Source organism: Gilliamella sp. B14384G10 (assembly GCF_016101685.1).
GTDB lineage: Bacteria > Pseudomonadota > Gammaproteobacteria > Enterobacterales > Orbaceae > Gilliamella > Gilliamella apis_A.
Genome location: NZ_JACFQA010000002.1, coordinates 576,714 through 692,056, shown reverse-complemented (window position 1 = coordinate 692,056; position 115,343 = coordinate 576,714). Strand labels below are relative to the sequence as shown.

At 33.3% G+C, this 115,343-nt stretch carries 102 protein-coding genes, 1 pseudogene and 2 riboswitches (2 of these 105 cut by a window edge); of the genes and pseudogenes, 65 read left to right on the top strand and 38 right to left on the bottom strand.

Going from position 1 to position 115,343, the window contains the following annotated elements; genetic code table 11:
• Positions 1-2,042 carry the 3' portion of an ATP-dependent DNA helicase RecG gene (gene recG, locus H3T54_RS07430; protein ID WP_198221787.1) on the top strand. Its footprint begins 52 nt before the window's first position, so the window shows 2,042 of its 2,094 coding nt (coding positions 53-2,094); its start codon lies off the left edge, out of view; its stop codon occupies positions 2,040-2,042.
• A gap of 156 nt (positions 2,043-2,198) precedes the next feature.
• Here the strand turns inward: recG and ulaG are convergent, their stop codons facing one another.
• Entirely contained in the window at positions 2,199-3,266 is a 1,068-nt protein-coding gene (ulaG, locus tag H3T54_RS07425) for an L-ascorbate 6-phosphate lactonase (RefSeq protein WP_198221785.1), read from the bottom strand.
• A gap of 26 nt (positions 3,267-3,292) precedes the next feature.
• Positions 3,293-4,054, bottom strand: a complete 762-nt coding sequence (gene ulaR / locus H3T54_RS07420) for an HTH-type transcriptional regulator UlaR (protein ID WP_086363484.1) — start codon at positions 4,052-4,054, stop codon at positions 3,293-3,295.
• 424 nt (positions 4,055-4,478) lie between these two features.
• Between ulaR and H3T54_RS07415 the strand changes: the two genes are divergently transcribed.
• The 12 genes from H3T54_RS07415 (at position 4,479) to uvrD (ending at position 16,646) form a co-directional block, all read left to right on the top strand.
• Positions 4,479-6,245 (top strand): PTS ascorbate-specific subunit IIBC, encoded by a 1,767-nt coding sequence (locus H3T54_RS07415; protein ID WP_198221783.1) that lies wholly within the window; start codon positions 4,479-4,481, stop codon positions 6,243-6,245.
• A gap of 27 nt (positions 6,246-6,272) precedes the next feature.
• Positions 6,273-6,746 carry a PTS sugar transporter subunit IIA gene (locus H3T54_RS07410; protein WP_110448241.1) on the top strand — a complete coding sequence of 158 codons (474 nt, stop codon included), beginning with the start codon at positions 6,273-6,275 and terminating at the stop codon, positions 6,744-6,746.
• Between the two features lie 2 nt (positions 6,747-6,748).
• Complete coding sequence (locus tag H3T54_RS07405; RefSeq protein WP_110448240.1) at positions 6,749-7,450, top strand: L-ribulose-5-phosphate 4-epimerase; 702 nt, start codon at positions 6,749-6,751, stop codon at positions 7,448-7,450.
• Between the two features lie 9 nt (positions 7,451-7,459).
• Positions 7,460-8,104 (top strand): 3-keto-L-gulonate-6-phosphate decarboxylase UlaD, encoded by a 645-nt coding sequence (locus H3T54_RS07400; protein ID WP_086363488.1) that lies wholly within the window; start codon positions 7,460-7,462, stop codon positions 8,102-8,104.
• Between the two features lie 67 nt (positions 8,105-8,171).
• On the top strand, positions 8,172-9,062 hold the full coding sequence (locus H3T54_RS07395) for an L-ribulose-5-phosphate 3-epimerase (RefSeq protein ID WP_110448239.1): 891 nt from the start codon (positions 8,172-8,174) through the stop codon (positions 9,060-9,062).
• Positions 9,063-9,452: 390 nt separating this feature from the next.
• Positions 9,453-9,593, top strand: a complete 141-nt coding sequence (locus H3T54_RS07390) for a lipoprotein (RefSeq protein WP_110448238.1) — start codon at positions 9,453-9,455, stop codon at positions 9,591-9,593.
• Between the two features lie 12 nt (positions 9,594-9,605).
• Entirely contained in the window at positions 9,606-10,859 is a 1,254-nt protein-coding gene (gene lysA / locus H3T54_RS07385) for a diaminopimelate decarboxylase (RefSeq protein ID WP_198222026.1), read from the top strand.
• Positions 10,860-10,975: 116 nt separating this feature from the next.
• Entirely contained in the window at positions 10,976-11,800 is an 825-nt protein-coding gene (dapF, locus tag H3T54_RS07380) for a diaminopimelate epimerase (protein WP_065650897.1), read from the top strand.
• An 81-nt stretch (positions 11,801-11,881) separates the two neighbouring features.
• Positions 11,882-12,592 carry a DUF484 family protein gene (locus tag H3T54_RS07375; RefSeq protein ID WP_370527365.1) on the top strand — a complete coding sequence of 237 codons (711 nt, stop codon included), beginning with the start codon at positions 11,882-11,884 and terminating at the stop codon, positions 12,590-12,592.
• A gap of 18 nt (positions 12,593-12,610) precedes the next feature.
• Positions 12,611-13,525 carry a tyrosine recombinase XerC gene (xerC, locus tag H3T54_RS07370; protein WP_110448389.1) on the top strand — a complete coding sequence of 305 codons (915 nt, stop codon included), beginning with the start codon at positions 12,611-12,613 and terminating at the stop codon, positions 13,523-13,525.
• The gene (gene yigB / locus H3T54_RS07365) at positions 13,525-14,238 is read left to right on the top strand and encodes a 5-amino-6-(5-phospho-D-ribitylamino)uracil phosphatase YigB (protein ID WP_110448235.1); all 714 of its coding nucleotides are present in this window, start codon (positions 13,525-13,527) and stop codon (positions 14,236-14,238) included. Before xerC ends, yigB begins: the two co-directional genes overlap by 1 nt.
• A gap of 176 nt (positions 14,239-14,414) precedes the next feature.
• Positions 14,415-16,646, top strand: coding sequence for a DNA helicase II (gene uvrD / locus H3T54_RS07360; protein WP_110448234.1), 2,232 nt, complete (start codon positions 14,415-14,417; stop codon positions 16,644-16,646).
• Positions 16,647-16,713: 67 nt separating this feature from the next.
• Here the strand turns inward: uvrD and cyaY are convergent, their stop codons facing one another.
• From cyaY to H3T54_RS07330, 6 genes are all read right to left on the bottom strand, one after another.
• Positions 16,714-17,025, bottom strand: coding sequence for an iron donor protein CyaY (gene cyaY, locus H3T54_RS07355; protein ID WP_198199271.1), 312 nt, complete (start codon positions 17,023-17,025; stop codon positions 16,714-16,716).
• 102 nt (positions 17,026-17,127) lie between these two features.
• Positions 17,128-17,643: a surface-adhesin E family protein gene (locus tag H3T54_RS07350; protein ID WP_110448233.1), complete on the bottom strand. Its 516-nt coding sequence runs from the start codon at positions 17,641-17,643 to the stop codon at positions 17,128-17,130.
• Positions 17,644-18,441, bottom strand: coding sequence for a hypothetical protein (locus H3T54_RS07345; protein WP_198221781.1), 798 nt, complete (start codon positions 18,439-18,441; stop codon positions 17,644-17,646).
• Between the two features lie 76 nt (positions 18,442-18,517).
• On the bottom strand, positions 18,518-19,147 hold the full coding sequence (locus H3T54_RS07340) for a thiamine diphosphokinase (RefSeq protein WP_198221779.1): 630 nt from the start codon (positions 19,145-19,147) through the stop codon (positions 18,518-18,520).
• Positions 19,148-19,168: 21 nt separating this feature from the next.
• The gene (gene rimI / locus H3T54_RS07335; RefSeq protein ID WP_110448230.1) at positions 19,169-19,630 is read right to left on the bottom strand and encodes a ribosomal protein S18-alanine N-acetyltransferase; all 462 of its coding nucleotides are present in this window, start codon (positions 19,628-19,630) and stop codon (positions 19,169-19,171) included.
• A complete protein-coding gene (locus H3T54_RS07330; protein ID WP_110448229.1) occupies positions 19,605-20,006 on the bottom strand; it encodes a DNA polymerase III subunit psi in 402 nt (133 codons plus the stop codon). Before H3T54_RS07330 ends, rimI begins: the two co-directional genes overlap by 26 nt.
• 86 nt (positions 20,007-20,092) lie before the next feature.
• Here H3T54_RS07330 and rsmC point away from each other — a divergent pair, with 86 nt between their 5' ends.
• Positions 20,093-21,133 carry a 16S rRNA (guanine(1207)-N(2))-methyltransferase RsmC gene (gene rsmC, locus H3T54_RS07325; RefSeq protein ID WP_110448228.1) on the top strand — a complete coding sequence of 347 codons (1,041 nt, stop codon included), beginning with the start codon at positions 20,093-20,095 and terminating at the stop codon, positions 21,131-21,133.
• Positions 21,134-21,178: 45 nt separating this feature from the next.
• Here rsmC and hemN read toward each other — a convergent pair whose 3' ends face one another.
• Both hemN and yihI read right to left on the bottom strand, forming a co-directional pair.
• Entirely contained in the window at positions 21,179-22,576 is a 1,398-nt protein-coding gene (gene hemN / locus H3T54_RS07320) for an oxygen-independent coproporphyrinogen III oxidase (protein WP_110448227.1), read from the bottom strand.
• A 219-nt stretch (positions 22,577-22,795) separates the two neighbouring features.
• Positions 22,796-23,296 (bottom strand): Der GTPase-activating protein YihI, encoded by a 501-nt coding sequence (gene yihI, locus H3T54_RS07315; protein WP_198221777.1) that lies wholly within the window; start codon positions 23,294-23,296, stop codon positions 22,796-22,798.
• A gap of 166 nt (positions 23,297-23,462) precedes the next feature.
• Between yihI and coaA the strand changes: the two genes are divergently transcribed.
• The 8 genes from coaA (at position 23,463) to ndk (ending at position 35,168) form a co-directional block, all read left to right on the top strand.
• On the top strand, positions 23,463-24,398 hold the full coding sequence (gene coaA, locus H3T54_RS07310; RefSeq protein WP_086357041.1) for a type I pantothenate kinase: 936 nt from the start codon (positions 23,463-23,465) through the stop codon (positions 24,396-24,398).
• Between the two features lie 17 nt (positions 24,399-24,415).
• Entirely contained in the window at positions 24,416-24,871 is a 456-nt protein-coding gene (locus H3T54_RS07305) for a DUF1090 domain-containing protein (protein WP_110448225.1), read from the top strand.
• 156 nt (positions 24,872-25,027) lie between these two features.
• Positions 25,028-25,072: riboswitch (PreQ1 riboswitch) on the top strand.
• Positions 25,073-25,074: 2 nt separating this feature from the next.
• Complete coding sequence (gene queF / locus H3T54_RS07300) at positions 25,075-25,548, top strand: preQ(1) synthase (RefSeq protein ID WP_086363504.1); 474 nt, start codon at positions 25,075-25,077, stop codon at positions 25,546-25,548.
• 23 nt (positions 25,549-25,571) lie between these two features.
• Complete coding sequence (queC, locus tag H3T54_RS07295) at positions 25,572-26,228, top strand: 7-cyano-7-deazaguanine synthase QueC (protein ID WP_198221775.1); 657 nt, start codon at positions 25,572-25,574, stop codon at positions 26,226-26,228.
• Between the two features lie 44 nt (positions 26,229-26,272).
• Complete coding sequence (locus tag H3T54_RS07290) at positions 26,273-26,944, top strand: 7-cyano-7-deazaguanine/7-aminomethyl-7-deazaguanine transporter (RefSeq protein ID WP_110448223.1); 672 nt, start codon at positions 26,273-26,275, stop codon at positions 26,942-26,944.
• Positions 26,945-27,201: 257 nt separating this feature from the next.
• Positions 27,202-32,334, top strand: a complete 5,133-nt coding sequence (locus H3T54_RS07285) for an alpha-2-macroglobulin (RefSeq protein WP_198221773.1) — start codon at positions 27,202-27,204, stop codon at positions 32,332-32,334.
• Between the two features lie 98 nt (positions 32,335-32,432).
• A complete protein-coding gene (gene pbpC, locus H3T54_RS07280) occupies positions 32,433-34,730 on the top strand; it encodes a penicillin-binding protein 1C (protein WP_198221771.1) in 2,298 nt (765 codons plus the stop codon).
• Between the two features lie 15 nt (positions 34,731-34,745).
• On the top strand, positions 34,746-35,168 hold the full coding sequence (gene ndk, locus H3T54_RS07275) for a nucleoside-diphosphate kinase (RefSeq protein WP_110448220.1): 423 nt from the start codon (positions 34,746-34,748) through the stop codon (positions 35,166-35,168).
• Positions 35,169-35,236: 68 nt separating this feature from the next.
• Here ndk and H3T54_RS07270 read toward each other — a convergent pair whose 3' ends face one another.
• The 3 genes from H3T54_RS07270 to H3T54_RS07260 are packed head-to-tail and all read right to left on the bottom strand — an operon-like array spanning position 35,237 to position 38,299.
• The gene (locus H3T54_RS07270; protein WP_110448219.1) at positions 35,237-35,998 is read right to left on the bottom strand and encodes a DeoR/GlpR family DNA-binding transcription regulator; all 762 of its coding nucleotides are present in this window, start codon (positions 35,996-35,998) and stop codon (positions 35,237-35,239) included.
• Positions 35,999-36,043: 45 nt separating this feature from the next.
• Positions 36,044-37,024, bottom strand: coding sequence for a 4-hydroxythreonine-4-phosphate dehydrogenase PdxA (gene pdxA / locus H3T54_RS07265; RefSeq protein ID WP_198221769.1), 981 nt, complete (start codon positions 37,022-37,024; stop codon positions 36,044-36,046).
• Positions 37,025-37,036: 12 nt separating this feature from the next.
• Positions 37,037-38,299, bottom strand: a complete 1,263-nt coding sequence (locus H3T54_RS07260; RefSeq protein WP_198221767.1) for a four-carbon acid sugar kinase family protein — start codon at positions 38,297-38,299, stop codon at positions 37,037-37,039.
• 227 nt (positions 38,300-38,526) lie between these two features.
• On the opposite strand from H3T54_RS07260, the gene H3T54_RS07255 reads away from it, so the two are divergent.
• The 11 genes from H3T54_RS07255 (at position 38,527) to pmrB (ending at position 48,797) form a co-directional block, all read left to right on the top strand.
• Positions 38,527-39,663, top strand: a complete 1,137-nt coding sequence (locus H3T54_RS07255) for an iron-containing alcohol dehydrogenase (protein ID WP_198221765.1) — start codon at positions 38,527-38,529, stop codon at positions 39,661-39,663.
• Between the two features lie 26 nt (positions 39,664-39,689).
• Positions 39,690-40,568 carry a dihydrodipicolinate synthase family protein gene (locus H3T54_RS07250; RefSeq protein ID WP_198221763.1) on the top strand — a complete coding sequence of 293 codons (879 nt, stop codon included), beginning with the start codon at positions 39,690-39,692 and terminating at the stop codon, positions 40,566-40,568.
• A 40-nt stretch (positions 40,569-40,608) separates the two neighbouring features.
• Positions 40,609-42,012 (top strand): sodium:solute symporter family protein, encoded by a 1,404-nt coding sequence (locus H3T54_RS07245; protein WP_198199318.1) that lies wholly within the window; start codon positions 40,609-40,611, stop codon positions 42,010-42,012.
• 12 nt (positions 42,013-42,024) lie between these two features.
• Positions 42,025-43,209, top strand: coding sequence for an exo-alpha-sialidase (locus H3T54_RS07240; RefSeq protein WP_198221761.1), 1,185 nt, complete (start codon positions 42,025-42,027; stop codon positions 43,207-43,209).
• 75 nt (positions 43,210-43,284) lie between these two features.
• Positions 43,285-43,749 carry a YhcH/YjgK/YiaL family protein gene (locus H3T54_RS07235; protein ID WP_110448212.1) on the top strand — a complete coding sequence of 155 codons (465 nt, stop codon included), beginning with the start codon at positions 43,285-43,287 and terminating at the stop codon, positions 43,747-43,749.
• Positions 43,750-44,004: 255 nt separating this feature from the next.
• Complete coding sequence (locus H3T54_RS07230; protein ID WP_198221759.1) at positions 44,005-44,832, top strand: ABC transporter substrate-binding protein; 828 nt, start codon at positions 44,005-44,007, stop codon at positions 44,830-44,832.
• A 5-nt stretch (positions 44,833-44,837) separates the two neighbouring features.
• Positions 44,838-45,563, top strand: coding sequence for an amino acid ABC transporter permease (locus tag H3T54_RS07225; protein WP_110448210.1), 726 nt, complete (start codon positions 44,838-44,840; stop codon positions 45,561-45,563).
• 6 nt (positions 45,564-45,569) lie between these two features.
• Complete coding sequence (locus H3T54_RS07220; RefSeq protein ID WP_086364485.1) at positions 45,570-46,256, top strand: amino acid ABC transporter permease; 687 nt, start codon at positions 45,570-45,572, stop codon at positions 46,254-46,256.
• 122 nt (positions 46,257-46,378) lie between these two features.
• Positions 46,379-46,915 carry a phosphatase PAP2 family protein gene (locus tag H3T54_RS12085; RefSeq protein WP_370527353.1) on the top strand — a complete coding sequence of 179 codons (537 nt, stop codon included), beginning with the start codon at positions 46,379-46,381 and terminating at the stop codon, positions 46,913-46,915.
• Between the two features lie 89 nt (positions 46,916-47,004).
• The gene (gene pmrA / locus H3T54_RS07210; RefSeq protein ID WP_110448208.1) at positions 47,005-47,667 is read left to right on the top strand and encodes a two-component system response regulator PmrA; all 663 of its coding nucleotides are present in this window, start codon (positions 47,005-47,007) and stop codon (positions 47,665-47,667) included.
• A gap of 32 nt (positions 47,668-47,699) precedes the next feature.
• Positions 47,700-48,797: a two-component system sensor histidine kinase PmrB gene (pmrB, locus tag H3T54_RS07205; protein ID WP_198221755.1), complete on the top strand. Its 1,098-nt coding sequence runs from the start codon at positions 47,700-47,702 to the stop codon at positions 48,795-48,797.
• On the opposite strand, the gene H3T54_RS07200 is transcribed toward pmrB, so the two are convergent.
• Positions 48,769-49,389: a YrbL family protein gene (locus H3T54_RS07200; protein ID WP_198221753.1), complete on the bottom strand. Its 621-nt coding sequence runs from the start codon at positions 49,387-49,389 to the stop codon at positions 48,769-48,771. The two genes, pmrB and H3T54_RS07200, sit on opposite strands and share 29 nt — an antisense overlap.
• A gap of 275 nt (positions 49,390-49,664) precedes the next feature.
• Between H3T54_RS07200 and rplM the strand changes: the two genes are divergently transcribed.
• From rplM to H3T54_RS07145, 11 genes are all read left to right on the top strand, one after another.
• A complete protein-coding gene (rplM, locus tag H3T54_RS07195; protein WP_034901369.1) occupies positions 49,665-50,093 on the top strand; it encodes a 50S ribosomal protein L13 in 429 nt (142 codons plus the stop codon).
• Positions 50,094-50,104: 11 nt separating this feature from the next.
• Positions 50,105-50,497, top strand: a complete 393-nt coding sequence (gene rpsI / locus H3T54_RS07190) for a 30S ribosomal protein S9 (RefSeq protein ID WP_034901366.1) — start codon at positions 50,105-50,107, stop codon at positions 50,495-50,497.
• Positions 50,498-50,802: 305 nt separating this feature from the next.
• Positions 50,803-51,435: a stringent starvation protein SspA gene (gene sspA, locus H3T54_RS07185; protein WP_086359756.1), complete on the top strand. Its 633-nt coding sequence runs from the start codon at positions 50,803-50,805 to the stop codon at positions 51,433-51,435.
• 51 nt (positions 51,436-51,486) lie between these two features.
• The gene (locus tag H3T54_RS07180; protein WP_198221750.1) at positions 51,487-51,897 is read left to right on the top strand and encodes a ClpXP protease specificity-enhancing factor; all 411 of its coding nucleotides are present in this window, start codon (positions 51,487-51,489) and stop codon (positions 51,895-51,897) included.
• Between the two features lie 195 nt (positions 51,898-52,092).
• Positions 52,093-53,958 carry an ABC transporter ATP-binding protein gene (locus H3T54_RS07175; protein ID WP_198221748.1) on the top strand — a complete coding sequence of 622 codons (1,866 nt, stop codon included), beginning with the start codon at positions 52,093-52,095 and terminating at the stop codon, positions 53,956-53,958.
• Positions 53,951-55,681: an ABC transporter ATP-binding protein gene (locus H3T54_RS07170; protein WP_198221746.1), complete on the top strand. Its 1,731-nt coding sequence runs from the start codon at positions 53,951-53,953 to the stop codon at positions 55,679-55,681. The genes H3T54_RS07175 and H3T54_RS07170 overlap by 8 nt, the downstream gene beginning before the upstream one ends.
• Before the next feature lie 67 nt (positions 55,682-55,748).
• Positions 55,749-56,699: an inorganic triphosphatase gene (locus H3T54_RS07165; RefSeq protein WP_198221744.1), complete on the top strand. Its 951-nt coding sequence runs from the start codon at positions 55,749-55,751 to the stop codon at positions 56,697-56,699.
• A gap of 8 nt (positions 56,700-56,707) precedes the next feature.
• Positions 56,708-57,685 carry a hypothetical protein gene (locus H3T54_RS07160; protein WP_198221742.1) on the top strand — a complete coding sequence of 326 codons (978 nt, stop codon included), beginning with the start codon at positions 56,708-56,710 and terminating at the stop codon, positions 57,683-57,685.
• Between the two features lie 299 nt (positions 57,686-57,984).
• Positions 57,985-60,471: an autotransporter outer membrane beta-barrel domain-containing protein gene (locus tag H3T54_RS12080; protein WP_198221740.1), complete on the top strand. Its 2,487-nt coding sequence runs from the start codon at positions 57,985-57,987 to the stop codon at positions 60,469-60,471.
• Positions 60,472-60,780: 309 nt separating this feature from the next.
• Positions 60,781-63,624, top strand: a complete 2,844-nt coding sequence (glnE, locus tag H3T54_RS07150; RefSeq protein WP_198221738.1) for a bifunctional [glutamate--ammonia ligase]-adenylyl-L-tyrosine phosphorylase/[glutamate--ammonia-ligase] adenylyltransferase — start codon at positions 60,781-60,783, stop codon at positions 63,622-63,624.
• An 86-nt stretch (positions 63,625-63,710) separates the two neighbouring features.
• Positions 63,711-65,879 carry an extracellular solute-binding protein gene (locus tag H3T54_RS07145; RefSeq protein ID WP_198221736.1) on the top strand — a complete coding sequence of 723 codons (2,169 nt, stop codon included), beginning with the start codon at positions 63,711-63,713 and terminating at the stop codon, positions 65,877-65,879.
• Positions 65,880-65,926: 47 nt separating this feature from the next.
• Here the strand turns inward: H3T54_RS07145 and H3T54_RS07140 are convergent, their stop codons facing one another.
• The 4 genes from H3T54_RS07140 to yeiP all read right to left on the bottom strand — a co-directional run bounded on the left by H3T54_RS07140 (position 65,927) and on the right by yeiP (position 69,721).
• Positions 65,927-67,153 (bottom strand): MFS transporter, encoded by a 1,227-nt coding sequence (locus H3T54_RS07140; RefSeq protein ID WP_086359763.1) that lies wholly within the window; start codon positions 67,151-67,153, stop codon positions 65,927-65,929.
• 13 nt (positions 67,154-67,166) lie between these two features.
• Entirely contained in the window at positions 67,167-67,994 is an 828-nt protein-coding gene (locus tag H3T54_RS07135) for an MBL fold metallo-hydrolase (RefSeq protein WP_198199358.1), read from the bottom strand.
• A 243-nt stretch (positions 67,995-68,237) separates the two neighbouring features.
• A complete protein-coding gene (gene ttcA, locus H3T54_RS07130) occupies positions 68,238-69,134 on the bottom strand; it encodes a tRNA 2-thiocytidine(32) synthetase TtcA (RefSeq protein WP_086359765.1) in 897 nt (298 codons plus the stop codon).
• Positions 69,135-69,148: 14 nt separating this feature from the next.
• Positions 69,149-69,721: an elongation factor P-like protein YeiP gene (gene yeiP, locus H3T54_RS07125; RefSeq protein ID WP_086359766.1), complete on the bottom strand. Its 573-nt coding sequence runs from the start codon at positions 69,719-69,721 to the stop codon at positions 69,149-69,151.
• A gap of 110 nt (positions 69,722-69,831) precedes the next feature.
• Between yeiP and H3T54_RS07120 the strand changes: the two genes are divergently transcribed.
• Positions 69,832-70,098: a YkgJ family cysteine cluster protein gene (locus tag H3T54_RS07120; RefSeq protein ID WP_198199366.1), complete on the top strand. Its 267-nt coding sequence runs from the start codon at positions 69,832-69,834 to the stop codon at positions 70,096-70,098.
• A gap of 177 nt (positions 70,099-70,275) precedes the next feature.
• On the top strand, positions 70,276-71,742 hold the full coding sequence (locus tag H3T54_RS07115) for an amino acid permease (RefSeq protein ID WP_255520635.1): 1,467 nt from the start codon (positions 70,276-70,278) through the stop codon (positions 71,740-71,742).
• A 127-nt stretch (positions 71,743-71,869) separates the two neighbouring features.
• Here H3T54_RS07115 and infA read toward each other — a convergent pair whose 3' ends face one another.
• The 6 genes and pseudogenes from infA to bamD form a co-directional block, all read right to left on the bottom strand.
• Positions 71,870-72,088: a translation initiation factor IF-1 gene (gene infA, locus H3T54_RS07110; protein WP_025315083.1), complete on the bottom strand. Its 219-nt coding sequence runs from the start codon at positions 72,086-72,088 to the stop codon at positions 71,870-71,872.
• A 235-nt stretch (positions 72,089-72,323) separates the two neighbouring features.
• A complete protein-coding gene (gene nadD / locus H3T54_RS07105) occupies positions 72,324-72,980 on the bottom strand; it encodes a nicotinate-nucleotide adenylyltransferase (protein ID WP_198199370.1) in 657 nt (218 codons plus the stop codon).
• Positions 72,974-73,978 carry a DNA polymerase III subunit delta gene (gene holA / locus H3T54_RS07100; protein WP_198221734.1) on the bottom strand — a complete coding sequence of 335 codons (1,005 nt, stop codon included), beginning with the start codon at positions 73,976-73,978 and terminating at the stop codon, positions 72,974-72,976. Before holA ends, nadD begins: the two co-directional genes overlap by 7 nt.
• 9 nt (positions 73,979-73,987) lie before the next feature.
• Positions 73,988-74,479 carry an LPS assembly lipoprotein LptE gene (gene lptE / locus H3T54_RS07095; protein WP_198199379.1) on the bottom strand — a complete coding sequence of 164 codons (492 nt, stop codon included), beginning with the start codon at positions 74,477-74,479 and terminating at the stop codon, positions 73,988-73,990.
• 36 nt (positions 74,480-74,515) lie between these two features.
• On the bottom strand, positions 74,516-77,098 hold the full coding sequence (gene leuS, locus H3T54_RS07090; protein WP_198221732.1) for a leucine--tRNA ligase: 2,583 nt from the start codon (positions 77,096-77,098) through the stop codon (positions 74,516-74,518).
• 258 nt (positions 77,099-77,356) lie between these two features.
• Positions 77,357-78,079, bottom strand: a pseudogene (gene bamD / locus H3T54_RS07085) (outer membrane protein assembly factor BamD); the annotation flags it as partial.
• Positions 78,080-78,172: 93 nt separating this feature from the next.
• Between bamD and rluD the strand changes: the two are divergent.
• On the top strand, positions 78,173-79,147 hold the full coding sequence (rluD, locus tag H3T54_RS07080; RefSeq protein ID WP_198221728.1) for a 23S rRNA pseudouridine(1911/1915/1917) synthase RluD: 975 nt from the start codon (positions 78,173-78,175) through the stop codon (positions 79,145-79,147).
• Positions 79,148-79,155: 8 nt separating this feature from the next.
• On the top strand, positions 79,156-79,929 hold the full coding sequence (gene pgeF, locus H3T54_RS07075) for a peptidoglycan editing factor PgeF (RefSeq protein WP_181414691.1): 774 nt from the start codon (positions 79,156-79,158) through the stop codon (positions 79,927-79,929).
• Positions 79,930-80,249: 320 nt separating this feature from the next.
• On the opposite strand, the gene H3T54_RS07070 is transcribed toward pgeF, so the two are convergent.
• Both H3T54_RS07070 and queD read right to left on the bottom strand, forming a co-directional pair.
• Positions 80,250-80,864 (bottom strand): 7-carboxy-7-deazaguanine synthase QueE, encoded by a 615-nt coding sequence (locus tag H3T54_RS07070; RefSeq protein ID WP_110448185.1) that lies wholly within the window; start codon positions 80,862-80,864, stop codon positions 80,250-80,252.
• Entirely contained in the window at positions 80,861-81,289 is a 429-nt protein-coding gene (gene queD, locus H3T54_RS07065; protein ID WP_110448184.1) for a 6-carboxytetrahydropterin synthase QueD, read from the bottom strand. The genes H3T54_RS07070 and queD overlap by 4 nt, the downstream gene beginning before the upstream one ends.
• Positions 81,290-81,292: 3 nt before the next feature.
• Positions 81,293-81,338: riboswitch (PreQ1 riboswitch) on the bottom strand.
• A gap of 274 nt (positions 81,339-81,612) precedes the next feature.
• Between queD and clpB the strand changes: the two genes are divergently transcribed.
• Together clpB and H3T54_RS07055 are read left to right on the top strand one after the other, a co-directional pair.
• Positions 81,613-84,183, top strand: a complete 2,571-nt coding sequence (gene clpB, locus H3T54_RS07060; RefSeq protein WP_086363919.1) for an ATP-dependent chaperone ClpB — start codon at positions 81,613-81,615, stop codon at positions 84,181-84,183.
• Positions 84,184-84,505: 322 nt separating this feature from the next.
• On the top strand, positions 84,506-85,309 hold the full coding sequence (locus H3T54_RS07055) for a Cof-type HAD-IIB family hydrolase (protein WP_198221726.1): 804 nt from the start codon (positions 84,506-84,508) through the stop codon (positions 85,307-85,309).
• A 152-nt stretch (positions 85,310-85,461) separates the two neighbouring features.
• Here the strand turns inward: H3T54_RS07055 and H3T54_RS07050 are convergent, their stop codons facing one another.
• Complete coding sequence (locus tag H3T54_RS07050) at positions 85,462-86,544, bottom strand: hypothetical protein (protein ID WP_198221724.1); 1,083 nt, start codon at positions 86,542-86,544, stop codon at positions 85,462-85,464.
• A gap of 386 nt (positions 86,545-86,930) precedes the next feature.
• Here H3T54_RS07050 and H3T54_RS07045 point away from each other — a divergent pair, with 386 nt between their 5' ends.
• On the top strand, positions 86,931-88,718 hold the full coding sequence (locus H3T54_RS07045) for a hypothetical protein (protein ID WP_198221722.1): 1,788 nt from the start codon (positions 86,931-86,933) through the stop codon (positions 88,716-88,718).
• 1,276 nt (positions 88,719-89,994) lie between these two features.
• Complete coding sequence (locus H3T54_RS07040; RefSeq protein WP_198221720.1) at positions 89,995-91,629, top strand: hypothetical protein; 1,635 nt, start codon at positions 89,995-89,997, stop codon at positions 91,627-91,629.
• Between the two features lie 478 nt (positions 91,630-92,107).
• Here the strand turns inward: H3T54_RS07040 and H3T54_RS07035 are convergent, their stop codons facing one another.
• The 5 genes from H3T54_RS07035 to H3T54_RS07015 are packed head-to-tail and all read right to left on the bottom strand — an operon-like array spanning position 92,108 to position 97,151.
• The gene (locus H3T54_RS07035) at positions 92,108-93,466 is read right to left on the bottom strand and encodes an FAD-binding oxidoreductase (RefSeq protein WP_110448181.1); all 1,359 of its coding nucleotides are present in this window, start codon (positions 93,464-93,466) and stop codon (positions 92,108-92,110) included.
• Positions 93,467-93,479: 13 nt separating this feature from the next.
• Entirely contained in the window at positions 93,480-94,151 is a 672-nt protein-coding gene (locus tag H3T54_RS07030) for a methionine ABC transporter permease (protein ID WP_370527352.1), read from the bottom strand.
• Positions 94,151-95,170 (bottom strand): methionine ABC transporter ATP-binding protein, encoded by a 1,020-nt coding sequence (locus H3T54_RS07025; protein WP_198221718.1) that lies wholly within the window; start codon positions 95,168-95,170, stop codon positions 94,151-94,153. The genes H3T54_RS07030 and H3T54_RS07025 overlap by 1 nt, the downstream gene beginning before the upstream one ends.
• 2 nt (positions 95,171-95,172) lie before the next feature.
• Positions 95,173-95,991: a MetQ/NlpA family ABC transporter substrate-binding protein gene (locus H3T54_RS07020; protein ID WP_198221716.1), complete on the bottom strand. Its 819-nt coding sequence runs from the start codon at positions 95,989-95,991 to the stop codon at positions 95,173-95,175.
• Positions 95,976-97,151, bottom strand: coding sequence for a pyridoxal phosphate-dependent aminotransferase (locus tag H3T54_RS07015; RefSeq protein ID WP_198221714.1), 1,176 nt, complete (start codon positions 97,149-97,151; stop codon positions 95,976-95,978). The genes H3T54_RS07020 and H3T54_RS07015 overlap by 16 nt, the downstream gene beginning before the upstream one ends.
• A gap of 553 nt (positions 97,152-97,704) precedes the next feature.
• On the opposite strand from H3T54_RS07015, the gene H3T54_RS07010 reads away from it, so the two are divergent.
• Both H3T54_RS07010 and H3T54_RS07005 read left to right on the top strand, forming a co-directional pair.
• Complete coding sequence (locus tag H3T54_RS07010; protein ID WP_198221712.1) at positions 97,705-99,381, top strand: hypothetical protein; 1,677 nt, start codon at positions 97,705-97,707, stop codon at positions 99,379-99,381.
• 428 nt (positions 99,382-99,809) lie between these two features.
• Positions 99,810-100,148, top strand: coding sequence for a Grx4 family monothiol glutaredoxin (locus tag H3T54_RS07005; protein WP_198221710.1), 339 nt, complete (start codon positions 99,810-99,812; stop codon positions 100,146-100,148).
• An 82-nt stretch (positions 100,149-100,230) separates the two neighbouring features.
• On the opposite strand, the gene rnt is transcribed toward H3T54_RS07005, so the two are convergent.
• Together rnt and fbp are read right to left on the bottom strand one after the other, a co-directional pair.
• Positions 100,231-100,896 (bottom strand): ribonuclease T, encoded by a 666-nt coding sequence (gene rnt / locus H3T54_RS07000; protein WP_294912969.1) that lies wholly within the window; start codon positions 100,894-100,896, stop codon positions 100,231-100,233.
• Between the two features lie 510 nt (positions 100,897-101,406).
• Complete coding sequence (gene fbp / locus H3T54_RS06995; RefSeq protein ID WP_198199446.1) at positions 101,407-102,408, bottom strand: class 1 fructose-bisphosphatase; 1,002 nt, start codon at positions 102,406-102,408, stop codon at positions 101,407-101,409.
• 224 nt (positions 102,409-102,632) lie between these two features.
• Here fbp and H3T54_RS06990 point away from each other — a divergent pair, with 224 nt between their 5' ends.
• The 7 genes from H3T54_RS06990 to cysZ all read left to right on the top strand — a co-directional run bounded on the left by H3T54_RS06990 (position 102,633) and on the right by cysZ (position 109,399).
• A complete protein-coding gene (locus tag H3T54_RS06990) occupies positions 102,633-103,391 on the top strand; it encodes a Nif3-like dinuclear metal center hexameric protein (RefSeq protein ID WP_198221708.1) in 759 nt (252 codons plus the stop codon).
• A 97-nt stretch (positions 103,392-103,488) separates the two neighbouring features.
• Positions 103,489-104,367: a 4-hydroxy-tetrahydrodipicolinate synthase gene (gene dapA / locus H3T54_RS06985; protein ID WP_110448175.1), complete on the top strand. Its 879-nt coding sequence runs from the start codon at positions 103,489-103,491 to the stop codon at positions 104,365-104,367.
• A 36-nt stretch (positions 104,368-104,403) separates the two neighbouring features.
• Positions 104,404-105,174 (top strand): outer membrane protein assembly factor BamC, encoded by a 771-nt coding sequence (gene bamC, locus H3T54_RS06980; RefSeq protein WP_198221700.1) that lies wholly within the window; start codon positions 104,404-104,406, stop codon positions 105,172-105,174.
• A 200-nt stretch (positions 105,175-105,374) separates the two neighbouring features.
• The gene (purC, locus tag H3T54_RS06975) at positions 105,375-106,085 is read left to right on the top strand and encodes a phosphoribosylaminoimidazolesuccinocarboxamide synthase (RefSeq protein ID WP_110448173.1); all 711 of its coding nucleotides are present in this window, start codon (positions 105,375-105,377) and stop codon (positions 106,083-106,085) included.
• Complete coding sequence (locus H3T54_RS06970) at positions 106,085-106,540, top strand: DUF441 domain-containing protein (RefSeq protein WP_110448172.1); 456 nt, start codon at positions 106,085-106,087, stop codon at positions 106,538-106,540. The genes purC and H3T54_RS06970 overlap by 1 nt, the downstream gene beginning before the upstream one ends.
• A gap of 3 nt (positions 106,541-106,543) precedes the next feature.
• Positions 106,544-108,478 (top strand): tRNA(Met) cytidine acetyltransferase TmcA, encoded by a 1,935-nt coding sequence (locus H3T54_RS06965; protein WP_198221698.1) that lies wholly within the window; start codon positions 106,544-106,546, stop codon positions 108,476-108,478.
• A gap of 108 nt (positions 108,479-108,586) precedes the next feature.
• A complete protein-coding gene (gene cysZ / locus H3T54_RS06960) occupies positions 108,587-109,399 on the top strand; it encodes a sulfate transporter CysZ (RefSeq protein WP_198222022.1) in 813 nt (270 codons plus the stop codon).
• A 5-nt stretch (positions 109,400-109,404) separates the two neighbouring features.
• On the opposite strand, the gene H3T54_RS06955 is transcribed toward cysZ, so the two are convergent.
• The 4 genes from H3T54_RS06955 to H3T54_RS11975 form a co-directional block, all read right to left on the bottom strand.
• Positions 109,405-109,590, bottom strand: a complete 186-nt coding sequence (locus tag H3T54_RS06955) for a YpfN family protein (protein WP_110448170.1) — start codon at positions 109,588-109,590, stop codon at positions 109,405-109,407.
• A 103-nt stretch (positions 109,591-109,693) separates the two neighbouring features.
• On the bottom strand, positions 109,694-110,833 hold the full coding sequence (dapE, locus tag H3T54_RS06950; protein WP_198221696.1) for a succinyl-diaminopimelate desuccinylase: 1,140 nt from the start codon (positions 110,831-110,833) through the stop codon (positions 109,694-109,696).
• Between the two features lie 13 nt (positions 110,834-110,846).
• Positions 110,847-111,203 carry an ArsC family reductase gene (locus H3T54_RS06945; protein ID WP_110448168.1) on the bottom strand — a complete coding sequence of 119 codons (357 nt, stop codon included), beginning with the start codon at positions 111,201-111,203 and terminating at the stop codon, positions 110,847-110,849.
• Positions 111,204-111,523: 320 nt separating this feature from the next.
• Positions 111,524-111,652 (bottom strand): hypothetical protein, encoded by a 129-nt coding sequence (locus H3T54_RS11975; RefSeq protein WP_255520629.1) that lies wholly within the window; start codon positions 111,650-111,652, stop codon positions 111,524-111,526.
• A gap of 180 nt (positions 111,653-111,832) precedes the next feature.
• On the opposite strand from H3T54_RS11975, the gene H3T54_RS06940 reads away from it, so the two are divergent.
• The 4 genes from H3T54_RS06940 to mltG all read left to right on the top strand — a co-directional run.
• Positions 111,833-113,104 (top strand): hypothetical protein, encoded by a 1,272-nt coding sequence (locus tag H3T54_RS06940; protein ID WP_198221694.1) that lies wholly within the window; start codon positions 111,833-111,835, stop codon positions 113,102-113,104.
• 364 nt (positions 113,105-113,468) lie between these two features.
• Complete coding sequence (locus tag H3T54_RS06935; RefSeq protein WP_198221692.1) at positions 113,469-114,038, top strand: hypothetical protein; 570 nt, start codon at positions 113,469-113,471, stop codon at positions 114,036-114,038.
• 214 nt (positions 114,039-114,252) lie between these two features.
• Entirely contained in the window at positions 114,253-115,338 is a 1,086-nt protein-coding gene (gene alr, locus H3T54_RS06930; RefSeq protein ID WP_198221690.1) for an alanine racemase, read from the top strand.
• A 3-nt stretch (positions 115,339-115,341) separates the two neighbouring features.
• A protein-coding gene (gene mltG / locus H3T54_RS06925; protein WP_198221688.1) for an endolytic transglycosylase MltG crosses the window boundary here: on the top strand, positions 115,342-115,343 show a 2-nt sliver of it. Its footprint extends 1,018 nt past the window's final position; only 2 of the gene's 1,020 nt are visible here; the start codon is cut by the window's right edge — 2 of its three bases fall inside, at positions 115,342-115,343; its stop codon lies off the right edge, out of view.

The window sequence follows — 115,343 nt, the reverse complement described above, 5'->3', positions numbered from 1 at the left end:
GTGCTAGTTTAGAAAGTAAATTCCATGCACTAGGCATTAAAACCATTCAAGATCTGCTATTACATTTTCCTCTCCGTTATGAAGATCGAAGTTCTTCTTGCGCTATCGGTGATGCTACAGTTGGCGAATATACCACTATTGAAGGTTGCATAATTAAAACAGAGATTATTTTTAAGCGTCGTCAAATGCTGTTATGTTATATTCAAGATGATTCTGGAATCGCTATTTTACGTTTTATGCATTTTAATGCAGGTATGAAAGCGTCGATGATAGTAGGAAAATGGATAAGTGCATATGGTGAAATAAAAAGCGGTAAAACTAATTTAGAAATTATTCATCCGCAATTTAAGATCAAAGCGAATAAAGCTGAACAAGCTTCGCTAAGCGATTTAAATGAAGAGCGATTTACACCTATTTATCCTTCTACATATGGATTGACACAAAATGTGATCCGTAAAATGATAAAATCGGCATTAATTTTACTGAAAAACAATTTACCAAATGAAATATTACCTGATTCATTAAGTCAAAATTATTTACCTATTTTAGATGCATTGAATATCATTCATAATCCTTCTATTACGACTGATATTGATCAGTTATTAGTCGGTGAGCACCCAGCTATAAAACGTTTTGTATTTGAAGAGTTACTTGCCTATCATTTAAGCATGTTAATGATTAAAAGAGATAATCAAAAGCAACATGCTTATTCAATGCACAGTAATCAGCAATTGATTTTGCCTTTTCTAGCTTCATTACCATTTAATCCAACTCACGCTCAACAAAGAGTTGTACAAGATATCTATCAAGATATGACAAAGCATATTCCAATGATGCGACTAGTGCAAGGAGATGTCGGCTCAGGTAAAACTTTAGTTGCAGCTATGGCAGCCTTGAATGCGATAGAGAATGATCATCAAGTTGTTTTAATGGCACCAACCGAAATATTGGCAGAGCAACATTTTAATAATTTTAAACAATGGTTTGAACCATTAGGTATTACTGTAGATTGGTTATCTGGTCGATTAACAGCTAAAAATAAGCAGCAGCGATATGAGGCTTTAAAGCAAGGTGAAATCACGATGTTAGTTGGTACCCATGCGGTGTTTGTTGATAAAGTTGAATTTTTCAATTTGGGGCTGGTTATTATTGATGAACAACATCGATTTGGCGTGAATCAACGGTTAAGTTTGTGGGAAAAGGGTATTAAAAATGCCATACATCCACATCAATTAATCATGACAGCAACACCAATACCAAGAACGTTGGCAATGACAGTTTATGCAGATTTGGATGTCTCAATAATTGATGAATTACCTCCGGGACGAACCCCTGTTACCACTGTTGTTATTCCTAATTCCCGTCGAGAAGAAATTATCGATAAGGTTAATCAAGCTTGTTTAAGTCATCGTCAGGTTTATTGGGTTTGTACTTTAGTAGAAGAATCAGAAACTCTGGATGCTCAAGCGGCTGAAATGTTAGTTGAGGAATTGAAAGAAAGGTTACCACACTTAAATATAGCACTTGTCCATGGCAAAATGAAATCTGATGAAAAGCAATCTGTTATGCAGGCTTTCAAAGCGGGAGAGGTTCAACTTTTAGTTGCGACAACGGTTATTGAAGTTGGGGTCGATGTGCCCAATGCGAGCTTAATGATCATTGAAAATGCTGAACGTTTAGGACTTGCTCAACTACATCAATTACGAGGTAGAGTAGGACGAGGCAGTGCAATTTCACATTGTGTGTTAATGTATCAAGCTCCATTAAGTAGAATTGCTCAGGCTCGCATGAAAGTAATGCGTGAAAGCAATGATGGTTTTGTGATTGCCCAAAAAGATCTTGAAATTAGAGGTAGTGGTGAAATTTTAGGGACTAGGCAAATGGGGGAAGCGAATTTTAAGATCGTTGATTTAATCCGTGATCAGCATTTAATTAGCGAGGTGCAAAAAGCATCATATCTTATCTTAAGCGAGTCTCCGGAGTGCGCTAAACAACTTGTTAATTGTTGGCTTCCGGAACGGCAAAAATATATCAATGCTTAATCTTGTTCTTATTGATAAATTGCTTATAGTTTAGAATATTAGTAATTATTGTTTTTGTTGAAATCTCTTTTCTTACTAGGATATAACAAAATAGAAAAAAACAATAAAAAAGTGGACATAGAAAGTTGTTCTAGTCCACATTAGTTAGCTTTTTAATTATAAAAATGAACGGTATGGCAGCTCAGGTTCATCTGTAAAAATATCTCTGAATCCGCGATAATGTTGATAGTTCATTTTATGCTTATCAGTTGGATATGTATATTTCCCACCAACTTGCCAAAAGAATGGTGTAAATTCATATTCAAGACGATCTTTTTTCATTCGCCAAAGTACTTCTATTTCACGAGGGTCACTTTGGAAATTTGCCCAAATATCATGATGGAAAGGTATCACGATTTCCGTTTTTAATGATTCTGCTGCTCGTAAAATGTCAGAAGATGTCATTTTATCCGTCACCCCCCTAGGGTTTTCTCCATAAGATAGCAGTGCAACATCAATTTTGTGATCATTACCATGTTTCGCATAATAATTAGAATAGTGTGAATCCCCAGAATGATAAAGTGAACCACCAGAAGTCTCGAATAGGTAATTTACAGCGCGATCATCCATACTATCTAATATTGATTTGTCAGTAGATGATACACCTTTAGGTAAGGTTACTAATGAAGTTCTATCAAAAGAGTCTAATACGCGAATTGTGATATCACCAACTTCAATTGTTTCTCCTACCTTAGCAACAATACAACGATCCTCAGGAACTCCCCAGCTTTTCCATAGGTCAACACAGGCTTTAGGGCCAATAAATTTTACTTTCGGTGAACAATTTTGAATGACTGCCGCGGCAACATTAACATCAATATGATCGGCATGGTCATGGGTTGCCATAACTGCATCAATCTCTTTTATTGCAAAAGGATCGAGGACAAATGGGCTAGTCCTTAAATTAGGTTGTAATTCTCTTACTCCTCCCATTCGCATCATTTGATGTTGTTTATTCATGAATGGATTTGCGTGAGTTTTTTTACCTGTACCACACCAAAAATCGACAGAAATATTTGTATTACCTGCAGATTTTAACCAAATTCCAGTACAAGCAAGCCACCACATGGTAAATGTATTTGGTTTAACCTCGGTCGTTTCTATTTCTTCATTAAGCCATGTTCCCCATTCAGGAAATGTATTTAAAATCCATGATTCTCTGGTAATTTCGTTCACTTTACTCATACTTTATTCCTTCTATATTTGCGTTTTTAAACTAAAATCACTTCAGTACCTTGTTCCTTTATCTTTTCAATTACTTCCTTATTTGCTTGTTTACCAGTAATTAAAATATCAATTTTAGTTACTGGGCAAAAAAGCATACCAGAATTAGCTTTAGTATTTATTTTAGAACTATCAACAACTACTACTAATTTTTCAATTTTTTCAAGTATTTGTTGTTCAGCCACCGCTCCTAGTATTTCATTCTTATACAGCCCATTGGGTGTTAATGTTTTACCACTTGTAAACATCCATTTTCCTGCATAAGAATCAGTTATATTTGCTATAGGATTTAGAATAATGTTTTGTGTTTTGTTATATAATCCTCCCATAATGATGACGTTTTCGTGATCATGTTCAATCAAGTAACAAGCTAAAGGAAAGTAGTTGGTAATGATCGAAACATTTTTACCACATAATTCACGACCTAATAAAAATGCCGTTGAACCACAATTAATAACTATATTTTCATCACTTCCACACAACTTTGCCGCTCTTATGGCAATACGTGCTTTTTCATGATAATGATCGGTATTATTATTTCCTATCGGTGCCCAAATTGGTTTTTGTACTTCTATTCGCATAATGCCATTACGAACTTTTTTTACTTTTCCGTCCTGATCGAGTTTTGTAATATCCCGACGGGCTGTTGCTGGTGATATTGCAAAATAAGAAACCAATTCAGTAACTCTTACCATCCCTTTTTCATTAACCATTGCCACTATTTCGTTGTGGCGTGATATTTCGTTCATTGTTCCCTCTTATTAATTTAATATGATTAAATTTGATTGAAAATGATGTTAGTTATCATTTTGTATTTTGTCAATTATTTAAATATCAATATTAATAATCATAAGTTCAATATATTGATAATAATAGTTATATTTTTAGGTTTTGCTTCTGTTTTTTGGAGATAATGTGATGAATGTCACAATTGCTAAGTCAATAAGTTTAGAAAAGTGATCAATATCAAAATAATCATAAACAATCATTGAATGATTATTTTTGATTGTGGAATATAATAAGTGTTATTCAGCGAACTGAATAATATTAAATAGGTTGAAGTTCCATCTATGAGTTTTGCGATAGGTAATTATATAAAAGACATTTGAAGGTTATAGATACCTAAACAATAACATTAACGTTAGAAATGTCGATAACCAATGAGAGGGACATATGGAAGTAATTTATAACATATTTTATATTTTTTATAGTCAGGTTATGACAAAGGCACCTTTATTATTAGGGTTGGTCACCATGTTAGGTTATTGCCTTTTACGTAAAGATATCACGACTATTTTAAAAGGTACTATTAAAACCATTGTTGGTTTTATGTTATTACAAGTTGGTTCAGGTGTTTTAGTTTCAACTTTTAAACCTGTTATTGCCAAACTTTCAGAATATCATGGTATTACCGGATCAATCATTGATACATATGCTTCTATGGTTGCGGTGGAAAATGGCATGGGTGAACACTATTCATGGGTTGGCTATGCTGTTTTACTGGCATTAGCTATTAATATCCTACTTGTTATTTTTCGTCGTTTAACTGGTATTAGAACGATTATGTTAACTGGCCATATTATGTTTCAACAAGTTGGTTTAATTACACTGTTTTATTTCTTATTTGGCTATAGCATGTGGGAAACCATTATCTATTCATCAATTATCACTGCGTTATATTGGGGGATATTCTCGAATATGATGTTTAAACCTACCGAAGCAGTCACTGGAGGAGCAGGTTTTTCAATAGGCCATCAACAACAGTTTGGTTCATGGATAGCGGTTAAGTTAGCGCCAAAATTAGGGGATAAAAATGATTCTGTTGATAATTTAAAACTACCTAAATGGTTACATATTTTTCACGATAGTATTGCTGCAACTACAATAGTTATGACGATATTTTTCGGAATTATTTTACTTTCATTTGGCTTAGATAACTTACAAACAATGGCTGGATCAACCCATTGGACTATTTATATTTTTGAAACAGGACTTAAATTTGCTGTCGCAATTCAGGTTATTGTTGGTGGTGTAAGAATGTTTGTAGCAGAGTTATCCGAAGCATTTAAAGGCATTTCTGAAAAATTAATTCCGAATGCGGTTCTTGCTATCGATTGTGCTGCTATTTATGCATTTTCTCCTAATGCAATGGTATTCGGTTTTATATGGGGCGCATTAGGTCAATTTTTAGCTATTGCACTATTACTGATTTTTAAATCTCCAATCATGATTATTCCTGGATTTATCCCGATGTTTTTTTCAAATGCAACAATAGGGGTATTCGCTAACCATTTTGGTGGATGGAAAGCAGTAATGAAAATCTGTTTTGTGATGGGAATGGTAGAAGTATTGGGTTCGGCGTGGGTAATTAATATTTTTGCTCAACATGGCACACCAATTGATTCATGGATGGGAATGGCTGATTGGGCAATTTTATTTCCTCCAATTTTACAAGGCTTATCTTTCTCTCATTTATTCATTTATTTACTAATCGGACTAGCACTGGTGTATATGTTTTTTGCTGCAAAAAGATTACGAGCAGAAGAAGCATTACAAAAAAATCGACTAGAAGACAACGATGTTAGCCAAGATATTAATGAAGCTGTTGTTGAAAAAATGGATGAAGTAGCAATCAGTGAAGGTCAACCGATACGTATTCTTGCTGTCTGTGGTAGTGGTCAAGGCTCGTCAATGATGATGAAAATGAAAATAGCTAACTATTTAGATAAAAAAGGTATTCCAAATATTATGGATTCATGTGCAGTTACGGATTACAAATCACGATTGCCTAACGTTGACATTATTGTTGCTTCAAAGCATTTAATTCATGAAATTGAAGTTAATGAAGGACAACATGCATTAGGTGTACAAAATATGTTAAATCCACAAACATTTGGCGATGAACTCATCGAGATTATCAATAAAGTTAATGCTAAATAGACAAAATATACTAAAAAGGAGGCTAACATGGCTTTCAAAGAATCATTAATTGAAAATAACTCTATTTTACTAAAAGCAGACGCTAATAATTGGCAAGAGGCGGTGAAGTTAGGTACTGATATGCTTATTGCTTCTAATGCAATTGAATCATCTTACCATGAAGCAATCATTCATTGTGTTAACACAATGGGACCTTACATTATTATTGCTCCAAATCTCGCTATGCCACATGCCAGACCTGAAGATGGTGTAAATCGCACTGCTTTTGCGTTAGTTACCTTGAAAAATCCAATATATTTTGACGGTGAAGTTGCACCTGTTGATGTACTTGTCACGCTTGCTGGCAGTACATCTGATCAGCATATGGAAGGTTTGATGGAAGTGATAAAAATCGTAGAGGATGAAAATAGTGAAACAGGTATTGATTTAGATAAATTAAGATGCTGTAACACGAAAGAAGATGTCTATGCTGTCATCGATCAGGCATTGAATGGAGGTTAAATATGTTTCTAGCTTTAAAAGACCGAGTATTACAAGCTAACTTATTATTACCCAAATATCATCTTGTCACTTTTACCTGGGGTAATGTTTCAGAAATTGATCGTAAAAATGGGGTGATAGCTATTAAACCCTCTGGTGTTGAGTATAGTGATATGGCTATTGATGATATTGTCATTGTGTCATTAACGGGGGAAATAATAGAGGGTCATTTAAACCCTTCTAGTGATACAGCTACACATATTGAACTTTATAAAGCATTCCCAAATATTGGTGGGATTGTCCATACTCATTCGCGATATGCAACCGTTTGGGCGCAAGCTGAATTGGATATACCAGCACTAGGCACTACACATGCTGATTATTTTTATGGTGATGTACCTTGTACTCGTCGACTAACTGATAGTGAAATTGCTACAGATTATGAAAAAAATACCGGTTTAGTCATTATTGAAGAATTTAGGCGTAAAGCTATTGATCCTAGTGCTATGCCTGGTGTGATTGTTTCAGGTCATGCACCTTTTTGTTGGGGTAAAAATGCTTCGAATGCTGTTCATAACGCGGTAGTTCTTGAAGAAGTGGCAATGATGGCCATTTCAACTCGACAACTTAACCAAACAGTTAAAATTCAACAAACATTATCCGATAAGCACTATTTCCGTAAACACGGTGCTAATGCTTATTATGGCCAAAATAAAATAAATTAAGGAAATAAAATGACTTTACCAAAATTACAAATTGCTTTAGATCAAACAGACTTAAAATCAGCTCTTGATGTTGCTAAAAACGTATCAGGATTTGTAGATATCATAGAAGTAGGAACTATTCTTGCTTTTGGTGGTGGAATGGAAAGTGTTAGATGTTTAAGGCAACTGTATCCTAATCATATCTTAGTGTGTGATTTGAAAACCACTGATGGCGGAGCTATTTTAGCAAAAATGGCTTTTAATGCAGGTGCTAATTGGTTAACTGTATCAGCAGCAGCACATATTGCCACTATTGAAGCATGTAAAAAAGTGGCAGATGATTTCAAAGGTGAAATTCAAATTGAACTATATGGACATTGGACTTTTGATGATGCCAAAGCGTGGCGAAAATTAGGTATTAAACAGGCTATTTATCACCGTTCTCGTGATGCTGAATTAGCTGGTATTGGCTGGGGAAAGGATGATTTGGTTAAAATGCGACAATTGTCAGATTTAGGTCTTGAACTTTCCATAACGGGCGGAATTATTCCTGAAGATATTCACCTATTTGCAGGAATTAAAACCAAAGCCTTTATTGCTGGTCGAGCTCTTGCTAGTGAAAATGGTAAGCAAACTGCTCAAGCTTTAAGAGAGCAAATTGCTAAATATTGGTAATAGATGCGATGCAGTCAGTAAAATGACTGCATATTTGATGTTCAAATAAATATTATTAGGTTTTATTATGGCAAAATATGCAATCAATCCGACCAATCAATCTAATTATATTGGTATTTATGAAAAGGCATTACCTAATGAACTTACTTGGCAAGAAAAACTGCACGAAGCGAAAACATTAGGATTTAATTTTATCGAGATATCAATTGATGAATCAGAACAGCGAAGAGCAAGACTTGATTGGTCAGATGATGAAATTTATCGATTAAAGCGATTATGTGAACAATATGGACTACCATTGCATTCTATGTGTTTAAGTGCTCATCGTAAATTTCCATTTGGATCTGCCGATAAAAGCGTACGTCAGCAAGCCAAAGTTATTATGAATAAAGCACTGATGCTCGCCTATAAACTAGGAATAAGGGTAATTCAATTAGCTGGATATGATGTTTATTATGAACCAGCCAATTTACAGACTCACCAGCGATTTATTGCGGGAATGCAGTGGTCAGCGAAACAGGCTGAAAAAATGGGGATAATGCTTGCCGTTGAAATCATGGATACTAGTTATCTCAATTCACTCTGTAAGTTTGAAATTCTAAAAAAAGAAGTCAATTCTCCTTATTTTATGGCTTACCCAGATGTAGGGAACATTTCTGGTTGGAATTATGATGTCTGTACAGAGCTTATGTTAAGTCGAGAGCACATTGTTCAAATACATCTAAAAGATACTTATAAGGTTAAAGCTAATTATTCTGGTCAGTTTAGAGATTTAACTATTGGTGAGGGGGAGGTTGATTTTCTTGCTATATTTAAAATACTAAAACAGATAAATTATACTGCTCCGCTTGTTATTGAAATGTGGGCAAAAGATCATAAATGGAGAGAAAACATTATAACAGCTCAAAAACGGCTCAAAACCATAGCTGAAAATGCCGAATTTGTCCTGTTTAGTTAATTTTTATCTAATCATAAATTATCAATGTTCTATGTTTCATGAATTTTAGAAATGGAGCATTGATATTCTTTATATATCATTTGAAGATATATAGTTAATCCAATTATGGCAGCTTTAGATTTATTAATTGCAATTATAATTTTATTTTTAGACTCTCTGATTATCAATAATAAAATAATTATGATTAATTGAACTAAATTTTAGCGATACTATGATGTAAGTGTTGTAATTTATATTAAATTTTTATATAACTTTTCATTATCAATAGCATAAAATTATGCAAATTTTTTTGTATCATGCTTAGAAAACTTAAAGATTTGATCTTTGCACGAATATGGCTATCGTGTAATATAGTCTGCATTATAAATCTGATTAAATTGCGAATATTTTATGAAATCCGCTCTAAAACTCTTTTCTCTTTTTTTAGTTATTTTCACCTTATTAGGTTGTGGTTTAAAAGGACCTCTTTATCATCCAGCAGATCAGTCAAATGCAATTATTGAATCTAATGATACAAATAAATTAGCTTAAAGGAATAATATGATGGATTTTTTACATTACCAAAATGGCTATTTATTGGCGGATAACGTTTCTATTTGCGATTTAGCTAATCAATATGGTACTCCTTTATATGTTTATTCTGCTGATCACATAACTAAGCAATTTCTTTCTTATCAAGATTCTTTAAAAAATAAGAAGCATTTGATTTGTTATGCAGCAAAAGCGAATAGCAATTTATCTGTTTTAAACTTATTAGCTAAACTTGGTGCTGGTTTTGATATTGTTTCACAAGGTGAATTAGAGAGAGCATTAAAAGCTGGTGCTGATCCTAAAAAAATTGTATTTTCAGGAGTTGCAAAATCTGTTGTTGAGATTAGACGTGCACTTGAAGTAGGAATTAAATGTTTTAATGTTGAATCAGAACCTGAATTATATCGTATCAATGATATTGCTCATCAATTAGGGAAAACAGCGAACATTTCTTTACGGATTAATCCGGATGTAGATGCAAAAACACATCCGTATATTTCAACAGGATTACGTGAAAACAAATTTGGTATAAGTTATCAATTAGCTTTAGATACTTATCGTAAAGCAGCATCATTAAATAATATTAAAATAGTCGGTATTGATTGTCATATTGGCTCTCAATTAACTGAGCTGTCGCCTTTTCTTGATGCAGCTGATCGTGTATTGGCATTAGTTGACCAACTAGCAGCAGAAAATATTCATCTTAAGCATATTGATTTAGGCGGAGGTTTAGGTGTTTGTTATGATGATGAACAGCCACCATCAGCGACATTACTGGTATCAAAACTAATTGAAAAGTTAAAAAATTATCCTGAACTTGAAATTGTTTTCGAACCAGGTAGATCAATCGTTGCCAATGCTGGATTATTAATTACTAAAGTTGAATATACTAAGCATCAAGATGGCAATCATTTTGCGATTGTTGATGCCGGAATGAATGATCTGATTCGACCAGCGCTTTATCAAGCGTGGATGCAAGTCCTACCTGTTAAAGAATCAACAGATTCAAATACCAAAAAGATTTATAATGTTGTAGGGCCAATTTGCGAATCTAGTGATGTATTAGCTTATCAACGTGAACTTTCAGTTGAACAAGATGATCTGTTAGTTATTTGTAGTGCAGGTGCTTATGGCTTTAGTATGGCGTCTAATTATAATAGTCATCCTCGACCGGCCGAAGTCATGCTTGAAGATAGTAATCAGCATAAATTGATTCGAGAGCGTGAAACTTTTGATGATTTATGGCGTGGTGAATTAGTATTATAATTCATTATGAAGTTGATAAATATGTTTTCTAATTTTTGCTTGATTAATACATCTAATCAAACAATATGATGAAAAAGTAATAAATACTGACGATTTACAATAAAAGGTAACTAGAGATGAACTTTTCAAAAATGCATGGACTGGGTAATGATTTTATGGTTATTGATGCAGTAACGCAAAATGTTCATCTTTCAAGTGAAATGATCAAACGTATGTCAGATCGATATACAGGAATTGGGTTTGATCAGTTACTTATTGTTGAGCCACCTTATTCTCCTGAAAGTGATTTTCATTACCGTATATTTAATGCTGATGGTTCAGAGGTTGAGCAATGTGGTAACGGTGCTCGTTGCTTTGCTCGTTTTGTACGATTGAAAGGATTGACTAAAAAAAGAGTATTAAAAGTCAGTACTATGAAAGGTAATATTGTTTTGACGGTAAATGATGATGAAACCGTTCGGGTTAATATGGGAACACCAATTTTTGAGCCTAATAAAATTCCTTTCAAAGCCATTAAAGAAGAAAAAACTTATATTATTCGAGCACAAGAACAAACAGTTTTATGTGGTGTCGCTTCTATGGGGAACCCGCATTGTGTAATTCAAGTTGAAGATGTGTTAACCGCTCAAGTATTAACTTTAGGTCCGTTATTAGAGCAACATGAACGCTTTCCTGAAAAAGCGAATATTGGTTTTATGCATATTATTGATAGAGATAATATTAATTTACGTGTTTATGAGAGAGGCGTTGGTGAAACTCAAGCTTGTGGAACAGGAGCTTGTGCGGCTGTTGCTGTTGGCATTAATCAAGGATTATTAAACCAGCGGGTGAATGTTAATCTACCCGGAGGAAAATTAATAATAGATTGGAAAGGTAATCAGTCGCCGCTTTATATGACAGGACCAGCTACGCATGTGTATGATGGTTATATTGCAATTTAATTACGCTAGACTTTATGAATTTTATTAATAGATTACATAAAGACAATGAAATAAATTATGGTCGTAAAAAAAACACAAACATTGAAGTCAAAACCGTCGCAACGAAAAAAATCATTTGTTAAATTAAATGATGAAATGGTTAGCCAATATATTATTGATAACCCAGATTTTTTTATTCGAAATGCGACTCATATTGAGCGTATGCGCGTACCACACCCAGTGAGAGGTATGATATCACTACCTGAATGGCATATGGCAAGGCAACGTAATAAAATCAGTCAACTTGAGTCAGAAATCACGATGCTGATGGAGCACGCAAGTGCTAATGAATTGCTTTTTAATCAGCTAATAAAATTGCAGTTTCAATTAATTAAAGCAAAAGATATAAACGAATTATTAGATTCTTTAAAAGTTTGGGCTAAAGATTTAGGACTTAATGGTGCCTATTTATATTTATTTGATGACAAATGGTTACTTAGTGCACCATCCAACTATCATTACTTAGCTTTAAATTCATCGCAGTTTGATTTTATTCGTGTAAGACATTTACAGTATAGCCAATTTTATTTAGGTTCATTAAATACAACTGAATTAGATTTTCTATTACCTAAACATGGTTACGTTGGCTCTGTGGCTTTATCATTGTTAGGGCAATTTGGCGATCTTGGTTTGTTAATGTTTACGAGTGCAGATCCACAGCATTATCAGACAGGACAAGGTACCTTATTGTTAGAAAAAATCGGTGAAATATTGCCAATTCTTGTTGAAAAATGGATCATGCGCAAAAAGTAAGGAAATATGATGGTTAAAATGAATTCTAATCTTTCTTCTTTTTTAACCGAGCCTGTAGATCATTTTTTAAATTATTTAAAATCTGAAAAACAACTTAGTCTTAATACTCAAATTAACTATCGTCGTCAACTTTATGCGCTTATTGATTTAACTGACGGCTTAGATATTACTAAATGGCAGGACATTGATTCATCTGCTGTGAGGTTACTTATTAGTCGCAGTCGACAAACCGGCTTACAAGCTCGTAGTTTATCATTAAGATTATCTGCATTACGCAGTTTTTTTGATTGGATGGTTAAAAACGATCTGATCTCAGCCAATCCAGCCCGTGGTGTATTAAACCCTAAATTGGGTCAACATCTTCCAAAAAATATTGATATCGATGAGATCAATCAGCTGCTTGATATTGAGTATAGTGATCCGCTTTCTGTACGTGATAGGGCAATGTTGGAGGTGATGTATGGTTCAGGATTACGCCTTTCTGAATTAGTAAGTCTCAATTGTCGGGAATTAAATTTAACTGAAGGTGAAGTCCGGGTAACAGGAAAGGGTAATAAAGAGCGGAAATTGCCTTTAGGCCGAGAGTCAATTAGATGGATTGAGCAATGGTTAACTATGCGAAATGATTTAAAACCGCAAGATGATGCTGTTTTTATCTCTAAACTGGGTAAGCGAATTTCACCACGAAATGTTGAAAAACGCTTTGCACAATGGGGAATAAAACAAGGATTAAGTTCACATATTCATCCGCATAAACTGCGTCATTCATTTGCTACTCATATGCTTGAATCGAGCGGTGATTTACGGGCAGTACAAGAATTATTAGGTCATGCCGATTTATCTACTACTCAAGTTTATACCCATTTGGATTTTTCACATTTATCAGAAGTTTATGATTCGGCTCATCCGAGAGCTAAAAGAGGAAGAAAATAATGCATTTTTATCGTTCAATTAACTGCATTAAAGCAATCACATTCGATCTCGACGACACTTTATATGACAATAGTATGATTGTAGATAAAGCTGAAGAGGAAGTGATAAAAAATTTACAACAATATGAGCCATTACATTATTTGACATTGGATTTGTACTATCAAGAAAAAAAATTGGTGCTCGCTATAAATCCAGAAATATATCATGATGTTATTGATTGGCGAGTTGAGACAATTAAATCGTTATTAAATAAAACCAATATCCCTTCATCTCAATATAGCAAGATTATTGATGAAGCTATTGATTGTTTTAATTTTTGGCGTCATAAAATGGTTGTTCCTAAATCAACGCATATGTTATTAACTAAATTAGCCAATAAGTATCCATTAGGGGTAATTACTAATGGTAATGTTGATATAAATAGAATAGGTTTAGGCGATTATTTTCAATTTTCGCTAAGAGGTGGTCCTGACGGTCGTTCAAAACCATTTCCCGAAATTTTTGCTTTAGCCGCGCAAAAATTGGCTATTCCTAATAATTATATTCTGCACGTTGGTGATAATTTGGAGACAGATGTCAATGGTGCGATTAATAATGGTTTTTTAGCTTGTTGGATTAATATTTTTGGACAGGATATTTATCATCTCTCCGATGCTAGATGTTTACCGCATATTGAAATAACGCAATTGCCAGAATTAGATAATCTGTTATAATTCAGTTCATATATGTATAAAAAGACAGTGAAGTTAAATGTATTTTGCATTTAATACCTGTCTTTATTCTTTTATACCCCTACTTATAATAATTATAAATATAATGAAAAATTTAAAAACATTTACAACATTAATACTAATTAATGGTTGCTATAATTGCGATGGGTTAACACATAATGGAAAATAAACAGTCGTTATTAACCGACTTAAACACAGAACAAAAAAATGCTGTTACAACTGATAGTCAATATACTATTGTTCTTGCTGGTGCGGGAAGTGGTAAAACACGTGTATTAGTTCATAGAATTGCTTGGTTGTGTGTTGAAAAAAATTATTCTCCTAACTCTATTTTTGCAGTCACCTTTACCAATAAAGCAGCTGCTGAAATGCAAGAGCGAATACAAGCTTTAGTCGGTGAAGGATACCTAAATGGTATGTGGGTAGGAACTTTTCATGGTTTAACCCACCGTTTATTGCGTATGTTTTCTCAACAAGCTAAATTACCCGAAAATTTTCAACTTATTGATAGTGAAGATCAGATTCGTCTTATTAAACGAATTTTTCGTGAACTGAAAATTGATGAAAAGCAATGGTCACCAAAAGAGTGTGCTAATTTTATTTCCACACAAAAAGAAAAAGGTCTTAGGGCAGATAATCTAAAACCAGAAGATCCGAAACAAGTAATGTGGCAAACAATTTATCGTGATTATCAAGCAATTTGCGACAGAGTTGGGTATGTTGATTTCTCAGAATTAATTTTGAGAGCATATGAGTTGCTTTGTCGTAATGAAAATGTTTTAAATTATTGTCGCCATCGTTTTTCAAATATATTAATAGATGAATTTCAAGATACTAATAAAATCCAATATTGGCTGGTGAAAAAATTAGCTGGAGACACCGCGAATGTAATGATTGTTGGTGATGATGATCAGTCAATTTATAGTTGGCGTGGAGCTAATGCTGATAATTTACAAATGTTTATCAATGATTATCCAGAAACTGAAATTATTCGCCTAGAGCAAAACTATCGATCGACAGGCATTATTTTAGATACTGCAAATAAATTGATTGCTAACAACCAAAATCGGTTAGGTAAAAATTTATGGACCGACAGTGGTGACGGAGAAAAAATTTCACTATATGTCGGTTTCAACGATATTGATGAAGCAAGGTTTGTTGTAGGACAAATAAAAAAATATCATGACGATGGTCATAATTATGCTAGCTGTGCCATTTTATATCGTAATAATGTGCAATCACGTATTTTTGAAGATACTTTATTACAAGCTGGCGTACCTTACCAAATTTATGGTTCGATAAGATTCTATGAAAGGCAAGAGGTTAAATTAGCTTTAGCCTATCTCCGATTATTGCATGACCATGATAATGATATGGCATTTGAAACTACGGTAAATACTCCAACTCGTGGAATAGGTAATGTCACTTTAGACAAAGTTAGATTATGTGCTAAGCAAAATAATATTTCGTTATGGAATGCATGTTTAATGCTGATCCAAAAAAATGCTTTAACTGAAAGGCAACGTTCAGGTATTAGTCGTTTTTTAGAATTAATGGAATCTATTCATGTCGAAGTTAATGAATTACCATTTTATAAACAACTAGATGCAATTATTAAATTATCTGGCGTATTGCAAATGTATGAACAAGAACCAGGCATCAAAGGACAAGCACGATTGGATAATCTAGAGGAGCTTGTTTCATCTGCAGAGCAATTTTTTAGAGTTAACCAAGATAATGTAATTCAGGACAATGAAACAGGCAAAACCTTAACTGTTTTAGAATCATTTTTAGCATTTACCTCTCTTGAAAGCCGTGACGTAGTAAATCAACAAGATTCGGTGCAATTAATGACTTTACATTCAGCAAAAGGATTAGAATTTGACAATGTTTTTATTGTTGGATTGGAAGAGGGTATTTTTCCGGCACAACGTTCCTCTCAAGAACGAGACAAAATGGAAGAAGAAAGACGCTTAGCTTATGTCGGTATTACCCGAGCACGTAAGTTTTTAACGCTCTCTTTGTCTGAACTAAGGCGGCTTTATGGGCGTGAAGAGCGTAATTTGCCATCACGTTTTTTAGCAGAATTACCAGTTGATAATTTACAAGAAATCAGTTACCGAGCTAATTTAACATCATTTAATAATAATGATGATGATACTTTCACTAAAGATGAGCAATTCTATCAAGATCGTAAAAAGTCATATATTAAGAAGAAAAAAGAAAGTGATGGATACACATTAGGTAGGAAAGTTAAGCATAATCGTTTTGGTGAAGGTACCATTGTTAATTTAGATGGTGAAGGAGAACATAGACGAGTGCAAATTGCTTTTGTTAACGAAGGGGTTAAATGGCTAGTTGTGAAACTGGCAAATCTTACCTTAATGTAAATAATAAAATACTAAACAATCAAAGGATACTAACTTTTAACTTAGTATCCTTTTTTGATCATTATAATTATTGCTCAGATTGCTCTTGCACTGACGAAGCAAATATCTCTTCAAATGGTTGATCAGTTCGATTACATATCCATTGTTCATTAATTAAATCAAAATGATAACCTTGTTTTTGTGTTGCTAACCAAACTTGAAAAAGTGGTTCTTGAGTATTAACAATAATTTTACTATTGTTTGGAAAACTAATGGTAATAACGTTGCCATTAGTTTCATAATCTAAGTCTATATCGTGTTCGTCAGCGTATTTATCTAGATATAATTCGATTTGGTAAAAAAGTTGATCGGTTAAGGCATGGAATTGCGTGATATTCATATTGATGTAATTGAAATTATACAGTTAATAAATTGATATTAACATAAAAAAAAATACTCCGCCACCGCTAGGTGGCAAGAGTAAAAACGAATGAAAATCGAATTAATTGTTTAATGGTAATGAACAGGCAATAACGAGTAATTTATGCTTTTCATCGCCTTTATCTGCTCTCGTCCAACGATTTGGAATATCAATAGTATTTACTAGTTTACCTTCGGCAAAATAGTTCTCGATAAGTTCAATTTTACCTTTAGCAATTTCTTTTTTATCACAATTAGCATAATGATTAACAACTACTGTATGATATGGTGTTTTTACATTATCAATATCTTGAACTAATGCTGGAATGTAATTGGTAACTTCCTTAAAAATTCGAATTTTATCGTTATAAGGATGTAATTTTATGGATTTTTTATCAAGATAGGCATAACCAATGGTGTTATCCTCATCAGTTTTAGATAGAGGCGTAAATTGTTCACCTATTTTAGGATTACTTAGCATTACTTCTACTTCTTTAGCTTGAGCTGCTAATTCATCTTGAGTAAGTGGTTTCTTTTCTTCTGCATGAGTGATAGCTGTAAAAGAAAAGAGCATTAAAAATAAACATAATTTTTTCATTTAAATTTTATCTCCCTCTTTTGAGCTATTTTCAATTGGTTTATCTTGTTGGGGTTGAGATTGCTTTTCTTGAGCTTCTTTTTGTTCTTTTTCTTGTTGTTTTTTCAATTTATAAGCTTTGATCTTTTCTTGGCGCTCTTTATCCATTTTGTCGTCAAGTGGTTTCATATCTGGACGATCTTTATAAAGAATGTCTTTCTTTATATCACCTTGGATGGAACAAAGCACACGGTTTTGATTATCAGTAAAGGCTTCTAGATAAAGTGATTTTTCAATGGTACCAAGTTTTGGTACAACACCATCAATTGAGTAGGGATTATCTTGCCATACCGGTGATTTTGCATTGCGATCATAGATTTTGGCATTGGCAATATAAACAGCGTTATTATATTTTAACCATTTTAAATTATTAAGTGTATTAGTAATTTCTTCTTGGCTATTATCAAAAATAAAGCCCCAATAGTAATATTGTCCAGATAAATTGGTTGGAATATAGATGTTTTGATACCCAGTTATTGTTAATCCGTGGTATTTAAGAGGTTTTTTGAAATTAACTTTATCTTTGTTTTGTTGATAAATTGATTCTACAGGAATATAAGTAACATTATCTGTTGTTGTTAAATCAACATATTCGCTGAATAATTTTTTATTTTCAGCCAATTGTTTAAAAAATTGGTTATCACAAGCGAGAAAACTATCTACTATCTTATCTGTAATGCTTACACTATCGTTCTGCGCAAAAGCCATGCAAGAAACGAGAGAAGAACAAGCAAGCACAGTAAGTTTTTTTATTATCATAGAGCGGTTCCTTTCACCAAAATCACGCTAATTGTTTGTAATAGTATTGTAAAGTAATGTAAATATTTATGTCAATCTAATTGAAATCATTTTGGATCAAAATTAGTAAATCACCGTTTTTAAAAGAGATTTGTACTTTATCATCGATAGCTTTGTTACGCAAACTAATGTAGCCGCCAAGAACTAATGTTTGGTCAGTTAAAGGATATTCAAAGCCTGTTATAGTCAAATTAGTTACTGTAGACAATGGCATTAACGAAACAATATGATTTTTCACGTGGTGGATAATCTGATGATGATCAGAGAAGAAAAAATGGCAATAATTGTCATAAAACATCATTTTGAACTGATGATAGTATTGCATTGCTATAGATAAGTTACCTAAGAAATGATCACTGGCTCCTCCTGATGCACCATATATTGTAAATGATGTAACACCTTTACTATTCAAAAATAATAATGCTTTTTCAAAATCAGGTTTAGATTGATCTGGCGTATGAATAATTTGTGTTTTTGACGGAATTGCCCTAGTTGAGTCTATGCTATCTAAATCACCGATAATAAAATCAGGTTCAATGGCTGATGTAAATAAATAGCTATGATAGGCTCCATCAGTACAGGCAATATAAGTATAATCTTTTATATTACTGGGAATATCTTTTGGTGGTTCACCATTGACAAATAGTAGTGCTGTTTTTTTTTGCATGATTATTCCCATTAAATTAATTTATAGCGTTAATGTGTAAGCCATAATAATTGCATCTTCTTGATGACCATTAACTGTTGGATAATAATTTTTTCTCACTGTTATTTGGTTAAAGCCAATTGAATGATATAACTCAATTGCTGGCGTGTTAGATTTTCTAACTTCCAACCATAAAGTTGAAATAGCCTGCGGTGAGCTAATGGCTATTAAGTTATCAATTAAATGATTTAATAATGCTTTAGCTAATCCCTGTTGTCTGTATGCAGGATGTATAGCAATATTAAATAAAGTTGCTTCGTCGGCAACTTGTTGGCAAATACAAAAGCCGACTAGCTTATTACCAACAGTTATTTTAAGATTGATATAACGTTCCCCTTGATTTGAAAAAAAAGTTTCTTTGGACCAAGGGATAGGGTGGCATATGAGTTCTAACTCATATGCTTCCGTTAAATCATGTTCATTCAGGATGGAAATTGTTTTCATATTCACATAACTGCTGCCAAAGTTTACGTTTTTGGTGTGGATCTTTAGCTAGCGAATCTAAATCACAGGTATTAATGGTTAAACTATTTTGCCATGGTTCATTGCTAAGCACATCTATAAACCATGTCACTATTTTTACTTCATCCGCCGAAATAATTAATTGCGAAGGGGTAAGAAATAACACTTGTTCTTCTGTTAAACGGATGGCTTTTAAAATATCGTAATATATTTTTTGTGTTGGTTTTTGTTTAGCAACAACAATTAAACGAATTTTATCGTCTATATGAGTCGCAAGTTCACCCTGAAAAACGGTTGAATTGCGTAAAACATATTGAGTAATATTACACTGTTTAAGATACCAATCAGTTTGTGTCATTATCAGATTACGGTTTTACTAGGGATTAAAGGAAGTTAATTGTATAATCTTCGCTTCAATTTATAAAGGTTTTTCATTGAGGCATTATGGCAACATCTGTTTTTACTCCAGCTAGCCAAGTACTTGAACGTCATCAGTCATTTTTTGATGATAAAAATATCCTTATTGCTGGTGATATTCAAGATAATTATCCTGCGGTTATTTCAGCCAATATAGTTAAGATTCATTGTTCCCAATATCATACTTTTTTAAGCTTTAAAAATAGTAAACGAGCCAATAGTACTATATTTTCGCTCTATCCTGATACATCTTTTTATACTGATATAAATACACTCATTTATTATTGGCCTAAAACCAAGAGTGAAGCACAATTTCAGTTATCCTATTTATTGAACAATATGCCTAAAGATAGTGATATTTTTATCATTGGTGAAAATCGTTCAGGGGTAAAAAGTGTGGAAGGGCTGTTAAGTGACTTTGGTTCTATCCAAAAAATAGATAGTGCAAGACGATGTGGTTTATATCATTTTCGAGCTGATAGTCGTTTGGCTTTTGAAGTAAAAGACTGGTGGTTGAGTTATCACTTAACGATTGAAAAACAGGATATCGAAATTAAAAGCTTACCAGGCGTCTTCAGCCAAAAAGCCTTAGATGCAGGAAGTGAGCTGTTATTAAATGCACTTATGGATCATAGTGATATTATCAAAGGAAATATTCTTGATGTTGGTTGTGGCTCGGGCATATTATCAACAGTCATAAGTAAACTAAATCAAGATATAAGCTTAACATTAACTGATGTAAGTAGTGCTGCATTAGAATCAAGTAAAGCGACTTTAGCTGCTAATAACATTGTGGCAAGTGTTATTGCTAGTGATGTGTTTTCAGATATAAGCGATAAATATCATTTAATCATCTCTAATCCACCTTTTCACGATGGCAAAGAAACAAGTTATACCGCAGTTAACAAGTTGATTAAGGAAGCAAAAAAACACTTAAAACTAAATGGCTATCTTTGTATTGTGGCAAATTCATTTTTACCATATCAATCGATCTTGGATGAAACATTTAAAAGTGTTGAAATTATTGCTCAAACGACTAAATTTAAGGTTTATTTAGCCAGTCATTAACACTTAAATCAGTATCATTAAATGGTCATGCGTGAATTTATTCAATTAAATCACGCGTGAAAACTGTTGTTGTCGTACCAATCGACGCATATAAATATCAAAGCACATGCAAATATTGCGAATTAGAAGCTGGCCTTTAGGTCGAACATTAATGCTATCTTGATTAACGACAACCAATCCATCTTGTTCTAGTGGTGCAAGCAGTTTTAAATCTTCAGCAAAATAGTCATCAAATTGGATATGGTAATATTGTTCAATCTGCTTTTTATCAAGCTGGAAATGGCAAATAAGTTGTTTAATAACATCTCGACGTATTTTATCATCACGATTTAAGGTAAATCCTTTCCATAAACCATGTCCTTTTTGTTCAACTTGATTTTGATAACTTTTTAAGTCTTTTTGGTTTTGGGCATAGCTGTCTCCCAACATACTTATTGCTGATACACCGAGACCAAGTAAGTCAGCATCCCCTTTAGTGGTATAACCTTGAAAGTTGCGATGTAACTTGTTCTGTTGTTGTGCGATAGCTAACTCATCAGTTGGTTTTGCAAAATGATCCATACCTATAAATTGGTAACCAGCAAGAGTCAATTTTTCAATACTGGTTTGTAAGATTTTCAATTTTTGACTTGCATTAGGTAAATCATTATCTTTGATCTTACGCTGTGCAGCAAATCGGCTAGGTAAATGTGCGTAATTAAAAACACTTAATCTATCTGGCGAAATATCAATCACTTTATTTAATGTTTCCGTGAAACTTTCAACAGTTTGCTTAGGTAATCCATAAATTAAATCTAGACTAATAGAACGAAAGTTATTTTTTCTTGCTTGGATAATTAGTGAACGGATCAAGTTTTCATCTTGCTCACGATTAATTAAATTTTGAATTTCATGATTGAAATCTTGGATCCCCATACTTAACCGATTAAAGCCAACATTAGCTAGATGATCAATCGTTTGTGGACTTATTTCTCTTGGATCTATTTCAATGGATAGTTCGGCATTTTGAGCAAAGTTAAAGTGTTTTTTTATTGAAGAGAGCAAGCGGCTAATTTCAGCATCAGTTAAAAAAGTAGGAGTTCCTCCTCCCCAATGCATTTGTGTCACAGTCCGGTTTTTAAATAATTCGGACTGTTTAGCAATCTCGATATCTAATACATCAAGATATTTAGTGACTTTATGGGTTTGTCGTGTAATCAGTTTGTTACAACCACAAAAATAACAAAGTTTATGGCAAAACGGAATATGTATATAAAGCGATAATGGTCGTTCAGGATAAAGGTTGGTCGCTAAAATGAAATCTTGTTCAGTAAACTGTTCGTTAAATTCAAGTGCTGTTGGATAAGAGGTATATCTTGGACCTGAATAATTATATTTTTCAATTAACGCTTGATCCCATAATAGGGGTTGAATCACATTTTTATTTAGTCCTGCGTTTGACATTGTCATTTCCATAACGTTTTGCTGTATTACGTTGTTTTGCTCTTATTTGTGTTTTTAATTTAATGTAATTTGTTTTTTTTAAATATAATAAAGTGCAAATAAATAATCCTAAATATAAACATAGCATAATCAATAGTGGCATGGTATACGACTCTTTATCGTGATTATTTTGTATATAAGATTATTGATGTTTTTAACACATATTTAATTAAAACTAAATTAATTACGTTTCAGTAGACTGACGATATCTTCTTTTATTTCTTCTTGTTCATCCTCGAAATCTTCATCTTCATAACCTAATAGTTGCATAAGTTTGTCTATACGATTTAGTTTATTATCAAGATAAGTCTGTTGTTCGTCAGTTAAGGTTTTACCTTGTTCAACCAAATCTAGTAATTGATCCAATTTAGTATCATTTTCAAGTTGTTCTAATTCTTGTTGTGGTGTTAATTTAGCTTTAGTTATTTTGGACTGATTAATTTTATCTACCTTTCTAATAGATGAATTATCATCTACTACCAATGAAATTGGTTTTTTACTGCCAATACGAGGATCTTTTATTGCTTTAGTTGTTTTGTTACTTTGATTGTTATCTTGACCATTGAAACGTGAACCACTAGGTAAACCTTTATGCTTACGTTTGCGCTTTAACTCACGAGATTCTTCATTAATCTCTTGGCGGGTTTTTTTAGGTTTTTGTTTTGATTTATTTTTTAACATACAATCTCAATTTAATATCTGATTATTAACTGACTAAATGTATTTTACCAGTAAGTCATCAATATAGCTATGAGCATGAGATAATACCAATTTATGATTGTAAAAAAATAGATTTAGTATAATCTGAGCCAAATTATTTATATCAGCTAGCAATAGAGAATAAAATATGACAAATCATTTGAGCCCTTACATGCAATTTACCCGACAAGAATGGGCGAGCTTGCGTAATGCGGTACCAATGACTTTAACGCCAGAAGAATTGACTTCATTACAAGGTATTAATGAAGATTTATCCATGGATGAGGTAAGTGAAATTTACTTGCCTTTATCTCGATTACTCAATTATTATATAAGCAACAGTTTTAGCCGTCAGGCAGTGTTATCAAAATTTTTAGGAAAAAGTCAAAAAATACCTTATATTATTGGTATTGCAGGTAGTGTAGCTGTTGGTAAAAGCACTACCGCCCGTGTCCTACAGGCATTGTTGACTCGTTGGCCAGAGCATCGGAAAGTTGCATTGGTGACAACTGATGGTTTTTTATATCCTAATCGTTATCTTGAAGAACGTGGTATCATGAATAAAAAGGGGTTTCCACAATCCTATGATATCAAGAAATTACTTAATTTTGTTGCTGATGTAAAGTCAGGACAAGCAGAAGTTAAGGCGCCCGTTTATTCTCATTTAGTCTACGATATTGTTGAAGATGAACATATTATTGTTGATAGTCCTGATATTTTAATTCTTGAAGGATTAAATGTTTTACAAGGCAGCATAAACTATACTCAAGCTAATAATCGTGTATTTGTTTCTGATTATGTCGATTTTTCGATCTATGTCGACGCACAATTACCGCTATTACACGATTGGTATGTTAATCGTTTTTTAAAATTTAGAGCTGGGGCATTTAGCGATCCTAACTCTTACTTTAACCATTATTCAAAGCTTCCAGAGGAAGAGGCCGTGAATATTGCTAACCGCCTTTGGCGAGATATCAATGAATTAAATTTGATTGAAAATATCCTACCAACACGGGAACGAGCAAGTTTAATTTTAACCAAAGGTAAAGATCATAAAGTAGATTGTGTTCAATTAAGAAAATAAACTTAAGGGGAGTCAATATGAAATCAGCAATAAGGTTATTAAGTAAGTTAAGCATTATCACTTTAGTTACTGCATTTTCGGTAAATAGTTATGCATCAAGTAATGACGAAAACCAAGGATTAAATTGCGATGCTAAAAAGCAAGCAATTGAAACAAAAATTGAACAAGCTAAAAAAGCAAATAATAGTAATGAAGTGACTGGTCTTGAAAAAGCGTTGCAAGAAGTTAATACCAATTGTACTGATGAAACTTTAGAACAAAAATATAAAAGATTAATAGTTGAAAAAACTAAAGATGTTACAGATAAAACCAAAGAATTAGCTGAAAAAACTAAAGAGTATGCAAAAGACAAGGTTAATGCCCATCAAGATACAATCGATGCATTAAAAGCGAAATTAAATGATGCCGAAAAAGAATTAGCTGATGCTAAAGAGAAGCTTGCTGATTATTACAAACAATTGACCAGCAAATAAATTATATTCGGCTTAAAAAGTGCTTTCCTCACATTTTTTTACTAAGTTATAACTAAATAAAGCACCATTGATCTAGTATTAATGGTGCTTTTTATTAATACACTCAACTTTGCTTAAACTGGACTTTTTTATTTAAAAAGAGTATGGTGTGCGCCTGATTACGTGGTTCGTGAACCTCCCACGCTAAAAAACTAAGGGAAAAAATGAGTAATATAACACTACTAGGCGATCAATCCGTTCGCTATCCTACTGACTATTGTCCAGAAATCTTAGAAACATTCGATAATAAACATCCAGGCAACGATTATTTTGTAAAATTTAATTGTCCCGAATTTACCAGTCTTTGTCCAATAACTGGGCAACCTGATTTTGCTACTATTTATATTTCGTACGTGCCAAATATTAAAATGGTAGAAAGTAAATCACTCAAGCTTTACTTATTCAGCTTCCGCAATCATGGTGATTATCATGAAGATTGTATTAATATCATCATGAAAGATCTGATTAAATTGATGGATCCAAAATATATAGAAGTGTGGGGAAAATTTACCCCCCGAGGTGGAATATCTATTGATCCTTATGCTAATTATGGTAAAGCAGGTACTGATTGGCAACAAATAGCCGTGAATCGCTTAGCTAATCATGACCTTTATCCTGAAAAAATCGATAATCGTTAATCTTTTTACAGGAATAGTTAAAAATGCAAAATCGTAAAGCACTTGTTATCTTTTCTGGTGGCCAAGATTCTACCACATGTTTATTGCAAGCTATTGCTAATTATGGTCGTGAAAATGTCGAAACCATTAGTTTTCAATATGGCCAACGTCATGCAATTGAACTGGAAAAAGCTAAATGGATTGCTGAAGATCTTGGTGTCAAACAAACCGTTATTGATACGTCGGTGATTAAACAGACAACCAATAATGCTTTAATTGATGACTCTCAAGAAATTACTGCCACTAAGGAAACTGATTATCCTAATACATTTGTTGATGGTCGTAATATGCTGTTTTTACTTCTAGCTGGATGTTATGCCAAACAACAAGATATTTGCGATATTATTATCGGAGTTTGTGAAACTGATTTTAGTGGTTATCCTGATTGTCGAGATATCTTTATTAAATCAATGAATGTATCGATGAATTTGGCTATGGACTATAACTTTAATCTCATTACACCATTGATGTATCTTACTAAAGCTCAAACGTGGGAAATGGCCGATAAGCTTGGTTATTTGGATTATGTCCGAAAATATACCCATACTTGTTATTATGGCGTTGATGGTGGTTGTGGTAAATGTCCTAGCTGTATTCTTCGAGATAATGGTTTAACCGATTACCTTAGTCATTCAAATTAATTGTAACACTGGGTTCGCTTACCCCATTAAAAAAGGAAAAACTTATGTATCTGAACACTAATTCAGAACAAACTAAACCATTTACTCATGTAGAACAGATGAAAGCACTTGGATGGCTTTCGTTCTTTCATATTTTAGTTATTGCTTCAAGCAATTATTTAGTACAAATCCCATTTGATATTTTTGGTTTTCATACTACTTGGGGCGCTTTTACTTTCCCATTTATCTTTCTTTCTACGGATTTAACTATTCGGGTCTTTGGCGCTAGTCTAGCCAGAAAAATAATTTTTGTAGTAATGATACCTGCTTTGCTACTTTCTTACGGGGTTTCAGTGTTATTTTTTGATACTCATTGGATGGGATTGGCTGCTTTATCTGAATTTAATAGCTTTGTTTTCCGGATTGCGTTAGCTAGCTTTGCCGCTTATTTAGTTGGACAGTTAATGGATATTACCGTATTTAATTATTTAAGAAAAAACAGAGCATGGTGGGTGGCACCTTCTGCTTCGGCAATATTAGGGAATGGTATTGATACTATTGTCTTTTTTGCTATAGCTTTTTATAAAACTAATGACGAATTTATGGCAGCGCATTGGGGTGAAATTGCCACTATTGATTATAGCTTTAAAATAATCATCTGTGGTTTATTCTTTTTACCATTATACGGAATTATTTTAAATTTTATCTTAAACAAATTAGTTATCAAATCCCAGTAACTTGACTTTAAGTTTACCTATGGTTCATTATTTATCTGGCAGTTAAGGTTTATTGGCAATATAATAAATTCCAACTGCCAATTTTTATCTCTCAAAAAAATCCGTTCCTCAAAATTTCAACAAAATTCATAATTTAATTATAAAAAAATTTAAAAATTTGATTAAAGAAGTTTTGCCAAACCTTGCCTGAAAGTGCATAATATAGCTAAAAAAACAACCAATACATTCATTGTAACAGTAAGGGATTAGGTGAAATAATGAGATTGAGTAAACACTTAGCGGTGTTAAGTTTATTTTTTATGCTATGTGCTTGTGATAATCAAGAAGATAAAACTGTAGAGTCGCAGAAAGTTGATAAAACTGAGTTTACAACAGATGTCATTGACAACAAAACCGATACTGTTGCAACAGAAACTTTAACTGAAAGTGAAGCTGTATCTCAATCTCATAATGCCTTTAATCCAACGCCAGAGTTAATTGAAAAGTATAAAGGTAAACAATTAACTGTCATTGATAGCTCAGAGGTTATTCTCGATGGTTCAAGTACTTTAGTGGTGACTTTTTCTGTACCACTAAATCCTAAATTGAATTTTTCTAATTTACTCAGATTAGTTGATAGAAAAACAGGTAATGTTGATGGTGCATGGGAGTTATCGGATAATGGTTTAGAGCTAAGACATCGTTATCTTCAACCAGATCGGCAACTGGTTTTAACCATTGATAAATTATTATCAGCCATCAATGATAGCCATTTAGAATCTGTTTATCAAAAAGAAATTACTACTCAAGACCGCCAACCTACAGTAGGTTTTGCAAGTTCGGGTATATTACTACCAAGTAAATCTATGAGCGGATTACCTGTCACAACATTGAATGTAAATAAAATTGATATTAACTTTTTTAAAATTAAACCAGAAAAATTACCTGAATTTGTTTCTTATTTTGGTTTTATTGATTTACTCTCAATTTGGAACAAAAAAGAGTTTACTAGATATGCTGATTTAGTTTACTCATCAAGGTTTGATCTTCATCCAAAACCTAATGCGCAAGAAACCATTTTAGTAAACCTTTCTAATATATCTGAAGTTAATCAAGAAGGTGTTTATATTGCTGTGATGAATGAGGCAGGTATTTATAACGAATCGAATCCAGCAACTTTATTTTCAATTAGTAATATTGGTGTGTCAGTTCATCGTTATAAAAATGCTAAGCTAGTCGTAATGGCTCATGGTTTAGATAATGGTAAACCATTAGCAAATATTAACTTGTCATTAATGTGCCGTAAAAATGAAAATAATAAAAACTGCCATACAATTTCAGTAGTGACCGATCAGAATGGTTATGCTGAATTTAACCTAGATAAAGATTATGACTATTCGGTATTAACAGCCAGTGATGGCCTGCAAACTTCATTTGTAAATATTGATAGTAATGCGCTTAATCTGACTGATTTCAATTTGTCAGGCAGTCCTTTTTATCAAAAACAATTGTTTGTTTTTGGACCTCGTGATCTTTATCGTCCAGAAGAAACTGTCTATTTTAATGCATTATTACGTAATGCTGATGGGCAATCATTACCGGATCAACCAATCATTGCTGATATTATTTCTCCTGATGGTCGAGTGATTAAGAATTACCAATTAAAAAGTAATGCTGATTTAAATGGTTTATATCAGCAAACTTTTGATATTCCTGATGATGCAGCAACTGGTAAGTGGTCAATTCGTTTTAATTTAGGCGATGATAATTATCGCTTTTGGAACTTTAAAGTTGAAGAGTTTTTGCCTGAGCGTATGGCAATGGAAATCAAAAGCTCAGCAAACAGTGCGATTCTTAATGACGAAGATATTAACTTTAATGTTAAAGGTTGGTATTTATATGGTGAACCAGCAACAGGTAACAGTTTAGAAGCTAATCTCTATTTAAAGAGCGTTGATTCAGTTACTGGCCTAGCTGACTTCAAAATTGGAAAAGTGACAGACGAAAGCCTATATCGTGAGCTTGATCCTCTTGAAGTGGAGTTGGATGATGATGGTTTAACTCAAATTGAGGTTAGCAAAGATAACTGGTCTGGATTACAGTCTCCTGCTAAATTGGTTTTACAAGCAAGTTTACTTGATTCAGGAGGTCGACCGGTTACACGTTATGCGACACAAACCATATGGCCGGCAGATAAATTACCTGCAATTCGAGCATTATTTGAAGATTCACCATATTATGATTGGAATAAGGATCAATATTATGATCGACCTACCGTTGACATTGACCATAATGCCGAATTTGAAATTGCTTATGTCAATCTTGAAGGTGAAAAGTTAGCTACAAATTCATTAAAAGCTCGGTTGATTCGCGAACGTCGTAGTTATTATTGGACTTGGTCAGATGAGGATGGTTGGCGATTAAACTATAATTCTAGTGAATATGTGGTTTCAGAAAATCAACTATCTATTGATGCAAATAGTACAACCAAAATAAGTTTTCAACCAACAGATTATGGCTCTTATCGAGTTGAAGTTGTTGATCCTCAAACTAACGTTATGACAAGTTTCCGTTTTTGGGCTGGTTATGATTGGGAAGATAATACTCGTGGCACAAAATCTGTACGGCCAGATCAAGTTAAGTTAACTATTGATAAACCATCTTATAAAGTTGGCGATATAGCTAGAGTGAATGTGCAAGCACCAGTTGCTGGCTCCGGTTATATCTCTTTAGAAAGCAATGAAGGTACCATTTGGAAAAAATCAATCACTATTGATGAAAATGGTTTAGATGTTGATATACCAATTGAAAATTGGGGACGACATGATATCTATATTAGCACCATGATAATTCGTCCATCGACAGATGCTACTGTACAAACAGTTAAACGAGCGATTGGATTATTATATTTACCAATTGATACAGCAGACCGACAATTAAATGTTGCAATTAATGCTCCAGTACAAGTTGAACCTGAAACTACTGTACCGATAAAAATCAAAATGGATAAACAATTTATCCAACAGGATAAAAAAGTCACTGTTTTAGTTTCTGCAGTTGATTCCGGTGTATTAAACATTACTGATTTTGTTACTCCTGATCCTTATACAGGATTTTTAGGGCGTAAACGCTATGATGTCAATATTTACGATGTTTATGGTAAATTGATTGAAGCTTCAGGGCGTAATGTTAGTATGAGCTTTGGTGGTGATGCGATGGGTGCTGGTGGTAAAAAACCATCAAATGAAGTCCTAATTGTAGCACAACAACTTGAAACTATTCAGTTAAATGATGAAGGCGAAGGGATCATTAACTTACCATTGCCTGATTTTAATGGTGAACTACGAATAATGGCGCAAGCTTGGGATAACAATCGTTTTGGTAGAGCTGAAAAAACGATGAAAGTTGCTGCTCCTGTTATTGCTGAATTAACAACACCTCGATTCTTATCTGGTGGTGATCAGGCGATTTTAGCGTTAGATTTGCATAATTTGACTGGTAGTACGCAAAACATGCAAGTTGAGGTATCAACTAGTGGTTTGCTTCATCAAAATGAAACAAAATCGGTTGCTGTAAAACTAGATAGTAAACAGAAAGATATTATTAAGATTCCTGTTGCTGCCGACTATGGTTATGGTAAAGGAACAATAAAGATAGATGTAAAAGGCATTTTGCTTGAAGATAATTCTGATTTCAATATAAGTCGTTCTTGGACAATTGGCATAAGACCCGCATATGCCGCAACTTCAAGATCTTATGTCGCAGCATTAGATGCAAATGAAAGTTGGCAATTATCAGACCAAGCTTTAACTGGTTTAATCGAAAATACTGTTGAAGGGCAGTTAGTGGTCTCTAATCAACCTCCTTTAAATATTGCACAATATATCAAAAGTTTATTTGCTTACCCTTATGGCTGTTTAGAACAAACTACGAGTGGGTTATTCCCATCTTTATATGCTAACAGTGATCAACTGGCGCAGTTAGGCATTAAAACTGATTCTGATGAAAAGCGTCGAGAAAAAGTTCAAACAGGTATTTCACGCATCTTATCAATGCAACGTAGTAATGGAAGCTTTGGTTTATGGAGTAACTATAGTGAAGAAGAACATTGGCTAACAGTCTATGCGACAGACTTTTTATTGCAAGCTAAAGAACGTGGATATCAGGTTAATGATAAAGCGCTTGATGCTGCAATGACGCGTATTGGTCAATATATTTATGATGCCTCTGCATTTAATAATCTTAGTTATTACGGTGATTTAAACGTGCTTGAGTTTAATAAATTATCTATTAAAGCTTATGCTTTGATGATACTTTCTAAACAAGAGAAAATCACTGCTGCAATGCGTAATGAAATTAATTATTTAACCGATAAAATAATGAGCAGTGATACATCATTTATCTATTCACCGTTACCATTAGCTCATTTAGCGGTAACAGCAAAATTGAATGGTTATCAGTCGACCTATGACAAATTACTGCCGTTAGTTTTTACTACTCCATATGCATATAATGATAGGTGGTTAGGCAATTATGGTAGTACAGTTCGTGATCAGTCATTAATTCTTTCTTTATTGATAGAAAATAATATGGCTAAGAATAATCAGGCAAGTTATCTATATAGTTTGTCAGAATTATTAAATGATCAACGTTATTTCTCAACTCAGGAATTAAATGCGTTATTTATTGCTGGTTGGACATTAGATCAACATAAAAATGGTAATAAATTCAAAGTGTCAATAAATGGCAAAATTGATGATGTTGATTCAATTGTTTCACACTCCTATGATTTTGAGGGATTAGCACAAGGATTGTCTATTAATAACTCCGCTCATGATCAGCCACTTTATATTAAATTTTCAGTTACAGGTTATGCAAAAACGCCTCCTGCACCAACATCGCAAGATGGTTTCTTAACTATTAATCGAACCTATTATGATTTACATGGTAAAGAAATAATACCATCGGATATAGAAGTAGGTTCCATGATGGTTGTCGTTTTGGATGTAACAGCCAAAAAAGCTGTTCATGATGCTTTGATTGTTGATTTCTTACCTGCAGGTTTGGAGCTTGAAAATCAAAATCTTACCAATAGCAGTGTACATTTATCAACAATTCCATGGGTTGCTGATTTATTAAAAAGTGATGATATTAATGAGATTAAATATCAGGAATTTAGAGATGATAGATATGTTGCTGCGGTGAATATCAATACCTATATCAATGAAAATAAATATCGTAAACGCGTTGCTTATTTAGTAAGAGCAGTGACTACTGGTGATTACATGATTCCTTATCCTTATGTTGAGTCAATGTATCGACCAGAGCGATTTGCTATAGGACAATCACTTGATTTGATGAAAATATCTAGTCCTAGCAAAAAAGATAATAGTGAAGAAGGTGATAAGTAATTTCACTGTAACATTTTATCAAAATGATTATTCCGCCAATATAGTTGGCGGAATTTTTTATTTTCGAATAAATTTAGCTGGGTAATATAATAACGATAATGAAAAAGTTCTTTTGTAAACTATTTAAATTTTTGTTGGTATTACTAGTTTTATTTGTTGGTGGCTTTTTTGTTGCTGATTATCTTTTTCCATTATCTGTTTCACAAAATAAAACTACGCAAACTGTCGTTGCCGACGATGAAACTCCATTATGGCGATTTGCCGATAAAAATGGTATTTGGCGTTATTCGGTGAGCCTTGATGAAGTCCCAGATTATTATCTTGACGTTTTATTAAATTATGAAGATCGTTATTTTTACGATCATATCGGTATTAATCCCATTTCTTTACTGCGTGCTGCTTGGCAAAATATATCTAATGATAGAATTGTGTCTGGAGGTAGTACCATTTCAATGCAAGTGGCTCGGTTATTATATCCTCATGATCGAACATTGTTTGGCAAGTTAAAACAGATCTTTCGCACTTTTCAACTAGAATTGCATTATAGCAAAAAAGAAATACTCACTTTATATATTAATCACGCACCTTATGGTGGCACAATTGAAGGTATAGGTGCTGCAAGCTGGTCTTATTTTGGTAAACAGCCCAAAGCATTAACCCGTAGTGAGGCAGTTTTATTAGCTGTGTTACCGCAAGCGCCTAGTAGGTTACGACCAGATAGGTTTCCTGAAAGAGCTAAGCAAGCTCGTGACAAAGTTCTAGATAGATTAGCTGAATATCAAGTGTGGTCAAATGACTTGATTGAACAAGTACGCCGTGATGAGGTTTGGGTTTATCCCCGAAAGGCCCCTCAGTTGGCTCCATTATTAGCTTATCGCTTAAAACAACAATATCCTAATGAGGATATTATTCATTCAACCATTGATGTGTCTCTCCAATATAATTTAGAAGATTTAGCTGTTAATCGTAAAAATCAATTACCACCTAAATCATCATTGGCTATTTTAGTTGTTGATCATACTGATATGACTGTAAAAGGCTATGTAGGCTCGGCTGATTTTAATGATAAAGAACGTTTTGGCCAGATTGATATGATTAGGGCATTACGTTCTCCGGGTTCTACATTAAAACCGTTTATTTATGCCTTTGCTATTGATGATGGTATGATTCATTCTGAATCTTTACTGCAAGATGTTCCTCGTATTACCTCAGATTATCGACCCACTAATTTCGATGAAGGTTTTTATGGTCCAGTTAGTGCATCAGAGGCACTAAGTAAATCACTGAACTTACCCGCAGTTCAATTAATCGAATTATATGGTCCAAAGCGCTTCAGCGCCAAACTGGCAGGTATTGGTTTGCCTTTATCTTCTATAGCTAATGAACCGAACATTTCTTATATATTAGGCGGCGCTTCATTAAGAATGGATAATCTTGTTAGTGCTTATAGTGCATTTGCTAGGCATGGTGAGGTGAGTCCGTTACGTTTCACTAAAAAGGAACCATTAATAAATAAACCACTTATTTCTGATGGTAGTGCTTGGATAACAAGGCAAATGCTAATTAATAGTAATCTGTTAGCTTATAAAACGGGTACCAGTTATGGCTATCGGGATGCTTGGGCGGTTGGAGTTAATTCAAGATACTTAATTGGTGTCTGGGTTGGGCGACCGGACGGTACACCTGTTGCTGGACAATATGGTTCAATATCTGCAATGCCAATTTTGCAACAAGTTAATTCGATACTTTTAAATAGAGAAAATCGTTTAAATCGATTTATTACTTCTAATAAAAAACCAGAATCAGTCTCTTCTATGAAAATTTGTTGGCCATTAGGACAACCTCTTCCTGAATCAGATGCGAATTGTCATCGACAAAAAACAGCATGGATATTGGATAAAATGGTACCACCAACATTAAGTACTTATAGCGAATTGAAAAACAATATTTACCGTTCTGGTTGGATAAATATTTGGGTTAATGCGCGAGGGGAACGTGTCGCAGCTGATTGTTTAGGCGCGCAAAAAAAACAGGTAGCATTATGGCCTGTTTCGTTAGAAAACTGGTTATTAACTAAAGAACGAAGACAATCGATATTACCGCCTATCGATAAAACGTGTCCTATAATGGGTAAAGATATTTTTACTTCACTTAATATTGTTGGGCTACGTGATAAACAATTAATTAGAGCATTGCCGGGCGTTTATCAAGTGACTGTTGATCTTACTCCGGAAGGTGGTTATGGAGAGAAATGGTGGTTTTTAGATGGCGAATTAGTGGCTAATTCTCAAAATAATGAAAAAATAGCTTTAACAGTGACCAAAAAAGGGAAACATCGTTTATTATTATTAGATGAAAGCGGTCAAATTGTTCGATTAACTTTTATATCAGATTAATAAAGGAACTCTCGCATGGCTATACAACGCACTTTATCAATCATTAAACCCAATGCTGTTAAAAAACAAGTTATAGGTGAGATTGAAACTCGAATATCAAAAGCAAAACTCAAAATCATTGCTATGAAAATGATCAAGTTGACAAAGTCTCAAGCTGAAGGCTTTTATGCTGAACATCAAGATAAACTTTTTTTTGATAAATTAGTTAATTTTATGATTTCAGGGCCAATAGTTGTGCAAGTGCTGGAAGGTGAAGATGCTATTAACCAATATCGCCAATTGATGGGTGTTACGGATTTAAGTAAAGCCGAACAAGGAACGTTGAGAGCTGATTTTGCCGATAACACTACTGAAAATGCCGTACATGGTTCAGACTCTATTTCATCAGCGGAAAGAGAGATTGCCTACTTTTTTGTAGATAGTGAAATAGTTGGATAATTGCTGAATAAAGCAAATATCACAGATAAATAAATTTTATGATTTTTCAAATTTATCTGTGACTTATATTAACTGGCAATATGTAACTTAAATGGTTGGCTTTGAAGATGTTGTACTGTTTCGATATCTAAATGGTTATCGGTGATAATATCGGTAAAACGATTAAGTGGTATGGAAGTAAATAAAGAATAAGAATTGTATTTACTGCTATCCGCAACAAGCACTACTTTATCAGCCTTTTGAGCAAATCCTGCTTTAATTAATGCTTTGTCTTCTGTTGGTGCGGTTACCCCTTTACTTAAACTCCAGGAATTACAACTTACAAACGCAATATCGGGATTAATTTGTAGAAGTAATGAACGTCCATGTTCACCAATGCATGATTGGCTACTATCATCAATTTTACCGCCAATGATGGTTACTTCAATCTGTTTAAACTCAGATAAAAAAAGTGCAATATGCAAATCTGATGTAATGACTCTGACAGGCATTTGGGTAATTCTTTTAGCTATTTCCAAAGTTGTTGTCCCTGCATCAAGCGCTATTGAGTCGCCAGCTTTAATAAGATCGGCTGCAACATCTGCAATAAGCTGTTTTTCACTAAAATTTTTATGAATTTTTTCAGATGTAGTTGGTTGGCTAGGAATAAAACGATTTAAAGTAACGCCGCCATGTGTCCGACTGATTACGCCTTGTTGATCTAATTTAATTAAATCGCGGCGAATAGTAGCAGGAGAGGCTTCAGTAGCTATAACTAACTCTTCGACTGTGACTAAGTTATGAATCTTAAGATAATCCATGATTTGATCGAGTCGATTGTATTTTCCCACTGAAAATTCCCCTTTCTATTTTTCTAAGTTTATTAATATTGTTAACTAAGATAACAGTTCCGCTAATCGGATTGATTCTATCATACTATCGGCTTTTGCAATACCTTGCCATGCAATATCAAATGCTGTGCCATGATCGGCTGATGTTCTAATAAATGGTAGTCCGGCTGCGATATTTACCCCATCATAAAAACCTAATAATTTAAGGGGAATATGACCTTGATCGTGGTACATTGCAACAACCATATCAAATTTACCTTGATGGGCTTGTAAAAATACTGTATCGGGTGCACATGGACCAATGGCATCAATGCCACAAAGTTGCATTTTTTCAATAGCTGGTGTAACAAATTTTATTTCTTCATCACCAAACAGCCCATGTTCTCCTGCGTGAGGGTTAACGCCAGCTACAGCAATTTTGGGCGCAGAAATTCCTACTTTTTTAAGAAAATCATCAGCAATTTTAATAACTTTTTCAATTCTATCACTACTTAATTTATCCAAAAAGTTTCTTAATGAAACGTGAGTGGTAACATGAATCACTTTTAGTGAATCAGTATAAAGTACCATAGCGACATCTTTACTATTAGTGAGCTTCGCTAACAACTCAGTATGTCCTGGATACATGTGTCCTGCTGAGTGTAGTGCCTCTTTGTTTAGCGGTGCTGTTGCAATAGCTGTAACTTCGCCTGCAAGTGCTAATTCAGTTGCTTTTTTTACACATCGAAAAGCTAGATCACCAGCTTGTGGTTGAATTTTTCCAGGTTGTAATGAATCGATATCTTCCAATTTTATATCAATTATATTAATCACATTTTTTGAGAAATCAGCCTCGTTCACGCTATTAATAACATTAAAATTAACATCGCTAAATAATCCCATTTTTAATTGTTTTTTTAATAAATCAGCCGAACCAATTACAATCGAATGTATATTTTTTACAATATCTGATTGTAGTGCTTTGACAATAATTTCCGGTCCGATTCCAGCCGGATCTCCCATAGTTATCGCTATGATTTTTGACACAATTTATCTCCTTTAAATAAATCTTAATGCTTTTAAAAAAATATCTTTTGTTCCAAATCCACCGGCTTTAGTAAATATTTTATAATCTAAAATTTCATGGCTTAATAATCTACCGTAAGGGACTCCTTCACAAACTTGTCCCTCGATTGTAAAACCTATCGCACCTAAAGATTTAGCAATGGAAATAGCTACATCCCCACCAGTTAAAAATAAATTATTAAACTTTATGTTTTTAACTAATAATCCTAAACCACTACAGATTTTTTCACCTAGTTCGGTTCTTGATAATTGATATTGTTGGCAATACAAATCGATTTTTTCTCGTTCTTGCTTATTGGTACTGGTTCTGACAATACAATGTTGATTATTATCAAGTATTTCTTGAATTTTATTTTTATATGTTATTAACGTAGTTGCTGATAGTTCTGGTAATAAATCTGATATTTTTAGATCTATTACATTCCAGTTATTATCATGTTGAATGGTATAATTTATCTGTTGTTGAGTAATTTCGCTCATTGATCCTGCCATGACTAACATTGGTTTTTTACTTAGTCTTTCTGATTTTGGTTTTTTTTCTGTCATTGATGGCGAAAGGAATTCAACTAATCCAGCCGAGCCTACTAGTAAAACTTTATCTAGTAATCCTTGAGTTTGTTCTATAATCGTTTTTAAATCATGATTTGTTTCAGCATCGATTATGATGATCTTAGTTCCTTGAGTTGCAAAGTTTTCAATACATTTTGCTATTTGATGAGTTCTTACTTTATCTATATTGATTTCTTCACATGGATAATCTGTTTGCTGTTTTATAATTGTTTTTATATGGGATGAACAAATAGGTGTTTTAGGATCAGTGGCAAATTCGGTATTGATTAGTTCAATACCATTAACATAGCATTTACCATTTTTAGTAATACGATTCATATTAGGAAAAGCTGGTATAACTAAAGCAAATTTAATTTGAGTTGTTGCCAGTAATGTTTCTATTTCCCCACCTATATTACCACGCAGAGTTGAATCAATTTTTTTATAAATAGGTTGTAAATGTCGGTTATTTAAAACAACTTGCTTAATTCTATTTTGGGCTTCATGATATTCGATTGCTCTACTTTCAGTATTAACAACCATAACTTTTTTATCATTAATATGAGTTTTTAAAGGCTGTATAGATCGCCAATCAAAAACAACATCAACAGTGAATCCTTTCTTAACAAATTGTACACCAGCGTCATTAGAACCAGTGAAATCGTCTGCAATTATTAACCTTACCATTGACTAATCTTACTCAAAAAAAACTATTTTTAGGATTATACCGATTATTTAATCAAAAAAACAATAAAAATGATTAAAATAAATCATTTTAATCATAATGTGATCTGGATCATAGTTTTGTAATATTAAAATTGATCAATTATCTAACTTAAAATAACATTAAATGATTAAATTAAATCAATATGATTTTTAATACTCATTTAAATTGCAATCGATTGGAGCTAACTATGCACATTAACAGTACTGTCTTAAGTGGACAAGGTGTATTAAATGATCTTAATTTTCTATTCAAACAACATCGTCATGTCATATTTATGACTGATAAAAATATTATTAATTTACCAGTTGTAACTAAATTGATAAAAACACTTGTAGATACGGTTCATCATTTCACTCTCATTGATGATATTCCACCAGAGCCTAGTCATCATGATGTCATAAATTTATTAAATCGAATGAAAATAGCTAATGCTGATCTAGTTGTTGGTGTCGGTGGAGGTAGTGTTCTTGATGTTGCTAAATTAATTTCAGTGTTATGTGCTAAAGAGAATCAATTGACACTTGAACAATTATTGGCAGGTGTGAAACCTTCTAAACGATGTACTTCCATTCTTATCCCTACTACGGCGGGAACAGGTTCCGAAGCAACTCCAAATGCTATTTTGGCTATTCCTGAAAAATCTACCAAACAAGGCATTATTTCACCAGTTATGTTGCCTGATTATGTGTGTTTGATTCCAGAATTAACTATTTCTATGCCAAATCATATTGCGGCCTCTACAGGTATTGATGCTTTGTGTCATTTAATTGAATGCTTTACAGCCAGTATAGCCAATCCGGTTGGTGATAATTATGCCTTAATAGGAATGGATAAATTATTTAAGTTTCTTGAGAGATCAGTAAATGTTAAAACTGATTTAGAAGCAAAACTGAATATGCTTTGGGCTTCATATTATGGTGGTGCTGCGATTGCCCATTCAGGTACACATCTAGTTCACGCTATGTCATATCCTCTAGGTGGTAAATACCATATTCCTCATGGTGTGGCAAATGCCATTCTACTAGTTCCTTGTATGGAGTTTGTTCGTGACGCGGTGGTTGAAAAATTTGCACAAGCTTATGACTTATTGCCAGATGCAAACCTAAATTTAACTAATGAAGAAAAATCACATGCATTAGTCAGTTACTTTAAAGATTTAGTCGGTCGTTTAGCACTACCTACAAAGTTACAAGAACTTAATATCTCGCCACAAGATTTACCCTATCTTGTTGATTCAGCTTTAGAAGTGAAACGTTTAATGAATAACGTTCCTAAACAAGTTACCAAACAAGATGTTTTAGCTATTTATCAATCACTTTTATAGACAATCCTACTCTTGGAGTAAAAATTATGAGCAAAAAAATAGAAGGAATTTTAACCGCCATTGTCACAACGTTTGATGAAAATGGGGATTTTTGTCCAAAAAGAATGCGTAAACAGGTTCAACGCCAATTAAATCATGGTAATAGTGTTTTTTGTAATGGTACCAATGGTGAATTTTTTGTTTTAACCCAGCAAGAAAAGATCAAAGTTACTGAGGTTTGCGTCGATGAAGTATCTGGACGTTCTCCTGTAATGTCTCACATCGGTGAAATTTCAACCCGAGAAACCATAAAATTAGGTAAGCAAATCGAAAAATTAGGCGTAGATGCTGTATCAGTAATAGCGCCATATTTTATTCCATTAAAGCAAGAAGAACTCATCTATCATTATTCAACAATTGCAGATGCACTAACCGTTCCTGTTTATCTATATAACATTCCAGCCAGAACAGGTAACACCATTTTACCAGAAACAGCCGCCAAACTTGCCGAACATCCTAATATTGCTGGTATCAAGGACAGTGCAGGAAGTGCCGAAAGTTTGCAAGCCTTTCTTGATGTAGCAAAAAACTTAGATAACTTTGATGTATTAACTGGCCCTGATTCATTGATTTATCAAGGGTTTGTTGGCGGTGCCGTTGGTTCAATTTCGGGGCTTGCTAATGTTGCACCGGGTTATATCAATGCTATCTGGAAAAACTTTAAAGCAGGTGATCTTGATAAATCTAAAGCAGCTCAGGATGCAGTAGGTGATTTAAGGAAAAATTTATATGCAACTGTATTCTCTCCGGCAGCAGTAAAAAAAGCGCTAACACTAATGGGAGAAGAAGTTGGTGTTAGTCGTTATCCAATCCAGTTTTCAGATGATCACATTGCAACCATTAAAACCATTGTGAATCAATTATAACAAATATTTAACATGTAATTATAAGAAATAAAGGTGATATATGCATTACTTTGGAACAATGGACACAATAATAATTGTTAGTATTGTTGTCCTTTATATATTAGCTACCTCATGGATGACTTATTTTTTAAGAAGTAAAAATAATAGTGATTTCATGGAAGGTTCTCGAGCTGTACCGGCGATAGTTGTTGGGATATTACTAATGACTGAGTATATTGGTGCAAAATCAACAATTGGCACAGCACAATCAGCGTTTGATAATGGGATTGCTGCATCATGGTCTGTAATTGGTGCGGCTATTGGTTTCCCACTTTTTGGATTATTGTTAGTAAAAAAAATCTATAATACTGGTGAAATTACTATTTCAGCTGCAATTGCTCAAAAATATGGTAATTCTACTAAGAATTTGATATCGATTATCATGATTTATGCATTAATACTTGTTAATGTTGGTAACTATATTAGTGGAGCGGCTGCAATTTCAACTGTGTTACAAATTTCATTGCCTGTGGCAGCATTTATTACTGCAGTAGTCAGTACCTTTTATTTTGCCTTTGGCGGTTTGAAAGGTGTTGCATATGTAACAATCGTTCATAGTGGTGTGAAATATTTTGGGGTGTTATTTATCTTAGGAACGGCTTTATACCTTACCGGTGGTTTTGCTCCAATGATCGAACAAATGCCGCCTCATTATTGGACATGGGATGGCTCTATTGGTGCAGGTACTATTTTTGCATGGCTAATCGGAACAATTGGTTCAATATTTTGTACGCAGTTTGTTATTCAAGCAATTTCATCAACAAAAGATGCTAAATCGGCTAAACGTGCTTGCTGGTATGCCTTCTTTTTCTGCTTACCTATTGCGATTGCGATTGCGGTTATTGGGGTATGTGCGAAATTTCTTCATCCAGATATTAAAAGCTTGTATGCGTTACCAGTATTCATTCAAGATATGAATCCTTTTATGGCTGGGATTATTACTACCTCATTAGTTGCTTCTATTTTTATCAGTGTGAGTACTGTTGCTCTAGCGATTGCATCATTAATCGTTAAAGATTTTTATGTTCCATACTTTAAACCAACGCAAGAAAAAGAATTTAAAGCGACAAAAGTCATCTCAGTTATTGTTGGATTTGCTCCGCTCTTGTTAGTTTTAGCCTTTCCTGAGGTCTTAAAGCTTTCTTTCTTTACTCGAGCAATTAGGTTGTCTATAACTATAGTTGCAATGATAGCGTTCTATTTACCATTCTTAAACAGTACTCGAGCTGCTAATATGGCATTAATTGGTGCCGCTGTTATCACCTCTACTTGGTTCTATTGTGGTGATCCATTAGGAATTAACAATATGTATGTTGCGTTACTTTCTCCAGCCATCATTATGTTGTTAGACAAATTATTCATCAGTCCTTTTGTAAAAGAAAAAACAAAAGCGGATTCTTTATAAGGAGATAAATTGATGACTCAAGTTAAATTGGACTGTTCGGGTAAATTGACTACAAATAATTCTGATCCATTGCGTGTTGATGCTTATTTACCAACAGAATGTGTGCAAAACCATGCTGCAAATTTATTACCATTACCAAATGGTGATCTACTTTGTACATGGTTTGGGGGAACACAAGAAGGTATTGCGGATATTTCAGCTTATTATTCGCGTTTAAAGAAAGTCTCTAATACTTGGACAAAAGCCACAAAATTGTCAGATGACGCAACTAGATCTGAACAAAATCCATTGTTTTTTTTAGATCCTGAAAATGTATTGTGGCTTTTGTATACAGCTCAAGTTTCAGGTAATCAAGATACGGCTATCGTTCGTTATCGTAAATCAAAAGATTTTGGCGAAACGTGGGGGCCAATAAATACACTTCTTGAAGATCCTGATAAAGGAATTTTTATAAGACAACCTATAACAGTGATGCCAAATGGAGATTGGTTATTACCTGTATTTTATTGTATAGCTAAACCTGGTGAAAAATGGGTTGGTAGCTATGATACTAGCGGTGTAATGATATCAAAAGATAAAGGAGAAACATGGTTTAATGTTGATATACCTGATAGTTTAGGTTGTGTTCATATGAATATTATGATGTTACAGGATAATAGTTTATATGCTCTTTTCCGTAGTCGTTGGGCTGATAATATTTATGAAAGTCGGTCTAATGATGGTGGGTATACCTGGTCAAAACCTATTCCTACCATATTACCTAATAATAATTCGTCTATTCAAGCAACCGTATTAAATAATGGACATATCGCTTTAGTGTTTAATAACTCAAGTGCTAAGGATGCAAAAGAAAGGCGTGTCTCATTATATGATGAGATTGAAGATACCAGCAGCACCAATAAAAAAGAAGCCGCTATCATAGATGGCCAAAAAAATGCTTTCTGGGGAGCACCAAGAGCACCGATGTCTTTAGCTATTTCAACAGATAATGGTAAAACGTGGTCTTATATTCGAAATTTGGATGAAGGTGATGGTTACTGCATGTCAAATAATTCTAAAGATAAATTGAATAGAGAATTTTCTTATCCAAGTATCAAGCAAGGTTTCGATGGCAAGCTTCATATTGCTTATACTTATTTCCGAATGGCAATTAAATATGTTGTTGTCGATGAAAATTGGGTAAAAGCAGAGAAATAATTTTATCTAGCCCATCAATTTTGATGGGCAATATTAGGTTAAATATTATTTTAAACAATGTTATGGAGAGTAATGATGATTGCAGGGAATATGAATTTTTTAAATCTAGCTACGTTACCAAAGTCGTTATATGATGTTCTATCTCAACCAGAAACAAGTCTGAATTATTTGAAAAGTTTAGCAGATGGTCGTTATCAGCTTGAAGGTGAAAAATGGTTTTATAATATAAATGATTCAATTACTTCACCAATTCAAGAAAGACACACTGAATTTCACAAAAAATATTTAGATATACAATTAATTTTAAGTGGTGAAGAAATTATTCGTTATAGTTTAAATGATTGTAGTTCTGAGTCATTTTTTGAAAAAAAACCAGACCTTTTTATTTTAGAGAATCCTTTATTAACAAACTCCATTCTCCTAAAAGAAGGTGATTTTGTCACTTTCTATCCAGGCGAACCGCATCAAGCACTTTGTATGGTTGATGTGCCTAAAAAAGTTCGTAAAGCAGTATTCAAGGTACCTGTTGAAATTATTTAATTTTTTAATTCGAGGTTACAATCCAATTTAAGTTTACAGTAAATTTATTCTTTTGATTTCCTGTAAGCTTAAAGATCAAGTATTAGATTCCACGTACTTTGCCATTTTATTATTATCAATTTGTTATAAATTTAATCCAATTAGTGATTAACATATAACTAATAGTTATATCTATGTAAATATTTGTTATTTATCGTAAAGACTATTTATTGTTAGACTTTTTATGTAAATACCTATCTTATTAAGGATGTTGTCATGAAATTTCTAACTAAATCATTAACAGCTGTAGCTTTGATTAGCACACTATTAGGCGTGAACTCTGCTTATGCAGATCGTTTAGACGATATTGAAAAACGGGGCGAGATCAAAATTGCTGTATTTGATAGCAATCCTCCGTTTGGATTTATTGATGAAAAAACCAATAAAATAACAGGGCTAGATGTTGATTATGCTAATGAAATAGCTAAAGGATTAAATGTAAAAGTGGAACTTGTTCCAACTAATCCAGCTAATCGTATTCCATTACTTACCTCGCAAAAAGCGGATTTGATCGTTGCCAACTTTACGGTTACTGATGAGCGAGCTAAAACAGTTGATTTTAGTTTGCCTTATTTTGCCACAGGTCAGAAGTTTGTGGCTAAAAAAGGATTGTTAAAAACAGCTGATGATCTTAAGAAACTTCGTATAGGGGCTGATAAAGGTACCGTAATGGAAATTACTCTTCGTGAAAAGTTTCCAACAGCTAAAGTGATTTCATACGATGACACTCCTTTTGCTTTTGCAGCATTACGTAATGGAGTGGTACAAGCTATTACTCAAGATGATGCTAAGTTAATTGGTTTACTCGCAAATGTCCCAGAAGAACAACGTGCTGTTTTTGAAATTTCACCATTTAGTATTACTGAAGAATATCAAGCTGTTGGTATTCCAAAAGGTGAAACTCGGTTAAAAGAAAAAGTTAATCAAATATTATTAAAACTTGAAAATGATGGTGAAGCATTGACTATTTATAACCGTTGGTTTGGTCCAGATACAAATTCTGCGATGCCTCGTGGCGATTTCAAAATAGGAAAAGGTCAATAAATTATATGTATGAGCAATTACTAGAGCCTCGTTATTTATGGTGGTTATGGGATGGTTTTTTAGTCACTATGGCTATCTCTTTTTTAACAATTATATTTTCTACTACATTAGGGTTTTTGTTAGTTATTGCTCAGCAAAGTCATATTAAAATTATCAAAGGCGTTGTTATTGGATATAACGCCATTTTTCGTTATTCGCCATTATTACCACAACTTTTTTTCTGGTATTTTGGTATCGGTAATTTGTTACCGATTGAGTTTAAATTATGGTTATTTGATGAACCAGAAATTCAACTGTTTTTGTTCACTCTAAAAATGCCATCTTTTGAATTTATTATTGGTTTAATTGGTTTAACATGTTATTCCAGTGCTTTTATTGCTGAAGAATTCCGGGCTGGAATTATGGGGGTGAGTAGTGGACAAGAACAAGCCTCATTAGCGTTAGGTCTCACTCGTTGGCAGAGTATGCGATTTATTATTTTACCGCAAAGTTTTCGTATCGCTTTTCCTCCTTTGATCGGTCAATATATGAATATTATCAAAAACTCATCACTAACCATGGCAATAGGTGTGTTAGAACTATCTTATGTTTCCCGTCAAGTAGAAACCGAATCGTTAAAAACATTTCAGGATTTTGCAGTAGCAACTTTTTTATATATTTTCGCTATTGTTATTGTGGGTACCCTAGGCAATATTTATCAATCAAAATATTTACAAATTGGAAAGGTCTAATACGTTATGGATTTTAAGGGTTTTGAAATTATTTGGCATAATCTCGATTATCTTATTTTTGGAAATTTCCCTGGTGGCATAGTATTAACATTGTTAATGAGTTTTGCTGCTATTGTTTTTTCGACCATTTTGGGTGTTTTCGCGGGTGTCGGTTTAACGGTTTGTGACGGATTTTTACGTAAACTTTTAGTTATTGTATTAGGTTTTTTAAGAGCGATTCCCGTTATTATGCTCATATTTTGGACTTATTTTTTATTGCCAGTTTTATTAAATATTGATGTGCCAGCTATCACTACTGTGATTTTTGCTTTATCATTAATTGGTGGTGCATACATTGGTCATTCTGTTCATGCAGGAATGGTAGCTATTGGCAAAGAACAATGGCAAGCAGCTTTTTCATTGGGTTTTACAAAAAGCCAAGTCATTATTTTTATTATCTTGCCACAAGCATTAAAAATGATGTTACCTTCCTTTGTTAATCAGTGGGTATCATTAATTAAAGATACCTCTCTAGCTTATATCGTTGGTGTTGCAGAGTTTACCTTTATTGCTACCCAAATTAATAATCGCAGTATGGTTTATCCTACAGAGATTTTTTTATTTGTTATTGTGGTTTATTTTATTATTTGTGCCACACTTGATTTTACAGTATCAGTATTACCTAAATATCATTTATTTTCTCGCAAAAAATAGCTAGATGGTTTATTTCAATATTATTGAGCAAAACATCTCTAAAAAACTCAAAAAGGTTATTAAGGTTCTTTTAAGCTTCGTTTGCTAAATTATAAGTAAATATTGTCAGTATTGGTTTTGATATGTTACTTAATATGAACTCTCATCTTTTTTTATTAATCAATGCGCAAGAACATGCTTCGAAGTTGTTTATTCTTTTTGCTGTGTTTTGTGCTAATTACTTAATATTACTACCTATTGGCTTATTAGGAATATGCTGTATATACAAACCACTATATAGAACATTGGTGATAAAAATTTTAATAAGTTTAGCATTAGTGCTAACTGTTACTTTTATTATAAGGCATCTATTTTATTCGCCACGGCCATTTGTACTTAATGTTGGTACTAATTTTTTAACCCATGATAAAACGAGTTCGTTACCAAGTCAGCATGCTGTTTTTATTTGGACTATCTGCTTTTCTATTTATTTAAATTATAAAAAGCAATTTAAATCGTTTGCATATTTATCTACTGTAGTTGCTTTGCTTGTTTGCTGGAGCCGTATCTACTTAGGGGTTCATTGGCCACTAGATATTTTAGTTGGTATGTTATTAAGTTTTATATCAGTTTTTCTAATTAAAAAATTTTGGTTTCTATATTACAAAATTTATAAATGAATAAAAATTTAAGTTGTTTAAGGTTAGGCATATACTAGTTAACTATGCTAGCTAGGCTATTTTTCAAATCTAATTAAGGTTGAACTATAATGAAAATACTTATAGTCGAAGACGATAGTTTATTACAAAAAGGGTTATACGATGGTATAACATCTGATGGTTATGTTTGTGAAGTGGCATCTAATGGTAAGCAAGCGGAAGAACATATAGAGTTTTCGCAATTCAGTTTAATTATTCTTGATTTGGGATTGCCAGATTGTGATGGTTTAGAATTACTCACTCGTTGGCGTAAAAAACAAATTGATATTCCTGTCCTTATTTTAACTGCCCGCGATACTATTGAAGATAGAGTAGAAGGTTTAGATCTTGGTGCTGATGATTATTTAATTAAGCCTTTTGCTTTAACTGAATTACTAGCAAGAGTGAGGGCATTGATTCGTCGAAATCAAGGAACAGCTGATAATATTATTAATTATGGCCCGATTAGCATTGATATTAAAAGACAAACAGCGACATTAAATGAACAAGAAGTTATATTAACACCTAAAGAGTTTATTTTATTGTCTAGATTAATGTTAAAAGCTGGAGAAAAAGTACATCGTAATTTATTGCAAAATGATTTATATGATTGGCAAAGTGATCCTAGTTCAAATGTGCTTGAAGTTTATATTCATGCGCTACGAAATAAATTAGGTAAACATTTAATCAAAACTGTACGTGGATATGGTTATCAACTCAATATTGATAATTAGCTATTATTCTAAATTTAGTGAATGATAAACTTATGATTGAAAAATCCTTGACCAAGATACGTCATAGTATTCGCTGGAATCTTTTTTTTACTTTAGGCGCTATTATGTTAATTTGCCAAATTATTACGGTATTTTGGTTATGGCATGAAAGTAAAGAGCAAATTGATGTTCTAGTTAATTTAACATTAAGTAAAAATAAAATTGACGAAGTAGTTGAGCACGAGGAGTTAGAGGCTATTTTTGCTCTGTTCTGTTCTGCCTTTTCTATGATGGCTGTAACTTTATTTTTAGCTTATAAAGCTATTAAATGGATTACTAAACCTTTAGAGATTCTTGAAAAAGATCTAAACCAAAGAACAGCTGATAATCTTAGACCGATAAAACCAATTAGTAATATGCGTGAAATCAAATCGATTACACTGGTATTGAATAATTTGTTTGAGAGACTCAATAATACTCTTTCACAAGAACGTCTTTTTACTGCTGATGTTGCACATGAAATGCGAACACCATTGGCAGGTATTCGTCTGCATTTAGAATTACTTGAAGCGAAAAATAAAATCGATTGTCGTGAACTAATTGAACGTATAGATCGTTTAGTCAATACGGTAGAGCAACTTTTGATGCTCGCTAGGGCTAGTCAAAAATTTACGTTAGGTCAGTATCAAAAAATTAATTTTTATGATGATATTCAAATACCACTTTTTGATGAATTAACCGAACTAACAGAACAAAAACAACAAACGATTGAATGGCAAATTACTAATAAGATTACTTTTAGTGGCGATGCAACTCTGATTCGTTTACTGATTCGCAATCTGGTTGAAAACAGTTATCGATATAGTCCAAATAAAAGTAAAATTACGATATGTTTTTATCAAGACATTCAAGATATTATTATTGCGGTTAAAGATGAGGGCTGTGGTATTGATGAATCAAAGACTGAAAATTTAACGCAAGCCTTTTTCCGAATGGATCGTAAACATAATGGAATAGGGCTTGGCCTAAGTATTGTTAATCGCATCACTAAATTGCATCATGGGCAATTTACATTAAGAAATCGGCAGGACCGTCAAATAGGTACCATTGCCGAAGTTAGACTTAATGATTCACTTCATCAATTAACTTAGTTATTAAACTGTTATGTTGATTTTCTTTAATAAGTGATGATAAAAAACGTTGCCAAGTGCGTTCTATTTTTGCTTTGGCAAAAAATCCGACATAATTAGCAATCGGAATAAAGGTCGAATTACCTATATTATCAATAATGATTAAGCGATTTTTTTCAGATGACAAATGCTGAAATAAAATATTTTTACTTTTGATTGTCATGGTAATAATTCGATCTTTTAATAACGCTGTTTTTAGTGCTTTAAGTGATACAACTAACGCACTATAATATTGTTGAGTTAATTGTTCGTCATAGAGATATTTTTCTAACGGTGTAGCAATTTTCCCATCATAGTCCCGAATTAATTCAAAAACATGTCCTTGTCCAAAATTTGTTGTTACTGGGCCATAATAATTTGCCAAAACATCCCACGATATTTTGCGTTTTATGAGATGTTTATAATAAGCAATTTCACGATTTGTTTCTTCTTCGGCGCCATCATTATAATTTATTTTGATACATTTATTCGGATCATCTGGATGATGATAGCATTTTCTATGTAATCCTTTGCTTATATAATCTTTTTCGGTAAGTTGAATTAAATTTTTCATCAATTGATATCGTGTAATTAAAGGTTAACTGAAAGTGTAGCAGTTAGTGTTTTTTATCGCTATGGTTTTTTTATTATAAGTTCTAGCGCTTTTATAATATTTCTGTATAATATTGCCACCCACGTTACAACAGTGTTCTTTCCAACGCTGTTCTCGATTGTCAAAATTAGTATAGCAACTCGAAGGGGTTAGTTAGTTAATAGTAGCAATCAAATAGTGTAAATAAATCAAATGATTTATTAACGTGAGATTAATTAAAATTTGGATAAATACGAATGAGTACTTTTTCAGCTAAACCAGAAACAGTTAAACGCGACTGGTATGTTGTTGATGCAGCAGGTAAAACGTTAGGTCGTTTAGCTACTGAAATCGCAAGCCGTTTGCGTGGTAAACACAAAGCAGAATATACACCACATGTTGATACAGGTGACTATATTATCGTTATCAATGCAGAAAAAGTTGCTGTAACAGGCAAAAAACGCACTGATAAGATCTATTATCGTCATACTGGTTACATCGGTGGACTTAAAGAAGCGACTTTTAAAGAAATGATTGAACGTCATCCTGAACAAGTCATCGAAATTGCTGTAAAAGGCATGTTACCGAAAGGTCCTCTTGGTCGTGCAATGTACCGTAAACTAAAAGTTTATGCTGGTAGTGAGCACAATCATGCGGCACAACAACCGCAAGTATTAGATATTTAAGGGGATAGAAGATGGCTGATAATCAATATTACGGTACAGGTCGCCGCAAAAGTTCCGCTGCTCGAGTGTTTATCAAACCAGGTAGTGGAAATATCGTTATTAATAAACGTTCATTAGAGCAATATTTCGGTCGTGATACAGCTCGTATGGTTGTTATGCAACCACTTGAGTTAGTTGAAATGACTGACAAACTTGATCTTTACATCACAGTTAAAGGTGGTGGTATTTCAGGTCAAGCTGGTGCGATTCGCCACGGTATTACTCGTGCATTAATGGAATATGATGAAACTTTACGCTCTTCATTACGTCAAGCGGGCTTTGTTACTCGTGATGCACGTCAAGTTGAACGTAAAAAAGTGGGTCTACGCAAAGCTCGTCGTCGTCCACAATTCAGTAAACGTTAATTGCTACGTTACAAATTTGTTTCAAAACCCAGCACAAGCTGGGTTTTTTTTCAGTTTTATTTATTACGATATAAATTATAGATAATAATCACCCAAATCAAAAATATCTTATTATTATTCAATATAATATATTATAAATCTTTTATTCTCCTCAAAAAATATAATCTGTTTATAAGATGAAAAGAGTACAAATCTGAGAAAAAAACAAAAAGAAAATTCATTTTTTTTAACAAATTTGTTATCCAATTTGTTAGAATAGTTATTAATATAAACTTATTTTAACTTTTTGCATATTTGGAGTGACCATGGTTGTTGCTGTTAATAAACGTTCTGTAATGACATTATTTTGTGATACAACAGATATTTATGGCCATCAGATTCGTTTTGTGTTGGCAGAAAAAGGGGTAACAGCTGAAATCGAGTTTGTTACAGCAGATAATCTACCTCAAGAATTATTGGATTTAAATCCCTACGGTTCAATTCCAACACTAATTGATCGTGACCTTACCTTATATGAACCTCATATTGCATTAGAATATTTGGATGAACGTTTTCCTCATCCACCGCTAATGCCTGTTTACCCAATTGTAAGAGCGAATTCTCGATTAACCATGTATCGCATTAAGAAAGAATGGTATAGCGCTTACGAAACAATTTTAGCTAATCCGGATAGTGAAGCAGCTAAACAAGCTCGTAAAAATTTACTTGATGATTTAGTATCAATCTCCATAATGTTTAAAGAAAAAGATTACTTTATGAGTGATGATTTTACATTATGTGATTGTTATTTTGCTCCTTTGCTTTGGCGTTTACCTATGATTGGTATTGAGTTGCCAAAAGTTGCCGAGAAAAATTATCTTGCTTATATGGCTCGAATTTTTGAACGACCAGCTTTTATAAGCTCTTTAACTGAAGATGAAAAGAAAATTAGAGCGTAATAGTTTATTTTTTATCTAACGACAGATTAGCAATTAAACAAGGTAGCCGTTATGGAAATTGATAACATGACTCCTCGTCGCCCTTATATCTTTAGGGCTTTTTATGACTGGATCTTAGATAATGAATTAACTCCGTATATTGTGGTTGATACTTCTGTATATGGTGTATTAGTACCGCAAGAGTTTATAAAAGATAATCAAATAGTACTTAATATTGCCCCGCAATCGGTCGGGCAATATTTAGCTAATAATGAACAAATCGAATTTAATGCTAGGTTTTCTGGTGTTCCTCAACATATTGTTGTACCAATGGCAGCTATTGAAGCTATTTATGCTCGTGAAAATGGTGTTGGTATGGGATTTGAGGATGAGCCATATTATAAAGCTCTTAGAGAAGGAGCGAATAAACCTGCAGAAAATATTAAACCAAAACCAGCTAATCCTTTCCGAGTTGTCAAATAATTATTTGAATAATCAAAAATTTTACTATCTTATTTATAATCTTAATATTATGGTCATAAATAGGATAGTCCTTTTTTGTCTGTAATATCTATAATAGTAATAGCCAATATAAATCAAAGTAGGGGCAAAAATAATTGTTATTTTAAATTTTATAATTGATAATGATTATTATTACCATAATGGAGTGTTTATTTTATGAAAACGTGTAATAACAATCCTACTTCTCGCCTTTGGCAACTTGCTTTTCGATATAAAGTACTAATAATTTTATCTTGTTTACTTTCAATCTTAAGTGTTGCTACTGCTTTTGTTCCTTTTATTTCAGTATATTACATTGTTTATGAAATAATTATCAGTTTAGCCAACAACACTACATTAAATAATGAACTTATTATCAATTATGGTTGGTTAGCTTTTATTTCTGCGGCATCTTCAATATTTTTAAATTTTGTTGCACTTTGTCTTTCGCATATTGCTGCATTTAAAACGCTTTATCATTTAAAGTACAATTTTATTAGATATTTATCATGTTTACCTCTCGGATTTTATACTAATCATTCAAGTGGCGAATTACGAAAAATTGTTGATGATGATATTGAAAAAATAGAGATTTTTATTGCACACCAATTGCCTGATATGATCGGTTCATTTGCTACTCCAATTATTATTTTTATTATTTTAGCCATTTTCGATTGGCGTTTAGGCTTGGCAACATTGGTACCAATCATCTTAGCTTATATTGTTTTAAAAAGTGGTTATCGTCGTAAAGAAATTAAAAACAATATGCAAGAGTTTCAAACCCGATTAATTGATATGAGTAATGCTTCAGTTGAATATATTCGTGGTATAACAGTGGTTAAAGCTTTTAATCAAACTTTCTTTTCTTTTAAACGCTTTTATGAATCTATCAAAGCTTATCAACAATATTGTCTTAAGTTTATAGATTGTTTTAAATATCATATGGCACTGTTTTTGCTCATATTAAATAATATCTATCTTTTTATTATTCCCGTAATGATTTTATTATTAGGTACAACAGAAAATTATGCCAATTTTATTTTGTCATCTATTTTCTATTTAATTTTCTCACTGGCTTTGCCGGCACCTTTTTTCAAACTTTTATATGTATCACAAAGTTTTCAAAGAGCAGTTAAAAGTGTTGAAAATATGGATAATGTTCTCAATATAAAATCATTGGCTGAACCGGAATCAAGCCTAGAAGTTGATAATTATGATATTTGTTTTAATGATGTTACATTCTCTTATAATGAGAATAAAGATAATGATTCTTTAGAAAGTAATGCCCTCAATCATATCTCTTTTACTGCCAAACAGGGAACAACCACCGCATTAGTTGGGCTTTCTGGTAGTGGCAAAAGTACCATTTCATTACTTATTCCGCGCTTTTTTGATCCTGAGGAAGGCGCAATAACCATTGGTGGTGTAGATATCAAACAAATGAGTAGTGAATATTTATTGTCATTAGTTAGTTTTGTGTTTCAAGATGTTTTTCTTTTTAAACAAACAATTTTAGATAATATTAAAATAGGCAAACCAGATGCCGATCTAGACGAAGTTATTGCTGCATCTAAAGCTGCTCAGTGTCATGATTTTATTGAAAAATTACCAGATGGCTATCAGTCTGTAATAGGCTCTAAAGGATTGCATCTGTCTGGCGGAGAAATGCAACGATTAGCAATTGCTCGAGCATTACTAAAAAACTCACCTATACTGATTCTTGATGAAGCTACATCTTTTGCTGATCCTGAAAATGAATACAAAATTCAACTTGCCTTAAAAGTATTAATGGAAGGTAAAACCGTTATTATGATTGCCCATCGTCTATCAACAATAAAAGATGCCGATCAAATTGTGGTATTAGATAAAGGAAGTATTGTTGAAAAAGGAACCCACCAGCAACTTATTGATAAACAAAATACCTATTACAAAATGTGGCAATATTACAAGCAAACATTAGATTGGCAAATGGATCAACCAAATTCTGCTAATAATTGTCATTCAGATCACTCTTGTCATAATGATGAGGTAGCACATGTTTAAAAAAATATTAATGTTGTCAGATATAGAAAGTAAAAATCTTAATCAAGCGATTATTGCTTGTACATTGTCCAATTTAACATTAATGTTGCCTTTCATAATTTTATTACAGGTAATTATGTTGTTAATTGAGCCTTTAACTAACCAAATACCAGTGAATGTTTATTATCTTTGGATAATGGCAGGTTTTGGTGTGTTATCTGCGATTTTGTTTTTAATCTGTTATAAAAGAGAATATAAAAAGACTTACGCTAATGCTTTTAGTCAAGCTGCCAATACTCGAATTGCGGTCGCTGAAAAACTTCGCAAATTACCACTAAGCTTTTTTAATCGAAAAGATCTTTCTGAACTTACCGCAAATATTATGGGCGATTGTGCAGTTATTGAAAATATGCTTAGCCATGTTATACCGCAATTAATAGGATATTCTGTTAGTAGTCTAATAACTTGTTGTTTATTAGCATTCTATGATTGGCGGATGGCTGCAGCAATTTTTTGTACTTTGCCTATAGCTATTATTATTGTTGTTGCTGGTAAAAGACTCGAACAAAAATTGGGGGAAAAACATGTTCAAGCTAAATTAGCTGTTTCCGATGAGGTTCAAGAATATCTTGATGGTATAAAAATCATAAAAGGTTTTGGATTAAGTGGTAAAAAATTCAATCGTTTAGATAAAGCACTGAAAAATATGATGTGGGCATCGATTAAGTTTGAAGGAATAGGTGGAATTATTGTTACTTTGTCTACTATGACATTACAAGTGGGTTTAGGTATTGTTGTTTTACTCGGGGTAACCTTAATGGTTTCTGGAAGTTTGGATCCAATTACTTTTATTGCTTTTGTGATTATTAGTTCGCGAATTTATAGTCCATTAATTTCAGTTTTAACATTATTACCTGAACTGTTCTATATGCTGGTTTCAATCGATAGAATGAAGAGTCTGCAAAATGAACCTATTATGGAAGGTAGAGATGATGTGACTTTTACTAATTATAATATCAATATTGATCAGATTAATTTTTCCTATAATCAGACAAGTGTTATTAATAATGTAAGTTGCGCTATACCTGAAGGAAAAATGACAGCACTAGTTGGGCCATCTGGTAGTGGTAAAAGTACCTTATTACAGTTGATTGCTCGTTTCTGGGATGTAAATTCAGGAAAAATCACTATAGATAATCAAGATATTAAGCAAATAGATCCGGAAACATTAATGCATTCAATGGCTTTTGTTTTTCAGAAGGTGGTATTGTTTGATGATACTATTATGAATAATATTCGAATTGGTAGGCATAATGCTACTGATGAAGAGGTAAAACATGTGGCTAAAATCGCTAGATGTGATGAGCTAGTAGCTCGATTACCAGATGGTTGGAATACATTAATTGGTGAAAACGGTAGTAAACTTTCTGGCGGTGAACGGCAACGTATCTCAATTGCGAGAGCATTATTAAAAAATGCACCTATTATTTTGCTTGATGAAGCTACCGCTTCTTTGGATCCTGAAAATGAAGTTTATATTCAAGAAGCCATTGCTAATCTAGTAAAAGATAGAACTGTCATTGTTATTGCTCATCGCTTAAAAACTATCGTTGGTGCTGATAATATTATTGTCTTAGATCAAGGTTCAATTGTAGAACAAGGCAATTATCAGCAATTAATGGCTAAAAATGGCTTATTTACTAAGCTTTATAGCCTACAAAAACAGACATTGTCTATTAATTAATTATTGGCTATATTTCTGAAAATAATCAGTATATCATATAACAAAATAACTGATAAAAAACAGACGAATGAGTAATGAAATTGAATTAAAGTTTCAGATTAATCAAGCTGATATAGCAGAGCTGCAACTTTATTTAAATCAATGGGTATGTTGTGATGAAGCAGAATTTTCTTCGCAAGGATCAAGAACACTAGTTAATCAATTAAATTTGATTAATACTTATTATGATAGCGAAGATTATTTTCTACGTCACAATGGTTGTGGTTTACGAGTTAGAATAAGCGAAGATGCTAACGGTAAGCATTTTGAAATGACATTAAAATCAAAAGGGAAATCTGTCGGAGGATTACACGAACGAATTGAGTTTAATGAATCGCTTCCTGATGATAAATTTGATTTGAGTGTGTTACCAAAAGGAGCATTACCAGCTAATTGTGATATAAAATTGTTACAACAAGAAATAATCCCTCTGTTTACTACTAACTTTAAACGTCAAACTTGGTTAATTTCATTTGCGAATAGTGAAATAGAAGTGGCATTAGATCAAGGCCAAATTACCTCAAACGGAAAATTGATACCTATTCAAGAGATTGAGATCGAAATAAAACAGGGTAATAAATTGGATTTAATTAATTTTGCTATTGAATTAAGCCGATTCCATTTACATTTATTTTCGCAAAGTAAAGCTTCTCGTGGTTATCGTTTATTAAACAACTTATCTTTTACGCCAACTATGATTTCTGTGACAAAGCTACATGATTTATCAAGCGTGTTAGATTTTTGGCAACAGCATGAAGAATATGCGTTAGAAAATAATGATTTAACCTATTATCAACAGCTAGTAACTCAAATAAATGAAATGCTAATTAGCCAAAACTTGTCAATAGGACCTGAATTTCATCATTGGCAAACAGCCATTCCATATATCGACTCGGTCGAAAATTTTGCTTATAGTGAAATCAATACAAAAGTAAAACTCATGTTAATTACTGAAATAAATAAAGCGGATAAAAAATAGTTATAAAAATGAAAAAAACGTTATTCAAATTACCTTTATTATTTGTTTTATTTTATTGGCTTGTAAATATTGTTTTGTTTACAGCCTATTTCATTGTAATTAATAATTATTTTACTGCATCTGATTTGACATTTTTTCAGATAAGTAAAGAAATTATTCAACGACTTTCAGTTAACTTCTATTTACAATTACCGAATTCAATTATACTTTTTATTATTGCCATCGTTTTATTGAATAAATATTCTATTAATATAATCAATCGAAAAAATATTGTTAATACTTTCATTATAGCCATATTAATTGTCTTGAGTGAAATAGTAGGAAGATGGTTTTATCGGACTTATATTAATAAGTGGATGTTTATTGATCAGCAATATGCAGGTATAGATATATATTTTATTTCTATAATCGACATATTTAACTGTACAAAAGTAGTGATGAGTTATCTTTTCATAACAATTTTAACTTTTTTTAGTGTTAAATTTCTTAATTACAAATATATACATAATGATAGTGGATTAACGCAAATTGAAAGTCAAAAGTTACATCTTGGCGTATTTATTTCACTTTATAATTGTTACTTTATCACTTTATTTATTTCATTTTTTGTGCTTGATAGATATATTGATTACAGTTCATATAGCATTATTATAGAATTAGGTATTTTGATTATATTTTTATTAATTACTAATTTGCTGGGTTATTTTTTGTTAAGAAGATGCTTTAAAGGGGTAACAGAAAGTTTAAACCTAACAAGGCTAATTATTAGTTCGCTAAGTACCTTTATCTTAAACTGTATATTGCTTGTATTTATTATTTTTATTTGTATCAGAATGTTTGAATTTTTACAAATATATTATAGTTTACCTAATACTCCAACATTGATTACCTGTTGTTGGGTAATAATAGTGATGTTATTTATTGTAAGTAGCCTAATGGTTAGAACTATGGCAAAACTTTTTTTTGATTCAAAAAAGGAAAATTAAGATTCTATAATAGAATAAATTTGTTTGGCTTTTTCCCTCTCAAAGTAAACCTATATCAATCTGATGATAAATAACCAAAATTTAGGTTATATTTCATTAAGATTCGCCATTTTTTTCGTTTTAGTACAAAAAAACGCTATTCACTCATATAATCAAGCAATTAGCATAGACATTCATAATCTATTTTTGTTATTTTATCATTATCTTAAAATTCAAGTATAACAATTAATTAGTTTTTTATTGTGCACATTGAGTTTAATAATCTAATGAATAGAAATTATAATAAATATGGAGTTTTTGTGCTTAAATGCAATTCAGATAAAATTAACCTGTTGGTCAAATTAACTTTTGGGTCTTGTCTAGTCACATCTCATTTTTCAAATGCCTTAACCATCATTGATGCTGATAATATTGGGGAATACACTGACAAAGGTATTGTAGTTACAACTGATGATATTGTTATTCAAAATTTAACTAATAGTTCACTACCACATATCAATTTAGCAAAAAATAAAATATCGGCTATTAAGTCGCAAGTTGCTGGCAAAACAATAACTATTGATACTGGATTGGATGAGTTTGTTATCCAAACGAATGGAACGGGTAACTATAATAGCGCATTTAATATTCATGCTCATTCTGGTGGAAAAGTTGATGTTTTAAGTGATATTCGCTTAAAAGTTCAAGATGGAACTGGAATATATTTGGCCAGTGGCGGTAAAGGCAATTTTGCAAAAAAAGTAATAATAAATGGTACCGGTGTATCAAATCACAGTTTTATTGGAATTCGAGCCTACAATGGTTCAGACACAATTAAAACTGAAGGGAACTTTGATGGCGAAGTAGTTATTCAGTCCATAGGAAATAGTAGTTATGGTATTTTATCTCTACTCAACAATAACCCTAATGCTATTGGTATAAATTTAAATTTTAATGATAAAGTAACGATTAATATGAATGGGGATTACTCCGTTGGAGTTGCAGCACTACAACAAGCTGGTGCTAATCCTAATGCTGACAGTGTTATTAATTTTAATAATGGATTAGATGTAATAACCGCCAATGGAAACGCGATTGAAATGAAACAAAGTGCCGGTAAAATATCTATCAATAGTGGTACAAATACTAATAACATTGTCTCGGTTAATCATAACAGCCATAAAGCCATATATGCGAATACAGGTCAAGTAACTGTTCAAGGAAAATCATATATAAAAGGGGATATTTATGCTAAAGATAAAGGGCAAATCGATCTTGATTTAACTGATGGTTCGCTTTTATTAACTGCAATCAATAATGCTCATAATAATACTGTCGAAGAAAAAGGTAATATCAACGTTACAATGACAGGTAGTCAAAGCCAATGGCGAATGACAGATAGTTCATATATTGATTCTTTAATATTAAATAATAATGCTAAAATTAGTTTTGGTTACGATTATGAAACAGCAAATAGGATCAATAATCTTAACGGTACAAATAGCATGCTTTTAACTGCAAACTCATTATCTGGCAATGGATTATTTGAATTACGGACATCATTAGGCAATAATTTTGCTAATGATTTAATTAAAATTACCGGATCTTTGCAAGCGACAGGGAAGCATAATATTTCAATTAAAGATGATTATACTGGTTCCGCGATGGTTAATGGTAATGAAAAAATTACTTTAGTTGAAACTGAAGGTGGTGGCGCTAACTTTAACTTAATTTCCCCATCAATTGATATTGGTCCGTATCAATTTAATAAATTAACTAAAGTTACTAACGAACGTAATAATGGCTCAGAAGATTGGGTATTGTCAGCAAAAAATTCGGAATCAGCTAATCCTATAAAACCAAGTAAGCCTCATTTAACAAATACTGCTCAAAATGCAGCTAATATTCTTAATTCAAATTATTTGCTTAGTTACATAGAAATGCAAACTTTACATCAACGAATGGGAAAACTTCGCAGAAATGAAACAGTTGCTGGAGATGCTTGGGGGCATATTTATAGTGGTAAATTAAGCTCGTTTAATGATAATCGTTTGTCTGATTTTGCTATGAATTATTATGGTTTACAGCTCGGTATAGATAGAAGAATAGAAGATAACAGGCAGGATGTATATTATGGATTTATGGGCGGTTATAGTCGAGGAAATATCGATCATCATGTAGGTGATGGAAACACAACAGGCTACTATGCAGCAATCTATGGTACCATTTTAGATCAATCTGGATTGTATATCGATGCTTTAGCCAAATATATGATAATGAAGAATAAATTTAATACAACTACTGGAGGTGGATATTTAGTAAAAGGTAATGGTAATACTAATGGTCTTTCAATAGGAATAGAAGTTGGGCAACGATTCTACCTTTCCCCTGCATTGAATTCAAATCAAGGTTGGTATATTGAACCACAAACACAACTAACCTATTCCCGTCAGGGTAGCACGGTAATTAAAGCAACTAATGGTTTAAGAACCGAATTAAACAGTTACAATTCATTACTTAGTCGAGCAAGCATTATCATAGGTAACAACTTTTCACAAGATAATAACATTATTGATGTATATCTAAAAACAGGCTATGTGAAAGAGTTTGCTGGCCAAACATCTTATGTATTTAACCATATAGCAAAAGAAAAATATGATTTTGCTGGCAATTGGTGGGATAACGGGATTGGTGTTAATATGCAATTTAATAATCATCATAATATTTATGCTGATGTGGTTTATTCTCTGGGCAATAAATTTGATCAAAAACAAGTTAACATGGGGTACCGATATAGCTTCTCATAATGAATTGTTGTTTATTTGTTAACACAAAAATTATTTACTAATATAAAGTGACTTGCAAATACAGTCACTTTTTTTATTTTAATTAATTGGTTAAATTATTTTTTTAGAATAAATATTATTACTCTAAATTGATTGTACCCTATTCATATTAACCATGCTTATTAACTAATTAACTCATTGCATAAAAACAATTGAGATGATTTTTTACAATATAGTTCAATAAAAAGATATCGGTATGTAAAAAGTCATTTATAATATTTAATTAGGTGATTTTATCAATATATAAAATATTTTAAGTGAGTGCTTATTATGTCCCAGCCAAGCTCGTTAGTTTCACCATTAATTGCTCAGCAAAAAGAAAAGATTATATCTCAATTGTCACAATGTGATTCAAAAGAAGTACTTGATAACCTTAATATTTTGCTACAAAGTGATTTTCTGATTGATGCTTTTTATCGATTTCCCGAGTGGCTGACAGATATTATTACTCATCCCCCTCAAGCTGATGAAAGATGTTTCTATCAACAATGGTTAAATGAAAGACTAGCATCAGTATTTGATGAATTAGCGCTAATGAAAGTATTAAGATTATTTAGGCGCTATATTCTGGTAAGGCTTGAATGGTCACAATTAACCCAAACAAGTAATGATGAGCAAATTTTATTACAACTTACGCAGCTAGCTGAAGTGATTATTATCACCGCACGTGATTGGCTTTATGAGCTTAGTTGTAAAGAATGGGGGACTCCATGTAATTTACAAGGGCAAGCACAACCTTTACTTATTTTAGGCATGGGAAAATTAGGTGGTGGTGAACTGAATTTTTCATCAGATATTGATCTTATCTTTACCTACCCTGAACATGGACAAACTCAAGGTGGGAGACGAGAATTAGATAATGCTGTGTTTTTTACTCGTTTAGGGCAACGATTAATTAAAACACTAGACCAAATTACTGAAGATGGTTTTGTCTACCGCGTTGATATGCGTTTACGTCCGCTTGGTGATGGCGGTCCGTTGGTTTTAAGTTTTTCTGCTATGGAAGATTATTATCAAGAGCAGGGAAGAGACTGGGAACGTTATGCTATGGTAAAAGCAAAAATACTTGGTGATCAGCAAGAACCCTACACCAAAGAGCTTTACCAAATGTTAAAACCATTTGTTTACCGCCGTTATATTGATTTCAGTGTATTGCAGTCATTACGAAATATGAAAAGCATGATAGAGCGTGAAGTTCGGCGTCGAGGCTTGACTAACAATATCAAACTTGGTGCTGGTGGTATTCGTGAAATTGAATTTATTGTACAAGTTTTTCAACTTATACGTGGTGGGCGCGTCGTGGGCCTACAAACTCGCTCTTTATTAACCGCCTTACAAGTAATAGAACAAGAATCGTTACTTAGCGTGAATGAAGTAGACATTTTGCGAGAAAATTATTTGTTTTTACGTCGTTGTGAGAATTTACTTCAAGCTATACATGATGAGCAAACACAAGCATTGCCAGACGATGAGCTGGATCGAATTCGTATTGCCACTAGTATGAACTTTAATGATTGGTATGAATTTGAATTTGATCTTGCTAAAAGAATGCAATTTAATCGACAAGTATTTAATCAACTTATCGGTGAAGATACATCTGAATCAGTATCTAATTCTAAGCAATACAATGAACAATTTGATGATCTTTGGGTGCCAGATTTGCAATTAAGTGATGTTACCTCAGTACTGACTTCTTACTCACATGATGATGCTGAAAAATTATATCAAATGCTTTGTCAGTTTCGTGATGATATTGGTAAACGAACAATTGGAGTACGAGGTCGTGAAATACTTGACCAATTGATGCCACGATTATTGGAGTTGGTTTGTACTGATAAAAACACATTAGTACTATTATCACGAATCTTACATTTATTAGTTAATATTGTTAGCCGAACAACTTATTTAGAATTACTCCTTGAATATCCAACAGCATTGAAGCAGTTAATTCGTTTATGTAGTGCCTCGCCAATGATTAGTGAGCAATTAGCTCATTATCCAATTTTGTTAGATGAACTAATAGATATTAACTCCCTTTATCAAACTGTTTCACCAAATGAATATAAGAGTGAACTTTATCAATACTTACTTCGTATTGAGGTTGATGATGAAGAACAACAACTTGAAGCACTGAGACAATTTAAGCAAATGCAATTATTGCATATAGCCGCTGCCGATGTTGAACAGGTATTAAATACTATGAAGGTAAGCGATCATTTGACCTATGTTGCAGAATCACTAATTGATTTTGTTGTACAAATAGCATGGAATCAAATGGTCGCACGTTATGGTAAACCTACTCATTTAACTGACAATCAAAAAGGATTGGTTATTATCGCTTATGGCAAATTAGGTGGTTGGGAATTGGGTTATGGTTCAGATTTAGATCTGGTATTCCTTCATGATTGCCCTGTAGATAGCATGACTAATGGTGATAAACAAATTGATAGTCGCCAATTTTATTTACGATTAGTACAAAGGATCATTCATCTCTTCAATGTTCGCACCAGCTTTGGAATTCTTTATGAAGTTGATGTTCGTTTACGTCCACAAGGTGATGCAGGTTTATTAGCTTGTAGTTTAAATGCTTTTTATGACTATCAAATGCATGAAGCTTGGACATGGGAACACCAAGCATTAGTCCGAGCTAGAGCTGTATATGGTGAGATAGAACTGATTAAACGCTTCAACCAAATTAGGCATGATGTTTTATGTAAACCTCGTGAAGAAAAGGTATTAAAAACCGAAGTTAGAGAGATGCGCGAAAAGATGCGGACCCATCTAGGTACAACAGAGCAACATCGATTTAATTTGAAAATTGATGAAGGTGGTATTGGTGATATTGAATTCTTATCCCAATATCTAGTACTTAACTATGCTCATCAATATCCTAAAATGACAACATGGAGTGATAATGTAAGGATTTTAGAATTAGCGGCAAATTATCAAATTATGGATAGCCAAGAAGCTGAACAGTTAACTAGAGCTTATATTGATATGCGCAATGAAATCCATCAATTATCATTACAACTTTTACCAAGTACAGTTGATGATTCATACTTCAAATTAGAAAAAAAGATTGTAAATCAAAGTTGGCTAAAATGGCTTAAATAGTATTTAGCCAATCACTAAAATATTTTTAATATTAATTAATGAGTTAGATTTGATTGCTGAATAAATTTAATGGAGTTTATAACTTAATGGCGACAATCAAAGATATTGCAAAACTTGCCGGCGTATCTCATGGAACTGTTTCAAACGTACTTAATGATCGAGGTAATGTTAGTGTAAAAAAAATTAAATTGGTTGAACAAGCCATTCAACGGTTAGGTTATCAAATTAATTTATCTGCTAAAAATTTAAAAGAAGGTACAACTAAATCTATTTCGGTGATACTACCCAATATTACGTCTGAACAATATAGTAATTTATATGATGGTTTGTTTAATCAAGCTAATCGGCTTGGTTATGAGTTGTCACTTTATCTAACCTATGATTCAAAAGATCTTGAGTTACAATTAATTCAAAAGGTGGCTGTTAAACGAGATTATGCTGTTATAGTTGTTAGCTCATTATCTGACGCTAGTGAATATTATCAAAAAATTAAGTTGCCAAAAGAGAAAATAATTTTTGTTTATAGAAAGCCTTTATCTGCATTACAATTTATTTCACTAGATTATGAGAAAGCTGGGCAAGACATTGCTAATGAGTTGATCAACGAATCGTATCATCGAATTGGATTATTTAGTAATTCAGAACATCATACTCATTCTCAATCCTTTAAAAAAGGTTTACAAAGCCAGTTTAAAAAACATAATTATTCAGTCCTATTGAATAATATAGCTTCCAAGCCATCTAACGGTACTTATAATTTAGCATTTAGTTTTTTTGCCGATGAGCAGATTAAGTATGATGCCATTATTAGCATGGATATGGAGCGGGCTCATTTCGTCCGTAATGCGAATTATTTTGGTAGTCAACAAGACTGCCCACCAATTTATACTTTAACGAACAATAGTTTTTATTATGAAGACAATATCTATCAATACCATATGAACTATGGCATATTAAGTGAACAAATTATGAAATTGGTAGAGGGAGAAACTGTAACCAATATCGATAATAAAGGCTTTTCATTATTACCTGATTCAAATTCAGCAAATAAAACTAAACATAATGAAACCATTAATTTTCTAATCTTACCAAGTCCATCAACACAAGCGGTCAAAAAATTACTCCCTCATTTTAAGAAAATGTATGGTATTAATGTTAATTTAATTATTAAGCCCTTCGACGAAATTTATCATATTTTGAATCAACTTAATCAGCATCAAGAGATCGATATTATTCGAATAGATATGGCTGGATTACCTTGGTTTGCACCGTCAGTATTTAAACCTTTATCAAAATTAGCAATCGACTTCGATCATTTATTGGCAAAATACCCACTAGAACTCATCGAACGCTTTAGTTATGTAAATAATATTGCTTATGCGATTCCTTTTGACCCAAGTGTACAGATGCTTTTTTATCGTAAAGATTTATTTAATGACCCATTAAGTAAACGAGCTTATTTTGAAAGGTATCGACAACAACTAAATGTTCCTAAAAATTTTACTGAATTTGATCAAATTGCACAATTTTTTAGTCGACAACACAATCCTGAATCACAAGTAGAATTTGGCAGTTGCATTACTTTAGGCAATTATGAACTCATTGCATCAGAGTTTTTAGTTCGTTATTATGCTCAAGGTGGTAAATTAATTAATGGCAATAAATTAGGCTTAAACAAGACTATTGCTCTTAATACTTTAAATCAGTTGCAATCATTTATAAAGGTAGCAAGAAATATACAATCACCTTGGTGGCAAGAATCAGTAAATTTATTTGAACAAGGCCAACTTGCAATGTTAATTGTTTATATGAATTTATTTAGTTATATCAATCATCGTAATATTTTACCTTTAGTTGGATATGCAAAAGTACCTGGTCGAAAATCTTTATTTGGTGGTGGATCACTTGGTATGTCGAAATATAGTCAAAAAGATAAACAAGTTAAAATCTTTTTTGATTGGCTTTATTCTAATGAAATCAGTGAACAAATAGCATTACTTGGTGGCGCCACGGCACAAAAATCTATTTTTCAAAATCATAGAATTATTAAGAGTTATCCATGGTTACCTGTGGTACAACAACAATACACTAATGGTATTCGGGAAAATAGTATGACTGGTAATGCGATTAATTTAAGATTGATTGAAAACATTATTGGCAAATATTTAACACAGTGGATAACTAATCAATATAGTTCAATGCAAATCATAGAGTTGATTAATGTTGAGATAGAAAAAACTATGGCTAATAAATAATTATTAGCCATAGTTTACGTAACTTTTTATCGTTAACTGTGAATGAATTATTCTGATTCTACTTTTTTAGGTGTCATGATGACATCTTTGTCTCTAAAGAAGTACCAGAAACCTACCGCAACAATTGCTGCAACTACAGCTGGATAGATCCAAAACTCTTGCCATTGAGGTCCAGCATTAGGTAATGTTTTTTCAGTAACAACACGATTATTGATAAATCCACATACCGATGCCGCCATGAATACACCAAAGCCATTAGAAACAATAAAACGTAAGCCTTGAGCCTGAGCTTTGATTTCTGGGCCAGCTTTTTTATCAACATAAATATCGCCAGCGGTAAAGAAGAAATCCCAACAAATACCTTGTAACAATAAAGTGCCAATAATATAGAAGAACATATTACCGTCTGACGTTGCGGCTAACGATAGCATCATACTACGAATTATCCAACAAATTGCACCGAATAAGATGATCTTTTTAAACCCAAAGCGACCTAATAGGAAAGATAAAAGGAACATAAATAGCACTTCTGTAGCAATAGCAATTTGCATCATTGACGCTGGTTCTAATCCTAATACAGGCAAATAAACGGGTAAATAAGCACTATATGCAGTTTTAGTGATCATTAAGATAAAGGTAGAAAGCATGAATATAGTGAAATATTTATCTTTAAAAAGAGATAAGGCATCTAAACACATGGCATCTCGAATTGAGAATTTTTTATTTCGACTGGTTGGTGGCGTATTTGGTAAAGTGAAACAATAAATGCCGTAAACCACAGAAGCACCGGAAGCAAGTAAAAATGAATTGATTGAACTTGAAAAACCAGTGTAGCCAAGAATTAATCCTACTATCATAAAGCCGATAGTACCAAATACACGAATAATTGGGAACCAACGCACACCATCTATATGCCTAAAGCTTACGCTATTTGCTAAAGCCGTTGTTGGATAGAATAATAAGCCAACAATAAATATCATTATTAAAAAGCCGACAATATTGCCACTTTCAACAAAGTTAGGAATGATAAATAAAACACCAGCATTAAGAATGTGTAATATTCCCATCACTTTTTGAGATGCGATGAATCTATCGGCAATCATACCAATAAAAAGTGGCGAAATGATGGTTGCAATTCCTAAAACTGAATAAGTAGAACCAACAATTTCTTTTAATCCATAAGCAGCAAGTACTGCACCGATAACCATATTCCATGCGCCTTGCACAAAATATTGTAAAAACATCATTACCAGTAAACGTGGTATTTTAAACATATATTGCTCCGTATTAAATCATCTTCGTTAAGCCATCATAGGCTACTTGAATATTATAAGGTTTAAATATTTCAACTAATTCATCATGCATGAAGCCACTACTATGGGAGTGATGAGAAGTGATAAGTTGAGTATTGGAATCAAAAATACCTTCTTCTAACATGCGTTTTTGAGCTGCAATAACAGTTTCAATACTCATGTGATTATTGGTTTTATCATTTTGTTTATAGCCGTAAGTACACTCGAAAATTGCCATATCAATTTTTTTACCGCTATTTTTCAACCATTGCCAAGTTAGCTCAGGAAAATAACCCGAATCATGTCCGTGGAGTAAGGTTTTACCATCTTTCTCGATTAAATAAATAAAACAAAATTCCCATTTAGCATGATTAGCCAACAATGCAGTAACGGTATAACCAGCTGATGTCACAACAGTTTGAAATGGAACCACTAAATTAAATACAAAACGCTCAGGACTATATCCAGGTAAAACATTTAAGCAACCATTTATTGCAATATCATTGCCATAAATATACAGCGGATGGTCGATATTAAATCCATAGTCCACCATACGACTAAACAGATCGCCAACATTAAAATGGTCAGGGTGAGTATGAGTAAACAATAAGTCCTTTATTTTAGTAACGTCAATGTTTTCTCTCATTACTTGATAGCTATACTCAGGGGCAAAATCAATTTGCATAATATCATCAATAAGAATCGAACTTCGAGTTCTTATATTTTTACCTTTTTGTTGGCGAGATTTTTCACAAATATCACATTTACAAAAAGGATTTGGGATACCTTCAGAGGCGGCAGTACCCAAAAACTGTAGTTTCACATTGTTCTCCTATCTATAATTAGATTGTTTTTATGCTAGTTTTAGCATTAAGTTAGCAAAAATTGGAACGTTTCAATTCTATTTTAATGTCATAATAACCACAACAAAAATGGTATTTTTTTTTGTTAATTCGTGAGCAGGATCAAAGTTTCTATAAAATAGGTTATTGTTTTAATATTAAATAATTATCGACGATATTGTTTATCGCCGATAATAAAAGAGTTTAGATGCTGGAGGGTAATTTTAGTTAGCCTCTTTCCATAGAATTAGATCCTGTTCGTCGAGTTCTGACGCATCAAATCCGACTGTAGGGGGTAATTCTTCACGGTCAAAGGCTAAATCGCCACCATTGATATCAATATCACCTTTCTTAATCCCTTTAAAATCGTAAAGATTGGTATCGCATAAATGAGAAAGAGTAATATTTTGTGTAGCGCGAAACATGGTTTCGATACGACCAGGAAATTTTTTATCCCAATCATTTAGCATTTCTTTGATTACTTGCCGTTGCAAATTAGGTTGTGAGCCACAAAGATTACATGGAATGATAGGAAATTGTTTTATTTCAGCATATTTTGCAATGTCTTTTTCTTTACAATATGCAAGAGGTCGAATAATAATGTGTTCACCTGAATCATTCATCAATTTAGGTGGCATGGCTTTAAGTTTGCCTCCATAAAACATGTTTAAAAATAGTGTTTCTAAAATGTCATCTCGGTGATGTCCTAGAGCTATTTTTGTTGCACCAAGTTCAGTTGCAGTACGATATAAAATACCACGTCGAAGTCTAGAACAGAGAGAACAGGTTGTTTTACCTTCTGGAATTTTTTCTTTGACAATGCCATAAGTATTTTCTTGGACAATTTTATATTCAATACCTAACGACTCAAGATATTCAGGTAAGACATGCTCAGGAAAACCAGGTTGTTTTTGGTCTAAATTAACAGCGACTAATTCAAATTGTACTGGAGCGCTGATTTTTAAATTGATAAGAATGTCCAGCAATGTATAACTGTCTTTACCGCCTGATAAGCAGACCATTATACGATCGCCTTCCTCGATCATGTTAAAGTCAGCGATAGCTTCACCAGTAAGACGTCGCAATCGTTTATGTAATTTATTTTGGTTGTATGTATTCATCACGATTTAATAGATTATTCCGCTCGACTCATATATCGGCGTTCTGCGATATGAATTTTAACTCTTTCGTGGTTATCAATATATTCTGGTACTTGAATGACTAGACCCGTTGATAGTGTTGCGGGTTTTGTTCGTGCACTTGCTGAAGCACCTTTGATACTTGGGGAAGTTTCAATAATTTCTAGTTCAACTGTTTGTGGTAGTTCTAAAGCAACAACTTCACTTTCAGCCATTAGCACCTGAATACCATCCATTCCACCATCTGGAATAAATAACAGTTCTTCTTCAATTTGATCTTTCTTAAAAATAAATGGCGTATAGTCTTCATTATCCATAAATACATATTCGTCACCATCAATATAAGAAAAACTTACCGGACGTCGAAATAGTTCGATAGTATCTAAAATATCATCTCCTTTAAAACGTTCTTCAACTTTGCCACCAGATTTTACATCGGTAAAACGCATTTTATAAAGGGTGCTTGCTCCACGTGCACTAGGACTTTGAACATCAATCTCTTTCACTAATAATAGTTTGCCATTGTATGTGACTGCATCACCACGTTTTATTTCATTTGCTTTAGCCATAATACTTTCTTCATATTTAATAGAGTTAAAAATATAGCTCGCTATTTTACCCTTAACTTGCTATTGTCACCAATAAATTTTATAAAACAACGACAATTTCCTCTAAACTAATGACTGATTCATTCAAATGCCGTAAAAACTGTGGTGCATGTTGTATTGCGCCATCAATTTCATCTGCTATACCTAGTATGCCGAATGGAAAACCAGCCGGAATGGCCTGTTTTCATTTAGACGAGAATTTTCAGTGTAAATTATTTGGTAATACTAATAGACCTTTAGTCTGTGGTCGTTTAAAACCTTGTTTTGAAATGTGTGGCACAAATCGTGATCAAGCGATGGATTATTTAACTCAATTAGAACAGTTAACTAGCTGCTAAGTATTGCTAATATTTAACATATCAGACGGATTATTAGAATTATTTATCTCGCATATAATTTTTTTTGATACACTTCACCACAATTTATCAGCTAATGATAAATATCGTAATAAATTATTTTAAATCAGTTACTAACCTAGATATTAAGCATAAGGTAGTAACTAAAATATTTAGAATCTGTTTAACAAGAAGAAAATTAATATGAATAATAAATTAAAGCGTGATTTAAAAGCCCGTCATTTAGCGATGATAGCCATTGGTGGCTCCATCGGAACTGGGTTATTTGTCGCTTCAGGCGCTACTGTTGCACAAGCTGGTCCTGGTGGTGCACTGCTTTCTTATGCCATTATCGGCATAATGGTTTACTTTTTAATGACTAGTTTGGGGGAGCTTGCTGCTTATCTTCCGGTTTCTGGCACTTTTGCGACCTATGGGGCACGCTATGTAGATGAAGCATTTGGTTTCGCTATTGGCTGGAACTATTGGTATAACTGGGCAATAACGGTTGCTGTTGACTTAGTTGCTGCTCAATTGGTGATCTCCTATTGGTTCGATGCTGGGGCTTATAGTTGGTTATGGAGCCTGTTATTCCTAAGTATTATCTTTTGCTTAAACTATGTTTCTGTGAAAGGGTTTGGTGAAGCAGAATTTTGGTTTTCATTAATTAAAGTCGTCACTGTGATTTTATTTATAGTAGTTGGTTTATTAATGATTATTGGTATTTTAAAAGGCGCTGAAACTGCTGGTTGGCAAAACTGGCAAGTTGGTGATGCTCCATTTGTTGGAGGTTTTGCTTCAATGATTGGTGTTGCGATGGTCGTTGGTTTCTCATTCCAAGGTACTGAACTAATTGGTATCGCTGCAGGAGAATCAAGAGATCCAGAAAAAAACATTCCAAAAGCAATGAAACAAGTCTTTTGGCGAATACTATTATTTTATATTTTTGCAATTTTAGTTATTAGTTTAATCATTCCATATACTGATCCTAACTTACTACGTAATGATGAAACTGATATCAGTGTTAGTCCATTTACTTTAGTTTTTCAGCATGCTGGATTATTATCTGCAGCAGCTATTATGAATGCAGTTATTTTAACTTCAGTACTTTCTGCAGGTAACTCAGGTTTATACGCTTCAACCCGAATGCTATATGCTTTAGCTAAAGAAGGTAAAGCGCCGAAGATCTTTGGACGATTATCTTCATCAGGTGTACCTGATATGGCATTATTTGCGACAACATTGGTTGCTATGCTTTGCTTCTTGACCTCACTATACAAAGATCAGGAAGTTTATTTATGGTTACTTAATATGTCAGGTATGACAGGATTTATTGCTTGGCTTGGTATTGCTATCAGTCATTATCGTTTTAGAAAAGGCTACATAGCGCAAGGTCGTGATCTCAATAAATTACCATATCGTTCAAGTTGTTTTCCATTTGGTCCTATTTTTGCCTTTATACTTTGTTTGACGATAACATTAGGGCAAAATTACGAAGCATTTTTACAAGAAACCATTGATTGGAACGGTGTCATTGCCACTTACATCGGTATTCCATTATTTCTTTCGATTTACTTCGGTTATAAAATCATTAAAAAGACTAAATGGATAAAGTATGAGCAAATGGATTTTTCTCAAATGGATTAATTAGGAAATAACCTAAATTATGACTTGTACATCCGTCGACTTTAGTCGACGGAATTGTATTAAAAAAGAGAAAATAACTAATCAACTCATTAGTTAATAATGTAAAACAACAAGCGTGATAACGATATTAACGACTACGGAATATGATACGTGCTTTTGAAAGATCGTAAGGTGTCATTTCTACCGTTACTTTATCGCCAGTTAGAATTCGAATATAGTTCTTTCTCATCTTTCCAGAAATGTGTGCAGTAACAACATGACCGTTTTCAAGTTCAACACGAAACATCGTGTTTGGAAGAGTATCAAGAATAGTACCTTGCATTTCAATGTTATCTTCTTTTGCCATTGGGGCCTCTTAATATTAAATACAAATTAAATACACTCAAATTAATAAATATCATTCTCATTTTCTTTACGATTAACTAGAAAAGCGAATTAATCCAACTCAACTAAATTACCAAAATGTTTTTGGGTCTAGACAAAGTGATTGATTTGAGTATAAACACAGAACAGCTATATTCAAATTATCTAAATATAGCGGCGAAATAATGCCGAAAAAACTCTCAGATGTAAAGTCATTTCTAACATTTCTTTGCATTATAGAGCCTATTTTCATGTATATATTGCCAAACTTTAGGCGATAATAACTTTTCACAGCTTTGTTGATTATTAATATTTTGCCGGATTTCTGTTGCCGAAATTGCTTCAAGTGGTGTATTAGCAAAGTAAATATAGCCATTAGGACATTGATGTAATGTTTGACTATCTTGAGTTTGGTGTTGATTAATCCATTGTTGTAGCTTGCTATCACAGGGTGTTTGAGCATAACCTGGTCGTTTACATATTAGCAAATGACAATAATCGAGTAATTTTTGCCACTCTTTCCATGTTGGTAAACTAAGCAAAGAATCTTGTCCCATTATAAAAGCTAAACTTTGCTGAGTACCATTTTGTTGACGCCATGATTTGAGAGTATCAATGGTAAAAGAGGGCTGATTAATTAGCTTTGGTTCTAATTCTCGAGTATCAACTGAAAATAGAGAATAATCCGCTATAGCCAACTGCAACATAGCTAAACGTTGCTCTGTATTGGCCTCTGGTTGTGGTTTATGAGGCGGAATACGGTTAGGTAATAGATTAATTTTAGTTAATCCCAACTCTTTGGCTAAGGCTAAAGCTGGGCGTAAATGCCCATAATGGATTGGATCAAAGGTTCCACCAAATAACGCTGTTAACACTTATTTAACCCCATAAACTGCATAGTTAAACTCAATAGTGCATCCCAGATAGGTAAATCATTATTATGTTTTAGGCTAATTTCAATATCGGTTAATGTCGCCAGTAGTGCAAATAATGCTTTGATATCCAAACGATTCAAATAAGAGCTATACATGCTTCTTCTATTTTGCCAGACTCTGTATTCATCAAAAACTTGACGAGGTGATTTCTCGCTTAAAGCTAATTTTAAATTGATCAACAAAATCAATTCACGTTGAATGATCCGCATCAATATTAACGGCTCAAAATCATTCATTTTAAGCTGTTGTAAAACATGTATTGCACGTTTTGCTTTATTGGAAAGCATTGCATCAATCCAATGGAAAGGCGTAAATATCGCTGAATCATTAATATTCAACTCAACTTGTTCATAAGAAATAGTTTGATTTGGATAGAGTAAATTTAATTGCTCAATAATTTGCGTTAATGCCAACAAATTACCTTCATAGTAATAACTAAGTAGCTCGATCGCTGGAGATTCAATAGCTATTTGCATTTGTTGTAAATAGCTTTTGATCCATTGTGGTAATTGTGCTGCTTCAGGTGTTGAACAATTCACTACCACTAACTTGTCAGATAACGCTTTGTACCATAATGCATTTTCTTGGGTCTTAGTAATCTTCACTAGACTAATTATCAAGCCAATCTCAGGGGGCAACATTTCACATAATGTGTTTAATTTTGCTGCCACTGAAACATTTAACACACCTTCACCAATATCTATACAGAGTAAAGTTTTGCTTGAAAATAGATTCATTGCTTGGCAACTATCATACATTGCCGACCAGTCTGTTTGGCTATTGATTGTGAAAGAAAGTTGTTCGTCATATTGAGCTTGTTTAAAAGCATTACGTAATTCAGTTTGTGCATAATGTTGCAGATAAGGATCGCTACCTAAAATCAAATAATAAGGCGATCCTAATTGCTGGGTTATTTTTTCAGCACTAATTTTAATCATAACAAGTCGTTAGTTTGCTGCATCAACTGATTTTAATTTACGAATGAGCTCTTTAGCTGCTTGCTTATACATTTCATCCTCAATCAAATTTTGTTCTACTGTCTTAGCTAATGCTGCTGCTGGATTATCAAAGAAGGTACGGAATATGCGAACGTTAATTGGATGAATTTGTTCACCAGCAATGACAACTTGCGCTTGAACTGTCAATACTAACTGATATTCTGCTGCTTTACCATCTTGATAGATTGATATAGTGTTTTTATCCAATGAATCTGTGACTATACGCAATGACGGATATTTAGCTTTATTATTGCTATTAACTAATGTAACTTTATTATCGCGTAGTAACTCTTTCACATCCCTTGACAATCGACCGTATGGATCACCACTTTCATAAGACAGTGTCTTAAAGCGAGTAGGAACCTCAGGTTCATATTGCAAATGAAAACCGCATCCAGACAACGATATTGTCAATAACATCAAAGCCAAATATTTTTTCATTGGTATCATCACCTATCTCTTAGTTATTCAACATTATTAACCAACAACTAGATTCAATAATTTGCCAGGCACATAAATAACCTTACGAATTGTCGTATCAGTTAAATATTTTTGAATGTTTGGCTCTTGTTTAGCTTGTTCGACTACAAAATCTTGTTCGGCATCTGCAGGAACGGTAAATTTACCACGCACTTTACCATTGATTTGTACAACAATTAATTTTTCATCCTCAACCATTGCCGATTCATCAGCAGTAGGCCAAGATGCATTATCAATGGTTTCACTATGACCTAATGCCTGCCACATAACGAAACAAGCGTGAGGCATCATAGGATAAAGTAATCTTACAACTGCATTTAATGATTCATTCATTAATGCACGGTCTTGCTCTGTATCTTGTGGCGCTTTTTGTAAGCGGTTCATAAATTCCATTACTGCTGCAATTGCTGTATTGAAGGTTTGACGGCGACCAATATCATCACTGACTTTAGCAATCGTTTTATGTAGTTCACGACGTAACGCTTTTTGATCGGCTGTCAATTTAGATAGATCAAGAGTTGTTGTTTTACCTAGTTGAGCATGTTCATATACTAAACGCCATACACGTTTAATAAATCGATTCGCACCTTCCACACCAGATTCTTGCCATTCAAGCGTCATATCAGCTGGAGAGGCAAACATCATAAATAATCTAACGGTATCAGCACCATATTTTTCAACCATCTCTTGTGGATCGATACCATTGTTTTTTGATTTAGACATCTTAGTCATACCAGCATGAACAAGTTCATTACCTTTACTATCTGTGGCTTTAGCAATACGACCTTTGTCATCACGTTCAATAGTGACTTCAGTTGGTGAAACCCAAATACGTTCGTTGGTAGGGCTGGTGTAATAGAACGCATCAGCTAAAACCATACCTTGGCACAACAAGCGTTTAGCTGGTTCATCTGATTTTACTAAACCAAAATCACGCATTAATTTATGGAAGAATCTAAAATAAAGTAAATGCATGATTGCATGTTCAATACCACCGACGTATTGATCAACAGGCAACCAATAGTTTGCCGCATTTTCATCTAACATACCTTTGTCGTAATGAGGACAGGTGTAGCGTGCATAATACCAAGACGATTCCATAAAGGTATCAAAAGTATCTGTTTCACGCAGTGCCGGTTGACCATTAACCATCGTTTTTGCCCAATTAGGATCTGCTTTAATCGGACTAGTAATGCCATTCATTTCAACATTTTCTGGTAAAATGACTGGCAATTGATCTTCTGGTGTTGGGATTGTTGTGCCATCTTCAAGTGTCACCATGGGAATTGGTGCACCCCAATAACGTTGACGAGAGACGCCCCAATCACGTAAACGATAATTTACTTTACGATTACCAATACCTAATGCAATAAGTTTATCTGCGATAGCATTGAAGGCTTGTTCAAAATTCAGGCCGTCAAACTCACCAGAATTAAATAATTTACCATGTTCAGTATAAGCTTGCTGTGATAGATCAGGTGCTTGATCATCTTGTGTTAAAATAACAGGTTTAATTGGTAGATTATATTTTGATGCAAACTCATAATCACGTTCATCATGACCAGGCACCGCCATCACCGCTCCTGTGCCGTATTCAATTAATACAAAGTTAGCAATCCAAACTGGAACTTTTGCGCCAGTTAATGGATGGATAGCAAAAAATCCTGTTGCCATACCTTTCTTTTCCATTGTTGCCATGTCGGCTTCAGCGGTTTTAGTCGTTTTGCATTCAGCAATAAAGTCAGCAATTTTTGGATTATTTTGTGCAGCTAATTGAGCAAGTGGATGTTCCGCAGCTACCGAAACAAAACTTACACCCATTAATGTATCAGGACGAGTAGTATAAACACGTAACTTGTCGCTATAGTTTTCAACGGTGAAATCAAACTCCACCCCTTCAGAACGACCAATCCAGTTTCGTTGCATTGTTTTGACTTGTTCTGGCCAGCTTTCAAGGGTATCTAAATCATTCAATAACTCATCAGCATATTCAGTGATTTTGATAAACCATTGTGGAATTTCTTTACGCTCAACCGGTGTATTACAACGCCAACAACACCCCTCAACCACTTGTTCGTTAGCCAATACAGTCTGGTCGTTTGGACACCAGTTAACAGCTGAAGTTTTTTTATAAACTAAACCTTTTTCAAATAGTTTTGTAAAAAACCATTGTTCCCATTTGTAATACTCAGGACGGCAAGTTGTTACTTCACGATCCCAATCATAACCAAAACCAAGTAGTTGTAATTGCTTCTTCATGTAAGCAATATTTTCATAAGTCCATTTGGCTGGAGCTGTATTATTTTTAACTGCTGCGCCTTCGGCTGGCAAACCAAATGCATCCCAACCGATTGGTTGTAATACATTCTTACCATTCAAACGTTGATAGCGTGAAATAGTGTCACCGATAGTATAATTTCGGACATGGCCAAGATGTAAACGACCTGAAGGGTATGGAAGCATCGACAGACAGTAATACTTCTCTTTAGATGGATCTTCAGTAACGTGGAATGTTTTGTCTTCTTGCCAATGTTTTTGTACTTTGGCTTCAATTTCATCTGGGCGATATTGTTCTTGCATGACGAATTAATGTCCTATCTATTATTGCTAATAAAAATAATTTGCTAATTGTATTGGTTATTGAGGTGTTTTACAAACGTTATGTGAATTGTAAGATTGATTTATTAGGAATTAAAAGATGTAATTTGGATATTGTGCACTAGTAAAAAGCATAAAAAAGCGGGCTATGCCCGCTTAGTAAATAAATTAGCCACCATTGAAGACACTGGTAAATTTAGAGAAGAATGATTTTTGTTCTTCTTTTGGTATGTATTCCAAATTGGCCTGAATAAGTTGATCTACTTTTTGGCTTTCATCAACTAAACCTAATTCATTGTATGCATTACGCATCAATAACAATGCGCTCTTAGTAGAATCAGTATCAGGGAATAAGGCTAACATTTGGGTAACCCGATTAATCACAGCAACATAGGCTCCACGTTTAGTGTAATATTGTGATACTTTTAACTCATGACGTGCGATACGGTTTTTCAAAAATATTAAACGCTTTTTGGCGTCAGCGGCATAACTACTATTTGGAAAACCAGTTACCAAATAAGTAAAATCTTTAAATGCAGCCATGGCAAACTCAGGATCACGATCTGAACGATCGACATTAAACCACCCCTGAATGGTATTGTCATTCTGCGCCATATTAGAAATTCCGCGCATGTAAATTACCCAATCGATATTTGGGTGCGTTGGGTTCAATTTCAAAAAGCGGTCAATTGATGCAATGGCTAGTGGATAATCCGCTGTTTTATAGTAGGCATAAATTAAATCTAATTGAACTTGTTGTGAATAAGGTCCAAATGGATAATTTTTATCGATAGCCTCTAAAACACTAATACTGGATTTGATATTTCCACTCTCAAGCTCTGTTTTAGCTTTATTGTGGAGCTCAATCTCTGGCACATTTTCAACATCATGCTTTGTACTTGTACAGCCAATTAGCATGCTACTTAAAGCGATAGCTAACAAAGTTTGTAGACGCAATTTCATTCAGTTTTCAATCCAAAATATAATTAAACATTAAAGGCGATGATTGGTATATAATACTCTAAAACATAACAGCTTAAAATAGATAAATTACACATGCACAAGTTAAAACTATCATCTGAAATCGAACAAACTCAGCTTGGAATGCGATTGGATCAGGCGTTGTCCGAGCTTTTTCCTGATTATTCTAGGTCAAGAATTAAAGAATGGATCATAGATAATAAGGTATTAGTGAACAATAATATTGTAAATAAACCCAAAGATAAAGTACTTGGTGGTGAAAAAATATCCATCGAAGTTGAAATTGAAGAAGAAACCTATCATCAACCAGAAGATATAAAACTTAATATTGTTTATGAAGATGATCATATTTTGGTCATTAATAAACCACGAGATTTAGTTGTTCATCCTGGAGCAGGGAATCCAAATGGTACGGTATTGAACGCACTACTTTATCACTATCCAGATATCTCACGAGTGCCAAGAGCAGGTATTGTCCACCGTCTAGATAAAGATACAACAGGTTTAATGGTTGTTGCTAAAACCATTGAAGCACAAACTCATTTAGTTGAATCATTACAACTTCGTGAGATAACTCGTGAGTATGAAGCGGTTGCTATGGGGATCATTACTGCTGGTGGAACCGTAGATCAACCAATTACTCGCCATCCAACTAAACGGACACATATGGCGGTTTTTCCAACCGGAAAGCCTGCAGTAACCCATTATCGAGTAATGGAAAAATATCGTCTACATACTCGATTACGTTTAAGACTGGAAACAGGGCGTACCCATCAAATTCGTGTACATATGGCTCATATTGCACATCCACTGGTCGGTGATCCCCTTTATGGTGGTCGACCAAGGCCACCGAAAGGCACTAGCGAATCATTTATCCAAACTCTGCGTGATTTTGATCGCCAAGCCTTACATGCCACTATGTTACGTTTATATCATCCAATTACTGGCGAACTAATGGAATGGCATGCACCAATACCTGAGGATATGCAAAAATTAATACAAGAGTTACAATTAGATACAGAACTTCATAAAGATGAACTTGATTGGTAATAGTTATGATTAAATCAATTTATCCCTATTGGCCAGCACCGACAAATATTCGTGCTTTTACTACAACTCGCATCGGTGGTGTGAGTTCTACGCCGTTTGATAGCCTAAATTTAGGTAGCCGTACTGGTGATGATTTGAATGATATCGTCGAAAATCGTCGTCTTATAATTAATGCTGAAAAAATTCCTAGTGAACCTTATTGGCTAAATCAAACCCATAGCACAACCGTACTTGATATTTCAGAAATTCAATTACAGCCGGCAACTGGATTAATTGGTAGTAGTGAGCGATTTGAAGCTGATGGATCATATACTCGGCAAGTTAATCAAGTTAGTGTTGTCTTAACGGCTGATTGTATGCCTGTACTATTTTGTTCAATTGAAGGCAATGAGGTCGCCGCCGCTCATGCTGGTTGGCGTGGGCTTTGTCATGGTATTTTAGAAGAAACGGCAAAGAAATTTTATTGTAAGGCTAGTGATATCATCGTTTGGCTTGGTCCAGCAATTGGCGCTACAAAATTTGAAGTAGGTGGTGAAGTGAAAAAGCAGTTTGAAGCTTACGATGCAAATGCGCATCATGCATTTAAACTAATTGATGCCAAACAACAAAAATATTTAGCAGATCTTTATATGATTGCCAAACAGCGATTAAACTCAATCGGAATTAAGCAAATTTATGGTGGTAACTATTGTACCTATACTGAGCGAGATCTGTTTTATTCATATCGTCGAGAAAACAAGACAGGAAGAATGGCAACAATGATCTGGTTTGAGAAAAATTAAACCAGCGGTGACAATTATCATGCCTCTTGTTGTAAATTTAACTAAGATATCTATTCATTATCTTCTTCGTAATGACTAATGAAGAGTGGTAAAATTGATATGCCGGTTAACTCATTTCCCAATCAATATGATGAAACTCAACCCAAGCATTGCCATGCGCTGAATAAACATATATGAATAATAAACCGACGAAAATACGATAAAACATCACCATCATCAATAAAAAAATATTGGTCAATAATAACGCTATCTTATTAAAGATTAAAGCCTAACTTATGGATAAGATTGATTTTTTATGTTTAGTTGTTAATCGTAAAAGATTACTCAATATTGGCAAATTTATGTGTTTGTAGGCTTAACATCCATTTATTATCAATACGTTTATGATTAATCTTACCTAACAACTCAATGGTATCAAACATATTCATCTCACCATTGACTTCGCAAGGTGACAAATAGTAACGCTTAGCTTGAATATGCTGCTCAATATAGTAACAAAAATCGATAAATCCCGTCTGTTTCTCTGCGACAATTCTTATTTCACTAGCTGTTGGTTGCAAAATTTTTTGATAACGATGGTGATAACAAAATTTAGGACTCAGTGCAATATAATCAATCAGCGGATCGACCTTACCTAGTCCATTACTCTCAATAGCGATATAATAGCCAGCTTGTTTTAAATGCGTTAATAATGAAGATAACTCTTTAACCATTGTGGGCTCACCACCGGTAATGATAATATTGCTACTTTTATATTGCTTAACTTTTGCAACTATTTGCTCTAACGTAAAACGTTGAAATTTGCGGAAATTCGTATCACACCAACTACAATTTAAATTACAGCCAGCAAAACGAATAAAAATAGCTGGCATACCAGTGTTATAACCTTCGCCTTGTAAAGATTCGAAGATTTCAACAATACGATATTCGATCATTTTTCGCCCCGATGATACTCACAGTAAGAAGTAGGGGTTTCCCAAAGCTTAATCATCGACACGGGTAGAAATTGTGATAAGTGGTCAAAAATAAATTTACTCATTCCTTCTGCAGTAGTGCGACAAGGAAAAGCAAAAATTTTACGTTGCATTTGCTGCAAAAGCTCAGCTATTTGCCTTTCATTAGTATTATTTTGATTATAAAGATAAGCATGATCGAGTTGGTCGATAATTTGCTGTTTTACAACTGATTTTATGTCAGCATAATCCATCACCATATCAGCACTTGAACCGTTGGTAATAAGTTCATTGCTGATCTCGACTAACAAACGGTAGGTATGACCATGTAGGTTATGACATTTTCCATTATGCCCATCTAACATATGACAAGCATCAAACTGGAACTCTTTAGCAATTTTAAACATATTTCTTTCCTAGTTTTTTTTCGTGGGATGGATTACGAACCACGGTTAGCTAATCTAACAAAATAAAGTGGCTAATATAAAGGATAAAAGCTTGAGTGTCATCCAAATTTACTAAACATTTTTGCTTAAGTGCTGGTTTTTCAAACTACTTTATCTTTTATAAAGACGCGAGTAAAATATAAACGATTTTATTGCAAAAATTCGTCAAAAATATTGTTAATCAGCTCTTGAAATTTATTCTTCCACACTCATTTAGTGATTATGCAAATGGATTAAATGTGTTACACATTTAAACCAAATTTATTGCTTAGGAGATAAATAATATGAGGTTAGATAAACTCACTAACAAATTTCAACAAGCTTTAGCTGATGCGCAATCAATCGCATTAGGTAAAGACAATCAATATATAGAGCCGATCCATGTATTATCTGCCATGCTTAATCAAGAAGGCAGTGGGATTAATCCATTACTGGTGGCTTCAGGTGCAAATATTGCGACATTACAACAAGAATTAAATCAAGCAATTGAACGTTTACCCCAAGTTCAAGGCATTGGTGGTGAAGTTATTCCATCACAAGAATTAGTAAGAATTTTGAATCTATGTGACAAATTAGCGCAAAAAAATGGCGATAGCTATATTTCATCTGAATTATTCATACTAGCTGCATTAGATGAAAAAGGTAATTTAACCGATATTTTAAAGAGAGCAGGTGTCAGCAAAGACAAATTTAGCCAAGCAGTTAACCAAGTAAGAGGGAGTGATAACGTGAACGATCCTAATGCTGAAGATCAACGTGGTGCATTGAAAAAATATACCATTGATTTAACCGAAAGAGCCGAACAAGGCAAGCTTGATCCAGTCATTGGTCGTGATGAAGAGATTCGCCGAACCATTCAAGTATTGCAACGTCGAACTAAAAACAATCCAGTATTAATTGGTGAGCCAGGAGTTGGTAAAACAGCTATCGTAGAAGGTTTAGCACAACGTATTGTTAATCGTGAAGTGCCAGAAGGTTTACGTAACAAACGAGTATTATCATTAGATATGGGGGCATTAATTGCCGGTGCTAAATATCGTGGTGAATTTGAAGAACGCTTAAAAGCGGTACTTAAAGATATCGCCAAAGCCGAAGGTAGTATTATTCTCTTTATTGATGAAATACATACTATGGTCGGTGCTGGTAAAAGTGATGGAGCAATGGATGCTGGTAATATGTTAAAACCGGCATTAGCTCGAGGTGAGTTACACTGTGTTGGTGCCACCACGCTTGATGAATATCGTCAATATATCGAAAAAGATCCGGCATTAGAACGTCGTTTTCAAAAAGTATATGTAGCAGAACCGTCAGTTGAAGATACCATCGCAATATTGCGTGGTTTAAAAGAACGTTATGAACTGCATCATCATGTGCAAATTACCGATCCGGCAATTGTTGCAGCAGCAACCTTATCGCATCGTTATATCTCCGATCGTATGTTACCAGACAAAGCGATCGACTTAATTGATGAAGCAGCATCAAGTATCCGTATGCAAATGGACTCAAAACCAGAGTCATTGGATCGGCTTGAACGACGTATTATTCAGCTCAAACTTGAACAACAAGCGCTCAAGAAAGAGTCTGATGATGCAAGTAAAAAACGACTTGAGATGTTAAATGATGAACTTGCTGAAAAAGAAAAGGCTTATGCATCACTTGAAGAAGAGTGGAAATCAGAGAAGGCTGCGCTTTCGGGTACTCAAAATATCAAGGCCGAGTTGGAAAAAGCACGTACTGAAATAGAACAGGCTCGCCGAATGGGCGACTTAAACAAGATGTCCGAACTACAGTATGGCAAAATCCCAGAATTAGAGAAGAAACTAGCAGCAGCCACACAGCTAGAAGGTAAAACTATGAAGTTATTGCGTAACAAAGTCACCGATAACGAAATTGCTGAAGTTTTATCGAAAGCAACAGGTATTCCTGTATCGAGAATGCTAGAGAGTGAAAAAGAAAAACTGTTACATATGGAAGACGCCCTACATAAACGTGTTATTGGTCAAAATGAGGCGGTTGTTGCTGTGGCCAATGCTATTCGTCGTAGTCGAGCAGGGCTTTCTGATCCGAATAAACCGATTGGTTCCTTCTTATTCTTAGGACCGACAGGTGTTGGTAAAACAGAACTTTGCAAAGCATTGGCTAACTTTATGTTTGACAGTGAAGATGCTATGGTACGTATCGACATGTCTGAGTTTATGGAAAAACATTCTGTAGCTCGATTAATCGGTGCACCTCCTGGTTATGTTGGTTATGAAGAAGGAGGCTATCTCACTGAAGCAGTGAGACGACGACCATACTCTGTTATCTTACTCGATGAAGTCGAAAAAGCACATCCAGATGTTTTTAACATCTTATTACAAGTATTGGATGATGGACGATTAACTGATGGACAAGGTCGTACTGTTGATTTTCGTAATACAGTAATTATCATGACATCTAACTTAGGTTCTGATCTGATTCAAGGTCAAGTCGAACTGAGTTACGACGAGATGAAAGCGTTAGTCATGACTGTGGTAACTAAACACTTTAGACCGGAGTTTATCAATCGTATTGATGAAACTGTGGTATTCCATCCATTAGGACAAGAAAACATCAAAGCAATTGCGAAAATTCAATTAGCTCATGTTGAAAAACGTCTTGATGAGCGTGGATATGAAATGGATATCTCTGATGCCGCACTGGAACAATTAGCTAAAGTTGGTTTTGACCCAATTTATGGTGCAAGACCATTAAAACGTGCAATACAACAAGAGATTGAAAATCCATTAGCACAACAGATTCTATCTGGCAAATTAGTTCCGGGTAAAACGATTCATCTAGATTTGGATGATGGTAATATTGTTGCCAAACAGTAAAGCTACTTATTGATTGGTTGTCGAAATTACAACAATATTAATAAAGCCAAAAAGCCTGAAAATTAATTTTCAGGCTTTTTTATTATTTTTTTACTATTAAGCAAAGTAACTGTAAATTAAGATTTTAAAGATTTATATTTTTAAACCAAAAAATATATTTAGTTTCAATTTACTTATTAAATAAACATAATTGCTCCAAACCACATTCTAAAAATTCAAATAATTTTAAATGAATATATTAAATATAATTCAATTGCCTACTTACAAACAACTAGGATTAAATTTACATTAATCAATTAGTTCACATTAAGGAAATATAAAAATGATTAAATTAATTATCACTGATTTAGATGGAACATTTTTAAATGATCAAGGCGATTATGATCGGGATTTCTTTAGGCTAGTTAATGATCTTATGGCTAAACAAAATATCCAATTTGTTGCTTGCACAGGTAAACAATGTGAACGTGTTGAAGAATTATTTGGATCTTATAGTGATAAAATCTGGATCGTTGGTGATAGCGCAACAGCTATTAAACATAATGGTGAATTTGTTTATCGATCTTTTATTCAAAACCAGATTGGTCAACGTATTATTGCTACACTTGAACAAGCCAGTAAAGAGCATGTTATTATCGCATGTACCAGCAATGGTGCTGTAATTAAATCTAATCTACCTTCTCATTTGAAACAAAAAGTACGAGGCTCTTATACGACTATTATTGAAGTTGATGATTTAACAACAATCACTGACGATTTTATAAAAATTACTGTTTATGACGAAAATGGCCAATGTCCACAAACACGCACCCATTTAACGCCTTATGAAAATGAAGTTTATATTGTAGTGTCCGAAGCCGCTTGGATAGATATCACTGAGTATAATGTACACAAAGGTAACATCATAAAAAAACTACAACAAATGTTAAATGTTAGGTACCACGAAACAATGGCATTTGGTGATGGTTACAACGACATCGAACTACTTGAACAAGCCAACTATAGCTTTGCTATGCGAAATGCCTTTGATGATACTAAAGCAGTAGCTAAATTTATTACTGGATCAAACAACGAAAGTGCTGTGATGAAAACTATCCAATTGATGTTAGCACTACAAACAAAATAAAAATTGAGGAAGGTGTTTTTAGTTTCTCAAAACTAAATTATGTAACCGTTGTGATTAAATATAAAATTGAAAAATAACACAATTTAACAAAGAAGTCCTAAACTTTAGGTAGACTTCTTATTTTTTCTAAAATTTAATATCAAAGATAGTATTTAGTCGTATATATAACCAGGTATTAATTTACCTTTGTACCATACTTTATCATTATAAAGAATATTATCTTCACCTATTACACTAGGATTTTCAGTATGAATATTATTACGATTAAGTAAACAATTATTATATTCTAAATCAGTGCATTGACGATTTTGCTTACTATCGAAATTATAATAATGGCAGCTATTTCTTTTATTTATATATCGATAATTATGATAATCGTAAATCGCAGTTATTTTGGTTAATACTCTGTGATTTTGATCATCAAAATCATAACAGTCTTTACGGCCTTCAGCCGATCTATCTTTTGGATTAAAGATTATATCACTGCCCCAAAGATGAGTTGCGATAAATTTATTATGATGGTTGATATAATAATCATAATTGGAACCTCGTCTAGCATTAAATTTGTAACGTTCAATTGCTAAATCTGCAACGCCATCAAAATTAATATCTTGTAGATGAATGCTATAAATTGAATTGTAGCTATAATTCAAATTTTCGATTTTTTGTAATAATTTGTTGGATGCTTGCTCATAAATATTAATTCCATATAACTTAATCTTTTCATTTTTTTGTTTTCGTAATACAGCGGTAAAGTAGATATTTTCTAAACTATCGTATTGTAATAATTCAATATTATTAAATTCGCTGCTAATATCTTCTTCATTGATGAAAAAATCTCTTTGCAATTTGATTGGCTTTAAGCGTTGTTGATGTTCATCAAACCAAACTCCAGTTAACTCGTGATTTAAAATTATGTATTCATAGCCATATTCATCAGTTTGATCAAATTTAATATTATCTAATTTAATATAAGAGTGTTGGTTATTATTTGAAGAATTTGTATTATAAAAAACGATACTTTTGTTATTTAAATTAAATGAATTTTGATCTAGTACCAAAGGCTGCCAAAGCTGGTAAGGATTACGCTTATCAATTAAGAAATGTAACGAAGTAATGCTACTATTGAAATATAAAGTAATATCTTTATTAGAACTATTGTCAGTAAATGCATAAATTGCACATCTACCTGAGAACGAAAGACAAAGACAAATTAAAAACAATATATTTTTCATATTAATAATCATTCAAAACGATTGCTTTTATGATCTAGCAAAATTTAAGAAAAGAATTTTTCAATTATCAAAATTCTTAGTTTTAGTATCTATTCTAATAAGCAGTCAGTTTACTTTATATCCATTGAATTATTATTACTGTTATCAACTTAATAGTCACTACATAACACAAAATATTTTAAAAGGAGATTCAATAGTCATTTTTAGCAAAATTGATCATTCTAAATAATACAAAAGTACATAATCAGAATTTTACTTTACATATCTTGACAAAAATTAGCGGGTCAAAGTTTGAATAAACAGATGATTTTCTTTATACTTTTTAATCAAATGAAAGTGATTTTGTTGAATTAAAACAATGATATGTCATAGCAAGGGACTGAAAAATGTTAAAATACAATTATTTAAAAGCCAACCAGCCACGTCTATTTGCAATTCAACACTTATTGCCTTCTTTTAAAGAAAATCTTACCGTTAAAACATATTCAGTTAATTTACATTTACCCTCTCACTTTCTGTGTTTAAAACCAATATTATTCTCCATATTAGCTATAACAAGTTTATTAACGATACTCGTTAATTCAGCTCATGGTTTAAATGTAACTACCGCTAATGAAATTCATGGTAGTGCTCCATATCTTACCTATGATGGTGGTATCACTAAAGCGGATAGTACAGAAAGTTTATTGGGTATAACTTTATCCGATGGAAAAGTCATCAATGCGTTAAATGATGAATCAAGTCTAACAAATCCAATTGAATTACCGCATCAAGAAGATACTTATGCAAGTATTCAAACCATCGTTCCGTTACCAACAGCAGGTAATAGTAATTATCCTATAGTAAATATGACAGATTTACTGGAAGCACCGTATAACTATTTTGGTGATGATGATGGAGATGGTTATGCTAGTAACGGTAATGTCATAGCGACGGCGACAGGTCAAATCAGTTTAAAATGGGAGGTGCTAAAACCCGGATTTACTGATGTTAATGCCAAAGACGCTTTTATGGATATTACCTCAACTGTTAAAAACAATCCTAATGCTGTCGTTAGTTTGTGTAATAGCCTTTATCGCTTAACTATAAATGCCAGTGATGGCGAGTTAAAGACAATGTATGGTCAGCCAAATAAGAGTTATTTTATTGGTGCAAATCATTATTATTATTTTAAAGCAAATCATTCCTCGCCATCAGTCTGTTATGTTCAACCCAATCTGGCTCTTGATAATGCTTCGAATAATGAAACATGGATATCATTAGATGGTCCGTTATGGGATTCGGCAAAATCTGTTAATGGGAATTATAGAGGCTATCCAAGTCAAGGTTATAGAGTAATAAATGCTAGTAATAGTGGTAATTATTATGGTCCTGAAAGTGTAACTCGCAATAATTTTCCAAGTACTGGATCACATGGTTTACATTTTTATGTATTACTCGCAGGTATAAAACCAGATGAAGTATTAGCAGCTAATGGCAGTACGGTAAAAGCTGTAGAAGGTGGTAATGTGAGTTTATCGTTAAGTGTGGGTAAAACAGAAAATTGGGAGCATAAGTATAAAGGAGTAAATCCATATGGTGCAGTTCAAACGGCATTAAAAGTAAAGTTGGTTGGCCCACGTTATAATTCCATAGATAAAAGTTTTAAACCTGCGACATTTAGATTATATGCAGATAGTGGTAAGAGAAAGTTATTATATGAATTTAAATTAATGCGTTGGTATATCACTGAGCCATATGTTAGTTATGGAACGGCTAAAGATGCTTATTATCGAGAGCAAGAGCTAGCAAAAAATCATTGCAAAAATTTGGGTAGCAATTATTACTTACCTGACATTAATGACTTGACTAATGCTGATGGATTTGGTGATTTTTGGATGGGTGGAGTTCCTAATCAATTTAGTGGAGCTCTTCGTCAGCTAAGTTATGTAGATTTTTTAGGAAAATGGGCTGGGGGAATCAATAATGAATGGGGGTGTTTGAGCTGTTCTGGTTATTCTGAAAGTGATTGGAACTTTGAAACTTATTGGACTACAAACATTGTTGAATATAGTACTGACGGCTGGTTTGATGGTGACCCTTTAATAGCTACTGTAGATAATGGGTTAGGATTTGCGATCCGTATTTTTCCTTTAGAAGAATTAAAATTGGGAGTAACTTGTGTAACACCATAGATTAAAACTCTTTTTGTTATAGAGAAATAAATTTTGATATAAAGGTAAATGTGAAAAAGAATACGAATCTTGTAGCACGAAGTGCTACAAGATTTGAAAATTTGTATAGATTATAATCTATTAATTATTGCATCAACCGTACTGCTATCAATTATAAATAGCTTATTAATCCTCTATCAAAATATTTTCTAAATAGCATTATAGTTAATTAGAAATTAATGTTTAGTTAGTTTTTTATTTAAAATATCCATAATAATGTAATAAATTTCATTATATTCATTAAGAAAACTCCTATTAGTAAATAATGTTAGAAATTTGAGGAAAAGGTTTTTTAACCGTATTATCAAGATAATTAATAAATATTAAAACAGTTAAATATAACAATACTCATTAGTATCAGTGTTCTTTACATATCTTGACAAATTAACTCTAATTACTATTTGATAAAATGTGCTATTTTTATTATACTGCTTTAGTCAAAAATTGGTTTATATTTTAATATAAAACAATAATATAAGTCATAATTTGCTTGGGGTTAGTCAAACTGCAGTCAGTTGGAAGTTAAGTATTACTTGAAATTATTTACAATATTAATTGCAAAATATATCCAAATTATTTAATTGAAAATTGTTTTTATTCTTAATGTGAACCACTTCCCCCCATAGCAATATTAATTTAGATAATTCATTGAATTGCAGACATTTAATTTTCAAAACTGTAGTTCTCTCAATTGAATAGTACAAGTGTGTTTTCGAGCAACCTTTGCACTATAAAGTTTGTATCATTATAGATAAAAATCAATAACAGTTGTTCTTCAAAATTAGTAAGCATAAATTAATTTATGCATGTATTACCAAATTAAATATAAAGCAAAACAGATAACCAAATTTGTTTTGATTATATTTTTGTCAGAAAAGTAATTTTATAACAATAAAACAATGAAGTGTGAATAAATGGGATTCGGAGTATGTTTAAATACAATTATTTAAAAAATAGTCATAACTTGAAATTATTTTCAATACTATTGTTGGGAATTTATTCTAAATTTGTAATTGAAAATCGTTTTATATTTTCAGTATTTAAACATTTACTACCATGCAATTTCGCTAAAGATAAATTATTATCTAGTCGTTATTTGCGGTTTTTTTTGTTGTCTTCAATTTATAGTATAGTAAAATTAACTAAGAAAATACAAAAGGTTAATTCAAATTTATTTAATCCGTTGGCAAAAATCAGTTTTTTTTTCATAATTATCACGGTTAATTCTGTTTATGCTTTGAATGTCACTACAGCTGAAAGTATACAAGGTTCTCAACCTTATTTAACTTTAGGTAATGGCAGCATTAAAGCCGATAATAGTGATTCTTTATTAAGCATTACTCTTTCTAATGGCAAAGTTATCACTCCTAGTGATGATGTTTCAAGTATAACTAATCCAATATATTTACCTCATTCAAAACAGTCTTTTACAAGGATTAGAACCATTATTCCATTCACTGAACAAGGAAATCCTAATTATCCGCAAGTGAAAATTTCTGATTTACTGGGCTCGCCGTTTAACTTTTATGCTGATGATGATGGTGATGGTTTTGATGAAAATGGTAATGTTACTGCAACAGCTAGCGGTAATATCAGTTTGAAATGGGAGGCTCGGAATCCGAAAGTGCCCGATATTAATGCTCAAAATGCGTATATTGACATTACTTCAACAGTAAAAAATAATCCTAGAGAAATGATTAGTTTATGTGATAGTCCATATCGCTTAACGATAAGTACTAGTAATGGTGAATTAAAAACTGAATACGGCAAACCTAATAACAATATTTTTACTCAAAAAAGTCATACTTACTATATAAGTGCTAAAATGTTGCCAACAGTCTGTTATGCTCAGCCGAATTTACTTTATGATAACGCTTCTTATGGCAACAATATGATCAATGTAGATTATGATGGCCCTCTTTGGGATTCAGCCAAGCTTTCAGATAATGAATATAGAGGTTTTCCAAGTAAAGGTTTTAAAGTAAGAAATGCGCATACTAGTGGTGAATATGAAGGCGAAAATTCAGTCTACAATAATAACTTTCCAAGTACTGGCTCAAATGGCTTATATTTTTATTTACTACTTAAAGGAGCAACACCAGAAGAGATGTTAGCCGCCAATGGTAGTACGATAATCGCTAAAGAAGGTGGTAGGGTGAAGTTATCACTATCTGTTGAATCTACACCAAAATGGAGGCATGATGACAGATTACCTGCTCCCATCCCTTATTGGAATAGTGAGCCAGCATTAAAGGTTACATTATCTGGACCACATAGTGGTTCTAACACTAAAACGTTTAATCCCGCTACTTTTAAACTCTATACCGATAGTGCTGAGACACACACATTATATGAATTTAAAATAATGCGTTGGTATATTCCGCAACCTAAAGTTACTTATGGTGAAGGTGATGCGAGAAAATGGTCAAAGAGCGATGCGCAGTCTTATCAAGCAAAAGCTCGTGCTTATTGTTCAAGTTTAGGTGCTAATTATCGTTTGGCAAATATTAGCGATTTTACTAATGCTAATCGATATCGCTATGGCTGGAATAGCGGTATTGCTGGTAGAGGTTCTAAAGCGTATCGTCGTCAGTTAAGCTACCTTTCGGCTGGTAACTGGGTAGGTGGTATAAATAATGAATGGGGATGTTTAGTTAATGATTGGAATGCTGCAGGTAGTGATCAGTACCGTTGCAGTGGTTATTCTGGTAGTGATTGGGATTCATATGCATATTGGACTGACAATTTAGCTAAAGATGTTACTGACTCTGAGGATGAAGCAAAACCATTAGTCAATCCTATGAATGTAGGCGAACCTATGGTTTATGATTCTTATGACTATCAGTATCGGGCAGCTTGTGTTAGCCCGTAAAGCTACTTTCCATCAGTAATTACTTACCACTGTTGCTAGTGAAAAAACTGGCAACAAATTTATCCTCTTAAGTATTCAATCAAATAGAATTATTTCTAATTATTTTTATGATTAAAACATAGTGTAGACTAATAAGTTCCACTCAGTTCAACGAATAAAAAGAATTAATTTTTGTCAACGTGTTGGATAGATAATTACCTAACTGATAAGAAGTAGATGTGTTTTTAATGATTATATAAAAATTTCTGTCAGCAACAGATATTAGGTTAGATATCAAATTTTTATATAAAAGATAAGCAACTTATTAGTGAATAGTTACTTAGTCTTTTTAATCATTAATTAAAAGGGATTTTTAGAATTTAAAAAAACCTGTTCTCAAATTTGTCTATGAAATAATTAAAACGGTTATAAAGCGTTTTAATTCTGATTTAGATCATTACATCTAATATAAATTGTCAGAATATTAATATTAGTAAACTTAAACTACAGTCATATAAACTTGATTATTCAGTAAATTTTTAGGATCAAACTGTTGTTTAATTGTACGCATTAATTGGCGATTTGCTTCAGGAATTGCAGCATTGTAATAACTTACTTTCGCCGTTCCGATGCCATGTTCCGCAGAAGGCAATCCTCCTAATTCAAGACATTTTTGATAAAGCGCTTGGTGAACATTTTGCAGATCAGATTGCCATTGTTTGTCATCACGATTATCACGTAAAATGCATAGATGAATGTTACCATCGCCAGCGTGACCAAAGGCTAACATACGCATGTGGGTTTGTGTTTCTAGTTGTTTGGTGAAATTAATGAAATCGCTAATGCGATTTATTGGTACCACTATATCGATTGGATCTTGTTCTGTTATTGCTTCAACTGCACGTACTAACGAACCTCGAATCGTCCAGATTTGATTAGTTTGATTATTATCTTCGGCAACAAAATAGTCACAATCGCCTAAATTAGTTAATAGCAGTTTGCGTAGTTGTTCAATGGTTTGTAGATCGGAACCATCAAGCATAATAATTAGATAAGCTTGGCTATTTGGTAGCGGGAATTTAAAACCAGAATACCGTTCGCCCCATTGTGCGACTTTACGTTCAACAAACTCCAATGCAGTCGGCGTAAGGGTATGTAGCACGGTGGTAATACTACTAATGGCTTGTTCAATAGTATTAAAACCAACAATAAATGTTTGTGATACTTTTGGTTTAGCTATCAGTTTTAAAGTACATTGCGTGATGATACCTAAGGTACCTTCACTGCCAATAAAGAGATGTTTTAAGGCTAGTCCAGTGTTGTCTTTAACATTTTTACTACCAATATTTAACACACTACCATTAGCCATTACAACTTCAATTGCTTGCACATAATCTCGAGTCACACCATATTTTACTGCTCGCATACCACCAGCATTAGTACTAATATTTCCGCCAATGGTGGCATTTTTAGCGCCCGGATCAGGCGGATAAAAAAGGTCATGTTTTTCAACAAACTGTTGTAGGTCTTGCAGTAAAATACCCGATTGTACGGTAACGGTGAATGTTTGCTTGTCCAGTTCCACAATATGATTCATTAAGGATAAATCAAGAATAATACCGCCATTAGGAATAGTCGAGCCGACTAAGTTAGTACCAGCACCACGAGTGGTAATATTAAGATTATTGGTATTAGCGTATTTAACAATCGCAGCTACTTCTGCTGTTGTTTTGGGGTAGACTAATATATCGGCATAGCCATATTTTAATTTTAAACCATCAGTTAAATGTGATGGTGGGATCGCATTTTTTGCAATGATACGTTTAGGATCTGTAATAATGTCTGTGAGTTTGTTCATGCTGGATTACCGACTATTTATAACTTTTATCGAAGTGGTTGGCTAACTTGTCACCAAGGTATTGAATCACCATCACAATAAAAATAAGAATAATAATACATAAAATGAGGATTTCGGTTACATAGCGTTGATACCCATAACGAATGGCTAAATCACCAATACCACCACCGCCAACAACCCCAGCCATTGAGCTAAAACTAATAAGCGAAATGGTGGTAACCGTTACGTGTCGAATCAATTGTGCCATCGCTTCTGGAAATAATATACCGAATATAATGCGGATATGCGATGCACCACTTGCTACTGCTGCTTCTATCACCCCTTTATCTATTTGACTAAATGCATTTTCAGCTAACCTAGCATAAAATGCGATAGCTGCAAGTGAAAGAGGAAAAATTACCGCTTTAGGGCCTACAGTCGTGCCGACGAGTAACGCACCCAAAGGTAGTACGGTAACCATTAAAATCAAAAAAGGAATTGAACGAGTGGCATTGATGATAAAATTAGCGATACTATTAATAATTCTGTTTTTGAAAAAAAACTGATTTGACATTAAAAACAGCAATAAACCTATGAGTGTGCCGAATACCAAACCAGCTAATAATGACCAACTTACCATGATAAATGTTTCGTAAGCTGCTTGCCATAACATTTGCGCCATTTCGGCAATGGTGAGCTTTATCATTAATTTATTTCCTCAATAATAACTTCTTGCTGCTCTAATTTTGTTATCAGATTTTGAATATTATCTGTTTCCCCAATAATTTCGATCACTAAATTACCTAACGCTTGGTTATCAAAATACTCTATAAAACCATGCAAAATATTGAATGCCACTTGCGTTTCAATTGCTGATTGATATAGTATTGGTTGGGTAGTATTTTCGTTAATATAACGTAAACGTACTAATTTACCTTTGGCATTTTGTTTGATGATATCTGGTAAATGAGTGTTTTCATCAATATTGAGAAATTTTTGCGTGAAGGGCTGTTTAGGTCCGGCAAAAAGGTTAAATGTAGTGTTCATTTCCACTATTTCGCCTTGTGACATTACCGCAATTCGATGACAGATCTTTTTAACCACATCAATTTCATGAGTAATTAGTACTATGGTCAATGCAAATTTTTGATTAAGCTCTTTTAATAAATCAAGTATTGCGCTAGTGGTAGTTGGATCTAATGCACTCGTCGCTTCGTCACATAATAGAATTTTAGCATCATTGGCAAGCGCTCTAGCAATGCCAACTCGTTGTTTTTGCCCACCACTGAGTTCGGCAGGGTAGGCATTAGCCTTATCGCTTAACCCAACTAAATTAAGTAATTCGGCGACTCTATTTTTTACTGCATCTCCTTTTTTTCCGGCAGCTTTAAGCACAAATGCAATATTTTCATAGACAGTTTTCGATGACGCCAAATTAAAGTTTTGAAAAATCATCCCAACTTGAAAACGAAATGCTTGCAGTTGACGACCGCGCAAGGTTTTTATGTCAACACCATTGATAATGATTTGTCCAGAAGAGGGATCTGCAAGCCGATTAAGCGTTCTTACTAATGTACTTTTGCCTGCGCCGCTCGATCCTATAATACCGAAGATCTCGCCTTGATTAACATCAAATGAGACCTTTTTTACGGCTTCAATCACTTGCTGATTTGCTTCGAATCGTACCGAAACATCTTTTACCTGAATTAATGGGCTAGTTTGCATAATTAAAATAACTGATAATCTGGTTTTTGGAAGGTATAGAAAATACCATTTTTATCATTAATCACTTGAGCAAATTCTGGTGATTTAAGTACGTCGATAATGTCTTTGCCTAATTTATCTTTAGATTCACTGCGAATCGCAATAACATTTTTGAGATCTTTATCTAATACCTCTTGATAAAGCGCTTTTGAAAGATCTAACCCTGCACCAATCGCATAATTGCCATTAACTACTGATAATACAGCGCTATCTAAAGAACGTGGTGTTTGTGGTGCTTCAATTGGTACAATATTTAATCCATAACGATTTTCGATTACGTTGTTAGGGGTGAGATTATTTTTATCTACATTTGGATCGAGCTTAATTAATCCAGCGGCTTCTAAAATGCGTAATGCCCGAGCTTCATTAGTTACGTCGTTAGCTATCGTGACTTGATCACCCTGTTTTAACTGTGAAAAATCAGTAATTTTATTTGAATAAATTCCAGCGCCAGCAGTTGGTACAAAGCCGACAGCAGTGATATCTAAATTGCGTGCTTGTTTAAAATTATTAAGGTAAGTTAAATGTTGAAACAAATTAACATCAATTTCTTTATTGGCTAGTGCTAAGTTTGGTTGAACATAATCGCTAAATTCACGAATTTCTACTTGATAACCTTTCTTTTCTAGACCTGGTGCGATAGCTTGTTTAAACATATCACCATATGGCCCAGCGGCAACACCTACCGTAATTTGATTTTCTTTTTTAGCATTGTCACAACCAGTTAAGACAATTACAGACGATAAAATAGCTAAACTAGCCACAATTAGTTTTTTAAACATGATAATTTTTCCTTGAGTTTGGATAATCTTTCTAAAGCTGCAATTAGCGTTGGTTCTTGTTTTGCGAAATGGAAGCGAATATAACGATATTCAGGGCCTTTAAAAAAGGCGGAGCCTGGTACGGCAGCTACACCAACCTCTCTGATTATCCATTCACAAAATTCAAAATCAGTATTAAAAGGATTAATCTCTGAAATATCAACTAAGACATAATAAGCACCTTGAGGTTCATAATAAGTAAGTCCTATGTCATCTAATCCCTTTAAAAATAAACGCCGTTTATCAGTATAGGTTTGGGTTAACTGTTGGTAATAATCTTCACCTAAGGCTAATCCTGCACAAGCTGCTTTTTGCAATGGTGCTGCAGCACCAACGGTAAGAAAATCATGAATCATCTTACAACCGTCAATAATTTTCTTATCAGCAATAATATATCCAAGTCGCCAACCAGTTATCGAATAGGTTTTTGATAGTGAGCTACAGCAAATTGTTCGCTCTTTCATATTAGGAAAACTAGCCAAATAGAGATGTTGATGTGGTGCGTAAACCATATGCTCATAAACTTCATCGGTAATAATGTAAGCATCAAACTCGATAGCTAGTTGACTAATATAGTCAAGTTCTGCTTTGGTAAATACCTTGCCACAAGGATTGCTAGGATTACATAAAATTAAAGCTTTAGCTCCTTGTTCAAAAGCTTGTCGAAGTTGTTGCTTATCAAATTCGAATGTTGGTGGAATTAGCGGTACATAAATTGGGGTAGCATCGGATAGAATCGCGTCTGCCCCGTAGTTTTCGTAAAAAGGTGAAAAGATAATAACCTTATCTTTCGGATTACAGACCGTCATTACCGCACACATCATTGCTTCGGTACTACCACATGTTACCAGCACATTTTCATCTGGATTGATATCAATATTCATTAATTTTTGTTGTTTTTTAGCTAACAAACGTCGAAATTCAGCTGAACCCCACGTAATTTCATATTGATGAGGACCATCATCCGCAGCTTGTTTTAATGCATCAATTAAAGGTTTAGGTGGGTCAAAATCAGGAAACCCTTGAGATAAATTGATTGCTTGATATTGATTAGCGATCCGAGTCATCCGACGGATAACTGAATCAGAAAAGTGATCGAGTCGATTGGCTAATTTATGCATTGTTTTTTTATTTATTAAAATTATGAAGCAAGTGATTATAATATAAAAACTTAATTTAGCTGTTAAATAATATATTTATATATAGTTATATTTTTTTCTTATAACTAAATAGAGGGAAAATATTAGATCTTTTAAGATTTTTGAGAAAAGCAATTTTTTAAGTGAAAAAATTAAGGAAAAGAAGGTTATAGTATCGAATGTTTTTTTTAGTGTAACTTATTAATAATATTTACAAAACATTAACATATTAAACAACAAAAAAGTGTTGTATGGTTTTTTTTTATCTCTATAATTTTAGGTGGGATTATTGATCATTTATTAGTTATTTAAACGAATAAATTTAGATAAAAATTAAATTAATCATAAATTTAATTGACAGGATTGTCGAAATGCATTATAATTTACAACACCAAACACCAAACACCAAACATGCCTAACCTATAATTTTAATTCTTATAGTTATTGCAGGCAAAGTTTATCATTTCGTTGTAGTTTATCTTTCATTTCTTTTTTAAGGGATTTATCAAGCCTGTTTTTTCAGATGAAGTCTTTTGTGACTTTAACGCCTGTAATTATTTTTTCATTTCCTTTATCTAGTCAGGCTTTGTCGGTTGTTACTAATAGTGTTATTCATGGCTCCGCTCCTTATTTAAGCATAGATGGAGGACAAACAAAAGTTGAAGGAGCCGAAGATCTATTAAGCATAACCTTATCAGATGGAACGGTAATTAAGCCGACTCAAGATACTTCAAGCTCCACCAATCCAATAATTTTACCAAATTTAGATGAGCGTTACTCTAATATTAAAACCCATGTTCCTCTACCTTCGCAAGGAAACGTTTATTATCCCAAAATAGATTTTAATGATTTAGCAAGGCCACCTTTTAATTACTTTTATGATGATGATGGCGATGGTTTTGATGATAGCAATGGTGATATTACAGTAACCGCAACAGGTGAAATTAGTGTTGTTTGGGCTGTTCGAAATAGAACAGTTGAGAGAGAGAATTCTTTTAATTCTTATACCAATATTACTGAAGCAGTTCGTAGTGATCCAGATTCTGTGATTAATGCTTGCCATGGACCATATCGATTAACAATCAGTGTCAGTGATAATGAATTAAATACAACCTATGGTGAACCTAAAGCTAGTTTTATTAGTAGTGATAGTCATACTTATTATTTCCAACCTAGTGCTTCCGCAGCATCAGTATGTAATGTACAACCTAATTTAGTCCCTGACGCTCTATCAGCGTCATCAGCTGTCTTTGAGTTTGGTGATTTATGGGAGGTAGTAGGGCCACTTAATGGTCCTCGAGCCGCTAGAGGTTATCAGGTAATGAAGTTAAATAACGATGGTGATTATCAAGGTCAAGATTCAATGATGCGAAATAATTTCCCGAGTACAGGTTCTCATGGATTGTATTTTTATATGGTACTTTCAGGTATTACTCCAGAAGAAGCGTTAGCGGTTAATGGTAGAACGGTAAGTGCGGTAGAAGGGGGAAATGTTAGTTTATTACTGAGTGCTGGCACGACTGAAAAATGGGAGCATACTTTTAGAGGACCAGCGTCAACAAGGCCTTATGGTGTGGTAGAGCCCGCTTTGAAGGTTCAACTTGTTGGACCACGTTATAATTCAGCTGATAAAAGTTTTAGACCTGTAACATTTAGATTGTATGCAGATAGAAGTAAACGTAATTTATTATATGAGTTTAAGTTAATGCGTTGGTATATTGTCCAACCAGGAGTAACGTATGGCAACGAAAGAATAAGAGATAACTCTGTAATATTATCATATCAGGAGCAAGCAAAAAATTATTGTCGTAGTTTAGGTAATTATCATTTACCTGAAGTGAACGAATTAACCACTGCCAATGATAGAGCGGAAGGTTGGACTGGAGGAATTTCAGATGGTGGTTTAGAGTCTTACTATCGTTCTTATAAGCGTCAATTAAGCTATCAAGATGGAGATCGTTGGATGGGGGGAATCTTTAATGAATGGGGCTGTTTGGTGAACGGAAGTAACGTAATTGATAGCTTTATTGGTGCTTGCCATGGTTATTCAGAAAGTGATTGGGATAGTTATTGGTATTTAACAGCCAATAATATGGAGAATAGAAGCTCAAGGTATAATGGACGTCCCTTAGTAACCAATTCTGCATATGGCCGAGTTTTTTACTATGGACATTATAGCGGAGATAACCGAGCAGTTTGCGTTTCGCCATAAAAAAATAGATGATGGAAAAATAGTCTATCTTCTATGGTTATTTTGAATAATATTTGTTTAATGTAAATGCACTTGATGAGCATATACATGGTTATTTTAGAGATTACCACAATCGGAAGGGAGACTGTATTGCATCTTAGTCTTACTTTTGAGCAAGATAATAAATATAGTATAAATGAGGTTAATTTATTAATATGAATGTTTATTAATAAAAATTTATGTCAAAATACTTCATAAGCATAATCGTTTTGTTGGCATAAGTAATTAAAATACACAATCCAAATAATTTAGAGTGGCTTAATAACTTAAAAGAATGTTATTCGATATATATTTTTCTCTTCAAGTAAACAAATAAATCTGTATAACTTGACCTTTTTCTACGTTAAAATAGTAGCTTTATTGTTATGACATATTAAGGAATCAACCTAATGACAACTGAATTAACCACACTTGATAAAATTAAAAAGCAAATTGCTGAAAATCCGATTATTCTTTATATGAAAGGATCACCAAAATTGCCAAGTTGTGGATTTTCGGCACAAGCGGTCCAAGTATTATCACAATGTGGTGTACCTTTTGCCTATGTGGACATTTTACAAAATCCCGATATTCGAGCTGAATTACCAAAATATGCTAACTGGCCAACCTTTCCGCAACTTTGGGTTGAAGGTGAATTAGTGGGTGGTTGTGACATTATGTTAGAAATGTTTCAAACTGGTGAATTACAGACTTTGATCAAACAAATAGCCGAGAAACATAAATCATAATATTTAGTATTTAAAAAAAGCAGGATGTAAAAAAGAGAGCTTGCGACTCTCTTTTTTATTTAAAGTTTTGACTTCGTTTTTTTCAATCTAATTGCTGCTCAATTACTTCTTTTGCATGATGATCGTTATTTGATAATGGCCAACCACCAAGTCGTTTAAAGCGATTAACAATTTCACAAAATAAAATGGCTGTTTTTTCGGTATCATATAAGGCACTATGGGCTTGTTTATGATCGAATGGCATTTCAGCTGCTTCACACGCTTTAGCAAGGACGGTCTGACCAAACACTAATCCACTAAGCGAAGCTGTGTCAAAGGTAGCAAAAGGATGAAAAGGATTGCGTTTGATGCCTGCTCGTTCAGATGTAGCCATTAAAAAACTATGGTCGAAATGAGCATTATGAGCCACAATAACTGCTCGGGTACAGTCATTGGCCTTAATACCATTCCTCACAAGTTTAAATATCGCTTCTAATGCGATTTTTTCATCAACTGCATCACGTAACGGATTATCAGGATCAATTCCATTAAATGCTAAAGCTGTCGGCTCCAAAATTGCATTTTCAAAAGGTTTTACATTGAATTGTAGCGTTTCATCTGGTGCTAAAAAGCCCTCTTCATCCATTTTCAATGTAATAGCTGCAATTTCTAAAATTGCATTTTGATTAGGATCAAACCCTGATGTTTCAATATCAATTACAACAGGATAGAAACCACGAAAGCGTTCACATAATTTGGCGTTTGGCACAATGCATTGTCTTACTTTGGCAAAAATTGTTGGCTATTATGCCAGTTTTTGCTTATTTCGACTAGATTAATCGTAATTTTTAACTGTTTACTTAGATTAAACATTGAATTGTAAGAAACTTAATACGTTTTAGGAAGAAAGTTTTGCCTAGATTGCTTATGTTATTTTTTATTTATGGGGTAATAAAATACCTCGCTTAGTAGGTTAAGTAATGGATAATAATTGCTAGATATTGAAGATCTGTTTTGAGTTTATGTCCATTAAACATGTTGCAACATAGCTGGTAAGGTTTTTTAGCTTTGAATCATAATTAGTCATCATGTGAAAATTATTAATTTTTTATGAAATCGAGTAAAGTTCAAGTTTTTTAAACCCATTGTTTCATAAATAATAATTATGATTCAGTGAAATAATTAAAACTATAATAAATTAACCATAAATTTCAATATGTTAGATAAATTAATTAAATACTATGATGAATAATAAGTTAATTTATCATTCATCTATATATTAATCTTTATATTCGGCCATAAAACGATCGGCGTCATCCACCATTGATTTCATACCTACAAAAAATGGAGTGCGTTGATGTAATTGCTCTGGTTCTATATCTAAAATTCGTTGGTATCCGTTAGTTGCTTTTCCTCCAGCTTGTTCTGCTAAAAATGCCATTGGATTTGCTTCATATAACAAACGGATTTTACCTTTAGGATACTGAGCTGTATTAGGATAGATATAAATACCACCTTTTAATAAGTTTCGATGAAAATCAGATACTAATGAACCGATATAACGTGAAGTGTAAGGGCGATGTGTTTTATCATCATCTTCTTGGCAATACTTGATATATTTTTTGACTCCGGTAGGAAATTTAGAATAGTAACCTTCATTAATCGAATAAGTAGTTGCTTGTTTTGGGAAACGGACATTTTCATGAGATAAGCAAAAAACGCCCAATGAAGGGTCATAAGTAAAAGCATGTACACCACAACCTGTAGTATAAACTAACATAGTCGATGAGCCGTAAATAATATAACCAGCAGCTACTTGTTTATAACCAGGTTGCAAAAAATCTTGTTCTGAAATAGGGGATCCTATTTTGGTAATTCTATGATAAATTGAAAAAATTGTCCCGACTGATACGTTTACATCAATATTTGATGAACCATCAAGCGGATCCATTAATACGACATATTTTCCTTCCGTTGCGCGATCTTTACCAAAAATAACCAAATTATTTTCTTCTTCCGATGCTATACCGGCTACGACTCCTCTTGCTTCAAGTGCATTTTTTAACGTTTCATTAGCAAAAACATCAAGTTTCATCTGTTTTTCACCTTGAATATTCGCTGAACCATTTTCGCCTAAAATATCTATTAATCCTGCTTTGTTAATATCTCGATTAATAACCTTAGCACCTAATTTAATCGCCGAAATAAGTGCAGTTAATTCCCCAGTGGCATGAGGGAATTCCGATTGCTTTTCAATAATAAATTCACCGAGAGTTTTCATTGTTTCATAAATCCTTTATATCAATGTCTGTATAATATAAATTTCAGTAGTTAAATCGAAATCTATTTTTCGATAATATACGTGAGATATTTTGAGAAAGCGACTATAATTAGAAAGTCGTTAGTTAGTTTTTTGTGTGAAAAAAGTTTAATTAATTCAAATTGTTTGATTCCATCTGCGTTTTTCATACATAGAGCGGGTTAAATTTAAAAAGTGAGGTTATTTTGCATCAATTTGAACTTCAACAAATCATCAATAATGAATTGCAAGTGACAAGATATCGTGACTATGCACCAAATGGATTACAGGTTCAAGGACGATGGGAAGTTAAAAAAATTGTGACAGGAGTTACAGCTTGTCAATTATTGTTAGATAAAGCAGTGGAACTTAATGCTGATGCTGTGTTGGTTCATCATGGTTATTTTTGGAAGAATGAACCACAAACTATTACTGGGATTAAATATCATCGAATGAAAACCTTACTCAAACATGATATTAATTTATATAGTTATCATCTGCCATTAGATGGTCATCCTGTTTTAGGTAATAATGTATTGCTAGGGCAAATGTTGGATATTACAGTTGATATGCGTGAAGACATAACCGATCTATTATTCACAGGCACTTTAAACAATCCACTTACAGCGCTAGAGTTTAAACAAAAACTTGAACAAAAATTACATAATGGTCAACGTTCAGTGCTGTTTTGTGGTGATAATGCGCCAACTGTAATTAATCGAGTGGCATGGTGTAGTGGTGGTGGTCAAGATTTTATTGAATCGGCAGCTCAACAAGGCATTGATGCCTTTTTTACCGGTGAAGTATCGGAACGTACTATTCATATCGCTCGTGAATATGGTATTAATTTTTATGCCGCTGGTCATCATGCAACTGAGCGTTGTGGTATCAAAAAATTAGGTGAATGGTTATCTAATCACTATGACTTAGAAATTATTTTTGTCGATATTGATAATCCTGCATAACAAATGTTGAATTTAAATAAGAAATATCGCATACTTATTCGCAGTTTTTTTAATCTTTAAGTTGTTTTGACAAACAAAAAATATGAGAGGTCGCTTTATGTTTACAGGAAGTCTGGTCGCACTTGTTACTCCAATGGATACGAAAGGAAATGTCGACCATGTAAGCTTAAAAAAATTGGTCGAATATCATATTGAAAATGGCACATCTGCTATTGTATCAGTAGGAACTACTGGCGAATCAGCTACACTCAATCATCATGAACATATTGATGTTATTAAACGCACAATTGATTATTCTGATGGGCGTATTGATATTATTGCAGGAACTGGTTCAAATGCTACTAAAGAAGCGATCGAATTAACTCGTCAAGTTGAAAATATTGGTGTGGTAGGCTGTTTAACAGTAGCTCCTTATTATAATAAACCAACCCAAGAAGGCCTATACCAACATTTCAAAGCTATCGCAGAAAATACCGAATTACCACAAATTCTTTATAATGTACCAGGTCGAACCTGTAGTGATATTAAGCCGGAAACTGTAGGTCGATTAGCGGAAATTAAAAATATTGTGGCGTTGAAGGATGCAACAGGCGATCTTTCACGTGTATACAAAACTCGTAAATTGGTTGGTGATGAATTTAAGTTATTAAGTGGCGATGATGCAACTTTCTTAGACTTCATTATTTTAGGGGGTAATGGTGTTATTTCAGTTACTGCTAATGTGGCAGCTAAACAAGTAGCGACGGTTTATGAGTTGGCAATTAATAATCAAATTCAACAGGCTCGAGCTTTAAATGATACTTTAATGGCATTACATACAAATTTATTCATTGAACCTAATCCAACTCCAGCAAAATGGGCTTGCACCAGATTAGGTTTAATGGCAAATGGAACAATTCGTTTACCATTAGTACCATTAAGTGATTCAGCCATTCCGGTAGTTGAGCAAGCATTAAAAGATGCTAATTTACTGTAATATTGACTATAACCCTTAATTTATAAGCAGGAATTTATGTTGAATAAAACTGTATTAAAAAGCAATGCCTTTAAAAGAATAGCTATTATATCTGCATTTGCTTCTATATTTCTTGTTGGCTGTAGTAGTGATCAAAATTATAAACGAGAGATTGATGGTAATGAAGACTACCTTAATTCACCATCCTTAAAAGCGTTAGTTATTCCAGAAGGGGTTTCTGTACCAATTGAAGCCGGTGACTTCTATATTGATAATAGTGATATTGAAGGTGCATTAGGTAAACATCTTGACATTCGTCCTCCAACGGTGCCGATTACAACAGTTGATGAGGCATTTGCTATTTATAACAATGCTACAGTAACATTTAACGCACCGATTAGTAGTGGTGTTTGGAACAGTATCCCAAACACATTGGCTAAGCAAAATATTTCAATCGTTGCAAGTGACAATAATACCATTAAAACAGGTAATGCTGTTATTGCTCGAGGAGACGAACAACAACCGGTCGATGTATCATATATTTTTAAACGTCAAATATTAGGTGAAACAGAAACAATTACTATTGTGTTACATACATTAACGCGCGGTAATGAAGATCTTATGTCACAACCGATCGAAGTTCAGCGTTATACTGTTGGATTATTTAATCAAATAATGGATGATGTCGCTCCTGAATCGCTACGAACTGTACCGGTTAAAGAAAAAACAGATGAAGATAAAAAAGATGATAAAGAATCAGATCCAAATAAAGCGCTGAAAGAAGACCTTAAAGATGATATTCGCGATGGCATCAGAAATGATCGCTAATTTAACGTTCCGATAATCTATCATCTACACGAGTTAAAACGGTACAAAGGCTATTTTAACCCAATAGTGGAGTAACTTTTGGTTACCTTTATTGATACAATAATGAAAGATTATACAATAAGGTAACGATACTTGATTTGAAATTAAGGGGCGAATAGCTCCTTAATTATTTATTGGCAATTTGATATAAGGTTATAAACATGAAGAAGTTGGCTGAGCTTTATCGTGGTAAAGCAAAAACTGTTTACACCACTGACAACCCTGATCTATTGATTCTTGAATTCCGTAATGATACGTCGGCCTTTGATGGACTGCGCATTGAGCAGTTAGATCGTAAAGGGATGGTAAATAATAAATTTAACTATTTTATTATGACAAAGTTACGTGAAGCAGGTATACCAACTCAGGTTGAAGCCCTATTATCAGACAATGAAGTACTGGTTAAAAAACTTGATATGGTTCCAGTTGAATGTGTGGTGCGTAACCGTGCAGCTGGTTCATTAGTTAAGCGTTTAGGGGTTGAAGAGGGCAAAATCCTTAATCCACCAACATTTGAACTATTCTTAAAAAATGATGCACTACATGACCCAATGGTTAATGAGTCACACTGTAAATCATTTGGCTGGGCAACTGACGAACAGTTAGCTACCATGAAGGAACTTAGCTTTAAAATCAACGCTGTTTTAACCGAGTTGTTCGATAAAGCCGGCTTGATTCTGGTTGATTACAAGTTAGAGTTTGGTTTATTCAAGGGTGAAATTACTTTAGGTGATGAGTTCTCTCCAGATGGTTGTCGCTTATGGGAAAAAGAAACCTTGAAAAAAATGGATAAAGATCGCTTCCGTCAAGGACTTGGCGGTGTCATTGAGGCTTATGAAGAGGTTGCCAAACGTATTGGTGTTCCACTTTAATGTTTGCCCAATTTGATATCTCTTTTTTTCTTTTATTAGGTTTAGCTGCACTGTGTTATGTTACGCATAATAACACAGTGACCTTTGCGGTATTGTTGCTGTTGTTATTTAAATTAACACCACTAGCAAGCTATTTTCCGTTCTTAAATCAATATGGCTTAACCATTGGTATTGTTATCTTAACTGCAGCAATGATGGTTCCTTTGGCTGATGGTTCATTAAAAATCAACGAAATTTTAAAATCATTTACCTCTTGGCAATCAATTTTAGCCATTTTAGTTGGTATTTTAGTGTCATGGTTAGGTACTCGAGGGATATCATTAATTGGCGCTCATCCTACTATTGTTAATGGTTTAATTATTGGTACCTTGATTGGGGTTGCTTTTTTCAAAGGTGTGCCAGTTGGACCATTAATTGCAGCTGGTATATTGTCACTATTAATTGGAAAAAGTTAATTGATGATTAATCCTACTAGCACCAGAAAACTATGGGTGTTACAAGGTTGTCGTACCCAATTATTTAATCAAATTAACGCTATAATTAATCAGTTTTCTGGTGATTGGGTAACGGTTACTACGCAGACTGATTTACCAGATGCCATTCACCATTATATTAATCCAAAACATGCTAAATCTTTACTTGGACAAGAGTTTAAGCATGCTATTTTTGATGCCACTGACGGTTTTAATCTTGATGCTTTTGCTATGTTAGCTGGTACCTTAATTAAAAATAGTGTTCTTATTTTACTTCTACCTGAAAGTTATTCTAATTGGCTTGATCAAGATAGTTTACGTTGGAATGAATCAACTACTCCAATTATGGTACCTAATTTTATTCGTCATTTACAGCAAACATTGCTGGAATTTGCACATGTTGATATGCCAATTATCCAATCCTTGGAAAATCAAGATAGCGATGTAACTCAACAGCAAATAGCGCTAACACAATTATTGCAAAGTGATAGTTCACTAAATATATTAATAGCTAAACGAGGCCGAGGTAAATCAGCATTGGCAGGGCTATTTACTCATCATCGGAGATGTTGGGTAACAGCACCTAATAAAAATGCATTAGTTACTTTTTTCCAGTTTGCTGAGGCTGATATATCATTCTACGCACCTGATCAATTAATGGTCATGAATGAACATCAATTTCCTGACTGGTTAATTATTGATGAAGCTGCCATGATACCATTACCAATGCTAGAAAAAATATTGCAATTAGCATTGTCTAAACAAAGCAAAATTTTACTGACCACCACAGTAGAAGGTTATGAAGGTACTGGGCAAGGTTTTTTACTAAAGTTATTAAAAACACAATCCACTAGGCGATTTTATTTAGATAAACCAATCCGTTGGCAAGATAACGATGATTTAGAACGGTTAACTGATAAATTGTTACTCAATGGCGTATCAACTAGCGATATAAAATCGGAAATTGATGAACATACAATTAGCTATTCTATCACTGAAAGGCAAGATATTGATGCGCTAAAATCAATTTTTTATTTATTGAAAATGGCGCATTATCAAACAACATTGGTTGATTTAAGAAGGTTATTTGATGCAGAAAATTTATCGGTGTGGCAAGTCAATCATACCGAACAACTTATTGCAGCAGCAGTAACAATTAATGAAGGAAATTTGCCAAATAAGCTAATTGATGAAGTATGGCGAGGTACTCGCCGACCTAAAGGTAATTTGGTTGCACAATCACTGGTAGCTCATGCTGGTGATAAACTGGCAGCTAAACTTAAGTCGGTTAGAATTAACCGTATTGCGGTTATTGAACCTTATCGACGTCAAAAGATAGCTAAACATTTAGTACAACATATTTATCAACATGCATCCATAAATAATAATGATTTTATTTCGGTTAGTTTTGCTTATAGTGAAGCAAATTATCGGTTTTGGCTTGCTTGTGGATTTGTATTGGTACACATTGCTAGCCATAAACAAGCGAATTCTGGTAGTTATTCTATGATGGCAATAAAGCCAATTACTCAGCAAGGTCATCTGCTAACACAACATTTAGTACAGTGTTTACAACGTAATGCCTATTGGCTTGCGAATATTATCGATTTGCCGTTTAATCAATTGTTAACAATCAATGATCAACAAAACTTATCTTTAGATGATTATCAAGTTTTACAAGGATTTTGTGATTATCATCGACCGTTTGAAGCTTGTTATGCTTCATTGTGCCGTTTGGCTAATGCAAATGTTAACCATAGTAAAACACCAATGCCACTACTTAAAGCATTAGTGAAACAAAAGATTAGCGAATCAGAATTAATAAAACAATATCAATTAACCGGTCGTAATCAATTAATTAAGTCAATTAAACATGAAGTTAAATCTTGGTTTAAAAATAACCAACCTAACTGTGTCTAAAGCAAATAATTTAATACTAAAAAAGCGTAAAGTGTATTGCTGTCTAATTTAATCTACGTTTAAAATATCGCCAAATTAAAGTAAAAGGAATAAATTTTGACAATACCTATGTTAGAACAACCATCGCATCATCAATATTCGAATCCTAACCAAAATCGAAAACCGAAAAGCGGTATTGAATATTTTCTTGAAGGATGGACATTAGCATTTAGCTCTGGCCTAAAAAAGTTTGTTTTCTTACCGTTACTTGCTAATATCATTATTATGTCGGCACTTTTTTACTGGTTCTTTGTCTCAATTACCGGCATGGTCGACTGGGGTTTATCATTTTTACCTAGTTGGCTACATTGGTTAGGTTATATTATCAGTTTTATTGTGATTTTAACCTTGGTGATCTTATTTTGTTATTTTTTTAGTACTATCACTAATATTATTGCTGCCCCTTTCAATGGCTTGCTGGCTGAGCAGGTTGAAGCACAATTAACTGGAATTCCGGCACCAGATACTTCATGGATCAGTTTGATTAAAGATCTGCCTCGAATTTTAAAACGGGAACTACAAAAGTTAGCTAATTATTTGTTGTGGGCGATTCCGATTTTACTGAGTTATTTTATTCCGGTCATAGGCCAATCAGTTACCCCAATAGTTTGGTTTTTATTTACTGCTTGGCAGATCAATATTCAATATGCTGATTATGCATTTGATAATCATAAGGTATCTTTTGTGCGTATGCGCCAATTATTAAAACAACATCGAGGGGATAATTTGTTATTTGGCATTTTAATTAGTTTTTTTACCATGGTGCCATTATTAAATTTAATTATTATGCCCATTGCGGTTTGTGGTGCGACAGCAATGTGGGTAGATCGTTATCGTCACCAAGCTATCTTTACTAGTCAAAGTCATGATTTTCGACAATAGATAAACTAGTTTTGCTTAGGTTGAGATGGCCAGTCGTCATCTTCATCATCACTATAAGGGATAGGTTTTATCCCTTTCTTTTTTTCTAAATAGTCCTTATAACTCAGTTTATTTAGCGCTTTAATGGTATTAATAAAAATTCCAATCAACACGATAATAATTAGCCACCAGTAATCTTTAAGCCACTCCATTACTATCTCCTTAGCATTATAGGTTTGCTACTATTTAGCTAATATGTGTGTATTGTCATTCAGGTTCACACAACACACAAATATCAATTAACTGAGCAAATATTTAAGCAAGTAACAATTTTTCTAAAATATCGATATAAATAGCTTGTAATGTAATGATATCTTGGCAATTAACATTTTCATTTACTTTATGAATGGTTTTGTTAATTACTCCAAATTCAATGACTTGACATCCCAATTTAGCAATAAAACGGCCGTCAGATGTGCCGCCACTGGTTGATAGTTTGGTATCAATCTGTGTAAATGCTTTGATGGCACTAGCTGTAGCGTCGGTCAGTTCACCTTGAGGAGTTAAGAATGGTTGTCCAGACAATCGCCAATTTAAGGTATAATTTAAGTTGTGTTTTTGTAAAATAGTATCGACTTTAGATTTAATCATTTCATCGGTCAATTCACTACTATAACGGAAGTTGAATTGAACGGATAACTCACCAGGTACGACATTTTCAGCACCAGTTCCACCATTAATGTTAGCCACTTGCATAGTGGTTTGAGGGAAATATTGATTACCATTATCCCACACTGTTGCGACTAACTCATTTAGTGCTGGTGCAAATCTATGTACAGGATTATCTGCAAGGTGAGGATAAGCAACATGGCCTTGAATACCATGCACGACTAAATTTGCCGTTAAAGAGCCTCGTCGACCATTTTTAATTTGATCGCCGAACACATTATCACTTGATGGTTCACCGACAATACAATAGTCAATATGTTCTTGGCGTTTTATCAATAAATCAACTACTTTAACAGTACCATCGCGGGCATCAGCTTCTTCGTCTGAAGTAATTAAGAAAGCGACTCGTCCAGCATGTTCAGGGTATTTTTTGACAAATGATTCAGCAGCACAAACCATAGCAGCTACACCACTTTTCATATCTGCAGCTCCTCGACCATACAATATGCCATTTTTATCAATAGTTGGCTCAAAAGGAGGGCAGTTCCATTTACTTTCATCTCCAGCCGGTACAACATCAGTATGACCGGCAAACATCAAGGTTTTTCCTGTTGAGTCACCATGATAGGCCCAGAGGTTTTTGGTATTGCCGATATTGACTTCTTCAATAACAAAACCGAGTGGTTTTAAACGATCGATAATTATCTGTTGGCAATTTTTGTCATCAGGGCTTATTGATTTTTCAGCAATCAATGCCTTTGTTAGGGCAATTACGGGTTCTGTCATGGTGATCTCTATTTTATTGTTGAGGTTTAACAAATTGTGAATAGCTTTCTTCAGAAAAGCCTAATAATGCTTGTTTACCATCAATAAGCAATGGTCGTTTTAAAATTGATGGGTTGGCTAACATAATTTTAATTGCAGCATCTTGATTATCAATTTGATCGCGCAGTGCTTCATCCAGTTTACGCCAAGTTGTACCTCGAGTATTTAGTAAACTTTGCCAATCAACTAATTTTAATAAATCGTTTAATAGTTCTGCTGATAAACCATCAGTTTTATAATTATGAAATTGATAATTAATTTGATGCTCATCAAGCCAAGTAAATGCTTTTTTCATGGTATTACAATTTTTAATGCCATAAATAATATACATAGCTTTATTCCCAAATAAGAAATAGTAAAAATCGATTATAACAGTTAATCACAAAAGACAGCAAACAAGAGACGCGAGAGTTTAATTTAAAAACGGTTAACTTTTTAATCAAAAAAGTTGAGGAAAGGGGTTTTTATGGACGAATAATTGCCAATTTTTTATCTTTTTGAAGATGTTTTCATTTAATTTAAAACTTTTTCTTTAATCGACTAGATGTAGTATTGCCATTTTCAACTTACATATCTTAACAAAATGTACTTAGACAGTGTTTGCCAAATTAAGGGAACTTCTTTATAATTTTAAAGTTATTATTTTGTTTTTTAAATAAAACAAAAAGATATATTACAAAGGATTGAAAATATGTTAAAATACAGTTGTTTAGAGGCCAGCCAGCCAGCCAGCCAGCCAGCCAGCCAGCCAGCCAGCCAGCCAGCCAGCCAGCCAGCCATAATTTTCCATTTAGATTAGTACCCAAAATACACGCATTAAGCGTTATTTCTTTCCGATTACTTCTTAATTTAATTGATTACTTCTTTGTAAGATTATTCAATTCATTGTCGCAAATCGCTAGGTGTTTGCTTATTTTTTCAATGTATTTTATCTCACTACCCCTTAGTCAAGCATATGCTTTGTCGGCACATACAACTAATATTATCCGAGGTAATGCTCCCGAATTGGTTAATGCTAAAATAGCTGCAGATAAACATGGTTTTACAGTAAATGGTGTATTTTATAGTGAATCAACAGGCAATATAAGAGAAGGCGAAATAAAAGAGTTTGATGGCAATTTAACGTTTAATCATTTTGTTGTAAAGCTATTTAGTTATCAATCATTAGACAATCAAAAGAATTATCAAGATGTAGATGGAGATAATATCGATCCTATTCAACCGTTTTTGATGACAACAACTTATTGGCAATGGTTTGATGCGAATGGGGTTAAAATACCCGATAAAGATAAAAATAAGATAATTGGTTGTGGAAGTGGTTATCCAATGCCGTTAAGATTAGAGATAAGCAATCAAGCACAAGCCATTTCACAATATGGAATACCACGAGAAAGTGATTTCGTGACAATAAAGAAAGTATACCAAATTGCTGCAAAACCGCAAATTTGTTATGCCAAACCTAACTCAACTATTATATCACCAGAAATGCAATGGTTAACCAATAACCAAGATAATGATTTTAGTTTTGATAGCAATAAGAATTGGTGGAATATAAAAAAAGATTCTAAACCTCATGTAAGAAATGGTGGAGGATATACTAGTGATTATGTACCTGATTATGGATATAAGGTCACTAACACTTTAACTGGAAAATTATTTCCAACTAGTGGATTTCCCGGTGCAAAATTTCAGTTACTTATGAGCGGAGCGCAGCGTGATTATAGTTATAGTATAGTGGCTAATCCTGGAAATAATGTTTCAATTGATGCAATGGGTTTTATTACATTAAAAGATAAACCATTGGGAAAAGTTACGGTTAGAGCAACATATAAGAAAAACACTTCAATTAAACTTGACTATAGTTTTGATCCAAGAAGTAATTGGGTTATACCTTATAATTGGTCATATAATTGGACCAATGCGTCTAACTATTGTAGATTGCTAACTCGAAAAGAATTTACCAATTCACCTAGAAATCAAGCCCCACAAAATTGGTTATATGAATATAATGCATTTACTCGAGCCATTGATGGTACAATATTAGGTGAATGGGGACCAATAAGCCCAAAAAATTATCCTCAATCAAATTGGGCAGATCAATTATATTGGACTTCAGAATATTGGGGGGCTCTTTCTGGAGATAACTCAGCTCATTTTAGGATAGGTTTATATCTTGGCGACGTCGGAGTTGGAGTTGATACAAATGCACATTATGTTATTTGTAAAGGTTGATTTGCTGAAAGATCTTAGAGTTCATTAATTTGATGAAATTGGATATTGAGATAATACAAGAATATGAATGGAATTATTATTTAAGTAATTGGTAAAAGTTCTAATATGATAGGTTGTGTTAAATAGTTTTTTATTTGAAGCATCGAAGTATGGTGATAAATATTGGTAATAAAAATATAAATTGAAAAAAGTTATGTTTGAAATATTAACCATTAAAAAACATATAAAATAAATTTATTTATTAAAAATAATATGTTTAATGAATTCTGTTCGCAAGCGCAAAGCGCCCGCGAACAGTAATTTTTAGTACCGGCGAAGTAGCGCATAGCGATACACCGCCGAAAAATTTGAGTAAAAAACAGACATGTTTATAGAAGAAAAATTAATTATATCCCAACGACATAATTATTTAAGTTTAATTGAAGAAGGTATCTTTTTTAGAGCCTATAATCAATCAGCGTATATTTTAAGTCAATATTATCATCAAGAATTAAAAGTTATAACCAATATGGTTAAAAAACTTAATAATCAACAGATAGTTTTTTGTGCATTCCCTAAAATGCAAATTAAGCAGAGATTACCCCATGCAGTTAAAACAGAGTGGGGTTATGAATTAAAGGGAAATTTTGAATTATCTAATTATCAAGATTGGTTTGAGCAGATATTAAGTTTAGATTCAGATTCAAAATATATAAAAAATATTAACAAGAAAAATGTTAATCATGATGGAAATTCTCTAAAAAAACAAGAAAAAATATTACAGCGACAGTTAACTAGCGCGATGAATGATAGTTTGGCAAGCCCTATATTTTATAATATTCAGCTAACCCAACAACAATTGAAATTTTTACACAAATGGCAAAGAGGAAATTGTTTGCCAATTATCATGGAAAATTTTATAGAAAGTATCAAACAACAATTACAAAAAAATTAGTTTATAACTTTTATCAAAATTTTGCGGGATAAAGATTTTTGGGTTGAAAATTATCAATATTTAACAATATATTACTTATTATTATCACGAAATCAATTTTTTATTATCATTCAATTTATTCAAACAAAATCTTGTAAATTACCGATTTTTTAATTGTGATTATTGGTAACAAATTTTACAATAGAAGCTTCATTTATATGTTAGGTTTTATAAAATGTCTATTGCTGTTGTAGAAGTGAATTGTAAATCGATTATACATAATATTGAATTTTTTAGGGAAAAATCTCCCGATAGCACATTAATGGCTGTAGTCAAAGCAAATGCTTATGGTCACGGTATGGAAGATGTAGCTAAGTTAGTTGAGGATAGGGTTGACTGTTTTGGCGTTGCACGTATTTCTGAAGCGATAGCGTTACGTCAATCCGGTATTCGCAGTTCCATTGTACTTTTAGAAGGCTTTTTTCCTCACGATGATATTAATGATTTACTGGATTTCAATCTACAACCAGTCATTCATTCTAGTTGGCAAATTGATGCATTAAATACCATTCCGTTTGCAAATGAAATCACAGCTTGGTTCAAAATTGATACAGGTATGCATCGCTTAGGCTTTCATCTTGATGAGGCTGTAACAGAATTTAATCGATTAGCCAACTGTAATGTTATTCGTCAACCAATCAATATTATTAGCCATTTTAGTAGTGCTGATGAATTAAGTTCAACACAAACCAGTAAACAAATGGCTTTATTTGATGAGTTTATTCATTCTCTTGATGCGAATTTAGTGGGTAGCCAGCAATCAATAGCAGCATCAGGTGGTATACTCGCTTGGCCTAATTCTCATCGTAATATGATTCGACTTGGTATTGCTTTATATGGAGTTTCACCTTTTACTGAGCAAGTAATAGATCTTGAACCTGCTATGACACTTAAATCGGAATTAATCACGGTTCGTAAACACCTGAAAGGACAATCAGTTGGTTATGGACAAACCTGGACTAGTAAAAGTGATACCATTTTAGGGGTTGTGGCAATGGGATATGGTGATGGGTATCCTCGTGGTATTCCAGCAAATACACCGGTAAGTGTTAACGGGCGAACTGTACCTATTGTCGGTCGTGTCTCAATGGATATGATTGTGGTAGATTTAGGTCAAAATAGCCAAGACAAACCAGGTGATGAAGTTATTTTTTGGGGCAAAGAGTTACCCGTTGAACAAATTGCCAAGCACACAGGGATTAGTGCTTATGAGTTATTAACGCGCTTAACAGCTCGCGCAAAAATTCGTTATAAAGATTAAGTTAT

Excerpts from the sequence above, each read along its gene's own strand:
- hemN (WP_110448227.1), bottom strand. The coding sequence starts at position 22,576 with ATGTCAAACGCAGGACTAAATAAAAATGTGATTCAACCCCTATTATGG.
- H3T54_RS07305 (WP_110448225.1), top strand. The coding sequence starts at position 24,416 with ATGAAATCAGCAATAAGGTTATTAAGTAAGTTAAGCATTATCACTTTA.
- H3T54_RS06935 (WP_198221692.1), top strand. The coding sequence starts at position 113,469 with ATGTTTATAGAAGAAAAATTAATTATATCCCAACGACATAATTATTTA.
- H3T54_RS07120 (WP_198199366.1), top strand. The coding sequence starts at position 69,832 with ATGACTGATTCATTCAAATGCCGTAAAAACTGTGGTGCATGTTGTATT.
- H3T54_RS07225 (WP_110448210.1), top strand. The coding sequence starts at position 44,838 with ATGTATGAGCAATTACTAGAGCCTCGTTATTTATGGTGGTTATGGGAT.
- H3T54_RS07415 (WP_198221783.1), top strand. The coding sequence starts at position 4,479 with ATGGAAGTAATTTATAACATATTTTATATTTTTTATAGTCAGGTTATG.
- H3T54_RS07170 (WP_198221746.1), top strand. The coding sequence starts at position 53,951 with ATGTTTAAAAAAATATTAATGTTGTCAGATATAGAAAGTAAAAATCTT.
- H3T54_RS06955 (WP_110448170.1), bottom strand. The coding sequence starts at position 109,590 with ATGGAGTGGCTTAAAGATTACTGGTGGCTAATTATTATCGTGTTGATT.
- H3T54_RS07050 (WP_198221724.1), bottom strand. The coding sequence starts at position 86,544 with ATGAAAAATATATTGTTTTTAATTTGTCTTTGTCTTTCGTTCTCAGGT.
- H3T54_RS07390 (WP_110448238.1), top strand. The coding sequence starts at position 9,453 with ATGAAATCCGCTCTAAAACTCTTTTCTCTTTTTTTAGTTATTTTCACC.
- H3T54_RS07070 (WP_110448185.1), bottom strand. The coding sequence starts at position 80,864 with ATGATCGAATATCGTATTGTTGAAATCTTCGAATCTTTACAAGGCGAA.
- uvrD (WP_110448234.1), top strand. The coding sequence starts at position 14,415 with ATGGAAAATAAACAGTCGTTATTAACCGACTTAAACACAGAACAAAAA.
- H3T54_RS07290 (WP_110448223.1), top strand. The coding sequence starts at position 26,273 with ATGTATCTGAACACTAATTCAGAACAAACTAAACCATTTACTCATGTA.
- H3T54_RS07140 (WP_086359763.1), bottom strand. The coding sequence starts at position 67,153 with ATGTTTAAAATACCACGTTTACTGGTAATGATGTTTTTACAATATTTT.
- H3T54_RS06945 (WP_110448168.1), bottom strand. The coding sequence starts at position 111,203 with ATGTATATTATTTATGGCATTAAAAATTGTAATACCATGAAAAAAGCA.
- H3T54_RS07405 (WP_110448240.1), top strand. The coding sequence starts at position 6,749 with ATGTTTCTAGCTTTAAAAGACCGAGTATTACAAGCTAACTTATTATTA.
- ttcA (WP_086359765.1), bottom strand. The coding sequence starts at position 69,134 with ATGAATACATACAACCAAAATAAATTACATAAACGATTGCGACGTCTT.
- H3T54_RS07145 (WP_198221736.1), top strand. The coding sequence starts at position 63,711 with ATGGCGACAATCAAAGATATTGCAAAACTTGCCGGCGTATCTCATGGA.
- infA (WP_025315083.1), bottom strand. The coding sequence starts at position 72,088 with ATGGCAAAAGAAGATAACATTGAAATGCAAGGTACTATTCTTGATACT.
- H3T54_RS07340 (WP_198221779.1), bottom strand. The coding sequence starts at position 19,147 with ATGCAAAAAAAAACAGCACTACTATTTGTCAATGGTGAACCACCAAAA.
- xerC (WP_110448389.1), top strand. The coding sequence starts at position 12,611 with ATGAATTCTAATCTTTCTTCTTTTTTAACCGAGCCTGTAGATCATTTT.
- H3T54_RS07230 (WP_198221759.1), top strand. The coding sequence starts at position 44,005 with ATGAAATTTCTAACTAAATCATTAACAGCTGTAGCTTTGATTAGCACA.
- bamC (WP_198221700.1), top strand. The coding sequence starts at position 104,404 with ATGTTGAATAAAACTGTATTAAAAAGCAATGCCTTTAAAAGAATAGCT.
- yigB (WP_110448235.1), top strand. The coding sequence starts at position 13,525 with ATGCATTTTTATCGTTCAATTAACTGCATTAAAGCAATCACATTCGAT.
- glnE (WP_198221738.1), top strand. The coding sequence starts at position 60,781 with ATGTCCCAGCCAAGCTCGTTAGTTTCACCATTAATTGCTCAGCAAAAA.
- coaA (WP_086357041.1), top strand. The coding sequence starts at position 23,463 with ATGACAAATCATTTGAGCCCTTACATGCAATTTACCCGACAAGAATGG.
- rluD (WP_198221728.1), top strand. The coding sequence starts at position 78,173 with ATGCACAAGTTAAAACTATCATCTGAAATCGAACAAACTCAGCTTGGA.
- H3T54_RS07165 (WP_198221744.1), top strand. The coding sequence starts at position 55,749 with ATGAGTAATGAAATTGAATTAAAGTTTCAGATTAATCAAGCTGATATA.
- yihI (WP_198221777.1), bottom strand. The coding sequence starts at position 23,296 with ATGTTAAAAAATAAATCAAAACAAAAACCTAAAAAAACCCGCCAAGAG.
- pmrA (WP_110448208.1), top strand. The coding sequence starts at position 47,005 with ATGAAAATACTTATAGTCGAAGACGATAGTTTATTACAAAAAGGGTTA.
- H3T54_RS07395 (WP_110448239.1), top strand. The coding sequence starts at position 8,172 with ATGGCAAAATATGCAATCAATCCGACCAATCAATCTAATTATATTGGT.
- queD (WP_110448184.1), bottom strand. The coding sequence starts at position 81,289 with ATGTTTAAAATTGCTAAAGAGTTCCAGTTTGATGCTTGTCATATGTTA.
- H3T54_RS07220 (WP_086364485.1), top strand. The coding sequence starts at position 45,570 with ATGGATTTTAAGGGTTTTGAAATTATTTGGCATAATCTCGATTATCTT.
- rsmC (WP_110448228.1), top strand. The coding sequence starts at position 20,093 with ATGGCAACATCTGTTTTTACTCCAGCTAGCCAAGTACTTGAACGTCAT.
- fbp (WP_198199446.1), bottom strand. The coding sequence starts at position 102,408 with ATGAAAACTCTCGGTGAATTTATTATTGAAAAGCAATCGGAATTCCCT.
- pbpC (WP_198221771.1), top strand. The coding sequence starts at position 32,433 with ATGAAAAAGTTCTTTTGTAAACTATTTAAATTTTTGTTGGTATTACTA.
- ulaG (WP_198221785.1), bottom strand. The coding sequence starts at position 3,266 with ATGAGTAAAGTGAACGAAATTACCAGAGAATCATGGATTTTAAATACA.
- H3T54_RS07400 (WP_086363488.1), top strand. The coding sequence starts at position 7,460 with ATGACTTTACCAAAATTACAAATTGCTTTAGATCAAACAGACTTAAAA.
- H3T54_RS12085 (WP_370527353.1), top strand. The coding sequence starts at position 46,379 with ATGTTACTTAATATGAACTCTCATCTTTTTTTATTAATCAATGCGCAA.
- H3T54_RS07035 (WP_110448181.1), bottom strand. The coding sequence starts at position 93,466 with ATGAACAAACTCACAGACATTATTACAGATCCTAAACGTATCATTGCA.
- H3T54_RS07350 (WP_110448233.1), bottom strand. The coding sequence starts at position 17,643 with ATGAAAAAATTATGTTTATTTTTAATGCTCTTTTCTTTTACAGCTATC.
- leuS (WP_198221732.1), bottom strand. The coding sequence starts at position 77,098 with ATGCAAGAACAATATCGCCCAGATGAAATTGAAGCCAAAGTACAAAAA.
- yeiP (WP_086359766.1), bottom strand. The coding sequence starts at position 69,721 with ATGGCTAAAGCAAATGAAATAAAACGTGGTGATGCAGTCACATACAAT.
- H3T54_RS07200 (WP_198221753.1), bottom strand. The coding sequence starts at position 49,389 with ATGAAAAATTTAATTCAACTTACCGAAAAAGATTATATAAGCAAAGGA.
- dapF (WP_065650897.1), top strand. The coding sequence starts at position 10,976 with ATGAACTTTTCAAAAATGCATGGACTGGGTAATGATTTTATGGTTATT.
- cysZ (WP_198222022.1), top strand. The coding sequence starts at position 108,587 with ATGTTAGAACAACCATCGCATCATCAATATTCGAATCCTAACCAAAAT.
- H3T54_RS07240 (WP_198221761.1), top strand. The coding sequence starts at position 42,025 with ATGACTCAAGTTAAATTGGACTGTTCGGGTAAATTGACTACAAATAAT.
- H3T54_RS07175 (WP_198221748.1), top strand. The coding sequence starts at position 52,093 with ATGAAAACGTGTAATAACAATCCTACTTCTCGCCTTTGGCAACTTGCT.
- holA (WP_198221734.1), bottom strand. The coding sequence starts at position 73,978 with ATGATTAAAATTAGTGCTGAAAAAATAACCCAGCAATTAGGATCGCCT.
- dapA (WP_110448175.1), top strand. The coding sequence starts at position 103,489 with ATGTTTACAGGAAGTCTGGTCGCACTTGTTACTCCAATGGATACGAAA.
- H3T54_RS07410 (WP_110448241.1), top strand. The coding sequence starts at position 6,273 with ATGGCTTTCAAAGAATCATTAATTGAAAATAACTCTATTTTACTAAAA.
- lptE (WP_198199379.1), bottom strand. The coding sequence starts at position 74,479 with ATGAAAAAATATTTGGCTTTGATGTTATTGACAATATCGTTGTCTGGA.
- sspA (WP_086359756.1), top strand. The coding sequence starts at position 50,803 with ATGGTTGTTGCTGTTAATAAACGTTCTGTAATGACATTATTTTGTGAT.
- purC (WP_110448173.1), top strand. The coding sequence starts at position 105,375 with ATGAAGAAGTTGGCTGAGCTTTATCGTGGTAAAGCAAAAACTGTTTAC.
- rimI (WP_110448230.1), bottom strand. The coding sequence starts at position 19,630 with ATGAAAACAATTTCCATCCTGAATGAACATGATTTAACGGAAGCATAT.
- H3T54_RS07250 (WP_198221763.1), top strand. The coding sequence starts at position 39,690 with ATGAGCAAAAAAATAGAAGGAATTTTAACCGCCATTGTCACAACGTTT.
- lysA (WP_198222026.1), top strand. The coding sequence starts at position 9,606 with ATGGATTTTTTACATTACCAAAATGGCTATTTATTGGCGGATAACGTT.
- queF (WP_086363504.1), top strand. The coding sequence starts at position 25,075 with ATGAGTAATATAACACTACTAGGCGATCAATCCGTTCGCTATCCTACT.
- H3T54_RS07005 (WP_198221710.1), top strand. The coding sequence starts at position 99,810 with ATGACAACTGAATTAACCACACTTGATAAAATTAAAAAGCAAATTGCT.
- clpB (WP_086363919.1), top strand. The coding sequence starts at position 81,613 with ATGAGGTTAGATAAACTCACTAACAAATTTCAACAAGCTTTAGCTGAT.
- H3T54_RS07055 (WP_198221726.1), top strand. The coding sequence starts at position 84,506 with ATGATTAAATTAATTATCACTGATTTAGATGGAACATTTTTAAATGAT.
- H3T54_RS07260 (WP_198221767.1), bottom strand. The coding sequence starts at position 38,299 with ATGGTAAGGTTAATAATTGCAGACGATTTCACTGGTTCTAATGACGCT.
- pmrB (WP_198221755.1), top strand. The coding sequence starts at position 47,700 with ATGATTGAAAAATCCTTGACCAAGATACGTCATAGTATTCGCTGGAAT.
- H3T54_RS07245 (WP_198199318.1), top strand. The coding sequence starts at position 40,609 with ATGCATTACTTTGGAACAATGGACACAATAATAATTGTTAGTATTGTT.
- cyaY (WP_198199271.1), bottom strand. The coding sequence starts at position 17,025 with ATGAATATCACGCAATTCCATGCCTTAACCGATCAACTTTTTTACCAA.
- H3T54_RS11975 (WP_255520629.1), bottom strand. The coding sequence starts at position 111,652 with ATGGCTGGCTGGCTGGCTGGCTGGCTGGCTGGCTGGCTGGCTGGCTGG.
- H3T54_RS07285 (WP_198221773.1), top strand. The coding sequence starts at position 27,202 with ATGAGATTGAGTAAACACTTAGCGGTGTTAAGTTTATTTTTTATGCTA.
- ulaR (WP_086363484.1), bottom strand. The coding sequence starts at position 4,054 with ATGAACGAAATATCACGCCACAACGAAATAGTGGCAATGGTTAATGAA.
- H3T54_RS06970 (WP_110448172.1), top strand. The coding sequence starts at position 106,085 with ATGTTTGCCCAATTTGATATCTCTTTTTTTCTTTTATTAGGTTTAGCT.
- H3T54_RS07255 (WP_198221765.1), top strand. The coding sequence starts at position 38,527 with ATGCACATTAACAGTACTGTCTTAAGTGGACAAGGTGTATTAAATGAT.
- H3T54_RS07015 (WP_198221714.1), bottom strand. The coding sequence starts at position 97,151 with ATGCATAAATTAGCCAATCGACTCGATCACTTTTCTGATTCAGTTATC.
- H3T54_RS07020 (WP_198221716.1), bottom strand. The coding sequence starts at position 95,991 with ATGTTTAAAAAACTAATTGTGGCTAGTTTAGCTATTTTATCGTCTGTA.
- ndk (WP_110448220.1), top strand. The coding sequence starts at position 34,746 with ATGGCTATACAACGCACTTTATCAATCATTAAACCCAATGCTGTTAAA.
- dapE (WP_198221696.1), bottom strand. The coding sequence starts at position 110,833 with ATGACAGAACCCGTAATTGCCCTAACAAAGGCATTGATTGCTGAAAAA.
- rpsI (WP_034901366.1), top strand. The coding sequence starts at position 50,105 with ATGGCTGATAATCAATATTACGGTACAGGTCGCCGCAAAAGTTCCGCT.
- H3T54_RS07030 (WP_370527352.1), bottom strand. The coding sequence starts at position 94,151 with ATGATAAAGCTCACCATTGCCGAAATGGCGCAAATGTTATGGCAAGCA.
- H3T54_RS07330 (WP_110448229.1), bottom strand. The coding sequence starts at position 20,006 with ATGACACAAACTGATTGGTATCTTAAACAGTGTAATATTACTCAATAT.
- H3T54_RS07180 (WP_198221750.1), top strand. The coding sequence starts at position 51,487 with ATGGAAATTGATAACATGACTCCTCGTCGCCCTTATATCTTTAGGGCT.
- H3T54_RS07235 (WP_110448212.1), top strand. The coding sequence starts at position 43,285 with ATGATTGCAGGGAATATGAATTTTTTAAATCTAGCTACGTTACCAAAG.
- queC (WP_198221775.1), top strand. The coding sequence starts at position 25,572 with ATGCAAAATCGTAAAGCACTTGTTATCTTTTCTGGTGGCCAAGATTCT.
- H3T54_RS07025 (WP_198221718.1), bottom strand. The coding sequence starts at position 95,170 with ATGCAAACTAGCCCATTAATTCAGGTAAAAGATGTTTCGGTACGATTC.
- H3T54_RS07160 (WP_198221742.1), top strand. The coding sequence starts at position 56,708 with ATGAAAAAAACGTTATTCAAATTACCTTTATTATTTGTTTTATTTTAT.
- rplM (WP_034901369.1), top strand. The coding sequence starts at position 49,665 with ATGAGTACTTTTTCAGCTAAACCAGAAACAGTTAAACGCGACTGGTAT.
- alr (WP_198221690.1), top strand. The coding sequence starts at position 114,253 with ATGTCTATTGCTGTTGTAGAAGTGAATTGTAAATCGATTATACATAAT.
- H3T54_RS07045 (WP_198221722.1), top strand. The coding sequence starts at position 86,931 with ATGTTAAAATACAATTATTTAAAAGCCAACCAGCCACGTCTATTTGCA.
- H3T54_RS07345 (WP_198221781.1), bottom strand. The coding sequence starts at position 18,441 with ATGATAATAAAAAAACTTACTGTGCTTGCTTGTTCTTCTCTCGTTTCT.
- H3T54_RS06965 (WP_198221698.1), top strand. The coding sequence starts at position 106,544 with ATGATTAATCCTACTAGCACCAGAAAACTATGGGTGTTACAAGGTTGT.